A 115343-nucleotide genomic window follows, 5' to 3' on the forward strand; every position below is an offset into this window, starting at 1 on the left:
CAAGGTCGGTTGAAAAAGCAACGCGATATTCATAGCTTCCTTCTCTTAATGGAAGGAAATTGGCACTATAGACATTCATCGTTTCCTGTTGATTGGTATAAGAAGCCTTATAGGCAGTCCAGTTTTCATTACCTGGTTGTTTTACCTCGAGCTTTACCTGTAAGCCTTCCATCTGGCCTGCTTCTGTTTCACCTTGTACAAAGATATTCGCTGTGACCGTCTGCGGCTTCGAAAGGTCAATGATCCCCGTTTCAAGTGATGTTACGTTCGTAATCTGGTGATTTCCATCTGTTAACTCAACATGTGGAATAACGGCATTCTCTGTTGCTGCTTTATCAGAAGGATTCCCGTTTTTATCAAGTGCTGCCACGGCAAAATAATAGTTGCGGCCATTGTCTAAACCATCGATGGTGACCGTATTCGCAGACGTTTCCATTACTTTTTTATAAAATGCTCCAGAAATAGTAGTTTGATAAATGGCATACTTTGCTGAATCACCTTCCCACTTTAAAGTGGCCGAGCGGCTCCCTTCTTCGATGGTTAATCCCGTGACGGCAGCTGGACGTTTCAGATTTTGCCCCTTATCAGACACAAGCATGCGCCCGCTCATCGCTGGGATCGTGACAGTAAGCTTTCCGTCCTTCGTTACCACTGTGTACTTGTTATCAAGCTGATCGGTAAATTTTACACCATTGATTAATAAATCTTCTATATCAAGTGCAACCGTCTTTTCTTCATTGCCTCTGTTTGTTAATATAACAGCGAAGTTCTTTTTGTCTGAACGGGAGAAAGCAAGCACATCGCCTTTTGCATAAAGATGGTTTAAATCACCGTAACTGAAAAGGTCATGGTAGGTATTTCTTACTTTTCCAATTGATTGATAATGTTTTACAAGATCGGTGTCCTCGTTACCCCAAGGATAAGTTCTGCGGTCATCGGGGTCCTTCGACCCTGTAACACCCGCTTCATCGCCGTAATAAACAGTCGGTGCACCAGCATAACCCATTTGCAGGGTTGCGGCAAGCTTTAGGCGTTGAATTCCGAGTTGATGGTTGTAATTTTTATCGTACTCTGCACGTTCAAAGGAGTCGGTTCCATTACCTAACACAAACGCTGCGCGAGGGGTATCGTGCGAGCCCATTAAGTTCATCAGGGAGTAAAATGCTTCTTTCGGATAATCTTCATATACCGCATTCAACTGATTTTCTGCCCCTTCGGCATTTCCATTTTTTAGGTAATCGATAAGAGCACCTCGGAATCGGTAATTCATAACAGAATCATATAAGTCGCCAAGGAAATATTCAGAAGCATCATCCCAGATTTCACCTAGAATCAGCGGTTCATCTTTCTTTCCGGTCTTAAGCTCATTACGGAATTCGCGCCAAAATTCTGGATCAACCTCGTTCGCAACATCTAAACGCCAGCCTGTTGCACCCCGATCCAACCACGATTTGGCAACAGAATCGTCATCATACATCATGTAGTTAGCAAACTGCTTATTATTTAACTCTGATGGATAGTCCACCACTTCTCCAGGAATCGATTTGATTTCTGGCAATGAATCAAAGCCCCACCATGCCTGGTATTTATAAACACCATCAACCTTCACATTTTCAATGTTAAACCAGTTGTGGAAACCGTATGGGCTAAAGGTTTGTCCTTCTGCCTTTAATTTTTCTTCCACTTGTTTCTTTGCCTCTTCTTCTATAACTCCTTTATTGACAAGGTCATAAATCGCTGACCAGTATTCATAAGCACCAACCGTTTCATATTTTCCATAACGGTCAAAATAGATGGAATCGTCACCGACATGGTTAAACACGCCATCTAAAATTAAATGCATTTTCCGTTTCTTTAATTCTTTTGTGAAAGCCTCAAATTCTTTTGGAGAACCAAACATTGGATCGATTTCCTTGTAGTCTGTCGCATCATACTTATGGTTCGATGATGCATAAGCGATTGGGTTTAGATAAAGTGTGTTGACCCCTAAAGATTGAATGTAATCGAGCTTCTTTTGAACTCCAGCAATGTCACCACCGAAGAAATCGTTGGACCAAATTTCATCTCCAGTATAGCCTTCGGAATTAGCTTCACGAGGGTTGTCTGGAAGTTCGCTCCATTCTTGATGTTCAATTGGCTCATCACCGCGTGCTGTATCTTTGGCATAGTCATTTTTTTTATTTCCATTGAAAAAGCGATCCGGAAAAATCTGATACACGACCGCTTCTTTCATCCAATCTGGCGTTTTGTACGCTGGATCAAAAACCGTTAATTGGAATAGAGAAGCATTGGCATCAGAAGTTGTCCCTTTTCCACCTTCAGTAATATCTTCACCGTATTCCTTCTGAAATTCTCCGTCACGTGCAATAAATTTATATCCATAAACGCCCTTTTCTTCCGGCTTTATATCAGCTTCCCAAAACTCTACTGGTGCAGCATTTAGCTCAACCCATCCGGCATATTCCATTTCCACCATGATGGTATTACCAGTGTTGTAGTTTTTTAGCTGAACCTTTGCAGCGGTTAAATCGCCTTTCTTCGCTTGGAGTCGAATCTTGACCGTATCCCCTGCCTTTACTGCCCCAAATGGTGACCTGTAAGCTGGATCCCAAGTTTCGTGAAACAGCTTATCTCCTTGGACATTGCCATCTGGCAAACCAGGATCATAATCGGTGTACACTTCCTTTGTATCATGGTTATAGAAGAATGTAACCATCGTGTCTTTTACTACATTCAGAACAAAGTTATTGGCTGGATACGCCGGAGCAGACCAGTTGTTCCCAAGAACAAGCTTAAATTCATGCTTTCCTTTCGGCACTTGTGCTGAATAGGTGTAAATGTTGTCGAGGTCTTCATCCTTTAAAATAGCAGTTGATTCACCTGGCGCCCATTCTCCACCAGCGTTCAGCTTAGGCTGGATATCTCCCACAATCCTTGGTTTCTGGTCGTCTGGCAGCTCTACAGGAACAGAAACTTTGTGGGAAACATCATCATAAATAAACGTGACTTGTTTTTCCTGATCAAGAGACAGCTTATAATTATCGCCGCCAGGAACCCCGTTTACTCCATAGTTTTCATCCCATGAACCATTAATCGCAATTTTATATTCATAGTTTCCTGCAGGAAGCGTGCCTTTCAGCTTGTACTTTCCATTTTCCTGAAGGGTCATTCTTGTTGAGGCATCAGCCGGATTCCATTCACCTGACCCGCCAAGTTCATCCTGTAGATTCCCCACTAGCGTTACCACACGTTCTGCCGCGTTTGATTCAATTGGATTAATAAATCCAAGAGCAATCGTTTGCGCAAATAAAACAAAAAGAGTTATGAAACTTATAATCTTTCTCGATTTACCCTTCATACATTCAACTCCCTTTTAAATTGTTTCTGGGCAATCGTTTGCACAAATAATTGCAAACGCTTCCTTAGAATGTATTATCTCATTATCTGTATTTTCCAAAGAATAGGACATTTCTACTCATTAAGAGGTTTGGTTATGGGTCTTTATGCTTGTTTTTGGTAAAAATAAGCAATTCCAATTAAAGCAGCAAAAGCCCTATTAAAATTAGGGGCTTTCGTGGATTTTACTTGTTTTTTAGATGGCAGCATGATGATCTTTCAATTAATTTATGAGGAATGATAATGCGCTTTATTGGTTCGTTACTGTTTTCAATCTTTTGAATCAAGTTCTTTGATGCTTGATAGCCAAGATCAAATATATTGATGTCAACAGATGTTAACGGGGGTTTCACCATTTCTGAAAGAAGTACGTTATTAAAGCTGACAATGGAAATATCCTCTGGAACGCTGATTCCTAACTCATCTAGTGTATTCAAGACACCTAAAGCCATAAAGTCGTCAACTACCACGAGGGCAGTAGGTGGATTTTCTAGTGACATGAGCTCTTTAACAGCCTCTTGACCGCCTTCACGTAAAAATTCTTCATGAATAATATATTCATTTTTCAATTCAATACCAGCATTTCGTAATGCCCGTTCATAACCAAGTAACCGCTCTACCGTTACCACAAGCTCAAGACATCCACCTATAAAGGCAATTTGATGATGGCCCTGCATGATTAAATGTTCGGTAGCTTCTTGCATGGCACGAAAATTATCGTTATCAACATGGGTAATTTCTTCTACATTTTTATAAGGTTTACCAATAAGGACAAATGGAAAATTTCTTTTTAGTAAATAGGAGATAATTTTATCCTCCACCTTAGATTTTAGTAGAATCATCCCATCTACTCTTTTTCCCTGAACCATTTCAACCACTGCTTCAAGTGTTTCCTTTTCTGATTTTCCAGTTGTCATATGCAAAGCGTATTTTTTTTCATGAGCCCCTTCACTAATTCCTTGTAATACGGTTGGGAAAAAGGGATTCTGAAATACGACATCTCCTGAACTCGGCATGACAAGCCCAATGGTTTGTGTCGATTGACTCGCAAGACTTCTTGCATTTAAGTTTGGATGGTACCCGAGCTTTCCCATTGCTTCATTTACTTTACGCTTTGTTGCTTCACTTATTCTCGGACTATCGGCAATCACTCTTGAGACTGTTGACGGAGCAACATTCGCAAGCTTTGCAACATCCTTAATTGTAACCGCTATGTCTAACACCCCTCTCGTAGGGAGTTTTATGGAATTCTCATATACTATTATATAACGATAATGACCCAATCGGAAATTGCGAGACACTCTCCCGCAAAGAATTAGCCTTTGTACCGCCTGCAGTTAATATGCTGAAATCTTGCTGAACTTGGTTCGAGAACACGAACTAATGGATTTTGATGAACTTTATTAAAAGACTCGTATAAGACCAGGGATCCTTTCTCGAGAAAAATACCGTTCCTTTCTGGTTAGCAATAAAAAGAAAAACCGACTGTACTTATTTGAAATTGAAGTCTTGGAAGATGCGGACGTAGATAGTCCTTTTTACTAGAAAAACATCGTTTTTACCGGCAGACTGCCAACCAACATTTACTTTAGTATGTGCTGTGAACGGTAGAGACCTGGGGTGGTTCCGATATTTTTCTTGAATACTTGATTAAAGTATTTTTGATTTTCGTAGCCTACCTGTTTACAAATCTCGGATACTTTTAAATTTGAGGTTCTTAACAGTTTTTTGGCATTATTTAATCTCACCTTTGTAATATATTCAAAGATGGTGTTGCCTACTGCCTTAGAAAACAAGCTGCATAGATAGGCAGGATTCTTATGAAACAGCTTGCCTAAATCATCTAGAACGATTGGTTCCTTATAATTAGCATTTATGAAGCTTTTTAAATCGATGATTAATTTTTCATTATAGGACACGTGGTTCTCATTTAAAACAGCTGTTGAACGCTCAATAAATTGTTCAAGCCACACTCTGATTTCTTCAAGAGACTGTAACTGATTTAATTCTTGGTAAAATGCATATCTTTCGCCGCCACTTTTATTTACTTCATATTCACTTTCAATATATTCCAAAAAATGATTAACAATTTTAAAACATACGTATTTTGACTTTTCAGGAGGCAGGTTGCTCTTTTGGCAATCAAGAAAAACATTATCCATGAAAACATTCATGTTGCTAAGAATATCTTGTCTTTTTTCATTAAAAAATGTATCTATTTTTTCAATAATGCGATTGCCCAATGAATGATTGATAGATTCTAATTCCTTATAATAGGTTACTAACTGGTTTAAAAAAATACCATTTTTCAGTGCTTCTTTTGCTTGGCTGTAAGCTTTCTTTATGTCAGAAATAGTTTCATAAACATTGCTGATTCCAACCATCGGTCTAATTCTCATATCATGATAGATCAACGAAACAAGATCTTGAACCAAGTCATTCCTAAGATCTGATCCAGCGTTTGAAAACATGATGACAATTTCACCATCAATCGTATAGATAAAACTCTCTATTTTCCTGTTTTCAAATAGGTTTTTTACACGTTCTAAGGAAACTTGGATTTTTTCACTGGCATATGAAGCTTCCCAATCAAACCCTTTTAATCCGATGTTTAAAAAAGAAAAACTGTTTAACTTTTGTTCCTTTTCATTGGCGACAAATCCTTGGCCTAAGATGTAATCAAGAACACGCTTTTCTTCTAAAGCCATTTGATATTCATTAATCCGCTCAGTTGCTTGTTTTTCAAGTTTTATTTTTTCTAGTTTTAAAATGGCGTTTTTAATAGAACTAATAATTTCTTCCACTTCAATAGGTTTCACTAGATAATCGATTGCCCCGAGTTGAATAGCCCTTTTGGCGTAATCAAAATGCGAATATCCGCTTATAATGATAAAGACAATATCTAGATTAAGAACCTTTGTTTCTTTAATTAAATCCAATCCATTTAATTTTGGCATTCTTATATCTACTAACACAATGTCAGGCTTTTTGTTCATAATTTCTTTAAGAGCTTCTTCTCCATCTGAGGCAGATCCTACAATTTCAATCTGATGATTTTGCCAATTAGCTGCTAATTTTAACCCTTCAATTACAATTTTTTCATCATCAACAATTAAAAGTTTATACATTATAGAAACTCCTTAAAGATTGTCATGGATGATGCCGTCATTCTTTAGGCCAACCTTAAGATAGACTATAGTTCCCTTTCCAACTTCACTCTCAATCTTTAATCCATATTCTTTTCCATAATAAAGTTTCAAACGTTCATTAATATTTTTCAAAGCATAACCCTTTTTGTTAATATCTACTTCATTCATGTCAAATCCTTTTCCGGTATCACGAATAATGAAAAGTAGACCATCCTCCACCATTTTGCCTTCAATCATGATAGTTCCGCTTTCCTGATGTTCTAACCCATGGTAAACAGAGTTTTCTACAATGGGTTGTAACAGCAATTTAATGATGCTTTTATCTATGATTTCAGGTTCTATCGTAACTGTGAAGTGGATTTTATTATCAAAACGAATATTTTGGATATCCAAATAACTTTTTACTTGTTCCATTTCATTCTTTACGGAGGTAATATGATTTCCACCATTTAAGGTAAGCTTAAAGATTTTTGATAAGTTAATTGCAATTTTTGATATTTGTTTCGCCTGTATTTTCTCTGCCATCCAAAATACCGTGTTCAACGTATTATATAAAAAATGTGGATTAATGTGGCTTTGCAAAGCTAATAGCTCTGCTTCCTTTTCCTTAATCTGTGATTTATATAACCTTTTTGTTAAATCATTATTCCAATTATAAAGGTGAACAATCTGGTTCCCAATCTCTCCAATTTCATCCTCATTATTAAAGTGAACACCCACTACGGTCTCTCGTTTTTCCATTTTTTCAGTAACCATGCGCAGCAAACTTAACTGGTTTGTAATTCTCCTGGTAATAAATAAGGCAATAATTAAGGAGAACATTAACGCCATCACTAATAAAGAAATCGTTACCATGCGCAGTTGATTGACCTCGCGAACAATATTCTCATAGGGGATAATACTGACAACATCCCAATTTGTTTTCTTGTTTGTATGATAATTAAAGAAATACTGTGTTCCATCCATTACTTTTTTAATGGTTCCGCTTTTCTCACGACCTTGAATGATTTTGGCTACCTGAGGGGATGAGAAAGTGTTATTGCTACTAGAGAACAAAATTTTATCTCCATCCAATATTAAAATATCGCCTGGAGGGTTACTATCTTTAAACATATTCTCAAAATAAGCTGGATCAAGATCTATCAGAACCACCCCCATTTGTTCCTTCGTTCCAAGATTTCGAATATTTCTTCCATAAAGTAAAGAATGGCTGCCATCTTTAACAAGTTTTAAATTACTGCCATTTAACCATTCACCCTGCCATTGGCTGCTGAGTAGACGCGGATAGATATTGGATTTTTTTATCGTTTGATAGATGTCATTTTTCAAATTCCGTTCACCACGGTTTATTTTTAAAAAGCCATGATTTTCATTCCCAACGTAGATGGCATTAATATAGGGATTGTTTACCACCGTAACATTATTCAAGTTTTCTAGAGATGACGTCTCTAATCTGAATAACATTGCATCCGTTTTTTTATAGGTTAAATAGGATTGAATTTCATTTGATAGAAAGATGTCATTAGATATATTCTCTACACTGCTTCCAAAAGCATTAATATTCCAATCGACAATAGTTAAAAAGTTATCAATCGTGGTAGATACTTTATTTTCTATTACTTTATTAAAATATATGAACGTAAAAGGACCAATAACAAGTAAAGGGATTAGTGCAGAAAACAAAGCTAATAAGATAATTTTACGCTTGATTGGAGAGTCGATGAGTCTCATTAGTTTAGCCATTTGGTTTCTCCAGTTTAGGAATTTTGTCTATGGTCGTACTAATCCTGATGATAGAAAAATTGATTCGTTCACTGTCCATCGGTCAAGTCCAATCCAGTAAAAATTTCTTATTTCAATTGAGGATGAGCAAAATCACGATGAGCAAATTGACTTTAATCGATAGACATTCAGAGAGAGTAGTTTTACATTCCCGCCAATCGAAAACAATTCAAGACTCTTACTTAATGAGTCTGGAAAAATCAGACTGGTCATGGCTATTTCACCTTTATTTGCAAAAACCTCAATAGAAGAACGATCAGGAATTTTATCCGATAATTTGGTGTTAACCACTGCACAATCGAACGATGAAAAGAATCTATTAAAAGAGGTTTCACCCGAGTTTCTTCTATCAATATACATTTCCTCTTTTTCAACATTATACCCTATTACCGTTTCTTTTTTAGCTGATTTAAACACTTTTATTCCAAATTCCTTTGCTTCTTCAAACTCAAATTCTGCTATAATTTCGCAAGCCGCTCCTTGAAGTTTCGAAAGGAAATCTATTTCTTGTGACAGCATTTGATTCTTAATGTGGATAGGTTCCTCACGGAGGATTTCCAGCTCCTTTATCGGCTTTTCGATCAACATGCCCTTAGAAGTCAGAAATAGTTCACGTGGAAGGGTCATCGCACCTATCCATCCTTGAGTCGGTGTTTCATTTGCATACCTCCAATTGCTCATCCAGCCTATATAAATTCTTCTGCCATCTTCTGTGTCTGACCAACTGACTCCAGCGTAATTATCCTTGCCGCTGTCAAGCCATTTCACTTTGGGGTTCGATCCATAATTCGTAAAGCTATGTCCATCGAAATCGCCAACAAAATATTGTGTTCTGGAACCATAATTACTGTTTGGCTTATCTCCGTGACTTATAAGAAGAACCCATTTCGTTTCGTTTGGGTTACCCTCCACTGGCAGGTTAAATAAATCTGGGCATTCCCAAACCCCAAACATTTCTCCTCCTGGGTGTCCTTTAAACGAACTTTCAAAGTGCCACTCCTTTAAATTAGGAGAGCTGTAAATGTCCATGCCATCCCCAGCTGCCAAAACCATAATCCATTTATTAGTTTGTTTATGCCAGAACACCTTTGGATCACGAAAATCGACTTTTTCCTCATTCACTAAAACAGGGTTATCACTATATTTTATTTCCCATTAAAGAATCCTGAAGTATCCTTCCAGTCTACAACAGCATCGCTAGGAAGCACCCCAAAAATTAAATGACAAAAGAAATAATTCAAGTGTCCGACTTGCAATTGAAACTTTGGAACAAAAACTACCACAAATACATAGTTGAATATATTATTTATGCTCCTGGCGTTGGAGTGGCTCTGAATGCATTTACATTCTTGTCCATAACAACCTGTGCATCACTTCCCGAATCAAGAATCGTATTTTGAAGCGATTCTTTTTCTACCAATACTGTTGTTACGGTAAGCGGCTCTGATGCTTCGGTAGTCAACAAGGCTTCTACTTGCGCAGAGAAACAAGAATCACTTACCTTGGCATGAACCTCCGTGGCAACAACATGATTATTAGAAATATAATTTCCATTACCCGAAACAATACGTATGATTACAGGTGTTGCACCTACCGGCTTGATGTTCTGAGTATTAATTACTTCAGAAAAGTGATTAGCAATTACAGAATTATTATTGCCACTGATATAGAGGAGACCATACAAATCATCTAAACCATTGTCTATTCCCAGAAAAGGAGTCCAAGGTTCATGGTCACGTAAAAAGTGATTTGAAGAAACCAAGTTTTCCGAACAATTTTCCCTGAATACCACCATTCCTGGATAAAATGAATGAAGTCTATTATTTGTGATACTAGAACGTGTCACACCATCAAAATAGATACTGCTCGCACCTCGTGGAAAAACGTTATTCGCTGTAATCAAAAGTCCACCAAAATTTTGAGCGTAAATTGAATATCCTTTAAAACCGGCTCCTATCAAGTTATCGGTTATTTTTGAAGCCTGTCCCCAACCTCGTAGTTCTATACAGTTACCACATTCAGCTATGAAATTATCATGTATAGTCAGTGCATCTGCATGATAAATAGTAATTCCATGCTCTAAATACACAAACCCCATGCCTGTAATCCGAAATGAGTCACAAGCACTTGCAACATAAATACCCGTTTTCCCGTTAGTGTATGTGTTTTCCGGATTTGTTTCTCCTGAACCATCTTCATTAAAATGCAAACCATCAATACAAAAGTCAGAAAACTCTACCGAACTTATTCGGGGATTTCCACTTCGTTCAACATAAAATGCAGCTCCTTTATATTCCTCGTCATTTACTTCTAGGGGAATATCTACGAGTATGCGACTTCCTCCCGGCCACAATTCATGCAAATCCGCCCATTCATTCTCAGATGTATTAAAACGAATACTCGAAGATGTAAACCCGTGTCCAGAACCCATAATTTTAAGATAACTGATGTCTATAACTACTTGACTGCCAAGATGATAATCTCCCGGTGGAATATAGATAACCGCGCCCGGCTTTCCGCCTTTATTCACATCAGTGTCGGTTTGCCTACTTTTAATATCTGCTATAATGCTATTGATTACCTCACCAATATCCTCATACGGATTACCGACAGGCCACTCTGTTACGTCGTAATAATTTTTACTAGCCATAAATAAATTCTCCTATCAATTAAGTGTGTTTGTTCATAAACTACTTTTTCCTTGATATAGCTGGAGCCATGGGGACGGTTCTGGTGGTTCTAAGCTTTTGTTAGAGTGACCATTAGAACCGTCCCCATGGACACCTGCCTTTTTTTCATTCAAAATCAAGTCGTTATTCTTTTACTGCTCCTAAAGTCATGCCACTTACAATATAACGCTGTACGAAAAAGGAAAATATCATAACAGGCAGACTAAATGAGATGGCAGCGGCAGTCATTGGCCCTAAATCAAGATTATAAGCAGTTAAAAATTCTGAAATTCCTACTGTCGCCGTTTTGGCATTCGTACTGGTCATGAGTAACGAGAACAAGAAATCGTTCCAAGCTAACATAAAAGTAAAGATAGCAGTCGTTGCCAGTCCAGGAAGTGACACTGGAAGAATAATTCTGATAAAGGCCCCGATCCAGCTGCATCCATCCACCCTAGCCGCTTCATCAAATTCTTTTGGAACCGAGTCAAAAAAACCTAACATTAACCAAATGGCAAATGGGACATTTAAGCTGGTATACACCAAGATTAAGGCAAAATGGGTATCAATCAATCCCATACTTTTTACAATCATATACATCGGAATCGCAATACTAATCATTGGTACCATTCTGATCACTAACGTAAATAACAAAAAGTAACTTCCTGTTATGGAGGAAAACCTAGAAATCCCATATGCAGCCATGGCACCAAAGAATACACTTAAAATGGTGCTAGCACCGGCGGTTATTAAGCTATTAAAGAAATATTTTCCTATAGGCAAATAATCGAACATTTTAACATAATTTTCTAGTGAGAATTTCGAGGGCCATAAAGTCGGTGGTACCGTAACTGCCTCAGCGGATGGTTTCAATGATGTTAATAGTAGATAGATATACGGGCCTAAGAATAATAAAGCTAGTAAGCATGTGACCACCAATACCATCAGCGTCCATATTTTATGTTTAACATGAAAATTTGCAAACTTTACTGGTTTTTTAAGCATCGTCTCTTTTATTGGCATGTGGGTCATTATCTATTTCACCTCTCCTATCATGATGAATGTCTTCTCCTAGGTGACCACATCTTTGTAATGAAGAAAGAACTTAATACTAATAATATGAGGATAAAGATGACTGCCATGGCACTTGACTCCCCAACTTCTCCATAACGAGTCAATGTCTTATACATATAGGTACTTAACAATTCGGAAGAAAAGCCTGGCCCCCCTTGCGTTAGCACCCAGACAATATCGAATGTTCTAGCAGCATCAATAATGCGAATTAATAAGGCTACTGTTGCTACTGGGATAAGAGAAGGAAAAGTAATATATCGGAACTTATGCCATTTATTGCCCCCATCAATTTCAGCAGATTCATATAAACTATTGGGGATTCCTTTTATACCTGCTAATAGAACGAGCATAATGAAAGGCGTAGTTAACCAGATGTCTGCGATAATCGTCGAATAGAGTGCAAAACGGGAGTCTGATAACCAGAGTATTTGATGCGGGTCAGAAAGTATGCCTAGTTTATAAAGCCCCCAGTTGAAAATGCCGAATTGATCATTAAGCATAAATTTCCATATAATACCTGTAACTAAAGGTGCCAGCATTAATGGACTTAACAATAGGGTCCGAATAAATTGGCTTCCTTTAAACGCATTACTTAGTAGTAAAGCAAGGATAAGCCCAATAAAAAACTCTAAACCCACCGCTACTCCTATATAAACAACTGTGTTCCAAAGCGCTTTTAAAAAACGTTCGGAAGTTAAAGAGTTTGTATAGTTTGCGAAACCAACAAATTCTCGTAAGGAAGGATTAATTATATCAATCTTATAAAAGCTGTCTCTGATTAAAAGAAAGATTGGATAGACCAGAAACACCAGCATAAAGATCCCCGCAGGAAAGAAAAAGATTGTCGATAATGCCCCATTTTTCAGTCTCATGAAAACCTCTCCTTTCTACTAAAATGGTAACTTATATTTATTAGAACCTCTCCATGGATAAACAAGTAGCATAAAGAGGTTCTATTAAAAATGTTTCAGTTTATTGTGGCGGCAATAAATCTTTGATTACATCCGCTGCCCAATCAAGTGCCTCTTGAGGTGTTTTTTCTCCTGAAAGTGCATATTGCACGGCTGGAATAAGGGCTTCACTTTCGATTTCCTGCCATTCATTAATTGCAGGACGATTTTGTGTTTGAGGTCCGCTTAATGTCGTCATCAGCGGTTTCAAATGTTCATAGCCTTGCTGTGTGCTATAGCTTTCAAAAACAGATTTTCTCGCTGCTACACCCAAGGACTTCATAAATAGTTCATTCTTTTCATAAATGAAGTTGAGGTACTCTTTGGCAATTTCCTGCTTTTTGGAAGAACTAGGGATAACCTGATACCATGGCCCTGGTACAGCACCTATTCCTGCTTCGCCGCCAATCATGGGTGCACTACCTACTTTTCCTGCTACCTTTGATTGTTTAGAATCATTCGAAGGGACATAGAAGTGACCCCAAGCGAGCATCATAGCAGATTTTCCATTCCAAAATAGCTCAGAAGTTTCAGCAGATGCCATTTCAAGTGCACCTGATGGAACTGATTGATCTTTCTTCAAAAGGTCAACTAAAAATTGTAAAGAATCAACATACGGTTTCGTATTAACAAGAACTTTGCCATTGTCACCAACTACCAATGGTTTCGCACCTGCTTGGGCTGCATGATCAAGCCAGCTAGCTACCGCATCCCCATTGTTGGCACCAAATACCGTAGTTCCATACATATCCACTTTTCCATCATTATCGGTATCTTTAGTAAAGAACTTGGCAACATCACTATATTCATCCCATGTCGTTGGCGGATGTAAGTCATATCCATACTTTGCTTTGAAATCTACTTTATTCTTTTCATCCTCGAAAAGATCTTTACGGTAAATTAAATTTTTGGCATTCGTCCATACAGGCATTCCATAAACCTTATTCTGATAACTTCCGCCTTCAACTAATCCTGGGAATAAATCATTTTTTAGGTCATCTGTCATGAGATCCTCTAATTGTAGAAGTCCGCCAGCAAGAGCAGGAAACCAAAGAATATCGATAGTTGCAACATCAAATGCTCCTGCCTGTGAAGCTACTTCAGCCTTAAGTTTGTCATAGACTCCGGTATATGGAACGGATTCAATTTTAACTTCGTAGCCTGTTTCCTGTTTAAATTCCGCTGCTGTTTCTTTTGCAACCTTAAAGGCCGGGCTTCCACCTTCAACAAGAACCGTAATGGTTTTATTATCACCTTTTGTTTCGGAACTTCCTGTTTTTTCTTCGGAACAAGCCGATAAAAAGACAGATAATACAATAAATAATGAAACAATCGATAGGATTCCTTTTTTCTTCACCTTAACCAGCCTCCTTAATATTTGATGAAAATTATTTATCCCACAAACCATGTTCAGGCCATCTTCTTGGAAGACGATCTTTTACTGGAGGAAGCTCTGGAAGTGGATTATGAGGCTCAAGTTGATACCAATAAGCAACACTAGAATAATCATTGCCTTGATCATTTGCATGACCATGCTCAATCGTAGCACGAATCGATTTATTAAAACGGATTGGATCTTCAATATGAAAACGGTAAAGGCTCCATTTCCCAAAGTGCTCTTGGACATCGCTTCCCAAAGATACTCCATGATAAGGACCGGCATATTCACCACTTGGGAATCCCCAAGCTGCATTAAAGTAGTCTTCTGTCCCTGTACCATGAAGGGATGGCGGCCATTCTTCCCCATCAATGAAGAACATGTCATCTCCCTCACATGGCCATGTATACTCTTGATTAGAAGCCAAGTAGCGTGAAATCTTCCTATATCATCAGGAATTTGGTCCTTGCTGTCATATGCTTCATAATCTACATAATAGAACAAGTTCTCTACTTTTTCTTCACTTTCATTGAATAATTGGATTTTCGCACCATCCGCAAATGGCATCGGAAAATAACAGTTCATTGAGGCTGCAAATGGTCCTTTAGGGCCTCTTTTCTCCCCCATCACCATACTTAATGGAAGGGAAACATAGTGCTTACAAGTAGCATGTCCTATTCCAAAGAAATCACCAAAAGGAACTCGTACACTTGGATTTTCCTCCCCATCCCAATACATCTCGAGCACAAGCTTTCGTAAATATTGAGGGGCATAGCATCTTGTTGTCATCCAAATATGTTTGATACATCCTGCTCCTTTGATATCAGCCATTACGGCCGTTGCACCAGGTTCTACTACAGCAAAATCTCTGTTTCCCCCTGTGCGGTCTTAACTAGATTCACGTTTTGAACTTGCATTCTTAATAAATGGTAATCCTCCTAATGGGCTAGTTGGTTGCCAAACATTCATTGATCATTCTCCTCCATTGTTACAATTCTTTTTAAACGCTTGTTAACGGTTACATTTTGAAATAAACATGCTTAAACTTTTATTTTTTATTGCCCCCTCTTACGTTTTTGTAAATCTTCTTTACACTTTTATTGTAATTCCAAATATATTTTTATAAAATTCTAACTTTTTTAGAAAAGGTTATATATATTTAGAACTTTTTCAATAACAAACATCCCAGAATAATTAGAAGCTTGTTCCACTTTTTTCGATGAGATGACAGGCACAGGGCATAAGAGATAAAGGAAACATGAAGAGCGAAAGCAACCACTTGCAAAACACATGACAGTCCCATACACAAATTATCGGATTGTCATTGGCAGCCTTGGGGCAAATCATTATTGGATTCGCAGGAAGTAACATCACGATGATTATTATTGGATGGACAGTAGCTTCACTGGGTACCGGTATAGCAGTTACTTTGCCTTTTGCAATGCTTTCAGATACTGTCGAATATGGTGAGTGGAAAAACGGTGTTAGAGCCAGCGGATTTTTGACAGCAGTGGGAATTTCTTTCTGTATTAAGCTAGGTGCGGGATTAGGCAGCTTTATTCCTTCATTAATACTAGGTGCTGCTGGTTATGTGGCAAATGCTGAACAAACATCTCAATCATTAGCAGCCATCAAGTTTTGCTTCACTTGGTTACCGGCAATTTTCTTTGCTGTAGGTGCAATTATTATGTTTAAATACATTAAATATGAAAAAAATGAAAGCAAGATTAGACAGGAATTGGAGGCAAGATTAAATACGAACGCTTAAGTTTTATACCATTTACTAAAATCTTCATAACCAATAGAAGAAGCAGGCTGCCCATTAACGGGTTCCTGCTTCTTCTTTTATAACTATCTGCAAGAAACACCCAACTTGTCCAGCGTGTACGTGGCAACACATGGGGTGCTTTTGTTTTGATGGATTTAATATATCCACGAAAAAAATTGCTCATTGGACAATGAATAAATTTCAGTTGATTTCTTAATTCACTCGCCCCTCGAAATCCTTTGACATATATCTTAAAAAAGCGATGAAGAGCCTTGAACGAACGTAGTCCTAAACTTTTAGAAACTTTTTACAAGCTTAATCTCATCATTTTTTGAGATGAATCCACTGATGCTTTCGAATTTTTTGTCTATTTTCAAATGATCTTGGTTCTCTATTACATATTTCATAAATGAACAACAAAAGAGCTTACGTGCTACTCTTCCTTTTTCACCAATTAAGTTGAACCACCCTTGTCCTACATAAAAAGGGTTCGTTAGCATTCTATCAACAATAAAAGATATTCTGTCATTTTCTTCATTTGTTTCAAATTCTGTTTTTGAGGAAAGAGCCAATACAAAATAGTTTTTAAACTTATCTAATTCAAGTAATTGAAGATGGTACCTTTCATGGTGCTTTATATTAAATTCTTTCAGAACCGTTTTAATACTTTTGTCAACATCTATTTCATATTTACCTGCATCTTTCCAAGTCGTTATACGCGAATTAAAAATAGACAGTGTCATGATATAATGTGAAGCATAATTTTTTGGATCAAATGATTCTTTACCATTTAACTTTTCATCGACCGGTGCAACAATAAATTTTTGATAGTCAGCAAAAAACTTTTCGTTCATACGGCATACCTTCTTTCATAAATTGTTTAGGCTGGATGAATAAAATGATTCCGATCCTTTTCTGTCTGCAGCTACCTGAGTTAAGGGAAGGTCTTCCTGGTGGAAAGAATCGATTGGTTTTCCTATTACAGTTTCATAATCGTATGTTTTTTGGTCAAGCTCTCGAAACAACTTAGACGAACTGAAGATACTAGTTGTTATATATATTCATTTTTAAAAAGTATTATCCTGCTTTTTCTTCCATGAAACTACATTTTTCACTTTTTTTAATCAAAAAGTCCCATTACTTAAATTATCTGGTTTCGGTTTCTTTAAATCAATTTCCGCAAAGCTTCAATGAGGAACTCCTAAAAAACAGCACCCATTCATTAATTCGAATGGGTGCTTGTTATTTATGCTACTTCTTTTTCCGATTGTTCTACTAATATATTTTGTGGAATCTTCCAAAGCTTAATCCATTTGTTGATTGAAGCAACCATAATTACAATACCAAGGATGAGCATGATAATGGATAGAATTCCGTTTAATACGCTGAAACCAGCATTATCTACATTGAAGTAGACGTTTTTAATCATCCAGTAGCCTGCAGTCATTACAGTTACAAATAGGTAAGCAAGCGGGATTAGACATGTCAGCATGTACCAGCGCTTTTCAGCAATTTTAAGGATTACTGTTGCACCGACAATGAGTCCGATTGAAGCCATTAATTGGTTCGATACACCAAATAGTGCCCAGACGGAACTGATGTCCCCTGAGAAAAGAAGATATCCCCAGACGAAGCACGCTAATGCACTGGCAAAGATATTTGCTCCTAGTGAATCTGTACGTTTTAATGGTTTAATAAAGTCTCCAAGGAAATCTTGAATCAGATAACGAGCAACCCTCGTTCCTGAATCAATCGCAGTTAAGATAAAGACAGCCTCAAATAGAATGACAAATTGGTAGAAATATGATGCTAATTTTGCGAAAAATGGAACTGCAGCGAAGATGTATGTCATTCCTACAGCGAGGGTAACGGCTCCACCTGTTCTTCCTTCAAGGTCCATTCCCACCTTTTCCTCGAGTTCATTAAGTTCAACGGTTTCCATTCCAAGTGTTGCGAATTTTTCTGGAGTTGAATTGATTGCAAAATAATCTCCCGGCTGTAAAGAGATGGCAGCAATTAAAGCCATAATTGCCACTAAGCATTCAACAAGCATTGCCCCAAAAGCTACACCTTTAATGTCGCCCCAGCGGCTGACCATCTTCGGTGTTGTACCAGAACCAACGAATGCGTGGAATCCTGAAATTGCTCCGCAAGCAATTGTAATCGAAATAAACGGCCAAACTGGACCAGCAACAACAGGACCGCCGCCATTAATAAAATCTGTAAAGGCAGGAAATTGAACTTCTGGGTTTACAATGAATACCCCAACAATCAACGCTGCGAATACCCCTATCTTCATAAATGTACTTAAATAATCACGTGGTGCCAGTAATAACCAGACTGGTAATGCTGCAGCAAAAAATGCATAGATTGGTAGTATAAGAGCAAGCGTACTTTTTTCAAGTGTTAACAAATCTCCTAACCATGTACCTTGAATGTTTGGTCCCCAAACAATGGCTGCCATGATTAGAATGAAACCAACAGTTGTAGCTAGTTTTAAATTGCCGGTCTTTTTATGATATAATCCAACACCCATTGCAATCGGAATGGTAATTCCAACTGCAAATGTTCCCCATGGGTTTCTTTCAAGTGCCCCCAACACAACCATTGACAAACCTGCCATAGTAATGGTGATAATGAATAACATCGCTAATCCTGTACAGAATCCTGCTACAGGACCGAGTTCTTCCTTTGCAACCTCTGATAAAGATTTTCCCTCTCTGCGCATTGATGCAAAGAGAACGACCATATCGTGGACAGCTCCACCAATTACGGCTCCAATTAACAGCCAAAGTAGTCCTGGTAAATAACCGAATTGTGCTGCCAAGATTGGACCAACTAAAGGACCTGCTGCAGCAATCGCAGCAAAATGGTGACCAAATACAACCCATTTATTTGTAGGTACATAATCTTGTCCATCTTCTAATTTCTGAGCAGGTGTAGGCTTTGAATCATTAAGCTTCAAAACTTTTGCCGCCATAAATGTGCCATATAAACGATAAACGATTAAGAGGATACATATTGAACCAATTACAATTGAAATCGCATTCATTATTTACTCCCCCTCCATTTCTTGTTATTAATAATCATAATTTTACAAAATGAAAACGTTTTTATTTTATTTTCACGATAACTTGCAAGAATGGAAGGGTGAATTGCAAAAACCGACAGGTGAAATACACGAATGGACATATGAAAAACAAAAATTTAAAATCCTAGAATCTGCTTTAAACCTTTTACATAGGTTCGGCTGACAGGTACTTTTGAGCCGTTCTTCATGATTAAATTATAGGTAGAGTTAAACCAAGGCTCTATTTCTACGATATAATCGATGTTTACAATAAAACTGCGATGAACACGAAGAAATTTGGTGTTCGTTAGCTTTTTCTCTAGTACAATGAGGGTCTCACTTACCTTGTATTTTCGGTCAACTGTTTCGATTATGCACTTACCCTCACTGGATTCTAAATAAACAATGTCAGCATAGGTTAACAAAATAATTCTTTCATCGACAAGGACGGCAATTTTTCCATTTTGGTTGTTATTCATAGAGGAATAAATGGGAAAATCCTGATCCCCAATTTTTTGCATCCTTTTAATTTTTTCCAGTGTTTTTCCGATACGTTCTTCATCAAAGGGTTTTAATATGTAATCCACTGCATTTAATTCAAATGCCTTTAATGCAAACTCATCGTAAGCTGTAGCAAAAACAATCGCTGGAGCTGGTTTAAGTTTTTCTAATTTCTTTGCTAAGTCCAGTCCACTATCTTCATCTAGTTCAATATCTAAAAAGACAAGATCTGGTTTTAGCTCAAAAATATCTGCCATGGCCTCCTCGACACTATCACTTTCACCTAAGGCAACCACCTGTTTGCTGCGAGTCAGCAAGTATTTTAATTCATCCCTTGCTAATGGTTCATCATCTACTATGTAAGCTTTAAGCACTTTGATCAACAACTCCTTTAGAGTCGAGCGGAATGGAAATCGTTACAGTTGTTCCACAGTCCACTTTACTTTTTATAGTTAAACAGGCTTTACCATTATAAATTCCTTTAAGACGTTCATTTATATTAAAAATTGCTGTACCATTTCCTTTTTTAGAAAATACAGTTTGTTTACCTAACACTTCTATCCTCTCCTCGGGAATGCCTTTTCCATTATCCGCAACAATTATTTGCAATTGATTATTTTCGGAAAAAATCCGGATGGTGATTCTCCCTTCAGATTTACTTCGAGGAAAGCCATAGTGAATCGCATTTTCTACCAATGGTTGAAGGGTAAACGGCGGAATCAGTACCTTTTCGAGACCTTGTTCAATTTGAAAATCTACGAGGTACTTATTTGGAAAACGGGTCTGTTCCAAAGATAGATAAGCCCTGACATTTGCCAATTCGTTCTCCAACGGGAGAAGCATCTGCCTGGCTCCCTGGAGATTTCCGCGAAAAAACGAACTGAGCTCCAACAGTAATTTACGCGCTTTATCTGCGTCTGTACGGCAAAGTGCTGAGATAGTATTGATACTGTTAAATAAAAAATGCGGATGAATTTGTGCCTGTAAGGCTTTAATTTCTGCATCTTTTAATAGCTTCGTCTGTCTTTCTGCTTCTGCAAGCTCCAGCTGTGTAGAAAAGAGATTAGCAAGTCCTTCTGCTAATTCCTGTTGGACTTTATCTAATTTTCCAGGCTCGGTATAGTACATTTTTAATGTACCAACGATTTTATTCTTAACCATTAACGGCAGTACAATGGCGGCTTCTAACGGACAATTTTTATGAACACAGAGAATTCCTTTCTTCGACCTCGCAATTGAAATCCTGCCGCCTTCGAGCACTTTTTTTGTCAAGCCCGTCTCCGGCTTTGACTTAGGAATATGGTGATCCGATGCTGCGCCGACATGAGCTAGGACTTGTTGGTCATCTGTAATGGAAACCGCATCAGCAGCGGTTAGTTTTAGCATAATGTCCGCTATTTCCCTGCAGGAATCGATATTTAAGCCTTGTCGAAAATACGGTAGAGTTTGATCAGCAATAAGAAATGCCTGGTTAGTTTGATTTGCACGTGTAAGTTCTTTATCACGTTTTATTGCCTTTATAATGAACATAAACAGCAATGTACCTAATCCATTGCCGAATATCATCGGTAAGCTAATGAATTGTACAAGACTCCACGCTTGTTCAAGCGGTTTAGCCATAACAAGAATGAGTAACATTTGTACGGATTCCATTATCATCCCGATCATGACAGCAAATCCAGCAGTGATTTGTTTCCCCATCTGTTTTCTTTTTTTCCCAAAGTAACCTGCTATAATTCCAGCTAGAATAGTAGAAATTGCACACGAGAATGCGGTGAAACCACCAAGAGTGTAACGATGAACTCCAGCAACCAGTCCTGCACCAACACCCACTATCGGGCCGCCAAGCAAACCTCCAATGACTACCCCCATCACTCTTGTATTTGCCAGAGCACTCTCGTGTTCTAGTTCAGAAAGCCACGTCGCTCTATTAATAGAATTATAATGAACTTCAACTCCTGTATAATTACTAATAATCCCAAAGGCACCAAATAGTAAAATAAGCAGGATTCTCTCATTTGTCTTGTGATTAGCTTGAATAACATGACGAAATGATCTCATTTGTGAAAGTAAAAAAGCAACTATGACAATGATACCGACTTTTTCAAGCATTAATGCTGTTAAATTTAACATTTTCTCCCATCCTTTATTTATATGCACTAAAACAGGGTGCAGGCAGAACATCGTTCCTTCCACCTTTTATTGAATCTCATGAAATAATTGATTTTATTTTAACATTAAATAGATGCCTGTTACGCCCCGAGGCTTGAAAGATTTTTTTCTAAATTGTAATGGGAATATTAAATAAAAACATCTAAAACACAAGAGCCCAATTTTTATATTAGTAAGTACATTCCAATAAAAAAACATCTACATTATTTGTAGATGCAATAAAATTCTATAATATTTATTTAAAAACTTTTCCGACTCTCATTTATTGCTTGGATTGGTTTGGTTTAAAAGAAAATAAAGCAGGTATTTTTTGGGGAAATAAGAAAAAAATTAAAAGATTTTCTGGAGATGTAATGCAAATTGTTACATGTGAAGGTATATACAACTATAGGATACATTGCACTCGCAGCGGACCTTTTAGTATTTTGCAAACAGTCTTCATACATTAACCAAAATACACATTTACACTCCCTTCTTTTTGTGCAGTTGCCATACAGTTTTGGATAAAATCCTGGATTTGTTTTAAATCCCAATCTCTTTCTGATAGGGAATTACCATATAATTGATTATAGGTATTTAAAGCTTTTTCAAATTGTTTAATTGAAAAGGTAGTACTGTTACCTGACCCACTAACTCCTGCATAGAATTTATTTGCGTCTAGTAAACTGTAAAGGATGGTAGAATTATAATTCCCCATGCTAAAACGAGCGTAAGCAATTTCTTCTCCTGCATTATTGTATCCTGAAATATCGTGACCCATTAATGATCCTCCTTCATAAATTATTTACCTGAAATAATTAGTCTTAGGAAACTTGTAAAGGATTAAATGTTTACATGGATTCCACCCCCTTCAGGTTTGATATTTATTAAACTTCTCGTACTAACGTGGAATTTATTGGTGTGAGAGCAGAAACATGTGAAGATTTAATAAGGAGGTTGTTCAAAAAAATTATCATAATTTGAGAGCAACATTTATTATTGAAGGTTCTCATAAAAACATTAGTTTGATGGAGAAGGATGGAGGACAAATACATCAAAATTGAAAGTCTAATTTTTTTATTGGTACTATTTCCATTTTGCTACATCTATTTGATAGAATAATATCACATTAGACCTTAGATAAATTTATTCCTTTCAAGAGTTTTTCTACAATTATGTGAACATAAGTAGTTCATTAAGGTACCCTTAGTAGGCAACAATCAAAGGGTTAGTTGAGATAAAAGAATAAGCCATATATTCGATGAAAAGTATCGTGATATACAGCAAATTGTGTTGCGTACCAAAAAGGTGCGGTGTGGAATGATATAAGTTTCAATTACATGGTCTACAGGATTTTCGGACACTAGGTTGTATGTGGAAAGTTTTATTTTTTTATTATTAAGAGTTTGACCTTATTATTTTATAGAAGAAGCCCCACCCCACCAATAGGTCCTTTTTTGTCATTGTTTTTTAAGTATTCCAACATTCTACTTGTCGATTAAGTCATCAGGATCCTTTGACCCAAAGTTATCGAGCAATACACGGACTTCATCTGTAGACTCTGTGCTCATTAAATGAATCAAAGGCTAAATAATCAGCTTTGTATTGTTTTTTAATCGCTCAACCCATTGTATCGTTAATAAATTCGGCAGTGTGGACATTTCATGATGAATCTGAATATATTTTTTACACTTTACAGTTGCAACACACTCAATAAAAGAATGTCGATCTTCAATCAATACTTTATAACTACCTACATTCGGTAACGAATAATTCGGTAGTAAACCGTTCTTTTGACAATACTTAGTTTTATAAAAGCCTCCCAATAGACTCGGTAATTCATCAAGAAGGTAAATTAGGATTTAGGCTTTTAGCACAAAAGCATAATATGAAGGACCATACACGCATCATGAGATGGGTAAAAGTTTACGAAAAATTGGGGGGGAAAGGTTTAATGAAAAAGAAGAGTAAGGAAACTTACTCTGTTCAATTTAAGCTGGATGTATTAAGCTTTATGAAAAGCACAGGTTCTTCAGAGGTTGATACAGCCCTTCATTTTGGGTTAACTAACCCTTCTATGTTAGCTTCGTGGAAGAAAGCTCTGGCGGTGGAGGAACAATTATCATGCCGTATATAAAGTTGGTCAAAAAACATATGTCCAATTAGTTCCTGAAAGTTGGTACATCACAAAAAAAAGCTTCCCTCCTATTTGGGATACAAAAGCCATATTTGTATCAGCTGCTTTTGAAATATTTTATCCTTTCCACTATGAACCTTTTATTCTATTGGAGTTACAACCATTTTGCTCGTTAAAGGATTCTCATTATTTCTTAGTGTTTGACATCGATGTAGATAAAATAACAAAAGAATCCAAAAGGAGGAAAGATTTTTTATTCAACTTTAATGGCAAAATCCATATCAGTGCCCGATGTGGTTGGATATGATTTTGAAAAAGAATTCTCAAGCTTGCCTTCATTCTAATTATGCTGCCCAATTATTTGATTTGAAAAGCTGCTAACGTTTGTTAGCGTTTTTTTTCCTAATAAATTGAAAAACTTCAATATAAGTTGACCAAGATAATCAAATAAATTTTTAAGGAACTAATGGAGCTAGATTAAGCCAATAATGACCTGTCGGCTCCATTCCTCCGATCATTTTTCCCCTTTCACTCTAAAGTAGTTTCCGAGCAATTAGGCCATTCGACAACACATATACTCATGTGTTAGCTACTATCACCTTATCTAAATACATCCTTATGAATTTGTAATTCTCTTTTCTCAATGAGGTTCATATACCAATAGGCAGACTTCTTCATTTTACGATTACGGTTCTCTTCTAGATTAATTTCTACCAGTCCATACCTGTTTTTGAAAGCATTCATTGGTGAAACATTATCTGTGAACGCCCATAGCATATAACCTGTACAATTAGAGCCTTGTTCGACAGCTTTTAGCAACCATTTTAAGTGATCACTAATGAATTCAATCCGGTAATCATCTTGAATAATCCCTTCATCATTCTTGAATCTGAACTCATTTTCAACCCCCATACCATTTTCCGCAATAAACCATTCGATATTTCCATAGTCTTCCTTCATTCTCATTGCCATATCAAACATAATTTGCGGGTAGATTTCCCATCCGCGATATGGATTCATTTTCTTGCCTGGAAGATCAAACATTTCATAATAATAGGCAGGATGGAATGGAGTACTCCCATTCCAGGCTGTCGTTCTAGCTTTAACACGATGCGGGAAGTAAAGATTCAAACCGACATAATCCACAGTATTTTCTTTTATTATTTGTAACTCATTCTCCGTTGAATCAAATAAAATATCATGTTTTTCCATTAACTCAAAAAGTTCCGGCGGAAATTCCCCATTAATGGACGGATCCAAAAAGATCCGATTAAACAATAGATCATAAATCCTTGCTGCTTCAATATCATGATCAGCCAAAGAGCGAGCGTAGGTAACCTCTGGATTTAATATTACCCCAATTTTAGATCCATATCTTTCCTTATATTCCTTCTGCTTAAACAGTTGAACCGCTTTTGCTGTTGCTAGGGCTTTGTTAAAATTCCACTGCATCCATTTTTTTGTATTTTGTTCAAAAGGATAGCGAATCGCATCAAGATATACACGCGTTTGAACTACGATCGGCTCATTGAATGTAAACCAATTTTTTACCCGATCCCCATACCGTTCAAATACCTTTTCCACATATTTTACGAATAAGTCCACGACATGCTTTGAACCCCAACCACCATAGGTTTCAAATAATTCGGCAGGAAGCTCATAATGTTCCAAACAAATCATTGGTTCAATCCCGTTTTTTAATAGTTCATTAATAACCTGACCTGTATAATCTGCATATTCTTCATCAACAATAACATTTTCATAGTCTGACAAAAAACGAGACCAATTAATGGAGGTTCGATAATGGGTCAGTCCTATTTCTTTCATTAATGAAATATCTTCTTTGTAACGATGGTAAAAATCAGTTGCAATCCCAGGACCATAACCGTTATGCCAGACATGCTTGTTATTTTTATACCAGAGATCAAGATACGAATCCTGTTCTGCCTTTTTCCCTGCCCATCCTTCTGTTTGCCAGGCGGAGGCTGCGGCCCCCAATATAAAATTTCTTGGAATCTTCATTGTATCGAAATTCATAATCGTTGCCCCCTTAAAATAAAAAAAGGGGATTAATAGCTGCCCACTAATCCCCCTTTTATTAAAAATCCATTTAGTATGATGAGTTAAGCTGAATTATTTTACAGAAGCACTTTCGGGAAATTCTAATTCTTCACCGTTCGTTGCAATTACTTTCTTATACCAATCAAAACTCTTTTTCTTATATCTCTTTAAATCTCTCATATCGGTTTCGCCTCGGTTAACAAAGACAAATCCATAGCGCTTTTCAAATTGCCCCCCGGAGCTAATAAGATCCGTTGAACCCCATGTAAGGTATCCAATTACATCTACTCCCTCTTCCATGGCAATTTTCATTTGCTTGATATGCTCACTTACGTATTCAATACGGTAGTCATCTTCGACAGTATTGTTTTCATTTAATTCTTCTCGAACACCAATCCCATTTTCTGTAATAAAAATAGGCAAGCGATAACGGGCATACATATCCTTCAAGCAAACTCTGAATCCGATTGGGTCGATTGCCCAGCCCCACTCATTTGTCTTTAAGTTAGGGTTTGGAGTCATACCTGAAATAAGCCACTTTCCGTCTGCTTTCTCCGCACTTACTGTCTGGCTTTGGTAATAGCTAATGCTTAAGTAATCGACGGTATTTTCTTTTAAAAGTTCAGCATCGCCATCTTCAAAGACTGGCATAATGCCTTTTCTCTCAAGATCTTTTGTAACATAAGAAGGATATTCCCCATGCGCAAATACATCAAAATAGAAATCAACCAATAGTTCTTTTGCTTTTATATTTGCAATAGTATCTTCCGGTTTGCAAGTATGTGGATACGTTACCTGATAGGTAACCATACCAGCCATTTGTCCGCCTGGTACAAGTTCATGAAGAGCTTTAACTGCTTTTCCATGGGTAACGAACGCATTATGAGTGACTTGATATCTTAATGCTTCTTCATTTTCGGCACCATCTAATTTGACTCCCCAGAACTCCGGATTTGTTAAAACTAAATTCTGTTCATTAAAGGTAAGCCAGTATTTTATTTTATGGCCAAAACGCTTAAACACGGTTCTTGCATAACGCTCAAATAAGTCAACTACTTTTCTTGAAGCGAAGCCATTATATTTTTCCGCAAGAGCAAGCGGTAAATCAAAGTGATAAAGGGTGATAACTGGCTGGATGCCATTCGCAAGCATTTCATCAAATAAGTCATCATAAAACTGAAGACCTTTTTCATTTACTTCGCCTTCACCATCAGGAAAAATTCTTGACCACGAAATGCTTGTACGATAGGCATTAAAGCCCATTTCTTTAAATAGTGCAATATCTTCCTTATAACGGTGATAAAAATCCACAGCCGTTTTCCAGTCTGATTGTCCTTCCTTTACAGGTCTTGCATCAACAATAGATGGTCCCTTTCCATCTTCATTCCATGCGCCTTCTGTTTGGAAAGATGTAACAGCGCCTCCCCACATAAAACCTTCTGGGATAACATTCGTATATTTCTTTTCCATCATTTTTTCCCCTTTCTAGTTTGAAAAATTTATAAAGTCCCTATCTAACTACTATATTTTTTAATACTATTCTTACGCCCAGTGCATAAATAGCAGGTGCTAGAAAAATAAAGAAGATAAAATTTTTATAGGATAAACTAAACAGAACGATCATGAATAAAATCAGGATAATGGTTCTGAGGAACCGCTTTATCATTAAATAAAAACCAAACATAATCGATTGCTTTACGCTTAAATCCATATTTACTAAAATCCACGAAATATAGGTAAACAACACTAGGGACAAAAGAAAAAGATAGATCATAGAAAACTTTATAATTGATGCAGTATTACTGCTAATGGAATTAGGAAACGGTAAAATAATGAACGCACTAAAATAGATTAGTAGAAAGGACGTTACCATGGATAATCCTTTATAACCCTTATATTCGGGACTAATTTCTTTATACAATATTCTAGTCGGAGTTCCATTTCCTAATAAAATCTCCTCTATTATTTTAAGCGTTGTACAAAAAGATGCTGTTAGTCCAAAAAATACAAAGTTTTTCACTAATGTGATCCAAAAAAAGAAACTTGATTTAACCAATTGGTAGATTAAATCAATAAGGCTCAAAAATTTGGATTCGATTATACTTACAACGCCTTTTTTCATCCTAACCACCTTCTAGGGAAAAGGGTACTCGTTTAAAACATAAACAAGTACCCCGATTAAAGTTTTTTATTTCAGTTTATATTCTTTACGAATTTGATCTGCTAATTTCTTTAATTCTTTAGCAGGATCTAAATTTTTCAGATTAATATTGTCCGTTACCGGAGTAAACTTTGATTCAATCTCTGCATATTCAGGAATGTATGGAGCAGGCATTACAGTCTTTCCTTCTTGCAGAATGGTTGCTAAAGCTTCTGCATTTTCTGGAGCATTGGACATGGTTGTAATCTGGTCAGAATTACGTTTTACAGTAGGAACAGCTGAAATAATCTTGGCCTGGATATCTTGACCTTTGCCTGTTGTTAAGAATTCCAACAATTTAAATGCTTCTTCTGAATGCTTTGTATTCTTGCCGATTCCGATTGGAAGGTACGCAGCAGGGGAAATATTTCCTGCTTTACCAGCTGGAATCGGTACAATATCCCACTTAAACTTAACATTTTTATTATATTCAGCCCAATCCCATGGACCCGTAATTCTCATGGCTGCTTTACCAGTCAGGAATAGGTTCGACATTCCTTGTGATTGTGCACTTGTTGGTTGGACGTTATATTTGTTCATTAAATCACGGGCAAATGTAACGGCCTCAATTGTTTCAGGTGAATCGATCAGGACTTTTTTGCCATCTGGGCTTACAATCGCACCGCCATTTGAAGACAACAACGTACTTAAATAAAAGCCTTCAATACCAAATTGAACGGTTTTGCCATTTTCAACCTTGGTTAATTTTTGAGCCGCAGCTAAGAAATCATCCCAAGTCCAGTCATCTTTTGGATATGGTACACCAGCTGCATCAAACATGTCTTTGTTATAACCAATCATTTGGGTAGATGCATCACGAATTAAGGCATATTGCTTGCCATCAACTTGTCCTAATTCAAGAACATTCGGCATATATTCATCTTTATTAATATTTTTATCGGACAAATCCATTAAAACACCTTTTGAAACAAATTGGCCCATAGAGCTCGGCTGCAGCCAAACTAAGTCAGGTTGGTCCCCACCTGCAGACATGGTTAAAAATTTGTCATTATATTTATCATATGGAGCATAAACCGGCTTAACTTTAATCCCAGGATTTTCTTTTTCAAACTCTTTAAAAATTTCACCTTCTAACTTTGTTCCTTCAGGGTTGTTATTCCACGTTAAAATCCGAAGTGTGACATCTTTCGAACCGTTTGAGCTTGATGTTTCAGATTTAGAGCCTGAACAGCCTGATAAAAAAGCGGATAGTACAAAAACAAGTGTTAACAGCAAAACTCCTAAACCTTTTTTCTTTCGCATTTGATTGAACCCCCTAAGTATTTTTAAAATATTGGATCGATAATGCACCCATAAAGAATGAATACAATTATCTAAAGTAAAACCAAATTTTAATCACCCTTTACCGCCAGTAGTTGCGATACCTTCGATGAAGTATTTCTGTCCAACAAAGAACAAGATGATCAGCGGCAGGATAATGAGTACGCTGGCAGCCATCATCGGTCCCCATGAGACGATCAGGGCGCCTTTAAACTGTAAAATTCCTAAGGCAAGTGTGTACATGGATTCATCATTTAGATAAATTAATGGTCCAAGGAAATCATTCCATGCCCACATAAAGCTTAGTAACGCAACCGTTATAACAGCCGGCACTGATAAAGGCAGGATGATCCTCCAAAAGATTCCGAAGGTACCGCACCCATCCAAATAGGCCGATTCTTCGAGTTCTTTTGGGATCGTCTTAAAGAATTGACGAAGCATGAATATAAAGTAGGCACTTCCAAAGAAATTCGGGACAATAAGCGGTAAAAAGGTATTCACCCACCCAAGTTTTGAAAAAATCATATATACAGGTATCATCGTGACTTGAGGCGGCAGCATCATCGTTGTCAATAGTAAGATAAACCAAAAATTACTTCCTTTTGCCTTAATACGGGCAAACCCATAAGCAACGACCGTGGAAGATAAAACAGTTCCAATAACGGTCAATAAAGTGACAAAGATGGAATTCCAATAATACTTCCCAAAACTGACCATCGTAAAAACATCTTTATAGTTAGAAAACTTCCATTCTTTAGGAAGAATGGTTGGCGGGAAAGTTAACGCTTCACTTTCCGGCTTTACCGATGTACCTAATAACCATAGGAAAGGAAAGATAAATATAATTGATAGCCCGATCAACAGAGCGTAAGTCACGGTTCTTTCAATGATTTTTCCTTTTCTTATACTTCGCTCCTTTTTTTCTCTTACTTTCATGTTTGATTTTGCTTCAGCGAGTTCCATCCTGATTCCTCCCTCCCTCTATTACTCATCGAATTCGTAATAAACTTTTTTTCCAAACACCTTAAACTGAATGACCGTGAAGATTAAGATGATGATAAACAAAATCCATGCAAGGGCCGAAGCATAGCCCATCTTAAAGAATTTAAAGGCATCTTGATAGAGATAGAATACGTAGAATAGAGATTTGTAGTTTGGTCCTCCATTCCCGTTTGAGACAACATATGCCTGTGTGAACACCTGAAAAGAACCGATAAGACCCATGATTAAATTGAAGAAGATTACATTTGATGTCATCGGGACTGTAACATTCCAGAATTTACGGAGTTTTCCTGCGCCGTCTAATTCTGCAGCTTCATATAAAGTGGCAGGTACACTTTGAAGACCAGCCAGGTAAATGACCATCCCTCCACCTGCCCCCCATAAACTCATGATGATCAAAGCAGGCTTAACCATTCCCTCACTTAATAACCAATTAGACGTTGGCAAATGCAAAAATGATAGGATTGCATTTGCAATACCAAAGTCTGGCTGGAAGATTAAAATCCATAGCAAGGAGCTTGCGACAGTTGGTACCAGTGATGGTAAATAAAATATCGTTCTAAATACTCCCATAAACTTTACTTTGGCATTCAACAATACTGCCAACATGTATCCAACTACTAAACCGAGCGGTACACCGATAATGGTATAAAATAGGGTATTCCATAAGGACTGCCAAAACAAAGGATCCTCTGTAAAGATCTTCTTGTAGTTTTCGATCCCCACCCAATTCGCTGCTCCCAATCCTGAATAATCAGTAAAAGACATGTACAAAGAATAAATCATTGGACCGGCAGTAAAGATAAAGAAACCTACTAACCAAGGTAAAATGAACATGTAGAATAAAAATGTTCTTGATTTATTCATCTTCCTCCCTCTCTTTCCCGGGTTTCCCCTGAATTTTTAAAGTAATATGTAAACCTTTTCAAAACAAATTATTAAAATCTATTATTCCTCCTCTAGTTGTTTAGTAGAATTAGAATTTTGTAATTATCATATCTCTATTCTTAGTTTTTTACAACTAAAAATTAAGTAATTTACTTTACTTTTTATAATTTTATTACTTAATTACAGACAATCAAATTACTTAATGAACTCATTATACACTCATATTTTTTTAAATGTCTATACTTTTAGTTGAGAAATTTTAAAAATTAAAATTTTCACTCAACACAACGCCTTGATTCCTTGATATATCTACTCTATCGGTTTTAACCAATGATTGTGGTTAGATATAACTAAAGTTATGATGTATTCAAATTCACATAATATTAGCTTATCGATTACTTAAAAAGAAAGAAAATATGTTGTAATTGATTAATTAAATTGTTAAAATTTTAACTAACAAGCAAATAAACATTTTTTAAAGCGAAAATGAAGGTGTTTCCAAATTTAATAACTTACTACTTTATTAGAGGTGGTCGTAATGACAATTAAGGTAAATCAATTAACGAAGGAATTTCATCTATATAACAATCAGATAAGTTATATTTTCCGAGTTCTAGAAAAAAGCAACCATTTAGAACATTTGTATTTTGGCAAAAGAATTAAACATCGAGATTCTTTTAGCCATTTAATTGAACGAGAAGTGCGGCCTTCTTGCAATATGTTTGAAGGGGATCATACTTCATCCCTTGAACATATCAAGCAAGAATATCCAAGCTTTGGAACGACTGATTTTCGTTATCCGGCGCACACGGTAACCAATTACATAGGAAGCCGCATTACAAATTATCAATACGACAGCTTCCGAATCATTCCAGGCAAACCTGCTCTTGAAAACTTACCGGCAACTTATGCGGAAGATTCCAATGAGGCAGATACATTAGAAATCACTTTGATAGATGAAGTGTTACAAAGCAAATTAATCTTAATCTATACGATTTATTCGAAGCGGAATGTAATATGCAGGAATACCCGATTTATCAATACAGGTGCAGAGGCTTTCTATATTAATAATGCGATGAGTACAAGTGTTGATTTTCCAGGTGACGAGTTTGAAATGCTCCATCTTGCCGGAGCTTGGGCACGCGAGGCTCATGTAGAGGTTCAAAAAATATCCAAAGGAGTCCAATCTATTTATAGCGCAAGAGGAGCAAGCAGCCACACCCATAATCCTTTTTTAGCCTTAAAAAGATTAGACACAACTGAGCATACTGGGGAAGTCTATGGATTCAGCCTTGTTTATAGCGGCAACTTTTTAGGGCAGGTTGAGGTAGATACGTATAGTGTCACCCGCGTAATGATGGGGATTAACCCGTTTCAATTTAAATGGAAATTAAACCCGAATGAGACCTTCCAAACACCCGAATGTGTGATGGTGTATTCAAACGAAGGCTTGAATGGTATGAGCCAAACTTATCACGATTTATATCGAACCCGCCTGGCTCGCGGATATTGGCGTGATAGAGAACGTCCAATCTTAATCAATAACTGGGAAGCTACTTATTTTAACTTTAATGAAGAAAAAATCTTATCTATTGCAAAAACAGCCAGAGATTTAGGAATTGAACTATTTGTTCTAGACGATGGGTGGTTCGGGAAACGAAATGATGATACTAGCTCATTAGGAGATTGGTTTGAGGATAAAGAAAAATTGCCAAACGGAATTCAAGGCTTATCAGAGAAAATTGATGCGTTAGGTATGCGGTTTGGACTTTGGTTTGAGCCTGAAATGGTTTGCAAAGATACGAAATTGTTCCAACAACACCCTGACTGGATTATTGCAACCCCGAACCGAAGGGCGTCACATGGAAGGAACCAATTTGTTTTGGACTTTTCCAGAAATGAAGTAGTCGACCATATCTTTACTTTAATGGACAATATCCTATCAAAATCAAAAATATCTTATATTAAATGGGATATGAACCGTTATATGACCGAAATCTACTCAGCAAGTCTGGACTTCGATCAGCAGGGAGAGGTAGCTCACCGTTATATTTTAGGAGTGTACAGACTTTACGAAAGATTAATAGAGAAATATCCGGAAATCCTCTTTGAGTCTTGCGCAGGCGGCGGTGCCCGCTTCGATCCAGGTTTGCTTTATTATGCACCACAAGCTTGGGCTAGTGATGATACGGACGCGGCCGAGCGCTTAAAAATACAATACGGTACTTCCATGGTTTATCCATTAAGCTCGATTGGAAGTCATGTTTCTGCTGTACCCAATCACCAAGTAGGCAGGCTTACACCAATCGATACGAGAGCAAATGTCGCTTATTTTGGCACCTTCGGATATGAGCTCGATATCACAAATGTAAGTGATGAAGAAAAGTACAAAGTAAAGGAACAGACCTCATTCTTTAAAGAAAAACGACAACTGATTCAAAATGGCCATTTTTATCGATTGCTCAATCCATTTGAATCAAACGAGGCTTCTTGGATGGTTGTTTCCGAAGATAAGAAGGAAGCAATGGTTGGTTATTACAAAGTTTTAGCAAAACCAAACGATAAATACTATCGAATTAAACTAAAAGGGCTGGATCCAGACACACTTTATGCAATAGAGGGTAAAGAGACCACCCACTACGGTGATGAACTGATGAATATTGGAATCGTCCTCGCCGAAAATTATACTGATCGAGCCGGAGAATATTGGAGTAGAGAAAAATTAGGCGATTTCTCTTCTAAGCTTTTCCTTTTAACAGAAGTAAATGCATAAACTAACTTACACAACAATCGGAAAAAGGAGAGGGCTTTAATGAAAAACTACATGGTGTTCGACGTGGGCGGAACAAATGTAAAATATGCTGTCATCAATGAAAAGGGAGAATTCTTGACCAAAGGTGATTTTCCATCATCCCCATATGATTTTGATCATTTTCAAAACAACATTGTTTCAACTACAATGGAAAATACACAAAAATACAATGTTGTTGGACTTGCATTCAGCTGTCCCGGAGGAGTCGATAGCGAGACAGGGATTATCGGAGGAGCAAGTGCTCTTCCTTGTATTCACGGACCAAATTTCAAAGAGATATTTGGTAGGTCTACAGGGTTGCCAGTAGAAATCGAAAATGACGCAAATAGCGCTGCCTTAGGGGAAGTTTGGAAAGGTGCGGCTAAAAATAATCAAAATGTCATGTTCACCATTATTGGTACTGGAATTGGAGGTGCTGTTATAAAGGACCGAAAAATCCATAAAGGTGCTAATTTGCATGGCGGGGAAATTGGTTATATGGTTCTAAACATTCAAAATCAAAACGCTACCAATACCTTTCGCACCTGGAGCCATTTAGCAGCAACTGGCGCGCTGGTAAAGGAAGTAGCTAAGGTCAAGGGTGTTTCGGTTTCTGAATTAAACGGTAAACAGATATTTGAAGCAGCTGAAGCTGGTGACCAAGACTGCATAAAAGCAATCGAAAACTTCTATCTTTATCTGGCACAAGGAATTTACAATATCCAGTATATATACGATCCTGAAAAAATCATTATTGGCGGTGCAATTAGCAATCGTACTAACTTGATTGATAAAATTTATGAAAAACTTGACCTAATTTTAGATACCGTTGAGATTGCGAAGGTTCGGCCAGTGATTGAGGTATGTCATTTTAAAAATGACGCGAATCTGCTTGGTGCGTTATTTCATTTCTTACAACGACAGGAACAGGAACAAATAATTATAAAAATATCATGAAAATGATGATAATAATAAAACAAGGCAGGGATGCCTTGTTTTATTTTTTTTCTATATTTTTTACCGAGTCTCTGTAAATAATGTTTCCCTTGATAAACGTTCGTCCATACTTTTTATTAGGATTTTTTATTTTTTCCATTATAAACTTAACTGAAACTTTGGACATTTCTTCTATATCGACTGCAACCGTGGTTAATGGTGGTTCAGTTATGGAAGCAAAAATTGAGTTATCAAAACCAACCACCGAACAATCCTCTGGAACATTTATACCTCTCTTTTGTAATTCGTTAATGAGGTTATATGCAACTTCATCATTATTACATACAAACGCGGTAGGCATATCTTCGGGAAATTCTATATCGATATAAAATCCGCGCTCATCCCGGTCTTTAATGACGTATTCATTTTTTAGCTCGATTCGATGTTCAAGCAGTGATTTATAATATCCAAGGAATCGGTCCTGAATACTGCTTGTTGCATGGACATCCCCTACAAAGGCAATTTTCCTATGACCATTACGCATTAAATAATTGGTGACTTCATACATTCCATAAAAGTTGTCCGTCAGAATGGAGTCAATTTCATTTTGATCCGTATAAAAATCCAAAAAGACAGCTGGAATATCAATTTTTTGAATCTCTTTTACATACTGCTTTTGAATTTGACCAAGAAAAATAAGTCCATCTACTTTCTTTTCAGTATAAATTCTTGGCAAGACAAGTTGAGCCTCATCCTCATGACTCAATATGTGCAGAATTCCTGAATAATGATAGCTTTCCAGAACCCTTGATAAGAGTTGATAAAATTGCAGATAGAACGATGTTGTTGTACCAGTGAAACGTTCATGTATAACAATCCCAAGATTATAGGATAAACCTTCTTTCATGGACTTTGCGTGGGTATTAAACCGATAACCCATCTCTTCCGCGACTACTTTTATTTTCTCTTTTAATTCTTCACTAACGCCTTCTTTATCATTAAGTGCCTTTGAAATGGTAACACTGCTGACTCCTAATCTTTCTGCTATGTCACGCATTGTAACATTGCCTTTCACAACAATTCCTCCGATTCGTTTTGTAGAAAGTATTCTATTTTAAGAATAACTTTTTTTTATCATGATAGTAAATAGTATTCACTTAAAAACATCTTCTTTAAAACAAAGCGAAAGAACCCCTCCTTTTTTATGGAGTGACAGGACTACCATTATGATGGGAAGGTTCCATTGAATACATTATTTTATTCATCTAATAGTTTAGAAAAAAACGAATGTACTTTATCACCAAATGTCCGAACATACTCATGTCCATATTCATAATAGACCATCATTTGTTTAGGTGATCGGATTTTATTATATACAGCAAATTGTGTAGAAGGAGGACAGATATAATCCTCCATACCAACAGCCCATAACACTTCCGACTTTACTCGATCTGCCAGATGTTGAATATCAATATACCCAAGTTTATTGAATAACTCCTCCTCCCGTTCGTGAGTAGGGTCAATAAATTTAAAATAATAATGTATCTCTTCATAGGCTGAATTGGCGATGTCTAACTCCCATACCCTTTTATAATCTGAAAGGAATGGGTAAACGGCTGCGGTTTTCTTGATTCTAGGTTCTAAAGCTGAACAAACAATAGCTAAAGCCCCACCCTGCGAAGCACCATAAGCACCTACTCGATCAGGATCCACATTTTCCATAGAGCAGAGGATTCTAACTGCATGTACCGTGTCTAAAAAAACATTACGATAATATAATTTTTCCGGATGTTCTTCTTCAATCCCACGAATAATATGTCCTTTTAAAGTCGTACCTTTCACCTTGTTATTATCGACCGATAATCCCCCTTGACCGCGGCAATCCATTGCTAAAACGGTAAATCCTTCTGCTGCATAACCCAGCTTATCTACCCAATCCCCACTACTGCCATGATAACCATGGAACCAAATAAGCCCCGGACCCTGCCCAACCTGATTCTTCGGTCTAACAAGCTGACAATGGATTCTAGCACCACCGACTCCTGTAAAATAAAGATGATAGCATTCTGCAACTCTACTATTAAAATTCGCTGAAATTAGTTCGTAATTTAACGATTGTTGACTTAATTCCTCCAGTCCCTTTTCCCAAAATTCAGCAAAATCCTTAGGTTTTGGATTTGTCCCCTTATATTCCTTTAATTGATGCAAAGGCATGTCGAATTTCATTCTGTTCCCCCTTAGATTATTAGTTAAATTTTCGCAGGTTCCACCCGTTAATTACTTTATCGGTAACTTCATTATATATCTATTAATATATACGTCAATTCCATAGTATCGTATAATTAGATAAATTTCATTTTAAAGGCAGCTAGCAAGCACCTTTATTGCGCTTTGCTCATCACAACCGTCTGTAACTAATGTTATTTCTTCTCCGAATCTAATTGCAGCTGACATAATCCCGATTATACTTTTGGCTTCAATAGTTTTTTCATCTTTCAAGATAAATATATTGCAATCAACAGAAGAAGCTTTTTCCACAAATTCAGCTGCTTTTTTAGCTTGTAAACCACTCGGTAAATCTATAACAATATTTTGTTTTATCACAGTCACAACTCCTCGAATTTTTCTTTTACCACCGCGAGCACACAATGGCAACATGTTTTTTAAATAATTAGCATTCCTGTTCGTTATTTTTGACAACTGATTCAACCACATTAACCAATCCTGCAATTATTTCATTTATCGTCATGTTAGTGGTATCTTTTCCTAGAATAATAGAAGTTTTATATTGCAACTCTTTTTCTTGCTCATTCAATATAAATGCCTCCCCATTAATTGGTTAGTTTTAATGTTTAAGGAATAATAAACTGTTAATATCCACGGTATTTTCAATTCTCTATTTAGCAATTCACTTTAACTAAAATAACCTTACACTTATTCTATATTTTAAGTTATAAACATTCAATATTAAGTAATAAGTAATCTAAAAAAACCTCGCAAAAAGGAAATTACGCACGCATTACAGAACGATTTTCAAACTAATTGTTACATCGTCCTAAAAAGCCCCGCACAACATGCAGGGCTTTTCATTCACTTATTTGCTCGTTCTGGACAAAAAAGCGCTCAACCCCGTTGGATTGAGCGCTTTGCTTAAATTTCATTTGTTAGGAAGATGTTATCCAAGAAATATCCACTGACACCTTTTTATGGATGGGAAACGATAAGTTCACAAACACCATCAATGAAAAATTCACCTAGTCCTACAGGAATAATGAAATGTGTTCCTTTACTTAAAGAATACCTTTCTCCATCATGACTCAATGTGCCTTCCCCTTTGATAACGCTACACAGTAAATATTGATCTGTATAGGAGAACGACGAATGACCTCTTACGTTCCATTTATAGACAGAAAAAAAGTCCGATTCTACAAATGTAGTAATCTCGATGTTTTCCTTTATCTCCACTAAAGGTTGAATTCCCCTAACATCAAGCGGAACAGTCGTTACCTGAATCGCTTTATCCAAGTGAAGGTCGCGTAAATTTCCTTCGTCATCTTTACGGTCATAATCATAAACTCTGTAAGTTGTGTCAGAGCTTTGCTGTGTTTCTAACACCAGTGTACCTTCACATAAGGCATGAATCGTTCCACTTGGTACATAAAAAAAGTCTCCGGGTTTGATTTTCACTCTACGAAGTAATTCATTCCAATTTCCTTCATTAATTTGCTGAATTAATTCCTCTTTTGTCTTCGCATTATGACCAAATATCATGTCTGCATCTTCTTTACAATCAATGATATACCAGCATTCGGTCTTTCCTAGTTCTCCATTTTCATTGGCTTTGGCATATGCATCATCAGGATGAACTTGAACCGATAAATCCATGTTAGCATCTAAAATTTTTGTTAACAGTGGAAACACTTCATCTTGTGAGTTTCCGAATAATTCAGGATATTCCTTCCAAAGTTTGTCCAAGGTTGCCCCAGATAAAGGACCATTTTCAACCATTGAAGGTCCATTTGGATGTGCAGAAATTGCCCAGCATTCCCCTGTCTGATCAGAGGGAATGGAATAGCCAAACTCATTTTTTAAGGCCTTCCCCCCCCAAATTCTCTCTTTAAAGACAGGTTTTAAAAATAATGGCTCCATCAATAATCCCCCTATTTAATTACTGATTTTCACTTTGTAATGCTTGATAAGCCAATAAGAGGGATCCATTTATCCCTGCATAGTTTCCTAAGCCAGGACTTACAATGTAGTCGGAAAGTTCCGGCAAGGATACATAATTGTTTATTAACTCAGGCAAATAGTTATAAATATAAGTAAATACTTGTTTTTGATTCATGACACCCCCGCCGAGAATAATCTTTTTCGGTGAAAGAATCAAAATGTATTGCATAAGTGCTTGAGCAAGATAATAACCTTCCAAATCCCATACTTCTTTACGGTCAACTAAGTTATTTCCCTTTTCACCCCAACGTTCCTCAATGCCTGGCCCTGCTGCCAAACCCTCCAAGCAATCATGATGATACGGACATTTCCCTGCATAGGTATCATTTGGATGGCGTCTTACAAGGATATGGCCCATTTCCGGATGTGAAAGGCCCTCAAGCAATTTTCCTTGAACCATTGCTCCTGCCCCAATTCCGGTGCCAATCGTGATATATAGGCAGCTATCTAGCCCTTTTGCTGCCCCAAGTGTAGCTTCCGCTAAAGCAGCTGCATTTACATCCGTATTGAAACCGACAGGTAGGGAAAAAGCATCCTTCATCACTTGCACCAAAGGATAATCCTTCCATGCAGTTTTAGGTGTTGAAGTAATATTCCCATAAGTTGGACTTTCCTTATTGACATCAATCGGTCCAAACGACCCGATCCCTATTGCTTCTAAATCATATTTTTTAAAAAAGCGAATGACCTCTGCCATTGTTTCCTCTGGCACAGTTGTTGGAATCTGAATACTTTCAGCGATATTCCCTAATTCGTCCCCTACAGCACAAACAAATTTTGTTCCTCCTGCTTCGATTGCGCCCAACATATCAAAATCCTCCTGGTTTAGCGTTTCATATTGACCATGGTTACTTCAAACTTATCATATCGATGGCGTGAGAAAGAATATTCAAATGGAAGTCCATTATTTAAAAATCCCACATGCTCCACTTCTAGAATTGGATCATCAGCCAGACAAGCCAAATGTTCTTGATCCAAATCGTCCGACTTACAAGCCCTGATTTTTCGATGAGATCCCGCAATCGTTAAACCCAATGAGTTCGTAATATATCCGTAAATCGATCCATGTAAAATTTCATCATTTATGCCTGGCACGATTGTTGTTGGCATATACGTTTTTTCCATTACATACGGTTCACCATCAACGAGTCTTAACCGAATGATATTGTAAATAGGAGTTTTGTTATCAATCGCTAAATGTGCTGCCACTTCTTCGGATGGAAACTGAACTTCGAATTTAATAACTTTACTTGTAACTTTTTTGTCTGTTATTAGGTTCGTCAATCCTTCATTACGAATCACATTTACCCGGCTATCTTGAATTGCGGATTGAACAATAAAAGTACCGTGGCCTCTTTTACGATAAAGGAGTCCCTCCACCACTAAAATATCAAGGGCCCTTTTCATGGTCATTCTGCTGCACTTAAATTCTTTGGCCAAAGATATTTCGTCAGGTATTGGCTGATCTATTGGATATTCGCGTTTTATGATTCGATTTCTAATCTCGAAACAAATTGTTTCATACTTGGTCATCTCTAAACCACCCTATTAAAAAGATATATATTATTTAAATTATAAAAGAATAATTTAAATATCGTTCATATTCATTTAAAAAGATGGTTAGGCTAGACCATCTTCTTTTAAAATCCATTATTATCAGACACAGTCTTAAACCAGTGACCGCTCTTTTTAATCGTTCGTTCTCCATCTTTATTTAGGTTAACAGAGACAAAGCCATAACGGTTTTTATACGCATTTGTCCAAGACCAGTTATCCATAAATGTCCATAAATGATAGCCCTTTACATTCGAACCTTCTTCAATGGCTTTTGAAACCCACTTTAGATGTTCTCTGATAAATTCAATTCGATAATCATCTTGGATGATTCCATTTTCATCTCGGAACTTTTCTTCGCCTTCTACACCCATACCATTTTCCGAAATGAAACATTCAATATTCCCATAGTTTTCTTTCAAATTAATCAGAATATCGTAAATACCCTTTTCATATATTTCCCAGCCTCGGTGAGGATTCATCTTTCGCCCTGGCATAACGTAATTATCAAAAAATCTCTCCGGCATGAAAGGGGCTTTCGGATTTGGAAGATTTTCTTTTGCTTTTACCCGTCTTGGTTGATAGTAGTTAACTCCAAGAATATCAACGGTATTGTTTTTAATAATATCTAAATCCCCGTCTTCAATTTCAGGCATGAGGTCTTCTTCCTTTAAGATTTGCAAAAGTTCTTGAGGAAACTCACCTTTAACAGAAGGGTCTAGGAATGACCTGTTAAAAAACGCATCCGCGATTACTGATGCTTTTATATCAGCAGGGTTTTGGCTCCTTGGATAGGAAGGTGTCAGATTTAAGACAATTCCAATTTTCCCGTCTTGATTTAATTCTCTATAGGTCTTTATTGCTTTTGCACTGGCTAACATGGTGTGGTATCCGACTTGTACAGCCTTTCCGAAATCTACTACATTCGGATAATGAAAATCGTAAAGATATCCGCCCTCAACCGGTACGATTGGTTCGTTATGGGTAAACCATTTTTTCACACGATCACCGAATAGTTCAAAACAAGTTTTAGCGAATGCTTCATATGCGTCTACTACTTCTCGGCTTTCCCAACCGCCAATTTTTTGAAGTTCCATTGGCATATCAAAATGAAATAATCCAACGAAAGGCTCAATACCATTTTTAATGAATTCGTTAATCACATTATTATAGAATTTAATAGCTTTAAAATTGACTTCTCCTCTGCCATTTGGAATTAATCTTGACCAAGAAATAGACATCCGAAATGAGTTATGACCAATTTCTTTCATTAACTTTATATCTTCTTTGTATTTGTAATAGAATTGAGAAGTGTTAGCAGGACCTACGCCGTCAAAGAAGCGGTTCGGCTCGATTTCATACCAGTAATCCCAAATGTTTTTTCCTTTGCCATCTACATCAGCTGCCCCCTCAGTTTGTGTTGCAGAAGCTGCCGATCCCCACCAAAATCCTTCCGGAAAGCGATATTTAATTTCATTTGCACTAGTCATAATTTTAATCTCCTTTTCAACTAAGAGGTAATAAACAAGATTATAAATAAAGGCAGAGAAATACGGTGCTGCAGAATATTCTCTTACATCTTCCGTTTATTCACCTGCCCTTTCATATTAATAAAACCTAAGCAGCTTTGTTCTCTTCTTCTTTTTCTTTTTGTATATTCACTCGATCCAATGACTTTAAGAATGGGAACCAAATCACAAAAACAATTACGATATTTACAAGCTGAAGTAATCCGCCCGCTAATGAGTTTGTTGCCATAATTCCATTGATAAAGAATGGAACCGTCCATGGTACCGCAACGCCTGTTGGCGGTGGAACTAGGCCAGAAGCCATTGCAAAATAAGAGACAAGTGTAACCACGATTGGAGCAAGAATCCAAGGGACAATAACGATTGGATTCATAACAATCGGTAAACCAAAGATGATTGGTTCGTTAACATTGAATAGGCCAGGTCCTAAGCCAAGTTTACCAACCTGCTTCATTTGTTTGCTCTTCATAAAGAGAAGAATCGCTAACACAACCGCTAAGGTCATACCTGTACCACCCATTCCAACAGTGTAAATCTCAATAAATGGTTTTGAGATGATATTTGGTACTGGATTTCCGGCTGTATATGCCTCTAAGTTCTCAATCATTAATGTATTCCAAATTGGGTCCATTACGGAGTTAATGATAACTTGTCCATGTAATCCAAAGAACCATAAGATTTGAATGAAGAAAATAGCAATCAATGTAGGAATAATTCCACTGCCCAAACCAACTAATGGAGCTTGAATAGCTTTGTAAATAACATCATGCATATTTGTATTAAATAATTGTGTTACGAAGATATTAATTCCTAAGAAAACAGTTAAGGTAATAAATGCCGGAATTAACGCAGCAAATGACTTCGCAACTGCCGGCGGTACTCCAGGAGGCATTTTAATGGTAATGTTTTTTTGAACAATTCTACGGTAAATCTCTGTAGCTAGAAACGCTGTGATCATTCCAAGGAACATCCCTTTAGCACCTAAACGGTCTAAAGGAATAACACCTGTTACTAATTCTCCATTTTCAGGTTGAACCACAAAGGGTGTTAACATAAAGAATGATACAAGTGCAATGGCACCACCAAAAATGGCCTCAACATTATAACTTCTAGACAAATAATACCCTATACCAAACACTACGAATACAGACATAATTCCCATTGTAGCCGAAGAGGCTATACCGAACATATCCCGGAAATTAGCGATAGCTCCCTCGTTCATTAATTTATCCAGGAATGGTAAGTTCGTTAATACAACAAAGATCGATCCGAATATCGTTAACGGGAACGCAAGCATAAAGGCATCTCGCAATACCGATAAAAAGCGGTTGTTATTAAGTTTTCCAGCAATTGGAACGAGGTACTTACTTAACTTCTCGAACATTGTTTGTTTCTCCTTTTAAAGTTTTTTTATTTTAAAAAGCTCTAATAATTCTTTTACAAGTTCTTTCATTGATAACGTTGACATTAAATGATCTTCTGCATGCATTAATAGTAACGCAAACTCAACTTTTTCTCCTGATGCCTCTTGCTGAACCATCTTAAAATGAATCTGGTGGGCAACATGTAAATCTTTTTCTGCATCCGCTAAAAGATTATCTGCCTCTTCGATCCTGCCTTCACGATACTCGCGAAGGGCTTGAATCACTTTACTTCTCGCATTGCCGCTATGAAGGATCAGCATAAAATTAATTTGTTCACTCGTTAATTCGTCTATATTTACATTTTCCATAACAAATCCTCCATTACATTAAAGATAAAGCTTGTTCATAAGCTTTTTTACCGTCAGCCAAGCCGTAAGCCATCATATCAATAACATCCACTTTAATGCCATATTGGTTCGCTTCTTTTTGAAAGTCACCTTTTAAGAAACTCATTTGTGGCCCTATTAAGACAACATCAGCATTCGCCATTTCCTTTCTCGCTTGGTCCTGTCCAACCGCCCAGATTTTTGCTTCCTCACCAATTGAAGCTGCATACTGTTCCATTTTTGTTACTAAAAGGCTAGTTGACATCCCTGAGCTACATGCTAAAAGAATTCTTTTCATTATTATCAAGCTCCTTAAAAATAATTTTAATTTTAACGTTCTCAAAAACGTTTACATTAACCGCTTACTTTTTTTATTATAATCATTTAACGCCAAATGTCTAGACATTTTATTATTAAGATATATACAAATTATAGAATTTTTTTCTTTTATTTTGTTACAATTTGGTACCTTTATTCCCCAAAAACAATTAGAAAGGCATTCATCCAAGTGCAGGAAACCCCTTAAATAATCAATCTTAGGATTGTTTACTAGAAAGTTTTTGTCGAGGTTTAGAACAGTTCCCTAATGCTAAAGAACAAATTAAAATTAGTTAAATAAAAAAGAAGGAAGCCACAGCTTCCCCCCATTGTTATTTGTAAAGCAGAAACGTATTTAACTTCTAATTGTGTTGGGAGCATAAACGATCAATTAAGTTTGCTTCTTTTAACCTCGTAAAGGAGAAACTGGAGACTTATTCCATATTCATCTATCTTAGTATGAGGATTTTATGGAAGTCACCATCACCAACCTTATTATCTTAACAGGAGGTACTAAGTTGAAATCAACACCAATAGCAAACATTAGGGAAGCTAATGCTTCCCAAATAACACATAAGAACTCAAAATTGCCAAAGGAAAACGTAATCGTGTTAAAGAGACATTACGAACTAGAGCAAATAAAGGGCTTTTTAAAGGGTCTAACCCACCGTATGGATATGAGGTTAAGGAAGGGAAACTTTATTTTAAGGATGATAATACACCAAACATCGTTAGAAGAATTTTTGAAGAGTACTCGGGGGGTGTGACAAGTAATAAAAGAAAAAATATTGAGCCAGAAAAACAAATAATTGTGAGAGATAATTATAAAGCAATTATACCACGTGATATGTTTGATACTGTTCAGCAACAAATGAAGATTAGAACAAAGTATATTACAGCACCTAAGAAGCACCTATTTACCAACATTCTTTTTTGCAAAGACTGCGGTACAGGAATGTGGTACAGGAGTAATCGTGAAGGCTATATTTGTGGGAGTTATGCACGTCATGGTAAAAAAGCTTGCAGTAATCATCTTCATAAATCGTATTGAAGTAAAGGATGATGGAACACCTTTCATCCACTATCGTTTTTCGGCTTCCATATCTGATTAAAACGCAGCAGAATCCCCTATTTGGGGTCTGCTGCTTCTTTTAATACTATCTGCGAGACGCACTCAACGTGCGCTGTCTGCGGAAACATATCAACAGGCTGTATATATTTCACTTCGAATTTAGCACTTAACATTTGAATATCTTTTGCTAAAGTAGAAGGATTGCATGAGATGTAAATCAGCTTTTCAGGTGCTGTTTGTAATATGGTTTGGATTAATTGTGAGTCAAGACCGGTTCTTGGCGGATCAACAACGATGACATCTGGCTTCCAGCCCTTTTTCACCCATTTAGGAAGTACCTCTTCTGCTTTACCTGGTACATATTTAGTGTTTGTAAACCCGTGACGTTTGGCATTTTTCTTTGCGTCTTCTATTGATTCAGGAATAACATCCATACCACGGACTTCGGCTGCCTGGTCTGCTAACCACAAGCCAATGGTTCCCACACCACAATAAGCATCGACTATTTTTTCTTTACCAGTCAGCCCCGCTGCCCTTTTTACTTCATTATAAAGCTTAATGGTCTGAACAGGATTTAGCTGAAAGAAAGTCCTTGCCGATAACTCAAACTGGAGATCTCCTAATGTTTCTTGGATAAACTCTTGACCTGCTAAAGGTAGAGTTTCTTCTCCAAAAATAAGCGACGTTTTTTGTTCATTTATGTTCTGAACGATTGATTTTACATTCGGAAGTCGTTTTTGGATTTCCTCGATAATCTGTTCTTTCTTTGGCAACTCTTTTTGATTTGTAATAAGGACCACCTGGAGTTCGCCACTTTGCACTCCTACGCGGGTAACGATTGTACGAACAATCCCTTTACGAGTTTTTTCATTATAAATTGTAATTTTTAACTCTTCGAGAATTTTTTTAACAGCATTAACCGCTTCATTTGTTTGTGAATGCTGAACCGCACAATGTTCAATATTAATTAGCTGGTGAGAGTTTAAGCCATACAATCCCGCTAAAACCTTTCCGTCTCTTCCTGCTAGTTGAAAACTGCTTTTATTCCGATATCCCCATGGGTCTTCCATTCCAATCGTTTCGCGGATATCAAGTTTATCCACTGCAAGCCGGGTATGACGTTCAAGCGATTGAATGACAATATCACGCTTTTCTTTTAATTGCTGGCTGTATTTTAAATGCTGCAGCTGACAGCCTCCACATTCCTCATAGACTGGGCAAGGCGGCTGAACACGATGCGGTGATTTAATACGAATCTTCTTTATTTTTGCCTCAGCAAATTTAGGGTTAATCTTTGTGGCCTCAACCACTACCTCTTCTCCAGGAAGTGCTCCTGGCACAAAAACTACCTGCTTTTTAAAATAACCGACACCTTCCCCATTAATGCCGAGTCGTTTGATGGTTAAGGGAAAGGTCTGATTAAGCTGTATTTTAATTGATTGATCTGTTTTCATTTCGTTCACTCCAAATTCCGGTTCCTGTTTGATATTACCGTATTATAGCATTATTAACAGAGAAAAGCCGAATTCTTCACGAATCCAGCTTTTTTCTACTTATTTTCTCCAGAAACTCGGTATAATCCTAGAAAGACCTTTCTTTTCCGGTTTGAATTCATCAAGACTTTTAAATTTATAGCCTTTCTTTTTCAGATCCTTAATTACTTTTTCAAGGGCATCGGCATTATCCTTCGAAACAGTGTGCAGAAGTAATACACTACCAGGGTGGATTTGTCTCATGATGTTGAGGTAAGAATACTCCCAGCCTCTCTGAGCATTTGTATTCCAGTCGACAAAGGCCAATGACCAAAAAACATGTGTATACCCTTCTTCCTTCGCAATCTGCATCGTTCTCTCGCTAAAAACCCCTCTTGGCGGACGTAAATACTTCATTTTCTTTTGACCCGTAATCTCCTTGGTCTTATCCTTCACTTTTTGAAGTTCTTCACGAATTCGTTCATCACTGATTTGTGTCATATTGGGATGGTGCCAAGAATGATTGCCGATGATGTGACCCTCATCCACCATACGCTTCGTCAATTCAGGCTGCGATAATAAGTAATGTCCCGTCACAAAAAAGGTTGCTGGAACTTTTTGCTTTTTTAACACATCCAGGATTTGACCGGTGTATCCTGCTTCATAACCATTATCAAAGGTTAGATATAGGATTTTTGAATTTGGATCTCCTTTATAAAATGCGCCATACTTTTCAAGAATTTTTTCATACTCAGCCCCCGCATCGGGCGGCTGTTCATCAACAGCTTTCTTAAAACCCCAATGGATTGGCTTATTTGGAACGTACCCATATGTAACCTGAGGCACCATTAACAGCAGCAAACTAAGGATGCATAATAACTTTTTCATCCATGTTCCCCCTATTTTGTTTTTTATAGTGTTTGTTTGTAAATGGGAAACATGATTAGTATTTTAAGGAAAAAGTTTTGGCTGGTGGTAAACAGTGTCACTTGTATAACCTACACGGGTGAGTTTTAGGGGAGATAATAAGTGGACTACTGCTCTAGGAGAGGACATATTGAGAAAATTTCGGATTTCAGAATTTGTAAACCAAGGTTTAAAAATTCTGAAATAATCGTAAATGGCTCTTATATGGGCATCTTTGGAAATCAATTGACATGTAGGGCATATCCATTTATTCCTATTATAAATCATTGGTGCAAATAAACATGCTGGGCATTGAACGCCAATAATAATGTCTGATTCAGGAACTTGGAAAAATTTTAGTAAATCTATCCTCTTGGGTGCGTGTTTTTTAAATAAAAGGTTACTAATTTTTAAAATATCTTGTTCACTCACCCAGACCTTTTTATGGTACCCTTCTAATTCCTCAATCTTTTTTATTAAATCATGAGTCTTACAAATCTTATTCTCTGCTTCCCGGTAACCAGGAGTTATAATAATTTCACTTGATGACCTTGAAAAGCAGACCAAATTGTCCATAAATATCCGAGGTAATTGATTATCCTCTATCCAATTTCTCAATAATATTTTGTGCCGATTAACCTGTGATACAGGATTCTCGTATATTTCTCTCTTCTCAAAGGCTTCTTGAATCATTTGATTTTTTTCAATGGTTATTTTGCCAGAATGATTTTTACCATCAAGATTAATGAGTATATATGATGAAAGGAGTAGTGCGTCAATTTGAAAAAATGTTTCACCTATGGGAAGTCGGAGGTCATGGAAAATGTGGTATTTATGCTGAGGAATTTGCCCTAATTGATAATTGATTTCTCTTTCGCCATTGTAACCTGACTTTAATATTTTAATGTTATTTTTTATTTCTGGCATTTTTTCATGATCTATTCTTAGTCTTCTCTCTAGGGCCTCTGCCTGAAGTAATGGTATGGGTTTAGTTAAATTTTTCACAAACAAAAAAGTCCCTCCTAAATGGTTTGAAGTAACTTTTCTTTATTCAGTTTTAAAATTCCTTCTTTTTTTCAGTTTTATTATGAAGTTTTAGTGACAATTTATACTTTTCTTGATGAGTTTGTTGTTTGAATTTGTACGAACCGTACAGTTTCTACATAAAACCATACAGTTTCTACAAATAAGTGAACAGCTTCTACAAAAAACCGTACAGCTTCTACAAAAAACCGTACACCTTCTACAAACACCGTACAGTTTCTACAAAAAACTATACAGCTTCTACAAAAAACCGTACAGCTTCTACAAAAAACCGTACAGCTTCTACAAAAAACCGTACAGTTTCTACAAAAAACTATACAGTTTCTACAAAACAAGCTCTCGCTACCCCAAAATCAAAAAAAAGCAAGCCCACTAAATGAGCCTGCTCCCAAAACCCTAATTAAACACCTTATCCTTAAACTGTGCTAATTTTTCTAACGAAGACTTATCCACATCGGCATGTAAGCTGTTTCCATGCGAATCCATTGTTACTACAGCTGTAAAGCCTTCCACGCGAAGGTGCCACATAGCCTCAGGGATACCAAATTGCATAAGGTCGACACCTTCAACACCCTTAATACAATCTGCATAATACTGAGCCGCGCCGCCGATAGCGTTCAGATAGACACCGCCATGCTCTTTAAGAGCTTCCAGAGTACGAGGACCCATACCGCCTTTTCCAATTACCGCGCGGATACCAAATTTCTTCATAATGTCGCCTTGATAAGGCTCCTCACGAATACTGGTGGTTGGGCCGGCAGCCTTTACATGCCAAACTCCATCTTTATCCTTCAACATAACCGGACCACAGTGGTAAATGACTTGTCCATTTAAATCGACTGGTGAATCGTGATCAGACAGGTATTTATGAATCGCGTCACGGCCTGTATACATCATGCCGTTAATTTGAACAACGTCCCCTACTTTTAACTGACGAATTTGTTCTTCACTAATTGGAGCTTGTAGCGTGATTACGTCATTAGCACGTGCTGCTGCGGTTTCTTTTTCCGCTTCTGATTCAGCGAAATCAATCAAATCGCCTTCCTGGTACATCCACTCGTTAATTTCTCCTGATACAGGGTCGACATTAACACCTAAGCGGCGGAATGCCCAGCAATTGTAAGCCACAGAAACATAGAAGCTTGCAGGAATTCGGTTCATCACTCCGACTTTACAGCCTAACAGCGTTGCTTCTCCGCCGAAGCCCATTGTACCGATACCCAATTTATTCGCATTTTCTAGCACATACTCTTCTATAGCACGCAAATCCTCGTTTGGATTAACATCATCCAACGAACGGAATAACTGTTCCTTTGCTAAATCGTAGCCAGATGAACGGTCGCCGCCGATACCTACTCCGATAAAACCTGCACTGCAGCCTTGTCCTTGTGCTTGGTAAACAGAGTGCATAATACACTTACGGATTCCGTCAAGGTCACGTCCAGCTCTTCCTAGTCCTTCTAATTCACATGGAAGACTGTACTGAATGTTTTTATTTTCACAGCCGCCGCCTTTTAAAATCAGACGAACGTCGATATAATCTTTTTCCCATTGATCAAATTTCATTACCGGCAAACCTGCACCAAGATTGTCGCCGCTGTTTTCACCTGTCAGTGAATCAACAGAGTTTGGACGCAGCTTTCCTTCTTTTGTAGCGATGACAATTGCATTTTTAATCGCTTCTTTTATTTCTAATTGGTTTACCCCAACAGGCGTTTTAATTTTAAAAGTTGGTAATCCGGTATCCTGACAAATAGGTGAAACTTGATCATCTGCCATTTTAATATTATTGGTAATTGTGGCGAGGCTCATTGCTGCACTCGTACCTGCGTTTTCCTTCTCCTTTGCCGCTTTAACTGCACGGCGTACATCCTTTGGAAGCTTTGTAGAAGTTTCAACCACTAGCTTGTACATGCTTTCCTGAAATTTCTCGATATTCACCTAAAATACCCCTTTCCCCATGTCCGATTCGCAATCTATTTAAAAATTACAACTATTTGACGATTATTATTATACTCCTATAAACAAATCTTTTAAAGGTAAAGGTTTTCAAAAAAATAGAGCCTGTAATTAAACAGACTCCGGTGCTTAGCGATGATTGAATTCTTTACACTTTGATTCTAATTCATCAATCATTTTGATTAAGTTGTCAATGTCATCAAGATCCGTATCCTCCGGATCGATTGCATCCAATACATCTAGAAACATGTTTAAACGCTGCTTTAAAAAACTAACTTGTGAATTTTTATCATGAGTCGGACTGCCCAAATTTGATTCTCCCCCTTCTATGCCAATTATCTTACACTTTCCTCAGCTCTTTTTCAAAAAAGAACCCCTACGACCTTTGTAGGAGTTCTTTCTCCATCATTATCTTGGTCTTTCTGATGCAGCAAAACCAAATGAAACATGGTCCTGAACCGGAATCCATGCTCCGATTCCTTGTGACGTTACATTTTTAACGACGATTACTTTTTTATTTCCCTTAAGCATTAAATATACTTCTCCGTAGGTAACTTTTCCTTTTTCATTCACTGCCGGTGCGTAAGCATATAAGTATCCTAAGCGGTTGACAGGGATATTGTAGACATGATCATTTTTCGTTCCTGCACCGATAATCGTATCAAATGCAAGCGGTAAACGAGTTTTTTCCATAGCCTTTAAGAGCATCATTTTTTTAACGTCTTCTGCATTTTCAATTTTTGCTGTTAACCCGCCGCGGATAATTTTTTGAGCTTCTTGAACATAATGAATTTGGTAAGGTACCTTCCCGCCGCGATTATCATAGTAGTTTGTATTAATTTTTTGATACTCCCAGTTCGGTGCTGTTTCTGTGGATTCATAATTTAATGGCCACTGACCCAAGTATACGATTGCTCGATAACCAAGGGCAAAGGGTGTACTATTAATGCTGGTCTCATTTAGCATACGGATTAAATCCGGATTTTCAATTTTCACCTTAGAAGAGTCGATCAGCTGCTTGGTTAATTCACTAGGCTGCAAAGTTGGCAGGTCTTGTGTTGAATTTGGATACGTATTTTCCTTCGTAATGTTACGGACTGAAGGAGGTATTTGATAGTTTACAGGTGCTTTTTTAGCATTTTTGTTTTCAGCAGAGGCTGTCGGCAGGAAAGCTAATAATAATAACAGCGTGACTACGACAGGAAACAATTTTTTCACAAGAAAAACTCCTTTCACAATATAGCAGTAATAAGTCTGCTCATAGTGTTTTCGGAGTTGAAAAGTTTTATCCATTTCCACAAAATATTTCAATATTTTGCCTGAAAATCCCCATCTGCCAGTCGATTCATTAATTTTTCAAAATAAGGAAAACACAGCTGAACAAAGGGACCGATTGTAAACGTAATAATGATGGTGCCAACACCAATAGGTCCTTGGAGCAAAAGCGCTGGAAATAATGCAACAAGTTCCCCAATTGTCTTCGCCGTCATTAAATTAACTCTAAAACGTTCTCTAATGGCCATCATAAAAGAATCAATGGGACTAGAAGGAAACTTAGCTTGTAAATAGATCGCTGCACCAAGCCCTATAATGAAAATCCCAAGAATTAAGGTAACGAATTTTAGCGTTAATCCATAAACTTCAAAAGACTCAAATATAAAAAACATCCATAAATCAACCAAAGACCCAATTAAGATGATGGTCAATAGCGATAATAGCTCAGGTCTTCTTTTTACCAATAATGAATTTATAACCACTAACACTGCACCTTCGATGATAATCCAGCTGCCAATCGTCAAACCTATCCATTCAGTAAGTGCAACATTTAGCGCATCCCAAGCCCCAGCCCCAAGCTCTGCTTTAATAGTTAAACAAACTCCAAAAGTCATAATGGATAAACCTGCAAAAAAGAAAAGAAACCGATAAAATAATGCCATATGTATCTCCTTAAAAAAATAATAATCAGAACATTTACAAAATTCGATTAATCAATTATAATAAACTTAACCTTAAAAAAGGAGGGCAGTAATCAATCGACGAACCATTTACATTAAGGAGGTTGGGATTCCACTCATATATGAAATTCAACACTCGTGTTTTTCTATTATAAATTAAACATGAAGGTTGGTGATTGATGGTCCCAAGAAACGCGATTGGTTTTACCCCGTAAACGCATAATGCTTAAATTATAGCACAGTTAATGGATTTACCCTTACATCGAATTGAATCATTAATTAAAGACTCTGAGCCCTAGGGCACAGAGTCTTTTTACGTTACATTATCTATAGAAGGAAGAATCCTATGCCCATAATGAAATAGGCTGCAAGTAAGGTGAGTCCTTCAAACCAGTTGGATTCACCGTCATTCGAAATGACAACCATCAGCAGTACCGAGGTTACCATTGCAATTAATTCAGGCATTGTAAATACAAGCGGCATGGTTTCAGTAAAGAATAGTGAAATTAAGACTAGCACTGGCGCAACAAACATAGCAATCTGCAAGGTGGATCCAATGGCAATCTCAACTGCAATATCCATTTTATTTTTAAAGGCCATCACTATGGCAGAGGCATGTTCTGCCGCATTACCAACAATCGCTACGATAATTACCCCAATAAACAATTCTGTCCAGCCAAATGATTCAGCCACAAATTCAAAGGTATGAACGAGATTCTCAGAAATGTAGGCTACAGCTAAAGTAGCGGCTAGAAGAACACCAATCGCCTTCCCCTTGCCCCATTCTGGTTCTTCCTCATGATGTGTTTCAGCATTCTCACTTTGATATACCCCGCGATGAGTAACCAATTTAAAGAATAGTGCTGCAAGGTAAAGTAAGATAAGAATAATCGATATCCCAATACTTAGGGTTAACGTTTTCGTTTCATTCATTTCCATCGAAAAAACTTCAGGGACCACAAAAGCTACAATCACAGCGAACATCAGCAGACCAGAATTATGCCTTGCATCATGTACGTTAAAAGTCTGCCTTTTAAATTTCAACCCTCCAATGAAAAACGATAATCCAGCTACCAGGAGAAGGTTCCCTAAGACTGACCCTGTTAAAGACGCAAGAACAACCCCAACCAATCCTTCCTTTAAAGCAAAAATAGATATGATCAATTCAACTGCATTTCCAAAGGTAGCATTCAGGAGACCGCCCACACGAGGTCCGGCAACAACCGCCAAACTTTCAGTTGCCCTCCCCATATAACTGGCTAGTGCGATAATTGAAACACAGTAAACAATAAAGAGGATCATGGTTGGCCAATGCATCAATGTCCCAATGACTGAAAGCGGGACTCCAATAAATGTAAGCAGCATAAATATTTTTTCCACTGTTTCTCCTCCTTTGGCTAACATAGAAAATAAGTATGACAAAAATGTATAAAAATTCCTCCGTTATGAGAGTTCCCTATTTTTGTGCTATTTAACATGATTGAAGCATATTTTTCTTGCAAATGCTTTATTTTCCCGATACCATCGAATGGGTATCAATTTTCAAACTAACGAGGTTTATATATGAATAAAACTAACTTTCGGTTTTGGGTTCTGGTGACCATAGTTGCGATTTCTGGCTTTTCCCAAGGCATGCTTCTTCCATTAATTGCCGTAATTTTTGAACAAGGCGGAGTTTCTTCTTCTCTTAATGGATTAAATGCCACCGCGCTCTACATTGGAATTCTTCTTGTCTCTCCTTTTATGGAAACACCGCTGCGAAAATATGGCTATAAACCAACGATTATTGTCGGCGGTGGACTGGTGGTTGTGGCACTGGCATTGTTCCCGTTGTGGAAATCCTTTTGGTTTTGGTTTTGTTTACGAGCTCTAATCGGGATTGGTGACCATGCCTTACATTTTGCCACCCAAACCTGGATTACCTCCTCCTCTCCAAGCGAAAAAAGAGGACGCAATATTTCATTGTATGGATTATTTTTTGGGATTGGCTTTGCCAGCGGACCTTTAATGACCCCTCTGGTAAATGTTAATCAGTCGTTGCCATTTATCGTTTCATCTATCTTATGCTTGATCGGCTGGGTATTTGTATTTGCCTTAAAGAACGAGTTTCCAGAACAGGAAGTCGAAATTAATTCATTTTTCAATACCTTCAAGCGCTTTAGAAAAACGATGAAATATGGCTGGGTCGCTTTCCTGCCGCCTTTCTGCTACGGTTTTTTAGAATCCTCTTTAAACGGCAGCTTCCCAGTGTACGCTTTAAGAAGTAATATCGATGTAGCCAGTGTCTCCTTGGTGTTAACTGCCTTTGCCATTGGAAGCATCATCACCCAGCTTCCATTAGGTGTCCTTAGTGACCAATATGGGAGAAGGAATATCTTGATGATTGTACTGCTTCTAGGTTTCTTAAGTTTTTCAGCTGCAAGCATATTTGAACAATCCTTTATAGGGCTATTCATATCCGTGCTTTTATCAGGAATGGTAGTGGGATCGACATTTTCTCTTGGAATCAGTTATATGACGGATTTAGTCCCTAAGAATCTGCTGGCGACTGGAAATTTATTATGTGGGATCTTTTTTAGCTTAGGAAGTTTAAGCGGCCCGATCATTGGCGGTCTTTTCATCCAATTTTTCCAAAATATAAGCTTCTTTTATATTATCAGTACGATGCTGTTAATCTTATCCATCGTTATTTACGTGTTTGGGAAAAAGACATTTTCTATGGCAGAGCAGCATCATTCTTAATTTTTGGAGCATTTTTATATATTAAACATAAACTATATGATAAAATTAAAATAAATCTTAATAAATAATTGTTTGTGAAATCTGCTGTCATCTCCTTTGATGACAGCTTTCGTGTTTTTTAGGGGTAATGATTTTGATTATTTTTCTCAATTAGGGGGAGGGAACTGAAAATGAGCACGGATGCTAAGAGATTATCAAAGATAATACCCAAAGTAGGTATTATAGAAAAGATTAAACCTCATGCTGAATTGATTGCTGCTGGTTTAAGCGGTGTTTTCATTGCCACAGGATGGATTACCGACAAAATGAATGACCATGTGGCTTCTATTATCTTTTATTTGTTGGCTTTTGTGATTGGCGGCTTTGCCAAGGCCAAAGAAGGAATTGAAGCAACATATGGAAACAAACAGTTAAACGTCGAAATGCTGATGATCTTTGCAGCGATTGGGTCTGCGATTATCGGCTACTGGACGGAAGGTGCCATTCTAATTTTTATTTTTGCTGTTAGTGGCGCATTAGAAACTTATACGATGAACAAAAGTCATAAAGAGATCTCTTCACTAATGAAGCTGCAGCCTGAAGAAGCTCTTGTTATTAACAACGGTGTGGAAAGGCGTATACCTGTTTCCGAGCTGAAAGTCGGCGACCACATACTTGTTAAGCCTGGGGAAAGAATTCCCTCAGATGGTGTCATTAAGAAGGGGCATACAAACATTGACGAAGCTGCCATTACAGGTGAATCAATGCCCGTCTCAAAAGGACTAGAGACAGAAGTGTTTGCTGGGACGGTCAATTTAACAGGCGCTATTACTGTTCAAACAACAAAAGCTAGTAATGAAACACTTTTTCACAAGATCATTGAGCTCGTACAATCAGCTCAGAGTGAAAAATCTCCATCACAACTGTTTATCGAAAAGTTTGAAGGTACCTATGTAAAAACCGTATTAGCTGCCGTTTTATTGATGATGTTCCTGCCCTACTTCTTACTGGATTGGACCTGGAATGAATCCTTTTATCGGGCCATGATTTTATTAGTTGTTGCTTCTCCTTGTGCCCTTGTTGCTTCCATTATGCCAGCAACATTGTCAGCCATTTCAAATGGTGCAAAACGCGGGATTTTAGTAAAAGGCGGCGTACATTTGGAGAATCTAAGCCACTTGAAAGCCATTGCCTTCGACAAAACTGGAACGCTGACGAAAGGGAAACCTGAAGTTACTGAAATTATCATCCATGAAGACTTTGAGGAAGCCGAGCTATTATGGAAAGCAGCTTCAATTGAAAATCAATCCAATCATCCTCTTGCACAATCGATTGTCAAATATGTGAAAGCCAATCTTGACCGAGACCTTCTTCACCCAGAAAACCTTGAAGATGTCTCAGGATGGGGTTTGAAAGCAGAAATATCTGGGGAACAGTGGAAAATAGGCAAGGCTGATTTTGTTGGCAGAGAAGCCGCTCTAACATTTGCTGACGGCAAAGCAGCTGACCTTGCCAGCCAAGGGAATACTCTTGTATTTGTGCAAGTTAACGATTGTTTAGCTGCGATGATTGCTTTAAAAGATGTGGTTAGACAAGAAACAAAGACGGCCATCGATCATTTAAAGAAACAAGGTATTTACACGGTTATGCTTACTGGCGATAGTGAGAAAACAGCAAATGCGATTGCAGAAGAAAGTCATGTGCATCAGTTCTATGCAGAATGTCTGCCTGAAGAAAAAGTGGAGCAGCTTAAAAAGCTGAAGGAGAAATACGGAACGATTGCGATGGTTGGGGATGGCATTAATGATGCCCCAGCATTAGCGGTTGCAAATGTTGGAATTGCCATGGGGGAAGGTTCAGATGTGGCACTTGAAACCGCGGATGTGGTTCTAATGAAAAATGATTTACCAAGGATTGCTGAAGCCATTCATCTTTCACAAAGGATGAACACAATTATTAAACAAAATGTTATCTTCTCTATCACGGTAATCATGGTCTTAATTTCATCTAACTTTTTTCAATTGCTGGATTTGCCATTTGGTGTAATTGGGCACGAAGGCAGTACGATTCTTGTGATTCTTAACAGTTTAAGGCTTTTAAAAAATTAGGCTGTGTTAACATTTAGCTTTAACACAGCCAAAAATTAAAGAACCGGGCTAAGCCCGGTTCTATTTAATGGTATCCATTGCTTCCGTTTGCAGATCCTGAAGTTTTATTTCCTTTACTGCCTTTACCCTTTTGTTTTGTACCGCCATCTTTTTTTGTATGTTTAGTCATGGTGAGCCCCCCTATTTGGTTGTCTGTTCCCCACCTTTATTGTTTGCAATAAGGAATTTTTCATAATGAAAAATTTTAACAGTTTGATTTATTTTTCTCACTATAGAAAGCATTTATCTCGCCGCCGATTATGATTATAAACCCTGAAATGTATAACCAAATGAGCAATACAATAATGGCCCCAATACTTCCATAGGTCAGTGAAAAATTGTTAAATTTACTTACGTAGAAAGATAAAGCATAGGAGGAAAGGATCCAGCCAACGGTTGCAAAACCAGCTCCTGGGAATGCACTTCTACAGCGTAATTTAACATTGGGAGCAATCCAATACAATCCAGTAAAAATAATAAATAATATTAGCGCACTGACGACTAATCGTAACATTTCCCAAATACGGAGGAATTCCAGCTTGAAACCTAAATAAGAGAAAAGAAAAATTCCAATTTCCCTTCCGAATATCGGAAGTAATACAGCAACCATAAAAACTAAAATCATCCCTATCGTCAGCACGATGGCCATACCTCTAGAAACGATAAAAGAACGGCTTTCTTTTACATTGTATGCCTTGTTAAAAGCCCTAACCAAGGCATGAATTCCATTGGATGCAGACCAAATCGTTCCAATAACCCCAAAGGAAAGCAAACCTCCATTGCGATTATTCATCACATGGTTAACATTTTTTTCGATTAAATCCATAGTCTGCGGGGGTGCAAACTCTCTAATACTCCCTAAAAAATCGGGGTATGGAATGGGCAGATATGGCAGTAACGTAAAAATGAAAATAAGAAGTGGAAACAGTGATAGAAGAAAAAAATAGGCGAGCTGAGCGGATAACCCTGGTATGTCATCTTCTTCAATCCGGTGCCATAACAGTCTGAACAAGGATTTGCGGACATTCACTGTTTTCTCCATTTTCTCACCTCTCCTTCATACGTATTCCATTCATATTCTTATTTCTCTGCTGAGACTTCTTCCACATCAACCTCTTTTAATAAATCTTCGACGAGTGTTGAATCTTCATGTTTTGAAAAAGTACTTTTCGTTTCCTTGATCACTTCTTTTACTTGGGGCGTTAACTCACGGAGTTCGTCCACTTTTCCTGTAATGTAAGAAATGTCCTCGCTGACCTGCTCAATCGTGTTTCTAATTTTTTCAGCACTCTCTTTAACATTTTCCGTGATTTCTCCAGGATGGCGAACAATATAAGAAACTTGCTCGTACGCTTTTTTTACATTGACCTTCATATCCTGACGTGTTTTTTTATCTAATAAGCTTAGTGCTCCACCTGCTAAGGCACCATAGAACATGCCTTTCAAAAATAAATTTTTACCCATTTTTTTAACCTCTCCTTCCAAAATGTTTTTATCATTCTTTTCGTCACCATGTAAATAATACCAATATACTCCACTTTATATTTTGCTTTAAGCTTCCTGCCAAATGCAAGAAATGACCATATTTTAATCCTATTATTTTATTACCCATCAATAGAAGCATTAAAACAAGTTTAGATTGACATCCATCAACGAAAGTGGAAAGATAAAGTTACGAATACTGAAAGGGTGACGGGATGAATTTATCAGAGAAAACAGTTGAAAATGTGGAGTATATGATTGAACAAATAAAAGAAAAATTAAAGGTATTAAATCTAGGAGCCATTAAACCTTCACACTTTGATGAAGAAATGTACGAGGAATTAAAAGAGATTTATGAGATGGTTATGAAAAAACCTTCTTTTAGCCCTAACGAAATGCAGGCTTTGGTCGAAGAATTAGGAAACCTTCGCAAAAATAAGTAAAACAGATCCCAAGGATCTGTTTTTTTATTTTTCCTGTTCAGTTAAAATAATCGGACCATTCTTGGTGATGGCAATGGTGTGTTCATATTGAGCAGAATATTTACCATCAATCGTCCTAGCTGTCCAGCCATTACTATCCATTTTTGTTTGATACATACCGATATTGACCATTGGCTCAATCGTAAATACCATACCTTCTTTTATTCTAGGACCTTTTCCAGGCAGTCCATAATGTGGTACATCGGGTTTTTCATGAATGACGGCACCAATTCCATGACCAATAAAATCACGAACAACCGATAAGCCTTCCCCTTCAACATAGGTTTGAATAGCATGACCAATATCTCCAATCCTATTTCCAGGGACTGCCTGTTCAATTCCTTTATACAGTGCCTCTTTTGTAACTTTTAATAAATGCTCTGTTTCTTTTGCGACTTTCCCAACAGCATAAGACCATGCTGAATCCGCTAACCCTCCATTATAATTGACGACCATATCTATGGTTACGATATCGCCTTCCTTTAACGGTTCCTTTCTTGGGAATCCATGGCATACTTCGTCGTTAATACTCGCACATGTGGCATATTTATAGCCCTTATAGCCCTTTTGCTGTGGGGCAGCATTGTGTTTTAAAAGATAATCATCCACAAATTCATCAATTTTCCAAGTTGTTATACCTGGTTTAATCATTTTTGCAATTTCTTTATGACATGAAGCAAGAATTTCCCCTGCTTTTTTCATTCTCTCAATTTCCCGCTGTGATTTAAGGACAATCATGATCTTCCCAACCTTTTTATATTATTTTTATGTATTCTTATAGAATTGGAAACACATTTTAATATTATCGCTAAGCTAACATTTTTTCAAAAAGTTTTTGATTTCGAGAAATATTTTTGTCATAATAGGCCGTTCTTAATATGGAACTTTTTCAGCTTTTCTGATAAAATTATTATAGTAATAATAAAAATTAGGTGTGTGAGCCCATGATAGGTGATCGTGTAAAAAAACTGCGGTTAGAAAAAAAGATGTCATTATCAGAACTTGCCGAGCAAGCTGGAGTTGCTAAATCTTATTTAAGCTCTCTAGAAAGAAACCTGCAAAGAAATCCATCTATTCAATTCCTTGAAAAGATTTCTTCTGTATTAAACGTACCTGTTGATCATCTAATAAATGAACACATTAATAAAGAAGAATTAGATAGCGATTGGATGAGCATTGTAAAAGAAGCGATGGATTCGGGTGTTTCAAAAGAACAATTTCGCGACTTTATTGAATTCAATAAGTGGCGAATTGGCCAAAATAATAACGAATAATAAAAGAACAAAGCATACTACCTGGTTTTTGTAGTATGCTTTGTTCACTTATGTATCTTAACGATTTTTTAGTACGACCTCTCCTACTTCGTTCTGATGGAGAAAATTAAGGATTGTTTCTTTTGAAATTCCAAGCTCCTTTGCCTCTAAAATAAGAGCTAACCATTCTGCGTCCATTCCATTCTTCATACAATCAACTATTGCCACTCTCACTCACTCCCAAAATACATATTCGTATTCCAGGCAGCCCGGCCATCATAGTAAAATATATACCTTAGATCCTCGGCTTTGCGTCCCTATTTTTCAATAGGTTTGCCCTTTTCTGTTTCGAAATGCTCATAAATCATTGATTATTCAGTATATTTGATAGACAAGTCTTCCTGATTCATAATTACTATGTTTATTATATCTAGTACTTTTTTAGTAACGTGTTGTATTTTGTCAAATAGTTTATTTTTTCGAACCTTTTTTTTACACAATTTATTCCAATTTTCTACAAAAACCCCCTTAAGATTCTCGCATAATGTCTATATTTTACAATTTAAATGGAAGTTTATTGGAAAAAGGAAGCAGTTGCAGTCGAAATTAGTTTATTTTACCTAGGGAAAGATTTTGTAAAATGCTCCAAAAAGACTAAAAAATCCTGTGAATTTTGTCTATTTTGTGACAATTGACATCTATTATAAACACCATTAAAATATACTAAATATTCAAATAATGGTGGTGAATCTAATCAATGACAACCATTCATGTGTTAAATTACGCTATTCCGATTGCCTTTGTTGTTTTTTTTGGTTACCTTCTTGATCGTATGTGCAAACCTGCAAAGTCTGATGAAAAAATAGAAGGTAAATAATACTCTTTCCTACTCATCTTCACTAATAAATTTCCTTCGTTTGGGAATGATACATTCGAAGACGAAAGGAGTGTTTAATTTGGCACGTGGAGAACATTTTAACCATAAAAAGAAGGGTCATCCTGGAAATTTACCAAAAGATAACTTAGTTGAGAGACACTCAAAGGATGCCATTGGGGATGAGGAGTTTATTGTAGTACAAGAAGCATTTAAGAATAGAGTTGAAACGAAAGACGTAGAATAAAAGGCGTGAATTTCACGCCTTTTTTGCTTATTTAACAAAATTTTGAATGAACATCCTTAAGTCCATTTCCTTTAGACCGGCTGCAGCCCTTTCGATATCTTTGGAAAAGATTCGATCCTTCTTTATGGAAGGAACAAGCTCCCTCCCCTTGTCATACATCTTCTTGGTCTGGCTGGCCATTTTTTCTACCCCGCGAATTTCAACGGCCTGCATGGCACAAATTAGTTCAATCGCGAGCACTCTGCGAGCATTCTGGATAATTTGATAAGCATGTCTAGAGGCTATCGTTCCCATACTCACATGGTCCTCTTGATTCGCAGATGAGGGAATGGAATCGACACTTGCTGGGTGTGCAAGTGTTTTATTTTCTGATACTAACGACGCCGCGGCATACTGCATAATCATCGCACCTGACTGCAATCCAGGCTCCGGGCTTAAAAAAGGCGGCAGATCATTCAACTGTGGATTTACTAATCTCTCGATACGTCTTTCAGAAATATTAGCAAGCTCGGCAACCGCAATTTTCATAAAGTCCATCGCGAAGGCAATCGGCTGCCCATGAAAGTTCCCGCCGGAAATAACCTTTTCCCCATCATCAAATATCAATGGATTGTCTGTAGCCGCATTCATTTCGATTTCTAATTTTTCTTTTACATAATCCAGTGCCTGCCAGGAAGCACCATGAACCTGTGGAATACACCTTATCGAATAAGCATCCTGAACCCGGTATTCTCCTTGAACACTGGTTAATAAACTATCACTTAGGTAACGTCGAATTCTTGCTGCCGTGTCAATTTGCTGCTGGTATCCTCTTGCTATATGAACCTCCTCTGCAAACGCGTCAATGATTCCGTTCAATCCTTCCATTGTCATGGCTGCGATAAGTTCACTTTCAAATGCCAGCTGTTCCGCTTCAAGATAGCCGACAACTCCCATGGCGGTCATCGCCTGCGTTCCATTTATTAACGCAAGGCCCTCTTTTGCCTCTAATGTTATCGGAAGAATCCCTTCCATTTGAAGCGCATGGATTGAATCCATCCGATTTCCTTTGTAAATTACCTCCCCTTCCCCAATAAGCACTAAGGCCAAATGGGAGAGCGGCGCCAAATCCCCGCTGGCACCCAGTGAACCCTGCTGAGGAATAACTGGGATGATTTCTCTATTAACCAGCTCTAATAGTTTCTCAATCACAATTGGTCTAACTCCTGAATACCCTTTTAAAAGTGCATTGGCACGTAAAAGGACCATTGCTTTGGAAACAATTTCCGGAAAAGGTTCACCAACACCACACGCATGTGAGCGTATTAAATTAAGCTGTAAATCTCTGACATGATCCTTATCGATTAATACATCACTAAACTTTCCAAATCCTGTATTGATACCGTAAACTACTTTGCGCTCGGAAACGATTTTCTCTACCGCTTCACGGCTCTTTTTTACAAGTTCCATACTTTTTTCCGATGCAAAAACCTTCTCTTTTCGATATAAAACCTCTTTCATTTGTTCCAATGTTAAACTTTGACCTGTTAGCATGATCATATTTCTCGCTCCTCTACCACTTTATTAGAATAAAGAAAGAGGCTGGATTCCATATCAGATTAGATTTGGAGTCCAGCCTCTTTTATAAACATTACTTGATTAAATTTTGTTTTTGGATGCCTCATAGGTTATCAGTCCATTCAAATATTTTTATTCTAATAATTATTGTATGTGAAGAAAAGCTTGATTGTCAATATAATTGTCAGAATTTTAGCACGATAACACTTTAGCACAATAATAAAGGACAGTGGAAGTTGTCTATATTACAAATTAGATTGCGGGTCTAAATCAATAACATTCTTTTATTACGTTTAGTTGCAAGAAAATAGCCAATTTCCTTAGTAAGAGTAGTTTTTCCAACTCCACCCTTCATATTAATATACGAAATTACTTTTGCTGGGTCTTTAACTTCAACTTCTGTCATGATAACAGGGGCAGTTTAATTGAAGTAGGCATCTCACATCTACCTCATCTTATTTACAATGAAAGGAGCAAGGTAAGAGTTAGTTGACCATTAGGCGTGACTACCTAAAGTTAAAATTGTGTTTTTTTATCAGAGGGGTTGTCCCATACAAAAAGCTCTCAAACGAATAGATTAATAATAGATTTAAAAATATTTTTTAAATCTAAAACAATATTAATAGAAGGGAGTTTTTATCTAGAATGAAACGACATGACTATCTTTACATTGGAGACGGCTTCGACAACACCGTAAAGACATTTGATGCAGAATCGGGCAGGTTCCTTGGAAGATTTGTTCCATCAGGTGACAATGGCTTAAATGGTCCCCGAGGGCTTATCTTCGACCATAATGGTAATCTCCTTGTTACTAACCAAAACGTAGATCCTCCACCTCCTCCAGCACCTCAAAATGGAAGCATTTTAAAGTACGACAGACACACTGGACAGTTTCAAGGATTTCTCGTCCATCCCAATGACCCTAACGCCCCTTTCGCCCCGCGCGGTATCGTGCTTTCGAAACAAAATATTCTGTTTGTGGCAGACACTATTGTACAGAACGGACTGAATGGAGAAGTGCGGACATATGATGGTACCACTGGGGTGTTTCAGGGGAATCTTGAACACCCACCTGGAGTACAGTTTTTCCCCCGAAGTGTAGTAATTGGTCCGGACGGCTTGTTATATGTGTCCGTCCGCAATAACCCTAATACTGCAGAAGGTCAGCTCGGTGGACGGGTAGTGCGCTATAATCCGAAAACCGGGGAATTCATTGATGTGTTCATTGAGGGTGATTCCATCCCCGATTTTAACCGTCCGGAAGGTTTGGTCTTCGGTCCTGATGGCAACCTCTATATCACCAGTTTCAGAAGGGACCCAAATGACACAGACAAAATTCTTATCTTTGACCGTAAGGGCAGATTTCTTGACAAGATTGATCTCTATGCCCTCGGACAGCCCCGCGCCTTTGCGCAGGCAATCCTGTTTGGTCCAAACGGCAAACTGTTTGTCCCTATAACAGGACCGGGTCCCGCCGTTACTGGCCAGCCTTTGGGACCTGATACAGGTTCTGTACGTCGCTACAACGTTAAGACCAAAACATTTGATGTGTTTGTGAGTCCGGCTCTTCTGGGAGGACCGTTAACGGAGCCGTGGTATTTGACATTTGGCAAAACGGACCCCGCAACACTAGCTTACGGGCATGACCAGAAAGAAAGCAGCGACCGTGATCACCACCATGATGATGAAAGCAGTGACTAGAATAGTAGTTAAGATTTGAATATATAAGGAAAGACCGCTACTTGTGTTTAGATAGCGGTCTTTCTTTGGACAAGGTGTAACTTTTCTAAAAGGTCTTTGATTTGTTTTAATATATTCCTTACAGTGAGGTGAGTTCGCCAAGTTTCTAACATTACACAGGTCAAGGTGGTAAAAACAGCTGTCAATAAAATATAAAAAAATGTAATAATTTGTACAAAATAACATTGTAAAAGGGATTCTGAATGGTAGTAAAATAGATATAGAGGTGATTCTCTATGTCTATTTTTTTATCGCAGAAACAGGCGCGTGAATTTCTAAATATTACTCGAACCACCATATTACGTTGGGAAGAACAGGGTAAAATCAAAGTCTATAAAACAAGCGGGGGGCACCGAAGGTATCTAAAAAGCGATTTAGAAAAGATAATTGGCATGGATGCTGTCGAATCTGAGATAAAATCAACATCCATTTGTGTCATTTATGCGCGAGTTTCTACAAAAAAACAAGAGATAACAGGAAATTTGGATCGTCAAGTAGGAAGGTTCACCTCTTTTGCTTTAGACAGCCGAATGTCCATTTCACATGTAATCAAAGAAGTTGCCAGTGGAATTAATGAAAATAGGAAAGGAATAAAAAGTTTACTATCTATTATTGATAAAGAACCCATTCAATATTTAGTTATCGAGTATAAAGATCGATTGGCCAGATTTGGGTACAATTATTTAGAGGCTTACTGCAGGTCTCATGGGGTTGAAATCATCACCATTGAACAACAGGAGAAGAAGGAGCTTAATGAGGAAATGGTCGAAGAGGTTCTAAGAAAATGAAAAAGACGCTTTTAGAGTTGGATAAGGAGGGTCAGGATGTCAAAGAAAGCCCATTACATTTACAGGGGTTATCTTAAATCCTCCGGTAAGCGAATCCATGATTCTGGATGAACTCATGCGTAAATTTCAATCCGCTAAACGTTTTATTCGCGAACGCATCTTTGATGGATTGGACCGAAAGAATGCAGTCGCGAAAGCTAAGCCACTATTTCTAAATAACTCCCGCTATATGAGGGATGCGTTTCTTGAAGCAGAAGCTTCCATTTCCTCGCAAAAGGAATTGTTGCCTTTATATATTGAGCAATACAAGACAGCTATACAAAAATTAGAAAAGAAAATAGAGAAAATCCAAAAATCCAGAAAGTCCAATAAGGAAGACCTCATCCTTTATAATCAGTACCGAATCAAAAAATTAACCAAGAAAATAAAGTATTATCAATATCATATTGATAACGGTAGTGTTCCAAAAGTCGTGGACGGTACGAAGAAAAGGCTTATCCTTTTAAATAAGCATAAAATCACCAAACAGGAGTGGATTGATTCACGAACCAACGCTCTTTTTTCTCGCGGGGAAGCCTCTAAAGCAGGGAATGAAAATATCAAATTGCATCATTTACAAGACCGATCCGTAGAAATGAATGTGCTGAACCCATTGTCCTCTAAAAGAAATGACCGACTGCGTTTTGAAGTCCAATTCTCCGAAAAACACATCTTGACGATTTTTACCTATCTTTCAAGTGGAAAGGCCTATAGTGTCCGAATTCTAAGAGAAAACGGAAAATACTATGTCCACTTAACCTTCAATCAACAGTTAGAATCCGCCTATAATTTCACAAATGGCTGTGCAGGCATTGACATCAATCCTGACAATTTAGCCGTTAGCATCGTTCATCCTAATGGGAATATTAGAGTAAGCAAAGTATTTTGGATGGATGATGTTAATAGCGTTCGCTCAGAGAAACGGAATTGGACGATAGGAAACATCGTTGCTTCCGTCATCGAATGGATAAAATCGGTTGGCATCGACATCATCACGATTGAAGATTTATATTTTAAAAACGATTTAAGCAAAAATACTAAATTCAATCGCATGAGCAGTAATTTTGTGTATCGAAAAATCATCACCACTTTGATTTCTAAAAGCATTAAGGAGCGAGTAACGCTTGCGCAGGTTCCCGTCTATTATTCTTCTTTAATAGGACGGGTTAAATATCAAAAAACATACGGACTCTCCATTCATCAAAGTGCTGCCCTCGTATTAGCGAGGAGAGCAATGGGCTTTAAAGAAAAAATTCCGAATCAGATGATGCCAGTCCTTTTTGCCAAGGAAGCAAAAAAGGGGCATTCGTTGAGTGATTTATTTAAACATTGGAAGAAAGGACAAGCCTGGTTTTCTACCCTAAGGGAAAGGGCCAATCAAAATCATGAACCATACAAGCATTGGTATATAGATGAGTTTATAGAGTACGCAGACGTACATGTTTAGTGTAACGATATTCAAGCCTTTATTTTAGTACGGACATTCTCAAGAATGTGAAAATTCCCACTGAAGGATTGCCGTAAGAGGATAAAGGTAGCCCAGGTAACTCCTGCCCTATGGTGTGCTCTGATAGAAGAGATCGAAAGACATAGGTGTTCATAAGAAGGTTAAACCCTAGACCAGCGAAGGGTTGGACAAGTGTCTTTACTTGCAAGTCTAAGGCAAATGTTACGATTTGTTATGATTTGAAAGAGCTGGTTCTCACGATACAGGTATTATGTACTTACGCTAACTGGGTGCTTTAATTCCATAAGCAAAAATTTTAAAAAAGGCTTTATATACAAGATTTTATGCATAACTCGTATATAAAGCCTTTATTTCTTAAAAAAAACATTTTAATTGGAACACATACACCTTATTTTAGATTCAACTTCTTTAAAGCATCTGCTAAAGCTGTATTAATTGGCTCTTCTTCCTTGTTTTGGTTTTTCAGATACTTTTGCACCGTACGTTTATCCACTTTACCAGTAGATTCTTTTTTGCGGCGCGCTTCGAAAGCAGATAGTTTCTCACGGTAACCGCATTTACAAGCGAAGATTTGTCCTTCCCCTTCGCCGCGAAGCTCCAGTTTTTTATGGCATTGTGGGCAGCGGGCATTTGTGACTCGCGAAACATTTTTTCGATGTCCACATTCACGGTCTTGGCACACAAGCATTTTTCCTTTTTTACCATTAACCTCAAGCATTGGTTTTCCACAGTCCGGACAATGTTTTGTTGAGATATTGTCGTGTTTATACTTTTTATTACTCGATTTAATTTCAGCGACAATTTCTTTTGTGTATTTTTTCATTTCGCTGATAAAAACATCTTTTTTCAACTTACCATGGGCAATTTGATCAAGCTTTTGTTCCCACTCAGCCGTTAAGGCAGGTGACTTTAGTTCATCAGGCACCAAATCCAGCAATTGACGTCCTTTTGATGTAAGGTGAATGTCTTTGCCACGCTTTTCGATTAAAAATGAATTGAACAGCTTTTCAATAATATCAGCACGTGTAGCGACAGTTCCTAATCCACCAGTCGATTTTAACGTTTCAGCCAGTTATTTATTATTGGTTTCCATATACTTCGTTGGATTTTCCATTGCCGTCAGTAATGTTGCCTCATTAAAACGGGCAGGCGGATTAGTTTGACCTGATGTTTGAGCAATGAGTTTCACGTTTAAGGTAACGCCTTTTTCGATGCGAGGAAGGATTTGTTCCTTAAGGTCGTCTGTTGCATCCTCGTCTTCAAAGCGATTCTCGTATACCTCTTTCCATCCACTTGATAAAATAGTTTTTCCCCTTGCAACAAAGTTCTCCTCTCCGATTTTTGCACGAAGGGTTAACTGTTCATACTCAAATGCTGGGAATAACACCGCTAAGAATCGTTTTACCACTAAGTCATATATTTTCCGCTCTTTATCTGTGAAGGCTGAGAAGTTGACATAACTTTCTGTTGGAATAATCGCATGGTGATCAGATACTTTGCTGTCATCCACAAATGCTTTCGAAACTTTTATCGGCTTGCTTAAGATTTTATTCGTTAACGGACGATATTCTCCAACACCACAAGCTCTCAAACGTTCTGGAAGCGTACCAACTATATCTGATGAAAGGTAACGTGAGTCTGTGCGAGGATAGGTTAAGACTTTATGCTGCTCATAAAGTTTTTGCATAATATTTAACGTTTCCTTTGCAGAGTACCCAAACATTTTATTCGCATCGCGCTGGAGTTCAGTTAAATCATAAAGTCCAGGTGAAAAAGATTTTTTCTGTTTTTTCTCAATTTCTTTTATAATGGCGTTTTGTCTGCCCAGTTTTTTCACAACTGCGGCGACTTTCTCTTTATCAAAGCTACGGCTATTTCCTTTTGCATCCTGCCAAGTCAATTTTAAATTGTCTGATGTTTGCGCTTCGATACCGTAATACGTTTGAGGTTTGAAGTTTTTAATTTCGTCCTCCCGTGCTGCAATGATAGCAACCGTAGGGGTTTGAACCCGGCCACAGTTTAGCTGGGCATTAAAACGGGTTGTTAATGCACGTGTTGCATTCAGACCAATATACCAATCCGCTTCTGACCGTGCAACAGCAGATGAATATAAATTTTCATAGGCTTTACCCGGCTTCAAGTTCGCAAAGCCATCTTTAATTGCTTTATCCGTAACGGAAGATATCCATAGACGTTTTGTAGGTTTATTAACCTTTGCCTTAACAAGTATCCACCTTGCAACTAATTCCCCCTCACGACCACTATCTGTTGCAATAACAACCTCCCCGACATCAGAGCGTTGCAGTTGGCTTTTCACAGCATGAAACTGCTTGCTCGTTTGCTTTATAACAACAAGCTTTAACTCGTTTGGAAGCATCGGTAAATCTTCTAGTTTCCAGGATTTATATTTATCGTCATACACTTCCGGATCTGCAAGGGTAACTAAATGTCCAAGTGCCCAAGTAACTATATATTTATCTCCCTCTAAAAAACCGTTACCTTTTTTATTACAATTCAATACTCGTGCTATATCTCGAGCGACAGAGGGTTTTTCGGCTATAACTACACTTTTTTTCATTATAAACATCCTTTCAGTGAACCATTGAATAATAATATAGCATATTATTACTTGAATTACAGAATAGCATTACTTAAATAAAGCTCTGAAAGACTAGGACTAGAAACCGGATAGGTATTCATTATTACCTATCTTTTTCTTGTATTTATCTCTTTGAGGATAGTATGATGAAAAAGCGCTATCATACATATTTGTTTCGGAGGTACAGCATGAGGATTAGAGATTGGGATCCTAATTTAAAGGTGCGTTTATTTAGCGAAGCCATGATGAACATTACTTTTTGGATGTTCTTTCCTTTTCTGACGATCTATTTCGCAGATGAATTCGGTAAAAGCAAAGCTGGTTTATTATTGGTATTTTCACAGATTTTTTCAGTCATCGCGAACTTAATGGGCGGATACTGTGCCGATCGTTTTGGGCGTAAACGGATGATGGTTCTTTCAGCCATTGGACAAGGTCTTTCTTTTTTAGCTTTTGCTGCAGCTAGTTCTCCTTGGCTTCAATCACCTTGGGTGGGATTTATCGCCTTTGCAATTGCTGGTGTATTCGGCTCATTTTATTGGCCAGCCAGTCAAGCAATGGTCGCAGATGTCGTTGACGAAAAAGATAGAAGCAATGTATTTGCCATTTTCTACACTTCCATTAATATCGCCGTGGTAATTGGTCCTATTTTAGGGGCAATTTTTTATGTAAACTATCGTTTTGAAACTTTACTCTTTGCTGGTATTGTTTGTATGTTACTAGGCTTAATCTTAGCAAAATGGACAAGAGAGACAGCACCGTTACAAAAAGCCGATCCCTTGGATGCTGACCGAAAATGGTACTATTTCCTTCAAAACCAGCTGAAGGATTACACTTTAATCATAAATGATAAAACCTTCCTTCTTTTTATTATTGCAGGTGTTTTAGCAGGTCAAACTTTTATGCAATTGGATTTATTATTTCCTGTTTATATGAAAGACGTAATTGATCTTCAAACTCTGTTTTCAATAGGTGACTGGTCATTTACCGTTAAAGGTGAGCAAGCCTTTGGAATTGTGCTTGCTGAAAACGGCTTTCTTGTGGCTTTATTAACGGTTGTGATTACAAAATGGATGGGAAAATATAAAGAACGAAATGTGTTTGTTTTTTCCTCCGTTATTTATGCGATTTCGATTGTACTCTTTAGTCAAACTCATTGGATCTGGGGATTTATTATCGCGATGGCGGTGTTTACTTTTGCGGAGTTAATGGGAGCTGGAATTCAACAAAGCTTTGTTTCGAAACTTGCACCTGAGCATATGCGAGGACAATATTTTGCTGCAGCCAGCTTACGTTTTACAATCAGCCGCACCATTGCTCCCTTATCGATCCCATTGACCGTTTTGATTGGGTATGAGTGGACATTTTTCGTATTATGCCTTCTGGCGCTTGCAAGTGCAGGATTGTATTGGATAATGTTTTATTCCTTTGAAAAGAAAACTGCATTGGATCCTAATTAGGATTTTTTGTTCAAAAAATCGCCAATGAATTGTACTAAAATGTTCACATTTTACTGGTTTACTATTATAATTAATTTGTAATCGTTTTCTAATATAAGGATGGTGGTATTAATGGAATTATCCCAATTTATGTCCCCCACTTCATGGTCCGGCATTATTACATTTTTAGTATTATTTTCTGCAGGTGTTTATTTTAATATAAAAGTATATGGAAGCAAATTAGAGTAGAGATTCACATCCCTGCTTATTTTTTTACCTAATTTTAAAGTGAACCACTTTAAACTGTTATCAGTTTCTTTTTCATATTAAAACGGCTAAAATGAAAAAGGAAGATTCTGAAAAAAGGAGACCATAATATGAGTGAATTTCAAAGAAACCTTGAGAAATATGCAGAGCTTGCTGTTAAGGTGGGTATAAATATTCAGAAGAACCAAACCTTGGTTGTCATTGCCACGTTAGATGCCGCAGAATTTGTCCGCCAGGTTGTGAAAAAGGCCTATGAGGCGGGTGCACATAACGTTGTGGTTAACTGGAACGACGATGTTGTATCTAGAACAAAGTATGAATTAGCACCAGATGATGCTTTTACTACATATCCTGTTTGGCGTGCAAAAGAGATGGAAGACTTGGTCGAACAAGGCGCTGCCTTTATGTCGATCGTTTCCTCTAGCCCTGACTTATTAAATGGGGTAAATCCAGAACGTATTTCTAACTTCCAAAAAGCTGCTGGAACTGCTTTAGCTAATTACCGTAAAGCTGTTCAATCTGATAAAGTGAGCTGGACAGTGATTGCTGCACCATCTCCTGAATGGGCTGCAAAGGTATTCCCTGACGCACCAAGTGATCAACAAGTTTCATTACTTTGGGACGCCATCTTCAAAGCTGTTCGTGTCGATACTGAAAATCCTGTAGAGGCTTGGAAGAAGCACGATGAAACCTTACATGAAAAGGTTAACTATTTAAATGAAAGACACTATCAAAAGCTTCACTATACTGCACCAGGAACAGACTTAACAATCGAACTCCCGCATAACCATCTATGGGTTGGGGCTGGCAGTATAAATGAAAATGGTTTTGAATTTATGGCGAATATGCCAACAGAAGAAGTCTTCACCGTTCCTCATCGTGATGGTGTAAATGGTACCGTTGCAAGCACAAAGCCATTAAGCTACGGCGGAAATATTATTGACCGCTTCTCTGTTACCTTTGAAAACGGCAGAATTGTTGATTATAAGGCTGAAGAAGGTGAGGAGTTCTTAAAGCGTTTAGTTGAAACGGATGAAGGCTCGCATTATCTTGGTGAAGTAGCACTCGTTCCTTTTAATTCACCAATTTCACAATCTAATGTACTATTCTATAATACTTTGTTTGATGAAAATGCTTCAAACCACTTAGCAATCGGAAGCGCTTATGCGTTCTGTATTGAAGGCGGTAAGAAAATGTCCGCTGAAGAACTAAAAGAAAATGGTCTAAATGACAGTATTACACATGTCGATTTTATGATTGGCTCTCAAGATATGGACATCGATGGCATTAAAGCCGATGGAACAAGCGAACCGGTATTTAGAAAAGGCAATTGGGCATTTTAATGATATAATAAATGGAGCAGCTTCTGAATAAGAAGCTGCTCTTTGCTGATTATACAGATGAAATTTGGAGGTTTTTTTATGTTAAATGAGTTTAAGAAGTTTGCCATGAGAGGCAATGTGATTGATCTCGCTGTCGGTGTGGTGATTGGCGGAGCATTCGGGAAAATCGTTTCCTCACTTGTTGCAGATATTATTATGCCAATCGTTGCCATGCTCGTGGGAAGGGTTAGTGTCGCGGACCTAGCGTTTGGGGAAGTAAGATATGGGGTATTCCTACAATCGATTATCGATTTCTTAATCATTGCTTTTTCTATATTTATGTTTGTTAAATTCCTTTCTCGTTTTAAAAAGAAAGAAGAAGAAGTTAAAGTGGTGGTTCAAATTGACAAGAAAGAAGAATTACTTGCTGAAATACGAGATTTATTAAAAGCAGAAAAAGATTTTTCTAGATAAATGAAACATCTTGACCTTTTCTTCGTATATTCTAGATATAAACTATTTTCGAGGTGAAAAAAATTGTATACACAAACATCTACTGAATTTTTGCCATCTGTTATTAGGACATTCGCTCTTTCTTTAGCCATCGCCTTCGTTGGGACCATGGCAGGAACCTTTGTACCGCCGGCATTATTTTTACCATTAGCAATCCTTGAATTCGTTTTGTTGATGATTGCCTTTTTCTTTAGACGCAAAAAAGCAATATCTTATACTTTCCTGTATGTCTTCACTTTTATTTCAGGGATAACACTGTACCCGATTGTTTCTTATTATGCCATGACTGCTGGGGCAAACGTTGTCATGATGGCATTCGCTAGTACCACTGTAGTGTTTACAGGAGTAGCCATTTATGCCACTAAATCAAAACGAAATTTCTCCTTTTTAGGTGGATTTTTACTTGCTGCCTTGCTTGCTTTAGTTGCAATATCTATCTGGCATATTTTTATGCCGTTAAGTTCTACAGCAATGTTGGCCTTCTCATTTATCGGAGTAGTGGTATTCAGCGGCTACGTTCTATATGATTTCAACCGTATGAAGCATTATGGTGTAAGTGCTGAAGAGGTTCCTTTGATGGCATTAAATCTTTACTTAGACTTTATCAATCTATTCGTAAGCATTTTGCGCATCTTCGGAATTCTTTCATCTAAGGAATAATAATAGAAGCCGGGAGTTTTCTCCCGGCTTTTTATTATGCAAAGGATTGGAGCTTCGGTCTAAGGTGCTCTTTTCCTCTTTTCATTCTAGTTTTCACTGTTGATATTGGGATATTACTTCTTTTTGATATCTCAATTAAAGTAAGGTCTTTAAAATAATATAGAAAAATAGCAGACTGATATATCTCAGGTAACGTCTTGACACTTTCAGCCATTTTTTTCACAGTATCTTTATGTAAGACCTCTTCTTCTGGAAGAGGAGGAGATTCAACTGCAGCAGAATAAGCATACACCTCTTCCTTCCAAAACTGTTTTGTTTTATTTTCTTTTCGCCAATAATCCTTGCATTTATTTCTAGCTATTGTAAATAACCAACTTCTCAACCGTGTAGGGTCCTTAATCGTATGAAATGCCAAATATGCAGAAACCAGGACCTCTTGGTACAAGTCCTCTGAAAGTTCTTTTTGTCTAACTAATGAAAATATATAGTTAAAAATGGCTTTCCCATGTTCTTTCACCATAACTTCAAACGAATCAGTCATATTATCCCGCATTTTTTCAAACCTTCTTTCCTTTTAAAACCTCTTAAACTAATAGACGGAATAAACATGTCCAACCCCTACACTAACCAGCATTTTTTTCTTAATTATTTTTCTGTATAAGACCTTTCATAAAGATCGAAACACCAATACTTTTACAAATGCTCAAATAATGCATCAATGCCAATAAAATTGAACCGGTATTCATAGCGATAATTACACCGTCCATCCTCCATTCAGGGCGTGATGATAGGACAATGATGATTGCAAAAGAGACAATTGTTGACCAAATACCATGAATAAACGTTTCCTTTATAAGTCCTAAGCCAATTAAAAATGCTTGCATTGGCATCACAAAAAAATGGAATAGAAAAAACGGCCAGAGCATTTGTAAATAACTAGCGGCAGTTGAAGATTCAAAGAATATGGAAGTTAGCTGCGGGGCAAAAACATAGAAAACAACCACGGCTGGCACCCCATAAAGAAATGTAAGCATCATTACTTGTGAAAGCATTTTTTGCAATGTTGAGTAATCTCTATTCGAATACGTTTTCGAGACAGCCGGTATTAAAACAGTCATTAAAGAATGAGCAATGAACGCCGGGAAAAAACCAATTGACGCGGCAACTCCCATTAGCATGCCAAAGTGCTCAGTCGCAATGGTTTCCGACAGTCCAGACCGAACCAATGCCGCCTTTATTAAAAAGGGTTGTATCGCACCTGTCAAAGCGGAGAATAATCGTAACCCTGTCGTTGGTACCGAGACGGCCATTAAATTTTTCCGAACAGCTTTACGATTTAAATTGGAAAAGGGCATTCGTTTAAGCTGCTGAAATTGAATAATTAACATGTAGCATAAATAAAGAAACACAGCAATTTCACTGCCAATAAATGAAGCAATTGCAATGAGTACCGAGGCTTCTGAGTCAAATTGAAAGAAACGAAATAAAAGATATAGTAATACTAGTTGAACTGATTTTCTTATGAAATTAGCAATGGCGATTTTCCCCATCTTGTGCCTGCCCATAAAATAACCCCGTGCTACAGAGGTAAAGGATATGACAGGTACGAGCAGAATAATAAACCATCTTGTATAAGGATGGTAACCATCAAAAACTGAAATAAACGGAATAAGAACCATAGCGAACACCAAGAGGATACTCGTAAAAATAATGGTAATCGTAATGGCATGATATAGGATGTTTCGATGAAACCTATCTTCTTTTTCAGCAACAAACTTTGATATTGAGACCGGCAGCTCAAAGCTTGACAATAGGACTAGCAGATATATGGATGGAAGGATAGACATATATAAACCTAATCCATGCTTGCCCAATTCTTTTGCTAGAATTAAATTAACTAAGAACTCTACACCTTCCCCTAAAAAAGCGGATAGGGCTAAAAATAATATCCCTTTGTAAAAGATAGCCATTACGAACTCCCCTTTAAAACAATCTCACTTTTAATAAGCTATGAGACAAGTTCTAAGATTAGTAGGGAAATTTTTTCAAGGGCTGTGTTAAATTTGTATGTTGATTTGATAGTTTGCTTTAACACAGCCAATCCAATATAAAAAGGACCTTTCCAGTCCTTTTTAAAAGAGGGTTATTTAATTAAGGCATGTTTGAAGGCGTAGATGACTGCTTGTGTTCGGTCTTGGACGTTTAGTTTACTTAATATGTTACTGACATGGGTTTTTACGGTTTTTAATGCGATATATAATTCGTCAGCGATGTCCTGGTTGGTTTTCCCCTCTGCCATTAACATTAATATTTCCATTTCGCGGGTAGTGAGTTCTTCGTGTGGCAGATGCTGCTGTTTCTGGCGCATTTTAACCATCATTTTTCCTGTTACTTCAGGCTCAAGAACGGACTGGCCATGATATGTAGCGCGAACTGCATTAGCAATTTCATCTGCTTTTGAAGTTTTTAACATATAGCTGACAGCACCGGCTTCTAGTGCAGGATACACCTTTTCATCGTCTAAAAAGCTGGTGACGATGATAACTTTTGCTTCAGGCCATTTTTCGATAATTTGCTTTGTTGCTTCAATCCCGTCCATTTCCTTCATGACTAAATCCATTAAAATAATATCAGGTCTGAGTTCAAGTGCCAGTTCAACACCCCTTTTACCGTCAGCCGCCTCACCTACGACTTCAATGTCTGGCTGTGCTGATAGATAAGCGGAAACTCCAATTCTCACCATCTCATGATCATCAACAAAGACTACTTTAATCATTTACACCATCTCCATTTGTCATAACAGGTACCTTCACTTCCAGCCTTGTACCTTTACTCTTAACACTAATTACCTTTAAAGTGCCGCCAACTTCAAGTGCCCTCTCATGCATATTCTGCATTCCATATGATCCAGCCTTCATGTTATCAACTTCAAAACCTGTCCCGTCGTCGACAATTCTTAAAATGACCAGGTCATCCCGCTTTATCAATAAAACCTCAAGTTTGTTCGCCTTTGAATGGCGAAGGGTATTGGATACAGACTCTTGAAGGATACGGAAAAGATGATCTTCAATTCCTTTATCAAGTGAAAATGCTTCTACCTTCCACTTAATTTCCATTGTTACTTTCTGTGATAATTCGATTAACAACTCTTCAATTCCTTCTTGCAGCGTTTTATTTTTTAACGCAACTGGACGCAAATGAAGAAGCAGGGCACGCATTTCAAGTTGAGACTGATGAATCATTTCCTCCACCATTTTCAACTGCTTCGCTTCCCTATCCTCTTCATTCGCACCTTGTCTAGTTGTATTGATGGCCGACATCATCATCGATGCTGCAAATAATTGCTGACTGACGGAATCATGTAATTCACGGGCGAGGCGGTTTCGTTCCTGTTCAATTATTTCTTGAATCCTCGCTTCCTGATCTTCAACCTTTTCTGTAGCCAATCGTTGTGAAAGTTTGGCTTGTTCAGACATTTGCCGGCCTATCCGATCAATCTGTTCCGCTATACTTTGCATTTCTGTTATGGTTTGCTTTCCGTCAGAACCAATTTGTTTCCCCTGCTCTAACTGGTGCAATGAATGCTCAACAGCCTGAAACTGTCTTCTCCAGAAAATACCCGAAAATATGCCCAATAGGATTCCAAGAGCAATACTGAATGCTGGAATAAATATGACAAATGGGATATCCATAAAATGCCGATTCCATAGTTCAGACCAATCTGATATCGGAAAAACAATGATAAAGGTGGCGGCAACAACAAGAGCAATCATCATTGAAAAAGCGATATTCCAAACAACCTGCCTTTGGATTGTGCTCATATCCTGCTCACCTCTAAATTGCCAACTAACAAGGAGGTAAAGATTTTCACCTTTTGCTCTGCCTGGTCATAGCCAGCAGTCTTCAGGTGGAAAGCCTGGTTAAAAACCTGAGCCTGATGATTTTCAAAAACCGTTGTCGCGCCAATAACAGACGAGTGATGAACGCTTACTTCTATTTCATATGGTATTTGGATTTGTATATTGCCAATGACATTTCGGATAAAGATAATGGTTTCACCCTTAGGCAGTACAGTATAACTTAAATCTATGATTGTATCTCCAATCCCGGATTGGATGTTAATGTCATTCCATTCATAAACACTGCTAGGTGTTTTTTGCTGTCCAAAAAATATATTTTCAAAGAGCGGCTTGGTCTTAATCAGCGTCTCTTCCTGCTGAACCTGCTCTGATTCTTTGATATCTAATGTAATCTTACTAGGATTCTTTTTAGAGTTAGAATATTGAATAATAAAATGCAAAAGAATAGCCAGCAATAAAAACTTGAAGGTCATCATGCTAAACACACTGATTAATAAAAAAATAATCCCAGCAAAGAAAAGAACTTTTCCGCTCCTCTTCCCTGCTTTTCTTCTGCCTATATAAATGAGTCCACTTGAAAATACGAGGGAGAATATTAGACCACTGTTGAAAAATAGAATTTCTAACAGCAGAACGACAACCCCAATTACAACTAGCCATCCCGTATAATCATGTTTCGCATTTTTAAACATTTGGCCTACCCCTCCCTTGTTGGTTTTTGTTCCATGATATGGCCAAAAAGGTGCATACAGACTGCACCTTTATAGGATACCATGTTTTGGTTATTAAATGGACTTGCTTTCTTCTAATTTCATTTCTTTTTCTAATTGTGCAATTCTTGCATCAATGGTATCGCGGTAATAAGAACTTTTTACTTGATGATCTAAACGATCTAAGTAAGAGTCAATTTCTTGAAAACGCGCGTTTGCATTGCCAGCGGTCTGATTTGAGTCCAATACTTGATTCATTCGATGATTAGCACGGGTAACATTCTCACGGCCCATTAATTCCAATCGACGGATTTGCATATCTTTTAACTTATGTTTCATTTCCTCATATTTTCTTTCTAATTCACCAAGCTGTCCTTTCACCTGCTCTAGTGAATCCCTAAGACGTTCAACACGACTTGAGTATTGCTGATGTTCTGCTGCAGCAAATTCATACAGCTCAGTTTCACCTGCTTTAGAAGCAATCTCCGCCTGATATTTCCTCTTTTCTGCCAATTCCACTGCTTGAGAATATTCTCTAGTGAATTCATCTTTTAGTGCGTATTGACGTTCCACAAGCTTTCTAACTTTGTCGGTCTCTTGTTCACATTGACGAAGATATTGGTTTAGCAGGGCAATTGGATTTTGCTTTTCTTTTTGATCAACTGCAGCATGTAAATCCGCCATAATCGTATCTTTAATTCTAGTTAATAGGTTTGTCATTTTATATCTCTCCTCAGATTAGTTTTTATTTAATTCATGCCATTGTTTTTCAAAATTTACAAAAGGGTCAGACTCCTCTTTTACAACAGTCTTTTTACTGCTATTCCAGTTTTTATAAACCAGATAAAGTACATAGGCAGCAACAACACCAATAATTGCTGGAGCGTTATGAATAGAGGCCATTAGGACAAAAAAACCGATAATCCCAAGAACAATCTTGCCTCCTGTTGATTCAGACTTTAAGAACTGTTTAAAAATGAAGTACAGAACTGCAAGACCAACTAGTAATCCTATCATCGGACCTATTGATGAAAGTAAAATGATCGCTGCAATTCCGCCAGCTAGTAGTAATCCAAATTTTTTCATTTTGTATTTCCTCCTTTCTTTATCTTGATTTCATCTTACCTCTATTCCAAATTTCTCATAACGAACCAGCGCTTTATTTTCATATCGGTCTTGAGACGTAGAAAGGGTCAGTCCCTTGTGAGGTACTGACCCTTTTGGCGATTATTTAGCGATAAACATCTGTGTCCAATAATGTCTTTGCGATCCGCCTTGTGCGTAACCAACGCCAATATGTGTATATCTTGTGCTTAATATATTGGCACGGTGCCCCGAGCTGTTCATCCATGCGTTGACAACTCCCTGTGCCGTTGTTTGCCCTGCTGCAATATTTTCGGCGGCGGCGCGATAGGAGATACCAAAATTCTTCATCATGGTAAATGGACTGCCGTATGTCGGACTAGTGTGGCTGAAATAGTTATTATCCCTCATGTCCACCGATTTATATCGTGCAACCCTTGATAGTTCCCAATCTTGTGTCAAAGGTCCTAAACCATTTTTCGCCCGTTCTTGATTCGTTAATTCGACAACTTGGCTTTCAATGCTTTTGGTTGCATCATAATTAGGAATTGTAACCTTATTTCCAGGATAAATCAGGTTTGGGTTACTAAATTGCGGATTCGCTGAGATGATTTCAGATATCCCAACTTGGTAACGAACGGCAATTTTCCAAAGTGTGTCTCCTGGTTGAACGGTGTAAATTTGCTGGGCAAACGACACATTTGGAATACTAAAAAGTGATAGTAAAAACAGTAAACTTAACCAAAATGATTTTTTCATTTTTTCGCCTCCTCCGATATATATTTTTGATTTCAGGTCCAAAATATACAGACGGTCAAACTAAAATTTTTTATGTAAAGTTCGGAGGAAAAAAGTGTGAGAGACATTTCGTGGATTACCTATGTCATGTTAATTTTGGCAAGCTATCGGTTAACCCATTTAATTGTTTTTGATAAAATTACTGAATTTATACGTAAGCCATTTATGAAGAAAATTAAAGTAGAAACCAATCATGGAGTCGAAACGAAGGAAGTACCAAAAGGCATGTTCGGGTATTTATTGAAATGTTATTGGTGTGCCGGCGTCTGGAGTGCGATATTTCTTGGAGGCGGATATCTACTTTTTCCCCGGGTAACGTTTGTGATCATTTTGATTTTTTCAATCGCAGGCGGTCAATCCATCATTGAAACGTTTGTCGGAGTAAATATTAAGAAAGTAGATTATTATGCGGATTTAGAAAAGAAAAAATAAATAATACAATGCTCCCCCTTTCGCATAAACATTAGAAAAGCGGAAGGCGCCTGCTTATCGGCGACAAGCATAAGACGAGCCGGCATGAAGGTTGCTCTTTAACCTTCTTGACGGATTGGCTTATGACCTCGAGCCGATGGCGCCTGTAGCTGGACAATGAAGGGGGGATTTTAATGGCTGGATGGTGGGTCACTACCATTGGGTTTATCATTTGTCTTGGTTTTGTTGGGGGTACAATGGTTTATTTTTTAAGAGGGACGCTTAACTCTGAAGACTCCACCCGTATTGACCCGGTTAAAAAAGAAACGGACTAATCTTATAACAATAAAGTGAAGAACCCTGGATTCTAGGGTTCTTATTTATATTGATTTTTCAATTGCTTTTTCAAATTCTGCAATAATATCCTCGGCATGTTCGATTCCTACAGAAATGCGGACTACCTCTTTGGTAATGCCTAATGCTTCACATGCTTCTCGCGGAAGAGAGCGATGGGAAGTGGTTAGTGGATGGGAAACAGTTGTTTCAACTCCAGCAAGTGTTGGAGCAATCTTGATCCATTCTAACGAGCGGAAAAAGTGATTGGTATCCACCTTTTTCGAAAGCTCGATGGTTACCATTGCGCCAAAACCTTCTTCTTGTTCAAATGGGTAGTATACTTTTTCAACAAAAGTGTTATGTGCCAATGCTTTAGCTAATTTCTTTGCGTTACCGGATTGAGCTTTCATTCTCAGGGCTAATGTTTTTAAACCGCGGCATGTCAGCCAGGCTTCAAATGGACTGACATTCGTGCCTAGGTTAACAATTTTAGCGCGGGCACTGGAAACTAAATCCTCTCTACCTGTAAGAACACCAATGGTTACATCGCTATGACCGCCAATGTATTTGGTTGCACTGTGAACTACTAAATCAATGCCCATTGGATATGGCTGACAATGGTATGGAGTGGCAAATGTATTATCAACCAAGGTATTAAGCTGGTGCTTACGGGCAAGTTCTACTACTCCTTTAATATCCTCCACCCTTAACAATGGATTTGTTATGGATTCTGTATAAAGAAGTTTTGTATTCTCTTTAATCTCTTTTTCTACATCATCAAGATTTTTAAAAGAGACGAACGTCGTTTCAATCCCGAATTGATTTAATTCTTCTTTTAACATATGGAAGCTGCCGCCATATAAATCATCTGCTGCTATAATATGGTCTCCGTTTTTTACTACTGCCAAAACACCAGCTAATATCGCTGACAATCCCGAAGAAGAGGCGACACCTGCGGGAGCACCCTCGAGTCTTGCAACGGCTTCCCCTAGTTCATCTGTATTGGGATTTCCTACACGAGAATAAAGATACTGACCATTCCCGTGATAAAAGCCTTCTAGTTCCTCAAGATCTTTAAAGACAAATGCAGAGGTCTGATAAATTGGTGTAACTTTACTTACAATTTTACTATTACTTTTTTTCCCGCCATGTAAAATTTCTGTCTCAAATCTCTTCCCCATATCAGCACCTCTTCTAAATTTACAAAATAGTTTCTATATTATAAAAAATATCAATACCGACATCTTTCGTCAATCCAAATCTATTTTCAAATAATATTTTTTTAAAAATAACCATTACATGATTTCGTTAAACTTGGAAAAATTAATCATATGTATATAGTACTGGAGGAGGACATATGAGCTCATCTGAAAGCACCCACCATTTTCCTAGAACCTATTGGCGTGAAATAGAGTTACCCACGTTTGAAAAGTTGAATGAAGATACTACGGTTGACGTTGCCATTGTCGGTGCAGGTATAACAGGTATTACTGCTGCTTATTTGCTAACCAAAAAAGGCGTAAAGGTAGCAATTATTGAAGCAGGCGGAGTGTTAAACGGGACCACAGGTCATACAACCGCAAAGCTGACCGCTCAGCATGGATTGATATACGATGAATTAATCAGTCATTTTGGGGAGGAAAAGGCTAAATTATATTTCGAATCCACTTCTAATGCCATTAAATTCGTTGAGAATACCTCCAAGGAAAAAGGAATAGATTGTGATTTTAGTAAACAAGATGCTTTTGTTTATGCCACATCTGATCAGTATGATAAGAAACTTGAAACAGAAATGTCTGCTTATCAAAGGCTCGGGATTGACGGTGACCTAGTAGGAAACATTCCCTTTGATATTCAAATAAAATCTGCGCTATTAATGCGGAATCAGGCACAATACCATCCACTGAAATTTTTAAAAGGGCTGTTAGAAGAGGCGGTCAAGGCGGGGTGTATGGTTTATGAAAATTCAGTTGCAGCAGGAATCGAGGATGTCGAAACAACCCAGCCAAAAGTAAAGATAAAGGGTGGACATAAAGTAGCCTGCAACCATGTGATTATTGCCTCCCATTTCCCATTTTATGATAAACCAGGTCTCTATTTTGCAAGGATGTATGCGGAAAGATCTTACGCCATCGGGATTAAAACCAATAAGGAATATCCTGGCGGAATGTATATCAGTGCTGACAGTCCGACACGCTCTATTCGCTATACACCAATTGATGGGGGAAATCTCCTTATTCTTGGCGGCGAAAATCATAAGACAGGTCAGGGTGTTGATACGTTAAGCCACTTTGTTGCACTTGAGTCGTTTGCAAAAGATGTGTTTGACCTTTCTGAATATCACTACCGTTGGTCTGCACAGGATTTAGTGACATTGGACAAGGTGCCTTACATCGGTCCACTCACTAGAGATAAAGAGCATATTTTAGTCGCAACCGGCTATAAAAAATGGGGCATGACTTCCGGCATTCTTGCAGGGCATTTACTTACTGATTATGTATTAAACCATGAAAACCCATATAAGCAATTGTATACTCCATCACGTTTTGACGCAGACCCAGATATTAAATCATTTATTTCAACTAATGCAGACGTGGCCAAACACTTAATTAAAGGAAAACTTGAGTTTGTGCCAAAGGATCCTGGGGATTTAGTAAATGGAGAAGGTTCTGTTGTCATGCATAAAGGGCAGCGTGCTGGCGCCTATAAGGATGAAAACGGAAAGCTTTATATTGTGGATACCACTTGTACGCATTTAGGCTGTGAATGTGAATGGAATCATGCAGAAAAATCATGGGACTGCCCATGTCATGGTTCACGGTTCGCTTATAATGGGGAAGTAATTGAAGGACCAGCAAAAAAGGCACTAAAGTATGTTGGTGATGACTAATATCAATCAGATATCTACAATTTCATAAAAATGAAACGCCTCCTGTATAGGAGGCGCTTTCTTTATTTTCCATGTGGACGGTTACGTTTTAATTTTTCTCCAGTTTCAAATTCAACAAGTTCTTCAGGCGTTCTCATTGCCTCTTTACGATTGTTATTTCGCTGGGCATTGGCATTACCGAGTTTCTGTCTACCCACACTATCATCTCCTTTTTAGAGAATACATAAATAGTATGAGTGAAAATAAATGAAGTTATTCTCCCACAAGAACTGGTGCTTTACGGAACTTCGTAAATTGTTCAAAAGCAAAAGCGGCTTCAATCAACGTGGGTTCACTATAAGCGGTTCCGGCAAAAGTAATTCCAACCGGTTCTCCGATAGACGTATAACCAGCAGGAACTGCAATTGTCGGATAGCCAGCTTTCGCACTAATATGCGAGGCCTCTTCACTTGGAAAAAGAATAAGATCCAATTGATACTTCTCAATCGCATAATCAATTCCCTGTTGGGTAGAATGATAATAATCAAATTCCAACCAATCCACATAATCCGCTTCCGTTAAAGAACCACTAGTTGCTTCTGATTGAATCAGGACTTCCTGTCCATACTTAAGCATTGTTTCTTCATTTTCCTTATTAAATTGAATTAAATCGCTCAACGTTCTAATTGGTATAGAGGGATGAAGTTTGTTCAAATAAGCATTTAAGTCTGGTTTAAATTCATATGTTAATACGTCATACCGCCACTTTTCATTCGCAGATGGAATGTCTATTTGTTCAATAATCTCCGCACCCGCTGCCTCCAAAACAGCGACAGCGTCATGGAAAATCTTAAGCATTTCTTCACTTAAATGTTCGATGAATCCATCTAAAGCAATGCCAATCCGTTTTCCCTTGAGTCCATCTTTACGTAAATGTTCAGTAAAGTCTTTGGATGCGAGTGGATTTGTTTTTGTTATTGGATCTTCTTCATCTCTTCCTGTCAATGCATTCAAAAGAATGGCCGCATCTCTGACAGTCCTAGCCATTGGCCCGGCTGTATCCTGGGTATGAGCAATCGGTATGATACCTCTTCTGCTGATTAGACCTACTGTTGGTTTAATTCCTACTAATGAGTTTTGGCAGGATGGATTCAAAATCGATCCTGACGTTTCTGTTCCAATCGCTGCAGCTGCTAAATTCGCAGCAATAGCTGCACCGGAACCTGAACTAGAGCCGCCAACATCAAATTGTCCTGGACCATAAGGATTTAATACCTGACCGCCGCGAGAGCTATAGCCACTTTTCATTCCATAAGCCATGAAGTTTGCCCATTCTGTCATATTCGTTTTACCAAGAATTACTGCGCCTGCTGCGCGAAGCTGTTCCGCCACATAAGAATCTCTTAACGCAACAGAATCCTTTAATGCTAAAGAACTGGCGCTAGTATGCATTTTATCAGCAGTATCAATATTGTCTTTTATCAAAATGGGAATACCGTGCAGTGCAGTGCGTGGTCCCGTTTCTTTCCGCTCAGCGTCAAGTGCAGCTGCGATATGAAGAGCATCAGGGTTGACCTCAAGGATTGAGTGGATACTTTTATCATAAACAGAAATTCTATGTAGATACATCAATACAAGTTCTTTAGATGTCAGCTCTCCGCTTGACATTTTTTCCTGCATTTGAGTGATAGTCGCTTCCTCAATCCAATGATCAAGGTATTTAGTTAACTTTGGATTTTCCATGTTTCTTCCCCCCATTATTATAAATTTTATAATAGAAAGAAAAATGCAGCAATTATAAAAAAGGCAGAGGAAATTCCCTCTGCCTTTTTAACGACGAGCCTTTTGTTCGGGTTCAGCGATTTGCCCTTTAAAGAATATTCTTTTTCTAGGGGTAACGTTTAACTCTTGACAGTAACGCTTTAATTCACGTTCTTCCCGTTCCGTTACTAAGGATATGATGGTACCGTTTGCTCCCATTCTTCCTGTTCTGCCAGCCCTGTGAACGTACTGAGCAATATCCCTAGGGAAATCCACGTGGACAACATGAGTAACTCCTTGAATATCCAATCCTCTTGCTGCCACATCAGTAGCAATCAGCATTTTTGTTTTGCCATCGCGGAAAGCCTTGAGCTCCGCCTGCCGTTCTAATTTCTTCATGTCACTATGTAGAATTCCTGTTGATAACTCTTTGAAATTGAACTTTTCTTTAAAAACTTCAATTTCCCCAATATCATTAATAAACGCTAAGGCTTTGATGTTATCTAAACGAACGATTTTTTCCAGAAGCTTAATCTTATCTCTAGGTTCCGCAATAAAATAGATATGCTCAACTTCTCCAGAGGAAGCCAGCTCATCCTTTTCTATTCGAAGTATCTCGGGCTCCTTCGTAATTTCCTTTGCCAATTTCTCAGTTCCAGCTTTCATCGTTGCCGAGAATAAGACCACTTGGCGGTCACCCATCGTCGATTTAACAATATTTTGGACTGTGTTGAGATGCTCTGGAATCAGCAGCTGATCTCCCTCATCTAATACGACCAGCTTCACTTCGTGCATTTTTACTTTTTTCTGTTTGATCAGTTCAAATAACCGGCCTGGTGTAGCAAAAATGACATGAGGTCGCTTTTTCAATTTTTCAAGCTGGCGTTTTACGTTGGCTCCGCCAATTATGGAGGTGCCTCTTATTCCACTTCCTTCTGACCACTTTTGAAATTCCTGATAAACCTGCATAACCAATTCCTGCGATGACGCTAAAACTACCGCTTGTAATGATTGTGAATTTGGTTCCACTTTATTTAATAATGGCAATAAATAAGCAAGTGTCTTGCCCGTACCAGTTGGAGATTCTGCGATTAAATCTTTTCCTTCAAGAATCAGCGGAATGGCTGTATCCTGAATCGAAGTAGGTTGTTGAAATCCGGACTTTTCCCAGTTTTCCTGTAAAAAAGGGCTTAAGGTATTTAACATATTTGACTCCTTTTTATATCTCATTTCTACATATTATATCCACACATGAGATTGATACTAACCTATTTACTAAATTGTGTCCATAAAAAACCCATTCCTAACACGGAATGGGTCTTTGCTTCAATTCGCACATTAATCAAAGGTTCGGATAGCTAATTTATGAATGGTGGAATTTATTTCCTCGGATTCTATGATCGCTTCATTATAGTTTATTTCAATTTTTCCACTTCCAGCTAAAATCTTTACCTTTTCTATCCCGTTATATCTTTTTATTTTCCTTTTAATTTTTCCAATACATCCAGAGCAGGCAACATCATTTAGAGATAACTGAATCATACTCACTTTGAATATCCCCTTTCCATAATGGCAATTCTAACAGTACATTTATCTAAATTTCATTCATTTTTATGGCCATCAATCGGAAGTGCGCAGGCTCGACTTCGTTGACGATTGCATTCATGCCCAAAGATTGAAAAGTAGCAACTAATGGCTCTCCGGGGTGGGGTAAATGAATTTCAAATATAGTCCCAACCGGTGCCGTTTTTACAAAATTTAAGATTTCCCTGCGTGGATGTTCTCCCTTTAAGACCCTCTCACGCATATCTATGACGGCTCTTTGTCCTTCTATTTGAAAGCTGCTCATCATTTCATCTCCCATGATTATGATTTTTACCAAGTGTAGCATCCTTTTCACCTTAAAGAATTGATTTAAATCACGCACATGTATGTTTTTAATAAGGTTTGGCTGATAAATACATTAGACGCAGTTAAAAGTCATTTTTGAACGTATTGTGAACATTATCTTGAATTTGATATACCCCCTTTGATTTAGTGGTAGAATGAAAAACAGCAAGATAACAATATATCGGAGTTGAAAATGATGTTAAATAAAATTGCTCTACTGTCTACATTGTTGTTCTTTATTTTTGGAGCAAATGTATTTGCACATTCCCATTTGGAAGATTCTACCCCCAAAAATGGAGAAATCGTAACGGAGTCACTTACAGCGATTACACTTACTTTTGAAACAGCAATAGAACCCACTAGTTCTTTTACCTTAATGGATGAAAAAAATGCATTTATTCCACTTTCTGAAGTTTCAATTAATGGTGATCAATTAATCGCCAATGTCGAAGACAACCTTACTAATGGAGCGTATACCATTAATTGGAAAATAATTGGAGAAGATGGTCATCCGCTTGAAGGCGATATTCCTTTCACCGTTCAGCTTCCTGATAATGCTGCACCTCCAGAACAAAGTGAAACTGAACCACCGGCTTCTGATGTGACGACTGCCGAAACCATATCTGCCGGAGACACTGAAACGGTAATGAAAGATCAAGCTGCAGAAGTAACCGAGGCTGCTTCAGAAGAACCTAAAATGATGAATTATGTACTCCCAGCGATTATTGGTTTAATCATTGTTTTAGGTTTCGGTTGCTATTGGTTAATTTTTAGGAGGAAACAAGTCTAGATGTTTATTGCAGGTATTGTAAGTGAGGCGTTACTTTATAGTTGTTTTTCTTTGTTACTAGGAAGCTTTATTCTTAATCTTGTCCCCAAATCGGTTCGACCAGAAATTAAGATTCCCAAAATTGTACTATTGGGTGCAGCTTTAGGAATTGCTATATTTTCATTTTTACCGGTATTAAAAATAGTTCTTTATTTATATGAGGACCTAGGTTTAGGCTATACCCTTAAGTCAGTGTTAACGAATTTCGAGGTTGGTAAGACATGGATTAGTACGGGGATTATTTCGTTGATTCTATTCGTTTATCTAATTCCAATTAAACTTGAACAAAAACCATTATTCTCTTTGACAGGTCTAGCATTTACGCTTATCTTAATTGCTTCCCTTGGCTGGTCCAGTCACGCCGCTTCATTATCCAAAATGGCGGGGTTCCTTACTCATACCGCGCACTTTTTGGCCATTACAACGTGGGTTGGAATTCTGTTAGTAGTAAGCTGGTTTTCACGGAACTATGAACAATGGCTAAAATTCTTAAAGTGGTTTTCACCTGTTGCTATTCTATGTTTCGTTATTACGTCCATAACAGGGATATCATTAATGACGTTTCATATGGAATTGTCCGAATATGTTAGTGTAACGGCTATTTCCTATGGTCAGACATTATTAATCAAACATATCGCCATTTTGCCATTACTAGCTTTCGCCTTTATCAATAGCTTCTTGATTCGGAAGAGACTCAAAAATGATCCTTCTTTTAATCCACGTCCATGGGCAAAGCTGGAAAGTATTGTTGTTTTGCTTGTTTTTTCTATTACTGGTGCGCTCGGACAAGTTTCACCACCTCATGAACTTAGTTCGATGGTGAGAGCAGAAGGTGCTTCCAAGCTGTTTTCCTTTTTCCATCCAGGTGAAATAAATTTCCCTATCGACTTTTCCCCTGGGATTGGAGCAATCATTTTTTTGCTAATCGCTATCCTTTTTCTAGCGTTAATGATTGTAACTTTTATAAAAAAAGCCCCCAAAGCTATAGCATTAATAATGAGTTTATTATTTATCCTTACTGGCTATATAGGTTTTATGTTAAGTCTTTCATAAAAGAAGCAGCGGAAATTCATTCCCGCTGCTTTTTTTAGATTATACGTAATACTGCCCTTACGGGACTTCCATCCCCTTCAACCAATGGCAGCGGCAAAGCAATCAATTCATAATCACCTGGTTCCACTTCATCTAAAAGAATTGATTCAAGAATATGAATCCCATTTTCATTCAAACTATGATGAGCATGAAGGTCTTTGCTGTCAATTGGGTCGACAGATGGAACATCTACCCCGATAAGTCGAATTCCCCTCTCCGCAAGGAAAGGACCTAAGTCAGCTTCCAAATGGGGTATTTTTTCTGGAAACTCAGATGCATCTTGCCATGAACGTGTTCGAAACAACACCCTTTTCACACCTTGTAAATCTACATCGGCTAAATCATTAGCTCCTATGCTATCCTTCCCAGTCATATCGACAACCCTTGCAGGTCCAATATATAATTCCAGATCTAACTCAATAATTCTTTTCCCATCATCATCAAAATGAAAAGGTGCGTCAACATGTGTCCCTGTATGAGCGCTCATTGAAAGGCTCCCAACGTTTACAGATCCGCTTTCTGCTTTAGACCACGACACCTCATAGTGAAAGGGTGTATCTCCCGGCCAAACTGGCATTCCATTTTCAAGCCTTCTGGAAATATCAATTATTTTCATTCATCCCACTCCCTAGACAGCATTTTATTAGCCTATGTTAAAAATATATCGCGGTCCTGGTGTTGTCAATTAATGAAAGGAACTCCAAAAGTCTCCAGCGTGATTGATGATACTGCTTATATCATGAAACGGAATCGTAAAGGTCGGAAAACCAGCAGCATACGGGGCAATCTCGTATGGTTCGAAATAAACATTCAATGCCCCTTCGCTTATAAAGAAAGGCTGGTCTGCTTTTATCCCTTTATAGGTATCTGGAAAAACATAGGAATATTGTTCATCATTTTTGATTTGTTCACCAATCATTTCACTGATTACCTTTACATAATCTGCTTCTGGTTTAAACAAATCTTTAAGTTGATAAAACCTTCCCGTTTTTAAGTGAATATGGGCATATTTTTGTACAGGCATTCCGTGAGCTGCACCAAAAGGATAATCATATCCGTTTATCTCCAAGACTACCAGGTTATTTTTATAAAAACTTACCTCGAAATCACCTGAATAGCTTGATTCCAATTGTGCGTGTTCAGGGATAGGCTTGACACCGGAAAGTTCCTTCAATTTCTGATTAACTTCCTCCTCGGAACCAACCCCTGTTAACTGTGGATAATAAACCAAGTAATCCTTATTTGGTTTGAATTTATTTTCAGTTACAGAAGAATCGGCGTTTAAAGGTATGAGTGTATTTTGTTTCCAAATCAACTTGCCTTTTTTATCAAAATAGAGAATACGGAGATCGATATCTCCCTTAATTAAAGATTTATCAAACGCTAATGAACCGGTGCCTTGAACCTTTGGAAGGTAATCCAATCTCTGACCGCGTTTATCAATAAAGAAAGTCATCTCGTCATTATAGGCAGAGGCTATTCCATCCTTGTAATGGGACACACCATTATAGATAAACCCTGTATAGATGTGACCGTTAGAATCGGCTATTGCATACTTTTGAAAAAGATATGGCCTTTCAGGATTTTGCGCTTTGCCAAGTGCATATCGATTCTCTCCAAGGTTTATCAAACTAGAATACTGGGGTTTGATGATAAATTTCCCCTGCTTATCTATCAAGCCATAATGATTATTTTCAACATTCACAATGGCTTTCTCTTCAACAAACGGCTGTGTTGCCGTAAACTGTGGTTCAATTAGTACATTACCTGATTCGTCCATGTACCCCCATTTTTCATCATTACTTTTACGAAATGCCAGTATGCCTTCTCCATAATTGTCGACAAATGGATAAGAGTATGAATTCAATACCTTTCCTGTTAGATCAATGAGAGCATAGCTGCCCTCTTTCATTTTTACAAGGGCTTTTCCGTCTTGAAAGTCACTAGCCGATTCATAGGAAAGCGGAATGACTTCATTGCCTCTTCTATTTAAATAACCATATAAATACTCACCATGTTCATTTGTATTTGCAGCTGCTGCTCTGCCTTCCTGGTAATCTCCGATAAAGGAATACGCCTTTGAGGTAATTTCTTTCCCACTTTCATCCAAAACTTTAAAGCCTTCGTCATCGATAGCTGTGGCACGGCCTTCCGAAAAAGGGCTGATTGTTTCATATTTTGGTTTTACAATGAAATATCCGTCGTTGCCGATAATACCTGTAAGATTATTTAATTGAACGATGGCTAACCCATTTTCCTGAAAGTCATGAGCCATTTCATATTTGGGAGGAAGAATAAAGTCCCCCTTTGCATTAATGTATCCCCACTTACTGCCGCCAATATCTTTGACTTCTGCTGGAAAAAGGTAAACCATTCTGGTTAAGGAAAGAAGACAGCTAATCCAATTTTCCTGTTCCGTATTTCTTCTCGACATCCGTACTACCCCATTTTATTTTTTATTATATATATGAAAAAATGGGCGGGATGCAGCTTATCTGTTATTAGAAACAAAAAAAAGAATCTATTTTGAACTAATATGCTTCAAATAGATCCTTTTATATAGACTATGAAAAATAGTCTGTTGATTGGCACTCCAGGCACTTCGCTTTCCGCAGGCGGTCCGGGAAGCCTCCTCGGCGCTAAAGCGCCTGCGGGGTCTCCCCTGTCCCGTCCTCCTGGAGGAGTCTTCGTGCCTTCCGTGCCAATCAACAGAGTGCCAAAATCAATAATTAGCTATCAACATAGTCTAATATTATATAAAAACATAATTTTGCTGTAATTCTCGTAGGATATTTTCTTTTGTTTTTAAGATGGCTTGAACGATTTCGTTTCTTACTTCGGGTGTAATGCGGTAGGCTGGAACACTGACGCTAAACGCTCCGTAGGTTTGGTTATTCATTACTAGTGATACACCTAGACAATAGACATCTTTTTCACCTTCACTGTCATCTACAGCATACCCATTTCTTTTTACATCCTCTAACTGTTTGAGCAACGTCTCTGAATCTGTAATGGTCGTATCAGTTATAGCCTTTAGTTCGACTCGATTCAAATAAGCTAATACTTCGCTTTCTGACATTTCTGCCAGTACAGCCTTACCCATTGCCGAACAATAAAGAGGCTTAGATAAACCAATTCTGGAATTTAAACAAACGATAGGTTTTTTCGTTTCTAACTTGTTTACAGTTAAAATCTCATCGCCTTCTAAAATACCTAAGTGTATCGTTTCATCTAAACTATTTTGTAACTCTTTTAAATATGGATAAGATATTTTGGAAATGTCTAGATCAGCTAGATACTTATTTGCGTATTTAATTAAAGCACTGCCCATTCCGAATTTTTTCGTCTCTGGATGTTTTTTCACATAACCAATTAGAAGAAGGGTATCCAATATCTTTAAGGCCGTTGAACTAGTTAATCCTGTTTCTTGTGCGATCACATTCAATGCTTGTGGTTCTTTCTTTGCTGACAGAAAATCAAGGATACTGGAAGCCTTTATTAGAACAGTACCATATGGCTGCTTTGCATTCTCCATTATGTTACCTCCCTTCATCTTTTTACACTTATTATAATATAAAAACTAGCGAACGAGCCAGCCGCCATCCACTGGGATAATGGCTCCATTCATATAATCAGACGCCCGGCTTGCAAGGAAGACTACAACACTTTGCAGGTCTGCTGGAGTTGCCCAACGGCCCGCAGGAATGCGAGCAGTAATCTCTGCATGACGCACTTCATCCTCACGAATAGGTGCAGTATTTTTGGTTTCAACATAACCCGGTGCAATGGCATTAATTTGTATGCCTTTGACCGCTAATTCATTCGCAAATGCTTTCGTTAAACCAGCGACACCATGCTTGCTGGCTGTATAGGAAGGTACAAATTTACCACCTTGGAAAGACAGCATGGAAGCAACATTAATGATTTTTCCACTGCCTTGTTCTGCCATTACTTTTGCAGCTTCTTGGCTCAAAAAGTAAACAGCATTTAGATTAATATCCATTACAGCATCCCAATCTTCTTCCTTATACTCAAGTAAAGGCGAACGGCGGATGGTACCTGCGTTATTTACTAGGATATCCACTCTTCCGTATGTTTCTAAGCATTTAGAAACGATATCTTTTGAAACTTGTTTATCTGTTAAGTCACCTTGAAAAAACTCTACTCGACGTCCTTCTTTTTCGATTAGTTCTTTCGTTTCTTCCCAATTGTTCCCATGAGTGGTAATAAAAAGGTCCGCACCTGCTTTTGCCAGGGCAACCGAAAAGCCTTGTCCAAGACCTGTATTACCACCAGTAACAATCGCTACTTTACCATCTAATTTAAAATAATCTAATGAAAATTGTTGTAAGTCTTGCGTCATTTTTCAAAGCCTCCGTATCTGTTTAATGAGGTACATTAAAGCCAAATGGATTTATTTTAAGTCCTTCATTGGAACCATGTCCATATCATTGTATGTGATGTTTTCGCCGCACATCGCCCAAATGAACGTATAGTCACTTGAACCTACACCAGTATGGATTGACCAGCTTGGAGAAATGGCAGCCTGCTCATTAGCAATTACCAAATGTTTGGTTTCATCCGGTTTGCCCATGAAATGGAAAACCCGGGTATCTTCTTTCATATCAAAATAAAGGTATGTTTCCATACGGCGTTCATGTGTATGACATGGCATTGTGTTCCATGCGCTGCCCGGGGTTAGGATCGTATAACCCATTTGAAGCTGACAGCTTTGACATACGTTCGGGTGAATATATTGATAAATCGAACGATGATTTAACGTTGCTGAATCCCCTGTCACCATTGGCTCGATATTATCAATACTAATTCTTACATTTGGGTATTTGTGATGTGCCGGTACAGACACTGTATAGAATTTAGCTGGATTAGCTGGATCATCTGATTTAAATTGAATATCCTTTGTTTCTTTTCCAATGTAATATCCATCTTGCTTTTTCATTGGTTCTTCTGTGCCTTCGATTACAATAGATCCTGGTCCGCCGATATTAATAACACCTAGTTCACGGCGTTCTAAGAAATAAGTAACTCCTAATTCTGTAGAAAGTTCAATTGTTAATGGTTGATTTGTTGGTGTAACACCGCCAAAGATCATACGGTCATTATGGGTATACGTTAATCTTACTTCTCCTGGTACAAAGATACTTTCTACTAAAAATTCCTTGCGCAGTTGTTCCGTAGAATAGTGGCGAATATCTTCTGGGCTATGTGTATAACGAGTTTCCATTTTATTCACTCCTGTTATCGGTTTATTTTTGCACTGCCATTTTCCATTAAATTTTCTACTTCTTTTATCGTAAATGGATTACAATCACCATAAATGGTATGTTTCAAGCTTGAGTATGCGGCTGCAAATGAGACCGTATAGTTTAGGTCTGCACCAGTAAGTAATCCATGCAGAATACCTGCTGAGAAAGCGTCTCCGCCGCCAACCCGATCGACGATTGGTTCTAGCTTATGAACTTTTGAAACATAAGTAATGCCATCTTTCCAAAGCGTACCTTGTAAGGAATTAGAAGTAGCAGAATGCACATCGCGCTTGGTAGAATAAAAGACCTCAATGTTACTATATTTCTCATGCATTTTTTGATAGTAATAGTCTGTATCATCTTGACCTGACTGATTTTCTGGAATGCCTAACAAATAAATCGCATCCATTTTCCCTGCAGAGCAATAATCCACATATGGCAGGATTTTCGAGATGACCCTAGATGCTTGGTCATGATTCCAAAGCTTAGAACGGAAATTAATGTCGAAGCTGACTTTTATATCCCGCTTCTTGGCTTCTTTTATGATGTCCAAAGTAATTTCCGCTAATTTTTCAGAAAGTGCTGGTGTAATTCCTGAAACATGCAGAATGGCGGCGTTTTCAAAAAGTTGTTCGAAATCCCATTCCATTTCCTGCACCGAAGCAAAGCTAGAATTAGCCCTGTCATAAATCACTGCAGAAGAACGTTCTCCTATACCACTATCAAGGTAATAGGTTCCAAGACGATTGCCTCCAAAAAGCAATTCTTTCGTCTTAACTCCATATTTTTGAAGGTGTCTTTTCGCGGCAAGACCTAGAGCATTGCCCGGTACCTTACTTGCAAAAGTAACCTCATGATCAAAATTTGCGAGATTTACCGCAACATTTGCTTCTGCTCCTCCATAGTGCGCCTGAAAGCTTCCCGCATTGCTGAAATGAGTACCTGTGGCGGTTGAAAGTCTTAACATGATTTCCCCAAAAGTAACGATGGTGCTCATGCGGTCACCATCTTTATTTCGTGGTATCGATCGATATATTGTTTTGCTAACTTGGTAATTTGGTCGTAATCTCCAGTTTTAGCAGGAGCTAATAAATTTCCTCCTACACCAACTGCTACACAGCCTTTATTTAACCAATACTCCATGTTATCTAAATTCACTCCGCCTGTAGGCATGATATTAACTTGTGGGAGCGGTGCTTTTACAGCATCCACAAAACTTGGTTCATATGTACTGGCAGGGAATAATTTAATAATATCTACACCTGAACGAAGTGCTGTTTTCATTTCGGTTATGGTCATACAACCTGGCAGAAACGGCACTTGATAAAGGTTACAAATCTCTGCTATTTCTAAATCAAACATTGGGCTCACGACAAATTCAGCTCCCGCCATAATCGCGATTCTTGCTGTCATTGAGTCAAGAACGGTTCCTGCACCAACGACAATAGTAGAGTTATCTTTATATTTTGATACTGTTTCACGAATAACCTCATCTGCTTGTGGAGTAGTGAAAGTTACCTCTAAGCCGGTAATCCCACCCTTTACTAGTGCATCAATCGTTTTTAGTGATTCTTCTTTTGTGTCTGATCTTAGTACTGCAATCACACCACTTTTTTCAAGTTTTAAGAGAATATTAGCCTTTTTAATGATGTTTACCTCCTTGGATTTCCAAATAGGAAATGCTATTGTTTATTTGGAAATTTATATTCTTATTATATTGGAGGCTTTTGGGTTTTTCAACACCATTTTATAAAATAATCAGAAAAATAAGTATAAAAAAAATAACCTGTACGTTTAAACAGGTTACGATTCTCTATTAATCTATATACTTTGCTTCTGGAATGAGGATTTTCCATTCCTCATAGCTGATGATGGTTTCCCAATGCCCTGTTAGTTTTGCAAAGCCAATAATTAAGAAGAAGGCCACAAAGAATGACACTGGTATAAACCATTTGCTTACCTTTTTATTTGCAACAGTCATGTTCAAGGTGTCCTTCACAGGGCATGCTTCTACACAGGCCATACAAGCCGTACAATTTAAGTTATTTACGGTTTCTACCTTGTGCACCTTTACTCTTGAAGGGCATACCTTCGTACACATTTCACAGTTTGTACAAGTCTCTTCATTTCTACTGACCTTCGAAATTCTAAATATCGAACCTAACCCGATGAAAGCTCCATATGGGCAAAGGAATCTGCACCAGAAGTTCCTAAAGAATAAAGAATGCATGAACATTACGATAAGAAATCCTAAGCCAAAACCGCTGATATCTAAAAAAAATGTCAGCATTTTTATATCAGAGATTTTGTTATATGGCTCATTTAGGAAAGCAATCGCACCATAAGCAGGCATGACGATAACCATCCCTAAGAAGAACAGCAATAATAAGTATTTAATAGGGGTTAGCAGCCAAACGAGCCATGTTGGTACTTCGAAGTTACGTTTAAACAGCTTTTTACCTAATCTTGCAATCCACTCACTAACTGTTCCAATTGGGCAAATCCAGCTGCAAAAAGATCTTCGGAAAATGATAGCACCACCAACAAAAAAACTTAACAGAACAAGTCCTGCTGGATGGATTACATCAAAATCTCCAGTGGCAAGCCAAACCTTTAATGCCATTAGGGCACTAATCGGCAGGAATCCTTCCACCGCAGCCGGTCTCTCAACAAAAGGGGTTTCTCCAAGGGTTTCAAAATGCATATAAAATTGATAAAAACGGACACCGACATATAGTAAAAATAACAGGAATACAGCTTGAACGACGTACCTTGTTATTTGAACCGGCTTTCTTTTCAACTGTTTCTTGTACCAGTTCATTGACTTCATTGCGATTCCTCCAATCTTCTTCACCCTTAATATAAGGAACGAAGTAAAAAGGGGGATGTGATAAAAGTCATCAAGAATGCGGTTTTCATAAAGAATTCACAACCCTATTCTTAAAACAGACAAAATTGGGAGAATTACACAATATAGTCCGGACAGGTCAAGGCGATACTGGCTCGACTCTGTCTGAATACAGGTATCATTCAGACAGCACCAAGCGAAACTAGCTTGACTCTGTCTGAATGCTGGTTTTATTCTGGTGGTTATCAAGAAGTCAACTTTTTACTATAGATAAGTCTAGCGTTCTACTCCAAATACAATATTGTTCTGTTTCCTCGCTTCTTTTGTTACTTTTAGCACGATCTGACTCATTTCCTTTAACTTCTCATATCGATGATCATCATTTGTTTCAATAATCTCAGCGATATTCAGGCATTCATAGACCATGTTTTTATCTTCTTGAGCAACGCTTAAGATTTCGCTCTCTTTCGTGTGACTGTCGATGAATTTTATTTCGGATATCGGTGCTGCATCCTCAAGGACGAAGGTACCCTTTTCACCATGAATTTCACATGGCATAACTGAATGTGAAATTTTGGAGCAAAGAATAGTACAGACAAAGTCTTGATACTCTAACAAAAGCGTACCGCTGCCATCAACTCCGCTTGACAGAATCACGGGATGGTAGGTAACTTTTTTCGGCTCCCCAAAAAGCCCCACTGCTAAATACAGCGGATATACTCCTAAATCAACTAGAGCACCTCCCGAAAAAGTACTAGAAAAGATATTTGGGTTCTCGCCTCTTAAAAACGCATCGTATCTAGAAGAATACTGTATATATGGAAGCATGGCACTTCTTAGATTGCCTGCCATATGAATTTTTTCCTTAAGTATTCGAAAGTTCGGAGTATGAATATTGCGAATCGCTTCGAATAAATAAACCCCGTTTTCCTCAGCTGTTTGATAGGCTTTTTCCAGTTCAGCTGGATTTGAAAAAATCGGCTTTTCACAAATAACATGCTTTTTATTTTTTAAAAAAGTAAGTGCCTGTTCGAAATGGACTGAATTAGGGGAAGCAATATAAACCACCTGAATTTCAGAGCTTTTGGCCATCTCCTCTAAATCAGAAAAATAGTGTGCTGCGTTATATGTATGGGCAAGCTCCTTTGCTTTCTCTTCTGTCCGGGAATAGACCGCCGTTAAGTTTAGTTTCCCGCTCAGCTTTGCTGCCTCGATAAAAGCTGCTGTAATCCACCCTGTTCCCACTGTTCCTAAATTAATCATATAAAATCCCCTTTCATTGCTTCTATAAGCATATATTGTAGCCTTTTTGCTTTCTTTTTGCCAATTTCACTTTAGTTGGGTACAATGGAAAAATATCAATATTTATGTTATTTATATATGTAGTATAGATGAGAGAGAGAGGTTGAATAGAGTGGACAATCTAGGTTCTAATTTTATAAAAGATGTGATGATTAAGGATTTGGAATCAGGTAAGCATGATAAAATTATCACTCGTTTCCCTCCAGAGCCAAACGGATATTTACATATTGGCCATGCAAAATCCATTATCATTAACTTTGGTTTAGCTGATGAATTTAACGGAAAAACCAATTTAAGATTTGATGACACCAATCCGTTAAAGGAAGATGTCGAATATGTAAACTCGATTAAAGAAGATGTAAAATGGCTTGGATTCGAGTGGGATAACTTATTCTTTGCTTCTGATTATTTTGAAGAAATGTACAAACGTGCGGTGCTATTAATAAAAAAAGGACTAGCATACGTGGATGACCTATCCGCTGACGAAATTCGTGAATACCGCGGCACATTGACCTCTCCTGGTAAAGAGAGCCCTTATCGCGATCGTTCAGTTGAGGAAAATCTTGATTTATTTGAGCGGATGCGCAATGGAGAATTTGCAAATGGAGAAAAGGTTCTTCGTGCGAAAATTGATATGAAGTCTCCTAATATCAATTTACGTGATCCTGTTATTTATCGAATTTCTCACGCTACCCACCATAATACTGGTGATAAGTGGTGTATTTATCCGATGTATGCTTTTGCTCATCCTCTAGAGGATGCGATTGAAGACGTAACCCATTCAATTTGTACGGTTGAGTTTGAAGACCAACGTCCACTTTATAACTGGGTAGTCGAACAATGCGAAATGGAAAGTACACCGCAGCAAATTGAATTTGGCCGTTTAAATGTGACCAACACGGTAATGAGCAAGCGTAAATTGAAGCAGCTTGTTGACGAAGGGTTTGTTGATGGCTGGGATGATCCACGGATGCCGACTATTTCCGGCATGAGACGCAAAGGATTTACCCCTGAATCCATTCGTAATTTTGTCCGCGAAACAGGTGTATCGAAAGGTTCGGGAGCTGTTGATTCACAAATGCTCGAACACTTTGTTAGAGAAGACTTAAAGTTAAAGGCACCGCGGACAATGGGAATTCTAAATCCTTTAAAAGTGGTCATCACGAATTATCCAGAAGGACAAATTGAATTACTTGATGCAGAGATTAACCCTGAGGTTCCAGAAATGGGCATGCGGAAAATCCCATTTTCTCGTGAGATTTATATTGAAAAAGACGATTTCATGGAAAATCCTCCGGCTAAATATTTCCGCCTCTTCCCTGGTAATGAAGTTCGTCTTAAACATGCTTATTTTATTAAATGTGAAGAAGTAATCAAGGATATAAACGGAGAAGTTATTGAGCTCCGCTGTACCTATGACCCGCTTACCAAAAGTGGCACTGGCTTTACTGGCCGTAAAGTAAAGGGCACCATTCATTGGGTGGAGGCAACCAATTCAGTTTCTGCAGAGTTTCGGTTATACGAACCACTGATTCTCGATAAAACAGAAGAGGGAACGGACGAGGAAGAAAAGACCTTCCTCGACAACGTAAATCCAGAATCACTTGTGGTGTTACAGGGCTTTGTAGAACCTAATATGAGAGAAAGTATGCCGCACGATAAATTTCAATTCTTTAGACATGGATACTTCAACGTAGACCCTAAACATACAACCGTTGATAAGCTGGTCTTTAACCGAATCGTATCTTTAAAAAGTTCCTTTAAGATATAGAAAAAATAGAACCAAGCACGTATGCTTGGTTCTATTTTTATGGTTTTGCAGTAGATGGGACTTCTAGAATGATCCTTGTTCCTTTACCCGGTGAAGAGTTAATCGTAAGTTCTCCTCCTACAGCCCGTGCGCGTTCATCCATACTAAATAGACCCACACCACGGGATTGGGAATTTAATTCAAATCCTTTCCCTTTGTCCTCAATCATTACTCTAACAACTTCATCCATTTCTCTTATTGTGACAGCTGCATCGGAAACCTCCGCATACTTGCGAATATTGGTTAATGCTTCTTGAATAATACGATAAATGGTTAGTTCAATACTGATGTCTAAGCGGCGATTTAATACACACTCAAAATAAACATCGATATGATAGTTTTCTGAAAAACGGGACAGAAAAGAACGGATCGCAGGAACAAGTCCAAGATCATCTAATACTGAAGGTCTCAGTTCCCAAGAAATATCCCGGATTTCCTCTATTAGTTGAGTTGCTTCGTTCTGCATTTGCCAAAGCAGAGGATGATCCATTTCAGAAAGCAGGCGATTGATGGTAATGAGGTGACTATATAAATTCTGCCCGATTCCGTCATGTAAATTTCGGGATAAGCGCTTTCGTTCTTCTTCCTGAACATCGATGATCGTGGTCATCATTTTCTGTAATTCCTGCTCAACCCGCTTTCGTTCGGTAATTTCATAGCGGATTGCTAAATATTGATATGGTTTTCCCTTATCATTCATAAACGGAACAATGGTCGTATCGACCCAGTAAAATGTTCCATCTTTTGCACGGTTGCGTATTTCGCCCTTCCATACCTTCCCAGAGCCAATGGTTTTCCACATTTCTTTAAAAAAACTGTTCGGGTGGTATCCGGAATTCAAAATTCGGTGATCCTGGCCCAGAAGTTCTTCTTTTGGATACTTGGAGATTTGGCTAAATTGTTCATTAACATATGTAATCGTACCCCTTGAATCTGTAATCGCCACAATCGAAGATTCATCAAGGGCAAACTTTATATCGATTAATTCCTGCATTGATTTTTTTAATTCTAACTCAAGGTTTGCAAACTCACTCTGCTGCTGGTCTCTGTCCATACATATCCCCCTCCTAACCTATATTCTGGTTTTGTAATATCTGCTCTAATACCAAGGCAGCATCCTGAACCATTTCTTGGTCGTCCTCGGAGAATGTATATTTTTCCCTTCTTCCTACTAGCAGCACACCTTTTGGTGACGAATTAAAAAATATCGGCACTGCATAGCAGGAAACAAGTTTCTCAGCAAGCATAATAGGATGATCTGTTACCTTTCCATAAATACCGTTTGGGAAGTCAATCAACATCATAGGACTGCCGCTCGAAATAATTTTCCCAGCAACCCCTTTTCCAAACCGGACGGTGATTCTTTTATATTTATCATTTAAATTGCCTGAAGCATAATGCCACCTTACATCAGGTCCGACCTCATTTTGAAGTGCTAAAGCGACAAATTCGCAGCCTATCCTTTTCATTAATGCTTCACAGACTTCATTTACCTGTGACATACCCATAAGCTCGGTCATCCTAGAAATAACCTCTTAAATTCCATAACCCAATAACCCCTTTTTAACAGCGAATTCTACCAATTCTGGTCTGGTTTTCATCTGAAGTTTCTCCATTAGATTCCCTTTATGAGTTTCAACCGTTTTTACACTAATCACTAACTGTTCAGCAATTTCCTTATTGGAATATCCTTTTGCAATAAGTGTAAGGACCTCTTTTTCTCGATCTGATAATAGATTATAGGTGTCATTGCTGCCATGTTTAAGGCTGCCTAGGTATTCTTCCATTAATCGCTTCGTTGCAGCAGGATGGAGGTAGGCATTTCCATTGGCAACGGATTCAATTGCGGACATTAACTCATCATGTGGAGCACTTTTTAAAATACAGCCAGACGCTCCAGCCTGAACCGCTCGGAATAAGTATTCCTCATCATCATGCATTGTTAGAATAAGGATATTAACTTCAGGCATTTGCTTTTTTAGTTCTCCGGTCGCTGATAATCCATCTTTTCCATGAGGCATACTTAAATCCATTACAACAACATTCGGTTTAAGCTTTAACGCTTTTTTGATTCCTTCATTTCCTTCAGAAGCTTCCCCGATTACTTCCATCTCAGGATTTGTATTTAATAACATCTTTAAGCCGCTTCTTACCACAGCATGGTCATCAACTAATAAGATTTTGATCAAATGGTAACTCCCCTTTACTCCCTAAATAGGAAGCGATATTTCAATAGACGTACCTTCTCCTATTGTAGAGGAAATTTCACACTGTCCGCCAGTTAGAAGCATTCTCTCCTTCATTGTAGCAATTCCTAGTGAATAAGGGTTCTTTTCTAGATCTTCTTTTTGAAAGCCTTTGCCAAAATCAAAGATAGATATTTTTAATTCACTGTTACTCCAGGTCAAATCCATCTTAATATTCGATGTATCAGCATATTTTGCAATGTTTGCAAGTGCTTCCTGACAAACTCGAAACACTGCAATACTATTTTGTTCTAGTATATGCTTTTCTTCTCCGGTAGAGGTTAAGTCAACTAAAATTCCAAACGTAGATGTATAAACCTTAATATAGCTCTTAATGGCAGGAAGTAATCCAAGAGTAGTGAGGGCAGGAGGGTACAGTTCAACGGAAAGTAATCGAATTTCCTGCATTGTCTTTTCGATCAGCTGAGTCATTTCATGAAGATAATTTTTATAATAAGCTTCATTTATTCCGGAATCAACTAATTTTAAACCCGTTAGAATGCTGAATAAGTTTTGTCCTACACCTTCATGCAGTTCTAAGGAAATTCTCTTAATTTCCTCCTCCTGGGCTTGAATGATATAGGAACTAATTTGATTTCTTGACGCAGAGTATTCCATTACTTTCCCTCCTTTACCCTAGTCATACTAAACTAAACTAAATTATTCTAATTGTATAAGTTAATCCGCTCTCAGTGTCGGATGCAGAAAACAACGTTTCTGATTGAGCGAAATCACCGGCAAGCGGAACAGCTATAAAATTGTATTTATCAAAATAGAAGCGAATATGAGTACGGTCCGGACAGTACTCCATTCTTTCTATTTTTTTATTTATTGCTGGTGCTTGATCCCCGCCCTGTTGGTCATGTACCGTGATTTCAACAGAAGACCCGGCAAATTGTCGCAGTTCCTCTAGATTAATGGGTTCCACAGCTATTACACCCTCTCTTTACGGGGTAGATAAACATTTTATAGCCTTGAAGATATTCCCAAAACTTATCGCCTGCATTTTCTTCAAGGAAAAGGATTGTTTCTTCCTCTGAATTCCAATCACTCATCCCTTTTACCTCGGCAATTACTAATTCTGCCCCATCAATGGTCTTTTCCTCTAGGTACCAATTCAAACGTTTCTTCCCAAATGTCTCTTTTAATATTTGTTCAATTTCATTGGAAAATCCTCCTGATTGTCCTCGCATAAAACAAAAATCAAGATACGTTTCACTAGTCATTAACATTCACACCTTTTTTATAGATGAGAAACGCGAGTGGAAATAATATGAGATTCATAATTCCAGCCACAATGGTATTTACATAGTTCTGATAAAAATATTGATGAACCATATATTGTGTAACAATTATATTCAGCATTAACACAGCAAGAAGGAGGGCAACAGGAAGGTAACTACGCTTCATATCGTTTCACCCCCATGGCATAAACTGCGCCGTTTTCAACCTTCACATAGATTTCTGGCAGTGGACGTCTAGGCGGCCCCGCAGTCGGTGCTCCTGTTTCAACATCAAATTTTCCGTGATGGCAAGGGCAAAGCAAATCGCCTTCTTCCTTTTGCCAGAACACTGGGCAGCGGAGATGTGTACAGGCATTTTGATAGGCAACATATTTATTTTCGGATAGTCTAATTAAAATCGCACTATCATGCTCACCAGGGAAATGAAAATCAACCGCATCACCAACAGGAATCGATTTTACGTCGACAATTTTTTGTTTTGGATATTTCTTATCTCCTAAACCAATGAGTTCTTTTGCGGCAACTGCTCCCCATGGAAGTGAGGAAACAGCGAAGACCCCAGCTGCCCCTACTAATGTTTTCATAAACCCGCGGCGGTCCAGTTTTCTTTCATTGTTGCGGTTTATATTATGTGTATAGTTATCTTCATTGAACGGGATTTTATTATTTTTGTCTGTCATCGTTAATCCCTCCTAAAACAATTTCGTGACGCCCTGCAGGATACCAGGGAGATTCACTCTAACATTTGTTTCGCCTTCTAAATAAGGCATACTTGTAACCCACTTACCATTATCTAAATTAAATTGTTTTTGCTTTGCTTCAATTTCTTCATCTGTTAACCACTGTAATGTATTTGATGGACATACACTCGCACACATTGGAGGGATTCCGTCCTTTGTGCGGTCAATACAAAGGTCGCACTTGTACATCAAATTTTGTTCTGTATCAAACTTCGGAATACCGTATGGACATGCAATTGTACAGTTTTGACAGCCAATGCACTTTTCCACAAGAGCCGAAAGGACGGCTCCTGTTTCATGGATTTGAATTGCTTGCGCCGGACAGCTTCTCGCACATGCTGGATTCACACAGTGAAGGCACATAAGAGGCATCGTCTGACGGTTAACAAGCGGGTTAACATCGTAGACATAGTTACGGTTGCGCTCCTCGTGACCGCCACACTGGGTACATGCTGCCAAACAGGAGCGGCACCCTATACAGTTTTCAAGTTCTAAATAAAGCCTCTTTTTCATTTACTGCACCTTCTTTAGTTCTAGTTTTTCGATCTGTGCTGCACATGCTTTGAATTCCGGCATCCGTGACATTGGATCAAGGGCTCCAATTGTTAATAGATTAATAGATTGATCATGACCGAAATGGTAAGGCACAAATACCGTATCTTTACGGATCGCCTCCGTGATTTTCACTTTATATTCCGCTTCTCCTCTGCGAGTATAGAGGCGGACAAATTCTTCATGGTTAATGTTATATTTTTCAGCTGTCTCTGGGTGTACTTCTACGTATGGCTCAGGACACATATCGCGTAAGAAATTGATTCTTCTGGTTTGGTTCCCAGATAAATAGTGATAAACTACACGTCCTGTTGTTAAGCGTAATGGATATTCTTCATCTGGCTCTTCAGCTGGCGGACGGTATGGAAGTGCACAAATTTTTGCCTTTCCATCTGGATGGTAGAATTTTTTATCTAGGAACATATGTGGTGTCCCAGGGTCGTTCTCATCTTTACATGGCCAGAATACACCGTCTTGTTTTTCAATTTTATCCCAAGTAATTCCGTAGTAATCTGCATAGCCGCCTTTTGAAGCTAAGCGGAATTCATCGCCAACATCCTTAGCTGTTTTTAAATGGGAGAAGTATTTTCCTCTGCCAAGACGTTCACATAATTCAACATGAATTTGCCAATCTGGTTTAGATTCACCAAGCGGCTCTTGTGCCTTGTTAATTTTTATACAACGTCCTTCAAGATTTGTAACCGTTCCTTCATCCTCAGACCATGTAGTGGTTGGAAGAATTACATCTGCAAATTCTGCAGATTCAGATAGGTAAAAATCAGAACAAACCATGAAATCTAGATTTTTTAACTGTTCACGTACGTAATTTAAATTTGGAGCAGAAACAGCTGGATTTGAGCACAATAAGTACAATCCACGGATGACTTTTTGCTCCATTAACCCAAACATTTCATAAGCGGAAACGCCCTCTTTCGGCATTTCTTCAGGTTCGATCCCCCACACCTTGGCTACCGCCTTCACGTGTTCAGGATTAGCAATTTTACGGTACCCTGGAAGTGCGTCAGCCTTTTGACCATGTTCACGTCCGCCTTGACCATTACCCTGCCCTGTAAAAGTAGCAACCCCTGCTTTAGGACGGCCAATTTTCCCAGTCACCAACGCCATATTTGTATAACCAGAAACATTGTCTACACCTTTCACCTGCTGCTCAATTCCACGGGCAAACATGACGATGGCATTTGGTGCTTTTCCGTAAATTTCAGCAGCACGAATAATCTTCTCTGGAGCAACCCCAGTAAGTTCACTTGTATATTCTGGTGTGAATTCTTTCACTAATTCTTTTGTTTCTTCAAAACCGTTTGTATGGTTGTTAACAAATTCATCATCTACATGACCATTTTGAATCAAGAGATTTAAGATTCCGTTTGCAAGCGCAAGGTCTGTACCCGGTCTTAAATCTAAGTGTACATCCGCTCTTCTCGCAATTGGCGTTTCCCGAGGATCAGCGACAATTAAATAACCGCCGCGTTCTTGAACAGCCCATACACGGAACATGGATGTAGGATGACACTCTGCTGTATTGCTTCCAGCAATGAACAAGCAATCTGTTTCATGAAGATCAGTCCATGGAAGTGTAGATCCCCTGTCAACTCCAAACGATCTCATAAATCCACCAGCTGCACTTGCCATACAAAAGCGGCCATTGTAATCAATGTAACGTGTTTGTAAACCAACACGTGCAAACTTTCCTGTTAAATAACATTTTTCATTCGTCATAGATACACCGCTATAAACACTCAGTGAATCTTTACCATAATCACGTTGAAGCTGCTGGAAATTTTTCACGATTAAATCATATGCTTCATCCCATGTTGCTTCACGGAAGCCTTCCTTTGTTCCTTTAAGGGAAGCATCATCCCTGATTAACGGTTTTAATATACGATCATCATGGTTGGTCTGCTGGTAAGCTGTAACCCCTTTTGGGCACATCTTTCCGACTGTTACAGGCCAGTCATAACGAGGTTCAACCCCAATAATTTTATTTGTTTTTGTATTTACACGTAAATTCATCCCGCATTGCATACCACAGTAACTACAATGTGTTTTAACAAGCGTTTCATTCGGATGACGGACATTTTCGATTTCTTTAAAAAACTTATCCCTTTGCATTTTGGTTAGCCTCCTTGACCTGAACGAAGTGCGTTGCGATCCCAGAGAATCTAGAAATTCTGTATTTTCTTCGGCATGGAAGGCACAATTCAGCTAGGTTAAAGCCATCCTGCATATTGAATTCCATATCATTTACGCCAAGTACATTTATTACATCATTCGATTGTTCCACCGATACGAAATGATCGCCGCAGACTTTACATTCTTTCACAGCCTGTTCGCCGTAGTGTTCACGATAGTTTCTCGCAAAGACACTAACTGGGCGGAAGGGAATATGCGCAAGTTTTCCGAATGGCAGATATATGAGCGTTACGATAACTGAAAACTGGTGAATCAATGACATTTGCGGCTGCATCCAGCCATGTAAAAATACATTTTGAACGGTTAATAAAAGTCCAGTAATGGAGATAAATAACAATAAATAGAGTGGCAGGAAGTCGTAGATGAACTTTTGTTCTGCTCTTGCCTGCATGTTTTTTAAGCGGCGGTGTAAAGCCATACATACCCCAGCTGTTACCATAATAGCTGCAATATTTAATGCATTATAGGAGAACCAGGCAATGATTCCATCAGCTTTTACTTCCATTAAGTTCATCCCCATCAAAACGATGGTATAGGTGCCGTTTTCACTCATCGTGAAGTACATCCAGCCAAACACAAGCGGGAAAGTAACCAAACATGCAAGTAAACAGCCCCAGCCAATTAAAATGTGCTGCACCCAGCGGTACAAGCCGCGGTTTTTAATAAAGTCATAGATGGCGAGATGATTAACCGCCGTTTTAGGGGTACTTTTTCTTTTTAAAAGCTTTAACCCTTTTTTGATGAAAATTTTAGTTGGCGGTCTTTCGCCCCATGCGATAAATCGGTAGAAGAATCCTCCGATGAAAACAATCGTTCCTACCATATATCCGTACAAATTTAAATCAACATGGGTGAACATTCTGGTTGCAATAAAAGATAGAATGACGATAGCGGATACCGATAAAAACATTGATTTGGCAAATTTAGACGCAAACGCATTGTCGATCGAGCGTCCTGTCTTTTTATTAATTGACGTATTAGTCTGCATTCGAGCTCCTCCTAAAAAAAATAACACTAACGAGTTTTCTTACTCTTATTGTAAGAAAATCGTTAGTGTTATCTATATAGGGGAACTCCCCCATCTGTCGGGGAAAAAACCCTTAGAATTTTTAATTTAGACAAAGATTTGTCACACTTTATTTCCTCGATATTTTTTCCAATAGGAATAAAGCAGCAACAGTAAAAAGATGCTAACTTGCAAAGAGAAAAGAAGGGCGTCCCAAAAAGCAAGGCTGGTTGGTGCCTGTCCAAAACCGGGCAGCAGCTGTTTTCCTGCATGAATTACTTCTGGAATATAGAAAATGAAATATAAGGCTATGCTTATAGCAATACCAATAAAATAGAAAATTGCATAAATAGTAATTGTCTTTCTTTCGTTTAAAAGGCCAATTTCCTCACTTGCTTTTGGCTTAAGGAAAGATAATTGCTTTCTAATAGTTTGTTGCGCATTTTCCATTAGGTTGTAGCAGCCTGTTACATTCTCAAAGACAAAATATAAATCTGTTTTTAAATAAAAACAGCATTGATAAATCATCCGTAAAACAATATCGAATACAGCCAGTGTCATTAACCCACTAAAAAATTCTTGTCCAGATGGTAATATAAACTGGCTAATAAGGGCGATAAAAAGAATAACATTGTCAAAGCAAAGTCCTGCTAAGAAAAGAACATTCCTATCTTTTGGAGCTAATTTCCAAACCGAAGACAGATCAGTTTCAAGGACAACAAAAAACAAGCGATGACCAACTTCCAGTTTCGTCGGAAGATTGTAAGTTCTCATGGCCAAAATATGTCCAAATTCATGAACTAGGACCAGTAAAAAAGTAAAAGACATCCATAAAAGAACATTTATTACCATAATATCTACAACAAATATGTCTTCATGATGGGGAATTAATGAAGGAAAAGTAACAAAAAGAATAATGTTTAGTAGGAAAAACGTGATATAAAGAGGGTAAGTAAACTTATTAAAAAATAATTTTCCTGCTTTTGGTGAAATCCATAAAAAGCCTAGGCTATCCTTTTGCCTTTTTTGTTTTTCTACCTTTATGCCATCAACTTGATCAACCAATTCGATTTCTAAAAGCTGTGCTGCAAAATCAAGAAGGTCTACTTCCTCTTGGGGGAATTTTCCCTTTACAATCCTTTCAATATCCCCTAACCGCTCCCCTTGATTAATCAACTCGATTGCCACAATACAAACCTCTGGCATTTCATAAAATTCGCCTGAAATTTTATCCTCAACAATATAATGTTTTTTATCCTTGCGAATCTCAACTGGAACAATTGATAGCCTCGAATGAAGTGCTATGTTCATCTAAACCACCATACCTAACTATAATTTTATCCAAAAGAAAGGATGCTTAGCTTACGCTAGCATCCCGCTCTTTATGGTCTAACTCCTATCCAAGGGCACCACCAGCAAGTTGTTTTAATTCTCTTAAGTTTACGGATTTTCATGACCCCACCTCCTTAAGTAATTCCCATTTTTTAGTCCATGGATACGTCTTATGAAATTTGACCCATTCTGGGTAGACCTTCTTGAATTCTTCAACTAGCAAAGGATCAAATTGCGAGCCTTGTCCGTCAATGATACGTCTGTATGCTTCTTCAACCGGCATTGCTTCCCGGTATGAACGTGAAGACGTCATGGCATCAAAGGCGTCAGCAATAGCAGAAATTCTGGCAAGCAGAGGTATTTCTTCACCCTTTAATTGCTCAGGATAACCTTTTCCGTCCCACCGTTCATGGTGAGAACGAATAACACAAATACTATCCTTAATACCATCAACGTTCTTAACTGCTTCAGCCCCAACAACTGGATGAGTCTTGATAATATCAAATTCCTCATTAGTAAGTTTTTCAGGTTTCATTAGGATTTGATCAGGTATATTAACCTTACCAATGTCATGAAGTAAACAAGCATAATAAAAAGATTTTTGCTGTTCTTTTGAGAGATTACCAATTTCTTTTCCTAACAACAAGGCATAGTTGGCTACACGTTCACTATGGCCTCTTGTATAGGGATCTTTTAGTTCCAGTGTTGCAATAACGCCTTTTACAATTCCCTCTAACTGGTTATCATATGAAGTGCTTATAGCCCTAACATAGCCTTGGAAGCGAACTAATAAAAAATAGGACATTATAGAAGAAATAGCGAGTAAAATAATAGGCATAATAACATACGATGTATTCAATATAAAACCAATAATAACGTATTTGGCCGCAACTGCCAGACTTACTAGCCAGAAGTATTTTGAATTTAGAAAAAGAGGTAAAGATAATATTAAAAATACTTCTACAACATTTCCACTAAAATAGGACTCAGTTCTACCATAATACGTTAATAAATCAACTAAAAAGGATGAGAAGATATAACTGATAAAAAATACATATTTAATCAAAGATTGCTTATTTACCTTGTTTAAGTATATGGAGACTGGAATTACTATCAGTAATACTATATAAGTCAGATACCAAAAAACACTTGGGAAGCCACTTTCCTTATGTGTAATAAATTCAGGTACAAGATAATAGTAGAAAATGTCATACCCGATCAAAATAATATATGAAATTAAAAGGAACCATTTAACTGTTTGTTTTTCTTCATGTGGTATCATACTACCCTCCAATGCTTCTAAAAACATTTACATCCTACGGTATTTTGCCTCAAGTATGGACGATAACAATTTAGGGCAATAACCTATTTGTTCATTTAGATATTTTTACAATATACAAATAATGCTTTATTCTTACATTATATCTCATAGGTTATAGCGTTGTAATATATTACAAAGATGATTTTTGTATAATTATAGAATTATTTTTTTCCATTATTTCTGTATTACAGGCAAAATCAATGTAACCTTTGTACCCTTATCTAACTTATTTTCAAATTGTATCTTACCATTATGATCGCTTATAATTTGATTTGTTACCATTAACCCAAGTCCAGTTCCATCCCTCTTAGTAGTAAAAAAGGGTTCACCTAAATTGAGAATGTTCTCTTCATCAATTCCGTATCCCTCATCATCAACAGAGATATACATCTTCTTACCTTCTAAAACTCTTACATTTACCTTTATTTTTCCACCATCAGGCATTGATTCAATTGCATTTTTCAAGAGATTTATAAAGACTTGCTTTAGCTGGTGAGAATCACATTCTAAAGGAGGCAAAGGTCCTTCAAGTATCGTTTCTATCGTAACTCCTTGTTTCTCAGCTTGTTGTTGAGTAATTGAAAGAGTATAAGCTATTATTTCTTCCATATTAGCCTTAGCAAATTTTATCTCTTTTGGTTTTCCAAGGTACATCAAATCATTAACTATAGAATTAATCCTATCTATTTCTTGAATCATTATTGGATAATAGTCATTTGTATTTGGATATCTCTCCTGTTGCAGCTGCGTAAACCCCTTTAGTGAAGAAAGGGGATTGCGTATTTCATGACCAATACCTGCTGCCATTTGTCCAATTACTGCCAGTTTCTCCTTTTTTCGAAGCTCTAAATGAACTGAGGTTAATGAATCAATATATGATATAAAACGTGTTAATAAAAAATACGCGATTACAGATAGAACAAAAAAAGTAATTATTGGAAGTACTACATTGGATTCTTGCAAGATGCTTCCAATAATTGTGTATTTTCCAATCATTGTTAAAGCGGCAGTCCAAAAATACTTTTTATTCACAAAGATTGGTGAAAAAAATAAAAATAACAATTCAACAATATTTCCCGACCCATAGTCTTTATCAGTACCAACATAAATAAGCAGACTATTTATCATCTCGATAAATGCAAAACTAAAGAGGAAAATATATTTTACAATATAGGGATTACCTCTCTTTATAAAAAATATCGCAATGGGTAGAAGTCCAATAACAGCTATATGAAACCAAAAACCTAAACCGTTATTTTCTAATCCAACCATGCCCTCTTTCGTATATATTGGGACAATATAGTAATGGAAAATATCATATGAAAAGAAAAAAATGTAAAAAAGTGCTATAAAAAACTTTACTGTTTTTGTTTCTTCAAAAATTAATTTAGGATTCTTGGTTGATTCTTTCATTTTTGTAACTCCCTTAGATACACATTAAAAAAATGATTCAAATTATCTCCTACCATTTTACCACCTTTCTGCGAAAAATCCTTTTATTTTTTTTGGAAATTCGATGAAATTCGACAAAAGACTTCCGGAACGTAAAAAGGACTTGGAATAATCCAAGTCCTTTTTACACATTTCGCAGTATTGAATTAGCTTACTTTCTTAATGGTTTCTTCATTTTCATTTAACTTTGAATGTCTGCGTCCATATCCAAAATACACCAACAAACCAATTACAAGCCATACACCAAAGCTTTTCCATGTAGCCGCTGGAAGCTGGAGCGCTAAATATCCACAGAATATGAATGCCAATATAGGGATCAATGGTACAAAAGGTACACGGAAGCCTGTAGTTGGCGCTTGCTTATTTTTTCGAAGATATAAAATTCCAATGGAAACTGTCATAAAAGCAAATAATGTTCCAATGTTCACTAGTTCCGCAAGCTTATTTAACGGTAACACACCTGCAAAAAATGCTACTAACACGCAGGTAATCCACGAATTCACAATCGGTGTTTGTTTCTTTTTATCTACCTTTGAAAACACTTTTGGCAGTAAACCATCACGAGAAATGGCATAAAACAGCCTTGATTGTCCATAAACCATAACAAGTAACACGGTTGTAATCCCTGTGATTGCTCCTAATGAAATAAAACCTGCCACCCAATCCTGGTTAATGTAATTAAGTGCAAATGCGACTGGATTTTTTACTCCAAGTTCTGTATAAGGAACAATTCCTGTTAAGATAGCAGAGACAGCAATATACAAAGTAGTACAAACTATTAATGAAGCAATGATTCCAATTGGCATGTTCTTTTGTGGGTTTTTTACTTCTTCTGCTGCCGTGGCAACAGCATCAAAGCCAATATAGGCAAAGAAAACAGTTGCGGCGCCGGTTACAACACCTGAGAAGCCAAAAGGCATAAAAGGAGTCCAATTTGCTGGTTCTACATACCAAACACCAACAGCAATAAATAGCAGCACTACAGCGATTTTAATGACAACCATGATTGTGTTAAGACGTGCAGACTTTTTAACTCCTTGTGTCAAAAGCATAGTGATAAAAAAGATTATCGCAATAGCTGGAACGTCAACAAAGGTTCCATTCGCCGGATCATAAGCACTCGATATAGCTTTTGGAAGGTTAATTCCAAACCCTGAGAGAAGCCCCTGAAAATAACCCGACCAGCCGCTAGCAACTGCAGAAGATGCAAGCCCATATTCAAGGATTAAAACCCAGCCCAATATCCAAGCGATTAGTTCTCCGAAGGTCGCGTAACTGTAGGTATAGGCACTGCCTGATACCGGTACGGCTGAAGCAAATTCCGCATAGCACAGGGCAGCAAATACGCAGGCAAGTCCTGACAATATGAATGAAATGATTAGTGCCGGCCCTGCATGCTCGGCTGCTGCAACTCCAGTTAAAACGAATATTCCTGTTCCAATAATCGCACCTATCCCCAGCATGGTTAAATCAAATGCACCTAATTCTTTCTTCAAGGTTGTATCTTTTTGTCCAACCTCCCTAATTAAAGCTGTAATTGATTTCTTCCTAAATAAACTCATGTCTATTACCTCCACGACCCAAAGTCGAAATGTTCTGAAAAAGTTCTTCTCAAAAATGTATATCGGTATAATATAATTAATTTATTAATAAAGCAATATATTTTGAAAAATTAATCATTTTCCTAATAATGCCATTACAATATTACACCTATAGTTATTTTTAACTATTTCCTTAACTATATTAATAAAACATCAAGATATACGGCGGTAAATCCCTTCCAACACAAAAAAGCTAACCCC

Annotated in this window: 107 protein-coding genes, 3 pseudogenes and 1 riboswitch (1 of these 111 cut by a window edge); of the genes and pseudogenes, 24 read left to right on the top strand and 86 right to left on the bottom strand. The window is 37.8% G+C overall.

The annotated features are described in order from the left end of the window. The 10 genes and pseudogenes from ACIQAA_RS05180 to ACIQAA_RS05225 form a co-directional block, all read right to left on the bottom strand. Nucleotides 1–3358: the 5' portion of a pullulanase X25 domain-containing protein gene (locus ACIQAA_RS05180; RefSeq protein ID WP_402615898.1), read on the bottom strand. 986 nt of this gene lie to the left of the window's left edge; 3358 of the gene's 4344 nt are visible here — the first part of the coding sequence; the start codon lies at nucleotides 3356–3358; the stop codon falls past the left edge of the window. 223 nt (nucleotides 3359–3581) lie between these two features. Next, nucleotides 3582–4610, bottom strand: coding sequence for a LacI family DNA-binding transcriptional regulator (locus ACIQAA_RS05185; protein ID WP_179602689.1), 1029 nt, complete (start codon nucleotides 4608–4610; stop codon nucleotides 3582–3584). A gap of 369 nt (nucleotides 4611–4979) precedes the next feature. After that, nucleotides 4980–6524, bottom strand: a complete 1545-nt coding sequence (locus ACIQAA_RS05190; RefSeq protein WP_402615901.1) for a response regulator — start codon at nucleotides 6522–6524, stop codon at nucleotides 4980–4982. Nucleotides 6525–6536: 12 nt separating this feature from the next. Further along, the gene (locus ACIQAA_RS05195; RefSeq protein WP_402615903.1) at nucleotides 6537–8288 is read right to left on the bottom strand and encodes a sensor histidine kinase; all 1752 of its coding nucleotides are present in this window, start codon (nucleotides 8286–8288) and stop codon (nucleotides 6537–6539) included. Nucleotides 8289–8420: 132 nt separating this feature from the next. Then, a complete protein-coding gene (locus tag ACIQAA_RS05200; RefSeq protein ID WP_402617068.1) occupies nucleotides 8421–9476 on the bottom strand; it encodes a glycoside hydrolase family 32 protein in 1056 nt (351 codons plus the stop codon). A 157-nt stretch (nucleotides 9477–9633) separates the two neighbouring features. Next, on the bottom strand, nucleotides 9634–10977 hold the full coding sequence (locus ACIQAA_RS05205; protein WP_402615905.1) for a NosD domain-containing protein: 1344 nt from the start codon (nucleotides 10975–10977) through the stop codon (nucleotides 9634–9636). A gap of 163 nt (nucleotides 10978–11140) precedes the next feature. Further along, on the bottom strand, nucleotides 11141–12028 hold the full coding sequence (locus ACIQAA_RS05210; protein WP_402615907.1) for a carbohydrate ABC transporter permease: 888 nt from the start codon (nucleotides 12026–12028) through the stop codon (nucleotides 11141–11143). A gap of 20 nt (nucleotides 12029–12048) precedes the next feature. Further along, complete coding sequence (locus ACIQAA_RS05215) at nucleotides 12049–12942, bottom strand: carbohydrate ABC transporter permease (RefSeq protein ID WP_402615910.1); 894 nt, start codon at nucleotides 12940–12942, stop codon at nucleotides 12049–12051. A 100-nt stretch (nucleotides 12943–13042) separates the two neighbouring features. Next, nucleotides 13043–14377, bottom strand: coding sequence for an ABC transporter substrate-binding protein (locus tag ACIQAA_RS05220; RefSeq protein WP_402615913.1), 1335 nt, complete (start codon nucleotides 14375–14377; stop codon nucleotides 13043–13045). Nucleotides 14378–14408: 31 nt separating this feature from the next. Next, nucleotides 14409–15229 (bottom strand): annotated as a pseudogene (locus ACIQAA_RS05225) (glycoside hydrolase family 172 protein). Nucleotides 15230–15710: 481 nt separating this feature from the next. On the opposite strand from ACIQAA_RS05225, the gene ACIQAA_RS05230 reads away from it, so the two are divergent. Continuing rightward, the gene (locus ACIQAA_RS05230) at nucleotides 15711–16166 is read left to right on the top strand and encodes an MFS transporter (RefSeq protein WP_402617071.1); all 456 of its coding nucleotides are present in this window, start codon (nucleotides 15711–15713) and stop codon (nucleotides 16164–16166) included. Between the two features lie 296 nt (nucleotides 16167–16462). Here ACIQAA_RS05230 and ACIQAA_RS05235 read toward each other — a convergent pair whose 3' ends face one another. The 6 genes and pseudogenes from ACIQAA_RS05235 to ACIQAA_RS05260 all read right to left on the bottom strand — a co-directional run. Then, a complete protein-coding gene (locus ACIQAA_RS05235) occupies nucleotides 16463–17020 on the bottom strand; it encodes a hypothetical protein (protein ID WP_402615916.1) in 558 nt (185 codons plus the stop codon). Between the two features lie 392 nt (nucleotides 17021–17412). Further along, nucleotides 17413–19218 carry a carbon starvation CstA family protein gene (locus ACIQAA_RS05240; protein WP_402615919.1) on the bottom strand — a complete coding sequence of 602 codons (1806 nt, stop codon included), beginning with the start codon at nucleotides 19216–19218 and terminating at the stop codon, nucleotides 17413–17415. 155 nt (nucleotides 19219–19373) lie between these two features. Continuing rightward, on the bottom strand, nucleotides 19374–20111 hold the full coding sequence (locus ACIQAA_RS05245) for a LytR/AlgR family response regulator transcription factor (RefSeq protein ID WP_402615922.1): 738 nt from the start codon (nucleotides 20109–20111) through the stop codon (nucleotides 19374–19376). Then, nucleotides 20104–21870 (bottom strand): LytS/YhcK type 5TM receptor domain-containing protein, encoded by a 1767-nt coding sequence (locus ACIQAA_RS05250; protein WP_402615925.1) that lies wholly within the window; start codon nucleotides 21868–21870, stop codon nucleotides 20104–20106. The genes ACIQAA_RS05245 and ACIQAA_RS05250 overlap by 8 nt, the downstream gene beginning before the upstream one ends. Before the next feature lie 484 nt (nucleotides 21871–22354). Then, a complete protein-coding gene (locus ACIQAA_RS05255; protein ID WP_402615928.1) occupies nucleotides 22355–22669 on the bottom strand; it encodes a hypothetical protein in 315 nt (104 codons plus the stop codon). A gap of 439 nt (nucleotides 22670–23108) precedes the next feature. Then, nucleotides 23109–23285: pseudogene (locus ACIQAA_RS05260) on the bottom strand (DUF5381 family protein); the annotation flags it as partial. Between the two features lie 557 nt (nucleotides 23286–23842). Here ACIQAA_RS05260 and ACIQAA_RS05265 point away from each other — a divergent pair. After that, nucleotides 23843–24025 (top strand): hypothetical protein, encoded by a 183-nt coding sequence (locus ACIQAA_RS05265; protein ID WP_402615931.1) that lies wholly within the window; start codon nucleotides 23843–23845, stop codon nucleotides 24023–24025. Nucleotides 24026–24625: 600 nt separating this feature from the next. On the opposite strand, the gene ACIQAA_RS05270 is transcribed toward ACIQAA_RS05265, so the two are convergent. From ACIQAA_RS05270 to ACIQAA_RS05295, 6 genes are all read right to left on the bottom strand, one after another. Continuing rightward, nucleotides 24626–26062, bottom strand: a complete 1437-nt coding sequence (locus tag ACIQAA_RS05270) for a glycoside hydrolase family 1 protein (protein WP_402615933.1) — start codon at nucleotides 26060–26062, stop codon at nucleotides 24626–24628. A 96-nt stretch (nucleotides 26063–26158) separates the two neighbouring features. Continuing rightward, on the bottom strand, nucleotides 26159–27556 hold the full coding sequence (locus ACIQAA_RS05275) for a glycoside hydrolase family 1 protein (protein ID WP_402615936.1): 1398 nt from the start codon (nucleotides 27554–27556) through the stop codon (nucleotides 26159–26161). Nucleotides 27557–27596: 40 nt separating this feature from the next. Then, nucleotides 27597–28208, bottom strand: a complete 612-nt coding sequence (locus ACIQAA_RS05280) for a hypothetical protein (RefSeq protein ID WP_402615939.1) — start codon at nucleotides 28206–28208, stop codon at nucleotides 27597–27599. Between the two features lie 66 nt (nucleotides 28209–28274). Next, nucleotides 28275–29549, bottom strand: a complete 1275-nt coding sequence (locus ACIQAA_RS05285) for an ABC transporter substrate-binding protein (RefSeq protein WP_402615942.1) — start codon at nucleotides 29547–29549, stop codon at nucleotides 28275–28277. 93 nt (nucleotides 29550–29642) lie between these two features. Then, entirely contained in the window at nucleotides 29643–30530 is an 888-nt protein-coding gene (locus ACIQAA_RS05290) for a carbohydrate ABC transporter permease (protein WP_402615945.1), read from the bottom strand. A gap of 21 nt (nucleotides 30531–30551) precedes the next feature. Then, on the bottom strand, nucleotides 30552–31436 hold the full coding sequence (locus ACIQAA_RS05295) for a carbohydrate ABC transporter permease (RefSeq protein ID WP_402615948.1): 885 nt from the start codon (nucleotides 31434–31436) through the stop codon (nucleotides 30552–30554). A 559-nt stretch (nucleotides 31437–31995) separates the two neighbouring features. Here ACIQAA_RS05295 and ACIQAA_RS05300 point away from each other — a divergent pair. After that, the gene (locus ACIQAA_RS05300) at nucleotides 31996–34230 is read left to right on the top strand and encodes an alpha-galactosidase (RefSeq protein ID WP_402615951.1); all 2235 of its coding nucleotides are present in this window, start codon (nucleotides 31996–31998) and stop codon (nucleotides 34228–34230) included. Between the two features lie 39 nt (nucleotides 34231–34269). Further along, entirely contained in the window at nucleotides 34270–35205 is a 936-nt protein-coding gene (locus ACIQAA_RS05305; protein ID WP_402615953.1) for an ROK family protein, read from the top strand. Between the two features lie 40 nt (nucleotides 35206–35245). Here ACIQAA_RS05305 and ACIQAA_RS05310 read toward each other — a convergent pair whose 3' ends face one another. The 11 genes from ACIQAA_RS05310 to ACIQAA_RS05360 all read right to left on the bottom strand — a co-directional run bounded on the left by ACIQAA_RS05310 (nucleotide 35246) and on the right by ACIQAA_RS05360 (nucleotide 44545). After that, entirely contained in the window at nucleotides 35246–36259 is a 1014-nt protein-coding gene (locus ACIQAA_RS05310) for a LacI family DNA-binding transcriptional regulator (RefSeq protein WP_402615955.1), read from the bottom strand. 182 nt (nucleotides 36260–36441) lie between these two features. Beyond that, nucleotides 36442–37410 carry an acetylxylan esterase gene (locus ACIQAA_RS05315; protein ID WP_402615958.1) on the bottom strand — a complete coding sequence of 323 codons (969 nt, stop codon included), beginning with the start codon at nucleotides 37408–37410 and terminating at the stop codon, nucleotides 36442–36444. A gap of 132 nt (nucleotides 37411–37542) precedes the next feature. After that, a complete protein-coding gene (locus ACIQAA_RS05320; RefSeq protein WP_402615960.1) occupies nucleotides 37543–37788 on the bottom strand; it encodes an HPr family phosphocarrier protein in 246 nt (81 codons plus the stop codon). Between the two features lie 67 nt (nucleotides 37789–37855). Further along, complete coding sequence (locus ACIQAA_RS05325) at nucleotides 37856–37999, bottom strand: hypothetical protein (protein ID WP_402615963.1); 144 nt, start codon at nucleotides 37997–37999, stop codon at nucleotides 37856–37858. A gap of 389 nt (nucleotides 38000–38388) precedes the next feature. Further along, on the bottom strand, nucleotides 38389–39336 hold the full coding sequence (gene manA, locus ACIQAA_RS05330) for a mannose-6-phosphate isomerase, class I (RefSeq protein WP_402615966.1): 948 nt from the start codon (nucleotides 39334–39336) through the stop codon (nucleotides 38389–38391). Between the two features lie 16 nt (nucleotides 39337–39352). Then, nucleotides 39353–40222 (bottom strand): ROK family protein, encoded by an 870-nt coding sequence (locus ACIQAA_RS05335; RefSeq protein ID WP_402615969.1) that lies wholly within the window; start codon nucleotides 40220–40222, stop codon nucleotides 39353–39355. A 17-nt stretch (nucleotides 40223–40239) separates the two neighbouring features. Next, on the bottom strand, nucleotides 40240–40947 hold the full coding sequence (locus ACIQAA_RS05340; RefSeq protein WP_402615971.1) for a GntR family transcriptional regulator: 708 nt from the start codon (nucleotides 40945–40947) through the stop codon (nucleotides 40240–40242). 107 nt (nucleotides 40948–41054) lie between these two features. Beyond that, nucleotides 41055–42458, bottom strand: coding sequence for a glycoside hydrolase family 1 protein (locus ACIQAA_RS05345; protein ID WP_402615974.1), 1404 nt, complete (start codon nucleotides 42456–42458; stop codon nucleotides 41055–41057). 127 nt (nucleotides 42459–42585) lie between these two features. Beyond that, on the bottom strand, nucleotides 42586–43881 hold the full coding sequence (gene celB, locus ACIQAA_RS05350; RefSeq protein WP_402615977.1) for a PTS cellobiose transporter subunit IIC: 1296 nt from the start codon (nucleotides 43879–43881) through the stop codon (nucleotides 42586–42588). Between the two features lie 15 nt (nucleotides 43882–43896). Continuing rightward, on the bottom strand, nucleotides 43897–44229 hold the full coding sequence (locus ACIQAA_RS05355) for a PTS sugar transporter subunit IIA (protein ID WP_402615980.1): 333 nt from the start codon (nucleotides 44227–44229) through the stop codon (nucleotides 43897–43899). A 13-nt stretch (nucleotides 44230–44242) separates the two neighbouring features. Beyond that, nucleotides 44243–44545 (bottom strand): PTS sugar transporter subunit IIB, encoded by a 303-nt coding sequence (locus ACIQAA_RS05360; protein WP_402615983.1) that lies wholly within the window; start codon nucleotides 44543–44545, stop codon nucleotides 44243–44245. Between the two features lie 538 nt (nucleotides 44546–45083). Between ACIQAA_RS05360 and ACIQAA_RS05365 the strand changes: the two genes are divergently transcribed. Continuing rightward, entirely contained in the window at nucleotides 45084–45332 is a 249-nt protein-coding gene (locus ACIQAA_RS05365; protein ID WP_402615986.1) for a hypothetical protein, read from the top strand. After that, the gene (locus ACIQAA_RS05370) at nucleotides 45329–45616 is read left to right on the top strand and encodes a recombinase zinc beta ribbon domain-containing protein (RefSeq protein WP_402615989.1); all 288 of its coding nucleotides are present in this window, start codon (nucleotides 45329–45331) and stop codon (nucleotides 45614–45616) included. The genes ACIQAA_RS05365 and ACIQAA_RS05370 overlap by 4 nt, the downstream gene beginning before the upstream one ends. A 77-nt stretch (nucleotides 45617–45693) precedes the next feature. Here the strand turns inward: ACIQAA_RS05370 and rlmD are convergent, their stop codons facing one another. From rlmD to cax, 8 genes are all read right to left on the bottom strand, one after another. After that, nucleotides 45694–47091: a 23S rRNA (uracil(1939)-C(5))-methyltransferase RlmD gene (gene rlmD / locus ACIQAA_RS05375; protein ID WP_402615991.1), complete on the bottom strand. Its 1398-nt coding sequence runs from the start codon at nucleotides 47089–47091 to the stop codon at nucleotides 45694–45696. A 99-nt stretch (nucleotides 47092–47190) separates the two neighbouring features. Then, nucleotides 47191–47997: a delta-lactam-biosynthetic de-N-acetylase gene (pdaA, locus tag ACIQAA_RS05380; protein WP_402615994.1), complete on the bottom strand. Its 807-nt coding sequence runs from the start codon at nucleotides 47995–47997 to the stop codon at nucleotides 47191–47193. A 63-nt stretch (nucleotides 47998–48060) separates the two neighbouring features. Further along, a complete protein-coding gene (locus ACIQAA_RS05385) occupies nucleotides 48061–49020 on the bottom strand; it encodes a nuclease-related domain-containing protein (RefSeq protein ID WP_402617074.1) in 960 nt (319 codons plus the stop codon). 435 nt (nucleotides 49021–49455) lie between these two features. Next, nucleotides 49456–51000, bottom strand: coding sequence for a fumarate hydratase (locus ACIQAA_RS05390; protein ID WP_402615997.1), 1545 nt, complete (start codon nucleotides 50998–51000; stop codon nucleotides 49456–49458). Nucleotides 51001–51147: 147 nt separating this feature from the next. Beyond that, a complete protein-coding gene (locus tag ACIQAA_RS05395; RefSeq protein ID WP_402616000.1) occupies nucleotides 51148–51327 on the bottom strand; it encodes an SE1561 family protein in 180 nt (59 codons plus the stop codon). 99 nt (nucleotides 51328–51426) lie between these two features. Further along, complete coding sequence (locus ACIQAA_RS05400; RefSeq protein ID WP_402616002.1) at nucleotides 51427–52236, bottom strand: YfkD famly protein; 810 nt, start codon at nucleotides 52234–52236, stop codon at nucleotides 51427–51429. A gap of 89 nt (nucleotides 52237–52325) precedes the next feature. Then, nucleotides 52326–52955 (bottom strand): YczE/YyaS/YitT family protein, encoded by a 630-nt coding sequence (locus ACIQAA_RS05405; protein ID WP_402616005.1) that lies wholly within the window; start codon nucleotides 52953–52955, stop codon nucleotides 52326–52328. A gap of 345 nt (nucleotides 52956–53300) precedes the next feature. Further along, nucleotides 53301–54338 carry a calcium/proton exchanger gene (cax, locus tag ACIQAA_RS05410; RefSeq protein ID WP_402617077.1) on the bottom strand — a complete coding sequence of 346 codons (1038 nt, stop codon included), beginning with the start codon at nucleotides 54336–54338 and terminating at the stop codon, nucleotides 53301–53303. Nucleotides 54339–54536: 198 nt separating this feature from the next. Here cax and ACIQAA_RS05415 point away from each other — a divergent pair, with 198 nt between their 5' ends. Beyond that, nucleotides 54537–55715, top strand: a complete 1179-nt coding sequence (locus ACIQAA_RS05415; RefSeq protein WP_402616008.1) for an MFS transporter — start codon at nucleotides 54537–54539, stop codon at nucleotides 55713–55715. A 170-nt stretch (nucleotides 55716–55885) separates the two neighbouring features. Then, nucleotides 55886–57802 (top strand): heavy metal translocating P-type ATPase, encoded by a 1917-nt coding sequence (locus ACIQAA_RS05420; protein ID WP_402616011.1) that lies wholly within the window; start codon nucleotides 55886–55888, stop codon nucleotides 57800–57802. 244 nt (nucleotides 57803–58046) lie between these two features. On the opposite strand, the gene ACIQAA_RS05425 is transcribed toward ACIQAA_RS05420, so the two are convergent. Beyond that, nucleotides 58047–58883 carry a YihY/virulence factor BrkB family protein gene (locus tag ACIQAA_RS05425; protein WP_402616013.1) on the bottom strand — a complete coding sequence of 279 codons (837 nt, stop codon included), beginning with the start codon at nucleotides 58881–58883 and terminating at the stop codon, nucleotides 58047–58049. 38 nt (nucleotides 58884–58921) lie between these two features. Then, the gene (locus ACIQAA_RS05430; protein ID WP_402616015.1) at nucleotides 58922–59305 is read right to left on the bottom strand and encodes a YtxH domain-containing protein; all 384 of its coding nucleotides are present in this window, start codon (nucleotides 59303–59305) and stop codon (nucleotides 58922–58924) included. Nucleotides 59306–59538: 233 nt separating this feature from the next. On the opposite strand from ACIQAA_RS05430, the gene ACIQAA_RS05435 reads away from it, so the two are divergent. Further along, a complete protein-coding gene (locus ACIQAA_RS05435; protein WP_307197648.1) occupies nucleotides 59539–59766 on the top strand; it encodes a DUF1128 domain-containing protein in 228 nt (75 codons plus the stop codon). A 24-nt stretch (nucleotides 59767–59790) separates the two neighbouring features. Here ACIQAA_RS05435 and map read toward each other — a convergent pair whose 3' ends face one another. Continuing rightward, a complete protein-coding gene (map, locus tag ACIQAA_RS05440; protein ID WP_402616018.1) occupies nucleotides 59791–60543 on the bottom strand; it encodes a type I methionyl aminopeptidase in 753 nt (250 codons plus the stop codon). Between the two features lie 206 nt (nucleotides 60544–60749). Between map and ACIQAA_RS05445 the strand changes: the two genes are divergently transcribed. After that, the gene (locus ACIQAA_RS05445; RefSeq protein WP_402616021.1) at nucleotides 60750–61079 is read left to right on the top strand and encodes a helix-turn-helix domain-containing protein; all 330 of its coding nucleotides are present in this window, start codon (nucleotides 60750–60752) and stop codon (nucleotides 61077–61079) included. A 57-nt stretch (nucleotides 61080–61136) separates the two neighbouring features. Here the strand turns inward: ACIQAA_RS05445 and ACIQAA_RS05450 are convergent, their stop codons facing one another. Further along, nucleotides 61137–61286 (bottom strand): anti-repressor SinI family protein, encoded by a 150-nt coding sequence (locus ACIQAA_RS05450; protein ID WP_402616024.1) that lies wholly within the window; start codon nucleotides 61284–61286, stop codon nucleotides 61137–61139. Between the two features lie 32 nt (nucleotides 61287–61318). Next, nucleotides 61319–61406, bottom strand: a riboswitch (cyclic di-GMP riboswitch). Between the two features lie 608 nt (nucleotides 61407–62014). Here ACIQAA_RS05450 and ACIQAA_RS05455 point away from each other — a divergent pair. Beyond that, nucleotides 62015–62179, top strand: a complete 165-nt coding sequence (locus tag ACIQAA_RS05455; protein ID WP_306075779.1) for a hypothetical protein — start codon at nucleotides 62015–62017, stop codon at nucleotides 62177–62179. A gap of 27 nt (nucleotides 62180–62206) precedes the next feature. Here the strand turns inward: ACIQAA_RS05455 and hutH are convergent, their stop codons facing one another. Continuing rightward, nucleotides 62207–63718: a histidine ammonia-lyase gene (gene hutH, locus ACIQAA_RS05460; RefSeq protein WP_402616027.1), complete on the bottom strand. Its 1512-nt coding sequence runs from the start codon at nucleotides 63716–63718 to the stop codon at nucleotides 62207–62209. A 283-nt stretch (nucleotides 63719–64001) separates the two neighbouring features. Next, the gene (locus ACIQAA_RS05465) at nucleotides 64002–64142 is read right to left on the bottom strand and encodes an AAA family ATPase (protein WP_402616030.1); all 141 of its coding nucleotides are present in this window, start codon (nucleotides 64140–64142) and stop codon (nucleotides 64002–64004) included. A 239-nt stretch (nucleotides 64143–64381) separates the two neighbouring features. On the opposite strand from ACIQAA_RS05465, the gene ACIQAA_RS05470 reads away from it, so the two are divergent. The 3 genes from ACIQAA_RS05470 to ACIQAA_RS05480 all read left to right on the top strand — a co-directional run bounded on the left by ACIQAA_RS05470 (nucleotide 64382) and on the right by ACIQAA_RS05480 (nucleotide 67750). Next, entirely contained in the window at nucleotides 64382–65437 is a 1056-nt protein-coding gene (locus ACIQAA_RS05470; RefSeq protein WP_402616033.1) for a Vgb family protein, read from the top strand. Nucleotides 65438–65712: 275 nt separating this feature from the next. Next, the gene (locus ACIQAA_RS05475) at nucleotides 65713–66264 is read left to right on the top strand and encodes an IS607 family transposase (protein ID WP_402616036.1); all 552 of its coding nucleotides are present in this window, start codon (nucleotides 65713–65715) and stop codon (nucleotides 66262–66264) included. 115 nt (nucleotides 66265–66379) lie between these two features. Further along, nucleotides 66380–67750 (top strand): hypothetical protein, encoded by a 1371-nt coding sequence (locus ACIQAA_RS05480; RefSeq protein WP_402616039.1) that lies wholly within the window; start codon nucleotides 66380–66382, stop codon nucleotides 67748–67750. Nucleotides 67751–68159: 409 nt separating this feature from the next. On the opposite strand, the pseudogene ACIQAA_RS05485 reads toward ACIQAA_RS05480, so the two are convergent. After that, nucleotides 68160–70349, bottom strand: a pseudogene (locus tag ACIQAA_RS05485) (DNA topoisomerase III). A 209-nt stretch (nucleotides 70350–70558) separates the two neighbouring features. Between ACIQAA_RS05485 and ACIQAA_RS05490 the strand changes: the two are divergent. From ACIQAA_RS05490 to ACIQAA_RS05505, 4 genes are all read left to right on the top strand, one after another. Continuing rightward, on the top strand, nucleotides 70559–71830 hold the full coding sequence (locus ACIQAA_RS05490; protein WP_402616042.1) for an MDR family MFS transporter: 1272 nt from the start codon (nucleotides 70559–70561) through the stop codon (nucleotides 71828–71830). Between the two features lie 356 nt (nucleotides 71831–72186). Beyond that, on the top strand, nucleotides 72187–73419 hold the full coding sequence (locus ACIQAA_RS05495; RefSeq protein WP_402616045.1) for an aminopeptidase: 1233 nt from the start codon (nucleotides 72187–72189) through the stop codon (nucleotides 73417–73419). A gap of 78 nt (nucleotides 73420–73497) precedes the next feature. Continuing rightward, nucleotides 73498–73872: a large conductance mechanosensitive channel protein MscL gene (gene mscL, locus ACIQAA_RS05500; protein WP_402616048.1), complete on the top strand. Its 375-nt coding sequence runs from the start codon at nucleotides 73498–73500 to the stop codon at nucleotides 73870–73872. A gap of 63 nt (nucleotides 73873–73935) precedes the next feature. Then, on the top strand, nucleotides 73936–74571 hold the full coding sequence (locus ACIQAA_RS05505) for a Bax inhibitor-1/YccA family protein (RefSeq protein ID WP_402616050.1): 636 nt from the start codon (nucleotides 73936–73938) through the stop codon (nucleotides 74569–74571). Nucleotides 74572–74605: 34 nt separating this feature from the next. Here the strand turns inward: ACIQAA_RS05505 and ACIQAA_RS05510 are convergent, their stop codons facing one another. From ACIQAA_RS05510 to safA, 8 genes are all read right to left on the bottom strand, one after another. Beyond that, complete coding sequence (locus tag ACIQAA_RS05510; RefSeq protein WP_402616053.1) at nucleotides 74606–75124, bottom strand: RNA polymerase sigma factor; 519 nt, start codon at nucleotides 75122–75124, stop codon at nucleotides 74606–74608. Nucleotides 75125–75212: 88 nt separating this feature from the next. Continuing rightward, nucleotides 75213–76541, bottom strand: coding sequence for an oligosaccharide flippase family protein (locus ACIQAA_RS05515; protein ID WP_402616055.1), 1329 nt, complete (start codon nucleotides 76539–76541; stop codon nucleotides 75213–75215). 173 nt (nucleotides 76542–76714) lie between these two features. Then, entirely contained in the window at nucleotides 76715–77347 is a 633-nt protein-coding gene (locus ACIQAA_RS05520) for a response regulator transcription factor (RefSeq protein WP_402616058.1), read from the bottom strand. Then, a complete protein-coding gene (locus ACIQAA_RS05525) occupies nucleotides 77340–78392 on the bottom strand; it encodes a sensor histidine kinase (RefSeq protein WP_402616061.1) in 1053 nt (350 codons plus the stop codon). Before ACIQAA_RS05525 ends, ACIQAA_RS05520 begins: the two co-directional genes overlap by 8 nt. After that, on the bottom strand, nucleotides 78389–79123 hold the full coding sequence (gene liaF, locus ACIQAA_RS05530) for a cell wall-active antibiotics response protein LiaF (protein WP_402616064.1): 735 nt from the start codon (nucleotides 79121–79123) through the stop codon (nucleotides 78389–78391). The genes ACIQAA_RS05525 and liaF overlap by 4 nt, the downstream gene beginning before the upstream one ends. A gap of 93 nt (nucleotides 79124–79216) precedes the next feature. Then, nucleotides 79217–79861 carry a PspA/IM30 family protein gene (locus ACIQAA_RS05535; protein WP_402616067.1) on the bottom strand — a complete coding sequence of 215 codons (645 nt, stop codon included), beginning with the start codon at nucleotides 79859–79861 and terminating at the stop codon, nucleotides 79217–79219. 18 nt (nucleotides 79862–79879) lie between these two features. Further along, nucleotides 79880–80227 (bottom strand): lmo0954 family membrane protein, encoded by a 348-nt coding sequence (locus tag ACIQAA_RS05540; RefSeq protein ID WP_402616070.1) that lies wholly within the window; start codon nucleotides 80225–80227, stop codon nucleotides 79880–79882. Nucleotides 80228–80368: 141 nt separating this feature from the next. Next, nucleotides 80369–80983, bottom strand: a complete 615-nt coding sequence (gene safA / locus ACIQAA_RS05545; protein WP_402616073.1) for a SafA/ExsA family spore coat assembly protein — start codon at nucleotides 80981–80983, stop codon at nucleotides 80369–80371. A 96-nt stretch (nucleotides 80984–81079) separates the two neighbouring features. Between safA and ACIQAA_RS05550 the strand changes: the two genes are divergently transcribed. Further along, a complete protein-coding gene (locus ACIQAA_RS05550) occupies nucleotides 81080–81454 on the top strand; it encodes a DUF1360 domain-containing protein (RefSeq protein ID WP_402616075.1) in 375 nt (124 codons plus the stop codon). Nucleotides 81455–81627: 173 nt separating this feature from the next. Next, nucleotides 81628–81768 carry a hypothetical protein gene (locus tag ACIQAA_RS05555; protein WP_402616078.1) on the top strand — a complete coding sequence of 47 codons (141 nt, stop codon included), beginning with the start codon at nucleotides 81628–81630 and terminating at the stop codon, nucleotides 81766–81768. Between the two features lie 45 nt (nucleotides 81769–81813). On the opposite strand, the gene ACIQAA_RS05560 is transcribed toward ACIQAA_RS05555, so the two are convergent. Further along, complete coding sequence (locus ACIQAA_RS05560; protein WP_402616081.1) at nucleotides 81814–82950, bottom strand: trans-sulfuration enzyme family protein; 1137 nt, start codon at nucleotides 82948–82950, stop codon at nucleotides 81814–81816. 176 nt (nucleotides 82951–83126) lie between these two features. Here ACIQAA_RS05560 and ACIQAA_RS05565 point away from each other — a divergent pair, with 176 nt between their 5' ends. Next, nucleotides 83127–84659 (top strand): FAD-dependent oxidoreductase, encoded by a 1533-nt coding sequence (locus ACIQAA_RS05565; RefSeq protein WP_402616084.1) that lies wholly within the window; start codon nucleotides 83127–83129, stop codon nucleotides 84657–84659. Between the two features lie 62 nt (nucleotides 84660–84721). Here the strand turns inward: ACIQAA_RS05565 and ACIQAA_RS05570 are convergent, their stop codons facing one another. The 5 genes from ACIQAA_RS05570 to ACIQAA_RS05590 form a co-directional block, all read right to left on the bottom strand. Continuing rightward, entirely contained in the window at nucleotides 84722–84856 is a 135-nt protein-coding gene (locus ACIQAA_RS05570) for a hypothetical protein (RefSeq protein ID WP_283863792.1), read from the bottom strand. A 55-nt stretch (nucleotides 84857–84911) separates the two neighbouring features. Further along, nucleotides 84912–86381 carry an amidase family protein gene (locus ACIQAA_RS05575; RefSeq protein ID WP_402616088.1) on the bottom strand — a complete coding sequence of 490 codons (1470 nt, stop codon included), beginning with the start codon at nucleotides 86379–86381 and terminating at the stop codon, nucleotides 84912–84914. Nucleotides 86382–86468: 87 nt separating this feature from the next. Beyond that, nucleotides 86469–87605, bottom strand: a complete 1137-nt coding sequence (locus ACIQAA_RS05580) for a DEAD/DEAH box helicase (RefSeq protein WP_402616091.1) — start codon at nucleotides 87603–87605, stop codon at nucleotides 86469–86471. Between the two features lie 132 nt (nucleotides 87606–87737). Continuing rightward, nucleotides 87738–87941, bottom strand: coding sequence for a heavy-metal-associated domain-containing protein (locus ACIQAA_RS05585; protein WP_402617080.1), 204 nt, complete (start codon nucleotides 87939–87941; stop codon nucleotides 87738–87740). Between the two features lie 52 nt (nucleotides 87942–87993). Continuing rightward, nucleotides 87994–88281 carry an amino acid decarboxylase gene (locus tag ACIQAA_RS05590; RefSeq protein WP_402616094.1) on the bottom strand — a complete coding sequence of 96 codons (288 nt, stop codon included), beginning with the start codon at nucleotides 88279–88281 and terminating at the stop codon, nucleotides 87994–87996. 204 nt (nucleotides 88282–88485) lie between these two features. Here ACIQAA_RS05590 and ACIQAA_RS05595 point away from each other — a divergent pair, with 204 nt between their 5' ends. Next, on the top strand, nucleotides 88486–89079 hold the full coding sequence (locus ACIQAA_RS05595; RefSeq protein ID WP_402616096.1) for a copper resistance CopC family protein: 594 nt from the start codon (nucleotides 88486–88488) through the stop codon (nucleotides 89077–89079). Then, nucleotides 89080–90171: a copper resistance D family protein gene (locus ACIQAA_RS05600; protein WP_402616099.1), complete on the top strand. Its 1092-nt coding sequence runs from the start codon at nucleotides 89080–89082 to the stop codon at nucleotides 90169–90171. Between the two features lie 34 nt (nucleotides 90172–90205). Here ACIQAA_RS05600 and kynB read toward each other — a convergent pair whose 3' ends face one another. The 9 genes from kynB to ACIQAA_RS05645 form a co-directional block, all read right to left on the bottom strand. Beyond that, a complete protein-coding gene (kynB, locus tag ACIQAA_RS05605; protein WP_402616102.1) occupies nucleotides 90206–90826 on the bottom strand; it encodes an arylformamidase in 621 nt (206 codons plus the stop codon). 69 nt (nucleotides 90827–90895) lie between these two features. Continuing rightward, nucleotides 90896–92644 carry a WG repeat-containing protein gene (locus ACIQAA_RS05610; RefSeq protein WP_402616105.1) on the bottom strand — a complete coding sequence of 583 codons (1749 nt, stop codon included), beginning with the start codon at nucleotides 92642–92644 and terminating at the stop codon, nucleotides 90896–90898. 318 nt (nucleotides 92645–92962) lie between these two features. Further along, nucleotides 92963–93745 (bottom strand): IclR family transcriptional regulator, encoded by a 783-nt coding sequence (locus ACIQAA_RS05615; RefSeq protein ID WP_402616108.1) that lies wholly within the window; start codon nucleotides 93743–93745, stop codon nucleotides 92963–92965. Between the two features lie 45 nt (nucleotides 93746–93790). Further along, the gene (kduD, locus tag ACIQAA_RS05620) at nucleotides 93791–94573 is read right to left on the bottom strand and encodes a 2-dehydro-3-deoxy-D-gluconate 5-dehydrogenase KduD (RefSeq protein WP_402616110.1); all 783 of its coding nucleotides are present in this window, start codon (nucleotides 94571–94573) and stop codon (nucleotides 93791–93793) included. A 51-nt stretch (nucleotides 94574–94624) separates the two neighbouring features. Next, nucleotides 94625–95455, bottom strand: coding sequence for a 5-dehydro-4-deoxy-D-glucuronate isomerase (gene kduI, locus ACIQAA_RS05625; RefSeq protein WP_402616113.1), 831 nt, complete (start codon nucleotides 95453–95455; stop codon nucleotides 94625–94627). A 14-nt stretch (nucleotides 95456–95469) separates the two neighbouring features. Further along, nucleotides 95470–96474 carry a sugar kinase gene (locus ACIQAA_RS05630; RefSeq protein WP_402616115.1) on the bottom strand — a complete coding sequence of 335 codons (1005 nt, stop codon included), beginning with the start codon at nucleotides 96472–96474 and terminating at the stop codon, nucleotides 95470–95472. Continuing rightward, complete coding sequence (locus ACIQAA_RS05635) at nucleotides 96471–97124, bottom strand: bifunctional 4-hydroxy-2-oxoglutarate aldolase/2-dehydro-3-deoxy-phosphogluconate aldolase (protein WP_402617083.1); 654 nt, start codon at nucleotides 97122–97124, stop codon at nucleotides 96471–96473. Before ACIQAA_RS05635 ends, ACIQAA_RS05630 begins: the two co-directional genes overlap by 4 nt. Nucleotides 97125–97293: 169 nt before the next feature. Further along, nucleotides 97294–98307, bottom strand: a complete 1014-nt coding sequence (locus tag ACIQAA_RS05640; protein WP_402616118.1) for a 4Fe-4S binding protein — start codon at nucleotides 98305–98307, stop codon at nucleotides 97294–97296. A gap of 294 nt (nucleotides 98308–98601) precedes the next feature. Next, nucleotides 98602–99585 (bottom strand): Gfo/Idh/MocA family protein, encoded by a 984-nt coding sequence (locus ACIQAA_RS05645; protein ID WP_402617086.1) that lies wholly within the window; start codon nucleotides 99583–99585, stop codon nucleotides 98602–98604. A 154-nt stretch (nucleotides 99586–99739) separates the two neighbouring features. Between ACIQAA_RS05645 and ACIQAA_RS05650 the strand changes: the two genes are divergently transcribed. Then, nucleotides 99740–101398, top strand: a complete 1659-nt coding sequence (locus ACIQAA_RS05650) for a glutamine--tRNA ligase/YqeY domain fusion protein (RefSeq protein WP_402616121.1) — start codon at nucleotides 99740–99742, stop codon at nucleotides 101396–101398. 37 nt (nucleotides 101399–101435) lie between these two features. On the opposite strand, the gene ACIQAA_RS05655 is transcribed toward ACIQAA_RS05650, so the two are convergent. The 15 genes from ACIQAA_RS05655 to bcaP all read right to left on the bottom strand — a co-directional run bounded on the left by ACIQAA_RS05655 (nucleotide 101436) and on the right by bcaP (nucleotide 115103). Further along, nucleotides 101436–102491, bottom strand: a complete 1056-nt coding sequence (locus ACIQAA_RS05655) for a sensor histidine kinase (RefSeq protein WP_402616124.1) — start codon at nucleotides 102489–102491, stop codon at nucleotides 101436–101438. 13 nt (nucleotides 102492–102504) lie between these two features. After that, on the bottom strand, nucleotides 102505–102957 hold the full coding sequence (locus tag ACIQAA_RS05660) for a GAF domain-containing protein (RefSeq protein WP_402616127.1): 453 nt from the start codon (nucleotides 102955–102957) through the stop codon (nucleotides 102505–102507). A 15-nt stretch (nucleotides 102958–102972) separates the two neighbouring features. Further along, nucleotides 102973–103626: a response regulator gene (locus ACIQAA_RS05665; protein ID WP_402616130.1), complete on the bottom strand. Its 654-nt coding sequence runs from the start codon at nucleotides 103624–103626 to the stop codon at nucleotides 102973–102975. A gap of 21 nt (nucleotides 103627–103647) precedes the next feature. Next, the gene (locus ACIQAA_RS05670) at nucleotides 103648–104301 is read right to left on the bottom strand and encodes a sensor histidine kinase (protein WP_402616133.1); all 654 of its coding nucleotides are present in this window, start codon (nucleotides 104299–104301) and stop codon (nucleotides 103648–103650) included. Nucleotides 104302–104338: 37 nt separating this feature from the next. Beyond that, entirely contained in the window at nucleotides 104339–104611 is a 273-nt protein-coding gene (locus ACIQAA_RS05675; RefSeq protein WP_402616136.1) for a hypothetical protein, read from the bottom strand. Further along, nucleotides 104598–104909 carry a hypothetical protein gene (locus tag ACIQAA_RS05680; protein ID WP_402616138.1) on the bottom strand — a complete coding sequence of 104 codons (312 nt, stop codon included), beginning with the start codon at nucleotides 104907–104909 and terminating at the stop codon, nucleotides 104598–104600. The genes ACIQAA_RS05675 and ACIQAA_RS05680 overlap by 14 nt, the downstream gene beginning before the upstream one ends. Further along, nucleotides 104902–105093, bottom strand: a complete 192-nt coding sequence (locus ACIQAA_RS05685; protein ID WP_402616141.1) for a hypothetical protein — start codon at nucleotides 105091–105093, stop codon at nucleotides 104902–104904. Before ACIQAA_RS05685 ends, ACIQAA_RS05680 begins: the two co-directional genes overlap by 8 nt. Beyond that, the gene (locus ACIQAA_RS05690; RefSeq protein WP_402616144.1) at nucleotides 105083–105607 is read right to left on the bottom strand and encodes a QcrA and Rieske domain-containing protein; all 525 of its coding nucleotides are present in this window, start codon (nucleotides 105605–105607) and stop codon (nucleotides 105083–105085) included. The genes ACIQAA_RS05685 and ACIQAA_RS05690 overlap by 11 nt, the downstream gene beginning before the upstream one ends. 12 nt (nucleotides 105608–105619) lie before the next feature. Then, nucleotides 105620–106180: a 4Fe-4S dicluster domain-containing protein gene (locus tag ACIQAA_RS05695; RefSeq protein WP_063253156.1), complete on the bottom strand. Its 561-nt coding sequence runs from the start codon at nucleotides 106178–106180 to the stop codon at nucleotides 105620–105622. Continuing rightward, nucleotides 106181–108349, bottom strand: coding sequence for a molybdopterin oxidoreductase family protein (locus tag ACIQAA_RS05700; protein ID WP_402616148.1), 2169 nt, complete (start codon nucleotides 108347–108349; stop codon nucleotides 106181–106183). It lies immediately after the preceding gene. After that, nucleotides 108336–109418: a hypothetical protein gene (locus ACIQAA_RS05705; protein WP_402616151.1), complete on the bottom strand. Its 1083-nt coding sequence runs from the start codon at nucleotides 109416–109418 to the stop codon at nucleotides 108336–108338. Before ACIQAA_RS05705 ends, ACIQAA_RS05700 begins: the two co-directional genes overlap by 14 nt. Nucleotides 109419–109559: 141 nt before the next feature. After that, nucleotides 109560–110747, bottom strand: coding sequence for a hypothetical protein (locus ACIQAA_RS05710; RefSeq protein WP_402616154.1), 1188 nt, complete (start codon nucleotides 110745–110747; stop codon nucleotides 109560–109562). Nucleotides 110748–110886: 139 nt separating this feature from the next. After that, nucleotides 110887–112050 (bottom strand): HD-GYP domain-containing protein, encoded by a 1164-nt coding sequence (locus ACIQAA_RS05715; protein WP_402616157.1) that lies wholly within the window; start codon nucleotides 112048–112050, stop codon nucleotides 110887–110889. A gap of 213 nt (nucleotides 112051–112263) precedes the next feature. After that, nucleotides 112264–113502, bottom strand: coding sequence for an ATP-binding protein (locus ACIQAA_RS05720; RefSeq protein WP_402616159.1), 1239 nt, complete (start codon nucleotides 113500–113502; stop codon nucleotides 112264–112266). A gap of 185 nt (nucleotides 113503–113687) precedes the next feature. Then, a complete protein-coding gene (gene bcaP, locus ACIQAA_RS05725) occupies nucleotides 113688–115103 on the bottom strand; it encodes a branched-chain amino acid transporter BcaP (RefSeq protein ID WP_402616162.1) in 1416 nt (471 codons plus the stop codon). Nucleotides 115104–115343 lie beyond the last annotated feature (240 nt).

The sequence above is a fragment of the Neobacillus sp. NPDC093182 genome, assembly GCF_044754045.1.

Excerpts from the sequence above, each read along its gene's own strand:
- ACIQAA_RS05195 (WP_402615903.1), bottom strand. The coding sequence starts at position 8,288 with ATGGCTAAACTAATGAGACTCATCGACTCTCCAATCAAGCGTAAAATT.
- kynB (WP_402616102.1), bottom strand. The coding sequence starts at position 90,826 with ATGAAAATAATTGATATTTCCAGAAGGCTTGAAAATGGAATGCCAGTT.
- ACIQAA_RS05360 (WP_402615983.1), bottom strand. The coding sequence starts at position 44,545 with ATGAAAAGAATTCTTTTAGCATGTAGCTCAGGGATGTCAACTAGCCTT.
- ACIQAA_RS05710 (WP_402616154.1), bottom strand. The coding sequence starts at position 110,747 with ATGAACATAGCACTTCATTCGAGGCTATCAATTGTTCCAGTTGAGATT.
- ACIQAA_RS05495 (WP_402616045.1), top strand. The coding sequence starts at position 72,187 with ATGAGTGAATTTCAAAGAAACCTTGAGAAATATGCAGAGCTTGCTGTT.
- ACIQAA_RS05705 (WP_402616151.1), bottom strand. The coding sequence starts at position 109,418 with ATGCAGACTAATACGTCAATTAATAAAAAGACAGGACGCTCGATCGAC.
- safA (WP_402616073.1), bottom strand. The coding sequence starts at position 80,983 with ATGAAAAAATCATTTTGGTTAAGTTTACTGTTTTTACTATCACTTTTT.
- ACIQAA_RS05585 (WP_402617080.1), bottom strand. The coding sequence starts at position 87,941 with ATGATTCAGTTATCTCTAAATGATGTTGCCTGCTCTGGATGTATTGGA.
- kduI (WP_402616113.1), bottom strand. The coding sequence starts at position 95,455 with ATGGAAACTCGTTATACACATAGCCCAGAAGATATTCGCCACTATTCT.
- ACIQAA_RS05490 (WP_402616042.1), top strand. The coding sequence starts at position 70,559 with ATGAGGATTAGAGATTGGGATCCTAATTTAAAGGTGCGTTTATTTAGC.
- ACIQAA_RS05580 (WP_402616091.1), bottom strand. The coding sequence starts at position 87,605 with ATGTTAAATACCTTAAGCCCTTTTTTACAGGAAAACTGGGAAAAGTCC.
- liaF (WP_402616064.1), bottom strand. The coding sequence starts at position 79,123 with ATGTTTAAAAATGCGAAACATGATTATACGGGATGGCTAGTTGTAATT.
- ACIQAA_RS05295 (WP_402615948.1), bottom strand. The coding sequence starts at position 31,436 with ATGAATAAATCAAGAACATTTTTATTCTACATGTTCATTTTACCTTGG.
- ACIQAA_RS05235 (WP_402615916.1), bottom strand. The coding sequence starts at position 17,020 with ATGAACGAAAAGTTTTTTGCTGACTATCAAAAATTTATTGTTGCACCG.
- ACIQAA_RS05700 (WP_402616148.1), bottom strand. The coding sequence starts at position 108,349 with ATGCAAAGGGATAAGTTTTTTAAAGAAATCGAAAATGTCCGTCATCCG.
- ACIQAA_RS05715 (WP_402616157.1), bottom strand. The coding sequence starts at position 112,050 with ATGATACCACATGAAGAAAAACAAACAGTTAAATGGTTCCTTTTAATT.
- ACIQAA_RS05270 (WP_402615933.1), bottom strand. The coding sequence starts at position 26,062 with ATGAATTTCGATACAATGAAGATTCCAAGAAATTTTATATTGGGGGCC.
- bcaP (WP_402616162.1), bottom strand. The coding sequence starts at position 115,103 with ATGAGTTTATTTAGGAAGAAATCAATTACAGCTTTAATTAGGGAGGTT.
- ACIQAA_RS05540 (WP_402616070.1), bottom strand. The coding sequence starts at position 80,227 with ATGAAAAAATTTGGATTACTACTAGCTGGCGGAATTGCAGCGATCATT.
- ACIQAA_RS05520 (WP_402616058.1), bottom strand. The coding sequence starts at position 77,347 with ATGATTAAAGTAGTCTTTGTTGATGATCATGAGATGGTGAGAATTGGA.
- ACIQAA_RS05210 (WP_402615907.1), bottom strand. The coding sequence starts at position 12,028 with ATGACCCACATGCCAATAAAAGAGACGATGCTTAAAAAACCAGTAAAG.
- ACIQAA_RS05480 (WP_402616039.1), top strand. The coding sequence starts at position 66,380 with ATGCGTAAATTTCAATCCGCTAAACGTTTTATTCGCGAACGCATCTTT.
- ACIQAA_RS05300 (WP_402615951.1), top strand. The coding sequence starts at position 31,996 with ATGACAATTAAGGTAAATCAATTAACGAAGGAATTTCATCTATATAAC.
- ACIQAA_RS05285 (WP_402615942.1), bottom strand. The coding sequence starts at position 29,549 with ATGCGAAAGAAAAAAGGTTTAGGAGTTTTGCTGTTAACACTTGTTTTT.
- ACIQAA_RS05430 (WP_402616015.1), bottom strand. The coding sequence starts at position 59,305 with ATGGGTAAAAATTTATTTTTGAAAGGCATGTTCTATGGTGCCTTAGCA.
- ACIQAA_RS05510 (WP_402616053.1), bottom strand. The coding sequence starts at position 75,124 with ATGCGGGATAATATGACTGATTCGTTTGAAGTTATGGTGAAAGAACAT.
- ACIQAA_RS05445 (WP_402616021.1), top strand. The coding sequence starts at position 60,750 with ATGATAGGTGATCGTGTAAAAAAACTGCGGTTAGAAAAAAAGATGTCA.
- mscL (WP_402616048.1), top strand. The coding sequence starts at position 73,498 with ATGTTAAATGAGTTTAAGAAGTTTGCCATGAGAGGCAATGTGATTGAT.
- ACIQAA_RS05425 (WP_402616013.1), bottom strand. The coding sequence starts at position 58,883 with ATGGAGAAAACAGTGAATGTCCGCAAATCCTTGTTCAGACTGTTATGG.
- ACIQAA_RS05470 (WP_402616033.1), top strand. The coding sequence starts at position 64,382 with ATGAAACGACATGACTATCTTTACATTGGAGACGGCTTCGACAACACC.
- ACIQAA_RS05280 (WP_402615939.1), bottom strand. The coding sequence starts at position 28,208 with ATGAAAAAAGGCGTTGTAAGTATAATCGAATCCAAATTTTTGAGCCTT.
- ACIQAA_RS05290 (WP_402615945.1), bottom strand. The coding sequence starts at position 30,530 with ATGGAACTCGCTGAAGCAAAATCAAACATGAAAGTAAGAGAAAAAAAG.
- ACIQAA_RS05355 (WP_402615980.1), bottom strand. The coding sequence starts at position 44,229 with ATGGAAAATGTAAATATAGACGAATTAACGAGTGAACAAATTAATTTT.
- ACIQAA_RS05340 (WP_402615971.1), bottom strand. The coding sequence starts at position 40,947 with ATGACCAAGTATGAAACAATTTGTTTCGAGATTAGAAATCGAATCATA.
- ACIQAA_RS05535 (WP_402616067.1), bottom strand. The coding sequence starts at position 79,861 with ATGACAAACCTATTAACTAGAATTAAAGATACGATTATGGCGGATTTA.
- ACIQAA_RS05275 (WP_402615936.1), bottom strand. The coding sequence starts at position 27,556 with ATGGAAAAGAAATATACGAATGTTATCCCAGAAGGTTTTATGTGGGGA.
- ACIQAA_RS05190 (WP_402615901.1), bottom strand. The coding sequence starts at position 6,524 with ATGTATAAACTTTTAATTGTTGATGATGAAAAAATTGTAATTGAAGGG.
- ACIQAA_RS05560 (WP_402616081.1), bottom strand. The coding sequence starts at position 82,950 with ATGGGGAAGAGATTTGAGACAGAAATTTTACATGGCGGGAAAAAAAGT.
- ACIQAA_RS05315 (WP_402615958.1), bottom strand. The coding sequence starts at position 37,410 with ATGAAATTCGACATGCCTTTGCATCAATTAAAGGAATATAAGGGGACA.
- ACIQAA_RS05690 (WP_402616144.1), bottom strand. The coding sequence starts at position 105,607 with ATGACAGACAAAAATAATAAAATCCCGTTCAATGAAGATAACTATACA.
- ACIQAA_RS05525 (WP_402616061.1), bottom strand. The coding sequence starts at position 78,392 with ATGAGCACAATCCAAAGGCAGGTTGTTTGGAATATCGCTTTTTCAATG.
- ACIQAA_RS05595 (WP_402616096.1), top strand. The coding sequence starts at position 88,486 with ATGTTAAATAAAATTGCTCTACTGTCTACATTGTTGTTCTTTATTTTT.
- ACIQAA_RS05215 (WP_402615910.1), bottom strand. The coding sequence starts at position 12,942 with ATGAGACTGAAAAATGGGGCATTATCGACAATCTTTTTCTTTCCTGCG.
- ACIQAA_RS05655 (WP_402616124.1), bottom strand. The coding sequence starts at position 102,491 with ATGGACAGAGACCAGCAGCAGAGTGAGTTTGCAAACCTTGAGTTAGAA.
- ACIQAA_RS05610 (WP_402616105.1), bottom strand. The coding sequence starts at position 92,644 with ATGTCGAGAAGAAATACGGAACAGGAAAATTGGATTAGCTGTCTTCTT.
- ACIQAA_RS05240 (WP_402615919.1), bottom strand. The coding sequence starts at position 19,218 with ATGAATGCGATTTCAATTGTAATTGGTTCAATATGTATCCTCTTAATC.
- ACIQAA_RS05555 (WP_402616078.1), top strand. The coding sequence starts at position 81,628 with ATGGCTGGATGGTGGGTCACTACCATTGGGTTTATCATTTGTCTTGGT.
- ACIQAA_RS05670 (WP_402616133.1), bottom strand. The coding sequence starts at position 104,301 with ATGGAATACTCTGCGTCAAGAAATCAAATTAGTTCCTATATCATTCAA.
- ACIQAA_RS05250 (WP_402615925.1), bottom strand. The coding sequence starts at position 21,870 with ATGTTAAATTTAACAGCATTAATGCTTGAAAAAGTCGGTATCATTGTC.
- ACIQAA_RS05640 (WP_402616118.1), bottom strand. The coding sequence starts at position 98,307 with ATGAAGTCAATGAACTGGTACAAGAAACAGTTGAAAAGAAAGCCGGTT.
- ACIQAA_RS05265 (WP_402615931.1), top strand. The coding sequence starts at position 23,843 with ATGAAAAAGAAGAGTAAGGAAACTTACTCTGTTCAATTTAAGCTGGAT.
- celB (WP_402615977.1), bottom strand. The coding sequence starts at position 43,881 with ATGTTCGAGAAGTTAAGTAAGTACCTCGTTCCAATTGCTGGAAAACTT.
- ACIQAA_RS05680 (WP_402616138.1), bottom strand. The coding sequence starts at position 104,909 with ATGACTAGTGAAACGTATCTTGATTTTTGTTTTATGCGAGGACAATCA.
- pdaA (WP_402615994.1), bottom strand. The coding sequence starts at position 47,997 with ATGAAAAAGTTATTATGCATCCTTAGTTTGCTGCTGTTAATGGTGCCT.
- ACIQAA_RS05415 (WP_402616008.1), top strand. The coding sequence starts at position 54,537 with ATGAATAAAACTAACTTTCGGTTTTGGGTTCTGGTGACCATAGTTGCG.
- ACIQAA_RS05475 (WP_402616036.1), top strand. The coding sequence starts at position 65,713 with ATGTCTATTTTTTTATCGCAGAAACAGGCGCGTGAATTTCTAAATATT.
- kduD (WP_402616110.1), bottom strand. The coding sequence starts at position 94,573 with ATGACGCAAGACTTACAACAATTTTCATTAGATTATTTTAAATTAGAT.
- ACIQAA_RS05335 (WP_402615969.1), bottom strand. The coding sequence starts at position 40,222 with ATGTTGGGCGCAATCGAAGCAGGAGGAACAAAATTTGTTTGTGCTGTA.
- ACIQAA_RS05345 (WP_402615974.1), bottom strand. The coding sequence starts at position 42,458 with ATGACTAGTGCAAATGAAATTAAATATCGCTTTCCGGAAGGATTTTGG.
- ACIQAA_RS05575 (WP_402616088.1), bottom strand. The coding sequence starts at position 86,381 with ATGGAAAATCCAAAGTTAACTAAATACCTTGATCATTGGATTGAGGAA.
- ACIQAA_RS05720 (WP_402616159.1), bottom strand. The coding sequence starts at position 113,502 with ATGAAAGAATCAACCAAGAATCCTAAATTAATTTTTGAAGAAACAAAA.
- ACIQAA_RS05405 (WP_402616005.1), bottom strand. The coding sequence starts at position 52,955 with ATGGCATTATTTTATCGGTTTCTTTTCTTTTTTGCAGGTTTATCCATT.
- ACIQAA_RS05420 (WP_402616011.1), top strand. The coding sequence starts at position 55,886 with ATGAGCACGGATGCTAAGAGATTATCAAAGATAATACCCAAAGTAGGT.
- ACIQAA_RS05630 (WP_402616115.1), bottom strand. The coding sequence starts at position 96,474 with ATGAGCACCATCGTTACTTTTGGGGAAATCATGTTAAGACTTTCAACC.
- map (WP_402616018.1), bottom strand. The coding sequence starts at position 60,543 with ATGATTGTCCTTAAATCACAGCGGGAAATTGAGAGAATGAAAAAAGCA.
- ACIQAA_RS05685 (WP_402616141.1), bottom strand. The coding sequence starts at position 105,093 with ATGAAGCGTAGTTACCTTCCTGTTGCCCTCCTTCTTGCTGTGTTAATG.
- ACIQAA_RS05515 (WP_402616055.1), bottom strand. The coding sequence starts at position 76,541 with ATGGCTATCTTTTACAAAGGGATATTATTTTTAGCCCTATCCGCTTTT.
- ACIQAA_RS05565 (WP_402616084.1), top strand. The coding sequence starts at position 83,127 with ATGAGCTCATCTGAAAGCACCCACCATTTTCCTAGAACCTATTGGCGT.
- cax (WP_402617077.1), bottom strand. The coding sequence starts at position 54,338 with ATGCTGCTTACATTTATTGGAGTCCCGCTTTCAGTCATTGGGACATTG.
- rlmD (WP_402615991.1), bottom strand. The coding sequence starts at position 47,091 with ATGAAAACAGATCAATCAATTAAAATACAGCTTAATCAGACCTTTCCC.
- ACIQAA_RS05435 (WP_307197648.1), top strand. The coding sequence starts at position 59,539 with ATGAATTTATCAGAGAAAACAGTTGAAAATGTGGAGTATATGATTGAA.
- ACIQAA_RS05465 (WP_402616030.1), bottom strand. The coding sequence starts at position 64,142 with ATGACAGAAGTTGAAGTTAAAGACCCAGCAAAAGTAATTTCGTATATT.
- ACIQAA_RS05305 (WP_402615953.1), top strand. The coding sequence starts at position 34,270 with ATGAAAAACTACATGGTGTTCGACGTGGGCGGAACAAATGTAAAATAT.
- ACIQAA_RS05205 (WP_402615905.1), bottom strand. The coding sequence starts at position 10,977 with ATGGCTAGTAAAAATTATTACGACGTAACAGAGTGGCCTGTCGGTAAT.
- ACIQAA_RS05695 (WP_063253156.1), bottom strand. The coding sequence starts at position 106,180 with ATGAAAAAGAGGCTTTATTTAGAACTTGAAAACTGTATAGGGTGCCGC.
- ACIQAA_RS05600 (WP_402616099.1), top strand. The coding sequence starts at position 89,080 with ATGTTTATTGCAGGTATTGTAAGTGAGGCGTTACTTTATAGTTGTTTT.
- ACIQAA_RS05615 (WP_402616108.1), bottom strand. The coding sequence starts at position 93,745 with ATGGAGAATGCAAAGCAGCCATATGGTACTGTTCTAATAAAGGCTTCC.
- ACIQAA_RS05660 (WP_402616127.1), bottom strand. The coding sequence starts at position 102,957 with ATGACCGAGCTTATGGGTATGTCACAGGTAAATGAAGTCTGTGAAGCA.
- ACIQAA_RS05255 (WP_402615928.1), bottom strand. The coding sequence starts at position 22,669 with ATGGGTCACGATATTTCAGGATACAATAATGCAGGAGAAGAAATTGCT.
- hutH (WP_402616027.1), bottom strand. The coding sequence starts at position 63,718 with ATGATCATGCTAACAGGTCAAAGTTTAACATTGGAACAAATGAAAGAG.